The following is a 115,343-nucleotide window of genomic DNA, read 5'->3' as shown; positions in this document are numbered from 1 at the left end:
AACTGTTCGCCCAGCCCTTCAAATCATTAAAACTCGTCCGAATGTTAGTCGTACTTCAGGTGCCTTCCTCATGGTTCGTGGTACTGAACGTTACCTCTTTGGTGACTGTGCCATCAATATCAATCCTGACGCTGAAGCTTTGGCAGAAATTGCGATTAACTCTGCAATTACAGCTAAGATGTTTGGTATTGAACCAAAAATTGCTATGCTAAGCTATTCAACTAAAGGTTCTGGTTTTGGTGAAAGCGTTGATAAGGTCGTTGAAGCAACTAAGATTGCTCATGATCTTCGTCCTGACCTTGAAATCGATGGGGAATTGCAATTTGATGCTGCCTTCGTTCCAGAAACAGCTGCTCTCAAGGCACCAGGAAGCAAGGTTGCTGGACAAGCAAACGTCTTTATCTTCCCAGGTATCGAAGCAGGAAATATTGGCTACAAGATGGCAGAACGTCTCGGTGGCTTTGCAGCAGTTGGTCCAGTATTGCAAGGTTTGAACAAACCAGTTAATGACCTTTCTCGTGGATGTAACTCAGATGACGTCTTCAAACTTACACTAATCACAGCAGCACAAGCTGTACACCAATAAAATACAAGATAGCTCCTTTTCTGTTAAAGGAGCTTTTCGTTGAATTTCAAATCTAAAGATGATAAAATGTATTTACAAAGCATCTTTACAAAGAGGTATTAATCATGGCAAGTACTCAACCAGTTAATTTTAGAGCAGATTCGACTTTTTACCAACAAACGAAAGAAATCATAGCTGATGAAAAGTTAACCCTATCAGATATTTTTAATGCTGCACTTCGTAAAATTGCGACAGGTGCGGTTGATCCCAAAGAGTTCGTATTTAGTGATTTACAAGAGACTCAATATCAGGTTGCTTTTGAAGACTTGAAAAAGGAAATCTTGATGGGACATCAAGAAATTGAGCAAGGTAAACTAACGTCTTTGGCAGATGTAAGAAAGGAATTTGGACTTGACTAATCATAAGCGTTACCATGTTTCTCTTACGGATCAAGCTAAGAAAGACTTGAGAGAAATACATGATTATATTGTACTGAATTTTTACAGCCAGCAATCTGCCGATAGTAAACTAGACCTTATTCTAACGGCACTAGAAACTTTAGAAACCTTTCCAGAAGCATGTCCTTTGGTTTCAAGTCGAGGTTATGGTGAATTAACAGATGACGGAAAACGTTATCGATATATGCCAATTGAAAATTACTTAGCTTTTTATTATATCGACAAATATGAGGTTTATGTCTCCAGAATTTTAAATTCCAAGCAGAATTGGACTAAGTTATTCAATAAGTAGAGGTAAAATTTTTTAAATTTTTTTGAATCATTTAGTCCCACTCTTTGTCCCCCCAAGAAAGGAAGTTTTTAAAATTGAAATACAAATTTCTATTATTCGATCTCGATCACACCTTACTCGATTTTGATGCTGCTGAGGATATAGCTCTGACGCAACTCTTAGAAGAAGAAGGAGTAGAGGATATACAAGCCTATAAAGATTACTATGTACCAATGAACAAGGCTCTTTGGAAGGATTTGGAACAGAAAAAAATTACAAAGGCTGAGTTAATTAACACACGTTTTGCAAAATTGTTTGCTCACTTTGGCATTGAAAAAGATGGGGCTTACTTAGCAGAGCGCTACCAGTTTTTCCTATCAAAACAGGGACAGACTTTCCCAGGTGTCGAAAATTTATTAAAAAAATTGATAAGTAAGGGCTATGAACTCTATGCTGCGACAAATGGAATCACCTATATTCAGACAGGTCGTTTGGAACAATCTGGAATTACACCATTTTTCAAGGAAATATTCATTTCAGAGAAACTCCATACCCAAAAACCAGATGCTGAATTTTATGAAAAAATTGGAGCTCGAATCCCTAACTTTGATAAAAATCAGACCCTTATGATTGGTGATTCTTTGTCAGCTGATATTCAAGGTGGAAATAATGCTGGCATCGATACCATCTGGTACAATCCTCATCATCTGGAAAATAAGACACAAGCTCAGCCAACTTATGAAGTCGACTCTTATCAGGCTCTGCTTGATTGCTTGGGGCTCCTTTAAAAATCACAAAATATAAAAGATTCTAGAAAACCTGGAGCATGGAGTGCAAGAAATTTTGGTATTTTTTGAAAACGTTTTATTTTTTTGATATAATAAATCATACTAGGATATAATGACAAGAATATTGTAATTGTCATCTACCGTTAAGTTGTATATGGATATCAAATTGGTAGTACAGTTAATCAAGTAGGTATTGAAAAAGAAGCATCTAAACTAGTCAATAAATTATCTATTCATCTGTTTGAACGTCTTAAATTGGTATAAAAAAGCTATATAGGAGCAAATCAGTATGATATTGAAAAGTAATAAAAGAACCATAAACTTCATGTTGATGTTAATCAGTGCTTGTTGCTGCCTTATTTGTCTAAGTGCCTGTCAGTCAAATAAGGTAAATTCGGTAGATGGTTATAAAATGGCTATCTGGGATAGCGATAAAATAGCTGTATTTGATGATTATGATTTAAATGTGCTCAAGGGTAATATTGCTAGAAAAGAAAAATACATCTATTGGGCAGAAAGTTTTTCGGAAGCAGGATCCTATTCAACTGCAAAAACAAAAGATACCTCAGGTCTAAAAAGATATGTATCTAGAATTAATAAGGAAAATTTAAGTGAAACGTTTAAATTAGCAGAAGGAAATGATGCATACGCATCTATAACAGATGGGGATTATTTATATGCGACTGCTGTCTTTACAGATAGAATTGAATTTTATAAATATGATAATCATTTAGAGGTTGTCACTAATGTTACCGTGAAAAATGATGGTCAGCTAAATGCCAGTCAACAGTTTGTTATTGTAGATAATTATTTATACTTACTTGTAACCACATTGGATTTATCAACCCAAGTTCCTAATACGGAAATTTGGAAAATGGATAAAGAGTTCAACATCGTCGAAAAATATAATCTTGACGAAACATCAGCATATATGAGAATGGTTAATGTAGATGATGTCTTGTATATTGTGGAAGCACTTAGTGGGCGTAATTCTGATGGGGAATATAAGTCAGGAAATAAATTATTGGTTTTTGATTTAAAAAGTCAGAGTAAGAATTATATCGATATTCCTGAAAAGTATCCAACAAATATTCAATATGATGCTAAAAATAACCAATTGATTATAGAGAATGAGGGATTATATAATGGCGAATTTTCCTTTACTACAGTCAATTTAGACAATTTAGAAAAAGATATTATTCATCTGGAAGGCTTTAGTACAGAGCAGTATACTGCACCTTATTTTACATTTAAAGACAACATCTATTATTTTTTATTTAATGATTCTCTGGTTAAATATGATATTCTTGATAAGAAACAAACAGTTATCAGTTTAGAAAATTATAAAATAAAAGATGCACATTATTTGATTGTTAAATAGTTTACTAATTGAGTGAAAATCAAAAATGAAAAAAATCTTTAAACTGTACTTAAGTATAGTTCTAGTAATCTCTCCTTATCTCTGGCTAAGGGGAGATTTAATATAGTTTGTTGTCAGCATAACTTTACAAAATATTTAGAACTGTTTAAAAGTAGATAGGAGTCTCGAAATTATGGGAACATGGGATGCAACGATTTTTGGAAATGACACTTCCTTAGATATTAAAGAAGAATTCTTCGAGAGATACAATCAAGGAGAAGATGCAAATACAATTAAAAATGACTTGACGACGGATTTATACGATGACGATATGTATGATGTCTTGTTCGCCTTAGCACACTGTTTATGGGAAGTTGGGCAATTAGATGACGAATTCTTGCTTGAAATTAAAGAAATCATTCTCAACAAAGAGGATTTAGAACTTGCCCAAGAATTGGGTGCAGATAGTGAATTTTTAGAACAAAGAAGTGAGAATCTAGAAAAGTTTTTAGAAAAAATTAGTGTAAAAAAAGAAAATCCCAAAAAGAGAATTGCTCCGCCTGTTCCTGTAGAAAGCAAATATAGGAACGGTGCTGTGATGGTTTTTCAGTATGAAGATGGCATGTATGGTGCTTTGATAGCAGTAGATGGAGCTTTCTTTGATAAGGAAACCTATTATGCTTATCTGCAGACTGATATTAAAATGATTACAAAACCCACCATGAAAGATGTGCGATCAGCACGAATTCTCGATCCAAGTTTTCATAGTGCAGAATACAATTCATTTCGTGACTCTAAGTATTACTACTCTTTTGTAAATTGTATTTCAGGCTATCTAAAAAGTTCTGCAACTAAAAAATTTGAAAAATACAATGATAGTGTTTTTGAAATAATAGGTTATCTTTCAGATTGGGGGAGTTGCTGTAGCGCGGCTTCTAGAGGATTTGATTACTATAACCAAAAATCAAGTGATGAGTTTAAGATAAGTGTTGTAAAGGAATTGAATAAAAGATTTGATGAAAAACTTAATACTCGAACAGAATTGATTATTGATGAAATCGACAAAGAATTTATCCTTTCTAATACTAGAAAAGGTCTTGAATAAAGGCTCTTTAGTATAAATTCTCTATAAAACTTCTCAAATCTCAATAGATACTTTTAAAAGTGGTTTAGATAGCCACTTTTTGCTATAATAGAGGCAGTATTAACGAAGGAGTTGGCTATGGAACACTCATCTTGGCATGCTTTGATTAAAGAGCAATTACCTGAGGGTTATTTTGGGAAAATCAATCACTTTATGGAGCAGGTTTATGCTCAAGGAACTGTATATCCTCCTAAAGAAAAGGTTTTTCAGGCTCTTATAACAACTCCTCTGGAAGAGGTTAAGGTGGTGATTCTAGGCCAAGATCCCTATCATGGGCCTGGTCAAGCTCAGGGCTTGAGTTTTTCAGTTCCAGATTCTATTCCAGCACCTCCTTCTTTGCAAAATATCTTGAAAGAACTTGCAGATGATATTGGAGTTAAGAATTCACATGATTTGACTACTTGGGCCGAGCAGGGTGTTTTGCTTCTCAATGCTTGCTTGACTGTCCCTGCTGGTCAAGCAAATGGTCATGCTGGTCAGATATGGGAGCCATTCACGGATGCAGTGATTAAGATTGTCAATAATTTAGATAGACCAGTGGTTTTTGTGCTCTGGGGTGCTTATGCACGTAAGAAGAAGTCCTTGGTTAAAAATTCTCAGCACTTGATTATTGAATCAGCCCACCCAAGTCCTCTTTCTGTTTACAGAGGATTTTGGGGTTCTAAGCCTTTTTCTAAGGCTAATACATTCTTAAAAGAAACAGGACAAGAGCCAATTGATTGGCTTAGATAAGGAGAGAATATGCCTCAGTTAGCGACAATTTGCTACATTGATAACGGGAAAGAGCTACTCATGCTTCATCGCAATAAAAAGCCTAATGATGTCCATGAAGGAAAATGGATTGGTGTAGGTGGAAAGTTAGAACGGGGGGAAACTCCACAAGAATGTGCTGCTCGTGAAATTCTTGAAGAAACTGGTCTAAAAGCAAAACCAGTATTAAAAGGAGTTATCACCTTTCCAGAGTTTACACCAGACCTTGACTGGTACACCTATGTATTTAAAGTAACTGAGTTTGAAGGTGAGTTGATTGACTGTAATGAAGGAACCTTAGAATGGGTTCCTTACGATGAGGTTTTAAGTAAGCCGACCTGGGAAGGGGACCATACCTTTGTCGAGTGGCTCTTAGAGGATAAACCCTTCTTTTCAGCTAAGTTTGTCTATGATGGTGATAAATTATTGGATACCCAAGTCGATTTCTATGAATAAAGGAGAAAGCAGATGCTACTAATCAAAAACGGCCGTGTAATGGATCCTAAGTCTGGTTTGGATCAAGTCAGTGATATTTTAGTTGAAAATGGAAAAATCGTTAAAATCGCTCCTCGAATCGATGTTGAGGGAGTTCAAGTAATAGATGCTACTGGTCTTGTAGTTGCGCCTGGATTGGTGGATATCCATGTTCATTTCCGTGAACCTGGTCAAACTCATAAAGAAGACATTCATACAGGAGCACTAGCAGCAGCTGCAGGTGGATTTACAACTGTCGTTATGATGGCTAATACTAATCCAACTATCTCAGATGTTGAGACTTTGCAGGAAGTTCTTCAATCTGCAGCTAAGGAAAAGATTAACGTTAAGTCTGTGGCTACAATTACCAAAAACTTTAATGGTCAAGACCTAACTGACTTTAAAGCTCTTTTAGAAGCAGGGGCAGTTAGTTTTTCTGATGACGGGATTCCTCTTGAAAGTAGTAAAGTTGTCAGGGAAGCCATGGAAAAAGCTAAAAAACTCAACACCTTTATCAGCTTGCACGAAGAAGATCCTGGTTTAAATGGTACGCTTGGTTTTAACGAAAATATCGCTAAAGAACATTTCCATATCTGCGGTGCTACTGGGGTTGCAGAGTATGCAATGATTGCACGTGATGTCATGATTGCCTATGCAACTAAGGCTCATGTTCATATTCAGCATTTGTCAAAAGAAGAAAGTGTAAAAGTTGTGGAGTTTGCTCAAAATATGGGAGCAAACGTAACTGCAGAAGTAGCTCCACAGCATTTTTCTAAGACTGAAGCTCTGCTTTTGACTAAAGGAAGTAACGCTAAGATGAATCCACCTCTTCGTCTGGAGTCTGACCGTCGAGCAGTTATTGAAGGGCTTAAATCTGGAGTCATTTCTGTCATTGCTACTGACCACGCGCCTCACCATGCTGACGAAAAAAATGTTGAGGATATTGCCAAAGCTCCATCAGGTATGACAGGTTTAGAAACTTCTTTGTCACTCGGTTTAACTTACTTAGTAGAAGCTGACGAGTTGAGCTTGATGCAGTTATTAGAAAAAATGACAGTAAACCCTGCCAAATTGTATAATTTTGAAGCAGGATATTTGGCTGAAAACGGGCCAGCTGATATTACAATTTTCGATGATAAAGCGGACCGAATCGTTGATACGCATTTTGCTTCTAAAGCAGCTAATTCACCATTCATTGGTGAACAATTAAAAGGGCAGGTTAAATATACTATCTGTATGGGACAAATCGTTTATCAAGCAGATTAGGAGCTTGAGGATGAATTATTTTCGTAAACTTAGAAATCGTAAACGAAATGCTTGCCATGGAGTATATTGTCAAGCCGCTAACCGTGCTAAAATTCAGTATGAAACCAAGGAAAAAGCTGATCATGCTGTAGAGTATGATAATGGTGGCTTGGTTAGAAGCTATTATTGCGCCTCATGTAATTGCTGGCACACGACATCAAAAACTAGTAATCCACCTTTGAGCTTGAGAAAATACGGCTTAAAGCTTTTTGGCTTGGATGCAAAGGAGTAGAAAGAGTAGGTATGCATTCAACAGAAACTATTAAAGACAAAATCATCTTATTTTTAAAAATTTTCTTTCCTATTTTAATTTATCAATTCGCTAATTATTCCGCATCTTTTGTCGATACCACGATGACGGGCCAATATAATACTCTCGATCTAGCGGGTGTTTCAATTGCAACTAGTTTATGGAATCCTTTCTTTACCTTTTTGACTGGAATTGTCTCAGCCTTGGTCCCTATTATTGGTCACCATTTGGGACAAGGAAAAAAGAAAGAAGTTTCTTCGGATTTTTATCAATTTCTTTATTTGGCTTTAGCCTTATCTATCGTACTTTTTGGCTTGGTTTTCTTTTTAGCACCAATTGTGTTACAATTCATGGGACTGGAAGTGGCTGTATCCAGCGTTGCCATACGTTATCTGTGGCTCTTAGCCATCGGTATTATTCCTCTCTTACTTTTTAGTGTTATTCGTTCGCTACTTGATACGCTAGGACTGACAAAATTGTCTATGTATCTCATGCTTCTTTTACTTCCTTTAAATAGTGGATTTAACTATTTACTAATATATGGAGCTTTTGGTTTTCCTGAGTTAGGAGGTGCAGGAGCAGGTCTAGGGACTTCCCTTGCCTACTGGGATTTGTTGCTGATTTCGGTTTTGGTCTTGTTAAAGCATAAAAAGCTCAAGGAATATCAACTCCAAAGACCTATGCCCATACAAATTAAAAAAATCAAGGAAGCTATTTATCTTGGTCTACCAATTGGTGGAACTGTATTTGCAGAAGTTGCTATTTTTTCAGCCGTCGGCTTGATTATGGCGAAGTTTTCATCATTGATAATAGCTAGTCATCAGTCTGCCATGAACTTTTCATCTCTCATGTACGCTTTTCCTATGAGCATTTCAACAGCAATGGCTATTGTGATTTCTTTTGAGGTAGGAGCTAAACGGTTAGACGATGCAAAACAGTATATCCATATTGGTCGTTTAGCAGCTATGGTGTTTGCAGTTTTAACACTTTCTTTTCTGTATGTTTTTAGAGAAAATGTTGCCAGTCTCTATGGTCATGATCCAGAATTTATCCAACTAACAGCTTCTTTTATGACCTATAGCTTATTCTTCCAGTTAGCTGATACATTTGCGGCACCATTACAAGGGATTTTACGAGGTTACAAGGATACGATTGTTCCTTTTTGCCTTGGTCTTCTTGGATACTGGGGTGTTGGGATTCCGCTTGGCTTATATCTTGATTATTCGACTAGTTTAGGTGCGTACTCCTATTGGATTGCTCTCATCATTAGTTTAATGGTAAGTGGAATTCTTTATCAGTGGCGTTTACAAGTTATTATGAAAAGATTCAAATAATTTGTTGAAAAATGATGAAAAAATAACTTGTGAAATTTGTATTTTATATAAAGAAAAGTCTTGATTTTACTGACTTTTCTTTTTTTATATTGTGAAAAATTGCAGGCATATTTTTTGACACAAATTAACCTATACAGTAAAATAGAACTATAAGAATTTAAACTTAGAAAGGCAAGATTATGTCAACTTTAGATAAAAATCTTTTGCTTGAGATGTTCCGTAAGATGGAAGAAATTCGTCGTATGGACTTAAAAATTGCTCAATTAGTAAAAAAAGGAAAAGTGCCAGGAATGACGCACTTTTCTGTTGGTGAGGAAGCTGCTAACGTTGGGGCTATGTTAGCTCTAAACGAAGATGATTTGATTACTTCAAATCACCGTGGTCACGGTCAAGCTATCGCTAAAGGTATTGACCTTAATGGCATGATGGCTGAAATCCTAGGTAAGTATACCGGAACTTGTAAAGGTAAAGGCGGGTCTATGCATATCGCTGACCTTGATGCAGGTAACCTTGGTGCCAACGGTATTGTTGGTGGTGGTATGGGGATTGCAGTAGGGGCTGCCCTTACTCAACAAATGAAAAACACTGGTAAAATCGTTGTCTGCTTCTTTGGTGATGGAGCGACTAACGAAGGTGTATTCCACGAAGCTGTTAATATGGCTTCAATTTGGAATCTTCCAGTAATTTTCTACTGTATCAATAACGGTTATGGAATCTCTGCTGACATCAAGAAAATGACAAATGTCAAGCATATCCACGAGCGTAGCGCAGCTTACGGTATTCCTGGAATGTTTATCGAAGACGGTAACAATGTTATCGATGTCTACGAAAGATTTAAGAAAGCAGTCGACCATGTTCGTTCTGGTAAAGGTCCTGTCTTGATTGAAAGTGTAACCTATCGTTGGCTTGGTCACTCGTCATCTGACCCTGGTAAATATCGTACACGTGAAGAAGTAGAAGAGTGGAAACAAAAAGATCCAATCGAAAATCTTCGTAAGTACCTTGTTGAGAACAAGATTGCAAGTGTAGAAGAACTTGAAGAAATTCAAGCACAAGTTAAGGAGGCAGTGGAAGCATCTGTTAAATTTGCTGAAGAAAGTCCATTCCCTCCACTAGAATCAGCATTTGAAGATATATACGCAGACTAAGGAGAAGTAGAGAAATATGGAAACAAAATTAATGTCTTTCCGCGATACCATTATCCTTGCAATGTCTGAGGAAATGCGTCGCGATGAAAATGTACTCTTGATGGGTGAAGATGTCGGTGTCTTTGGTGGAGACTTTGGTACATCTGTAGGTATGCTTGAAGAATTTGGACCAGAACGTGTTCGTGACTGTCCGATTTCCGAAGCAGCTATTTCTGGAGCAGCTGCTGGTGCTGCTATGACTGGACTTCGACCAATCGTTGACATGACTTTCATGGACTTTTCTGTTATTGCCATGGATAATATCGTCAACCAAGCAGCTAAAACTCGTTACATGTTTGGTGGTAAAGGTCAAGTTCCAATTACAATCCGCTGTGCCGCTGGTAACGGAGTAGGTTCTGCAGCACAACACTCACAATCATTGGAATCTTGGTTCACTCATATCCCAGGATTGAAGGTTGTAGCTCCAGGTACACCAGCTGATATGAAGGGTCTTCTTAAGTCTTCTATCCGTGACAACAACCCTGTTATCATTCTTGAATACAAATCAGAATTTAACCAAAAAGGTGAAGTTCCTGTTGATCCAGACTATACTATCCCACTTGGTGTCGGAGAAATCAAACGCGAAGGAACTGATGTAACAGTAGTAACATACGGTAAAATGCTTCGTCGTGTGATGCAAGCAGCTGAAGAATTGGCTGAAGAAGGCATCTCAGTAGAAGTAGTAGACCCACGTACTTTGGTACCACTTGATAAAGACATCATCATTAACTCAGTTAAGAAGACTGGAAAAGTAGTTCTTGTCAACGATGCCCACAAGACAAGTGGTTTTATCGGTGAAATTTCAGCTATTATCTCAGAATCAGAAGCATTCGATTATTTAGATGCACCTATTCGCCGTTGTGCAGGGGAAGATGTACCGATGCCTTACGCACAAAATCTTGAAAATGCAATGATTCCAACAGTTGAAAGCATCAAAGATGCTATCCGTAAAACTCACAACAAACAATAATACATAAAATAGATTATGTAAACAAATAAATCAGACGAGAAGCTTTGTATCTAATAGATGCAAAGTTCTCTACGTCCTTAATATCTTAGTATAGAATAGGAGAGGTCATGGCTGATGATAAGCTAAGAGCGACTCCTGCAGCTAGAAAATTAGCGGATGATTTAGGAATTAATCTCTACGATATTTCTGGCTCAGGCGCAAACGGTCGTGTCCACAAAGAAGACGTGGAAACATATAAAGACACAAACGTGGTTCGCATTTCGCCACTTGCAAAACGAATTGCCCTTGAACATAACATTGCATGGCAAGAAATTCAAGGAACTGGTCATCGTGGTAAAATCATGAAGAAGGATGTTTTAGCCTTCCTTCCTGAAAATATCGAGAACGAAACAATCAAGTCACCTGCTCAAATCGAAAAAGTGGAAGAAGTCCCAGAAAACGTAACTCCTTATGGGGAAATCGAGCGTATTCCAATGACACCGATGCGTAAGGTTATTGCTCAACGTATGGTTGAATCTTACTTGACTGCACCAACCTTTACACTTAACTACGATGTCGATATGTCTGAAATGCTTGCCCTTCGTAAGAAAGTTCTTGATCCAATCATGGAAGCAACTGGTAAGAAAATCACTGTTACAGACTTGCTTTCACTTGCGGTTGTTAAAACTCTTATGAAACACCCATACATTAACGCTTCATTAACTGAAGATGGTAAGACAATTATCACTCACAACTATGTCAACCTCGCGATGGCAGTTGGTATGGATAATGGATTGATGACACCAGTTGTCTACAATGCTGAAAAAATGAGTTTGTCTGAGTTGGTAGTTGCCTTCAAAGATGTTATCGGACGTACTTTGAATGGTAAATTAACTCCTAGCGAATTGCAAAATTCAACCTTCACCATCAGTAACTTGGGAATGTTTGGTGTTCAATCATTCGGTCCAATCATTAACCAACCTAACTCAGCAATCCTTGGGGTTAGCTCAACAATTGAGAAACCTGTTGTAGTAAATGGTGAAATCGTGATTCGTCCAATTATGAGTCTTGGTTTAACAATTGACCACCGTGTCGTAGATGGTATGGCTGGTGCTAAGTTTATGAAAGACTTGAAAGCTTTAATTGAAAACCCAATCTCAATGTTGGTTTAGAGAATTTATTTTTAGAAATATAGATAAAGGAAGTAAGATATGGCCTTAGAAGTAATTATGCCAAAAGCCGGCGTGGATATGACAGAAGGACAAATCGTCCAATGGAATAAAAAAGTCGGAGAATTTGTAAAAGAAGGAGAAATCCTTTTGGAAATCATGACTGACAAAGTCAGCATGGAATTGGAAGCAGAAGAAGACGGTTACTTGATCGCTATCCTGAAAGGGGACGGCGAGACTGTTCCTGTTACTGAAGTTATCGGTTATCTTGGTGAAGAAGGGGAAAACATCCCATCAGCTGGAGCATCTGCACCAGAAGCTAGCCCAGCACCTGCAGCAAGTGCTTCGAACGATGATGGTAAGAGCGATGATGCTTATGATATCGTTGTTATTGGTGGTGGACCTGCTGGTTACGTATCTGCTATTAAGGCGGCTCAATTGGGTGGTAAGGTTGCTCTTGTTGAGAAATCTGAACTTGGTGGAACTTGTTTGAACCGTGGATGTATCCCAACTAAGACTTACCTTCACAACGCCGAAATTATCGAGAATATCGGTCATGCAGCAAATCGTGGTATCGTAATTGAAAATCCAAACTTCACAGTCGATATGGACAAACTTTTAGAAACTAAATCTAAAGTTGTTAATACTCTTGTTGGTGGTGTTGCAGGACTTCTTCGTAGCTATGGAGTTGATGTTCATAAAGGTATCGGTACTATTACTAAAGATAAGAATGTCTTGGTAAATGGTTCTGAATTACTTGAAACTAAGAAGATCATCCTTGCTGGTGGTTCAAAAGTAAGCAAAATCAACGTTCCTGGTATGGAATCATCACTTGTGATGACTAGTGATGACATCCTTGAAATGAACGAAGTTCCAGAGAGCCTCGTTATTATCGGTGGTGGTGTCGTTGGTATAGAGCTTGGTCAAGCCTTCATGACATTCGGTTCAAAAGTTACTGTTATCGAAATGATGGATCGCATTGTCCCAGCAATGGATGCGGAAGTATCTAAGAACCTTCGCTTGATTCTTGAACGCAAAGGTATGACTATCTTGACAGGTACTAAACTGCAAGAAATCATTGAAGAGGATGGCAAACTTCGTATCAAGCTTGAAGGAAAAGATGATGCCATCGCAAACAAAGCTCTTCTTTCAATTGGACGTGTTCCAGACCTTGAAGGTATCGGAGAAGTTGAGTTTGAGTTAGACCGTGGTCGTATCAAGGTTAACGAATACATGGAAACTTCTGTTCCTGGTATTTATGCACCAGGTGATATCAACGGTACTAAGATGTTGGCACATGCTGCCTTCCGTATGGGTGAGGTAGCTGCGGAAAATGCCCTTAAAGGAAACCACGCTGTTGCCAAATTGAACTTGACTCCTGCAGCTATCTACACACTTCCAGAAGTAGCAGCAGTTGGTTTGACTGAAGAACAAGCTCGTGAGAAATACGATGTCCAAATCGGTAAATTCAACTTTGCTGCAAACGGACGTGCAATTGCATCAGATGCTGCTCAAGGATTTGTTAAAGTCATTGCAGACAAGAAATATGGTGAAATCCTTGGTGTTCATATCATTGGTCCTGCTGCTGCAGAGTTGATCAATGAAGCGTCAAGCATCATCGAAATGGAAATCACTGTTGAAGAAATGCTTAAGACAATCCACGGACACCCAACATACTCTGAAGTTATGTACGAAGCATTTGCGGATGTTCTTGGAATGGCTATTCATTCACCTAAGAAAAAATAAATAAATCTTTCAATTAAATTTTCTTAAAGTAGTACGGACGGAAGCGACCTCTATTAGAGTTCCATTCCTAAAAATTGAGCCTCTTGTCTCAATTTTTCCGAGAAATGTAACGATAACACGTTACATTTCTTTTTACCACTTTAGAAAATTGGATTGCTATGAACAGAATTAAAAAACTAGATTTTTGAAAATACTATGAAATACATTATCAATCATTCAAATGACACTGCCTTTAATATTGCTTTAGAGGAATATGCTTTTAAACACCTTTTGGACGAGGATCAAATTTTCCTGCTTTGGATTAACAAACCATCTATCATTGTAGGTCGTCACCAAAATACCATCGAAGAAATCAACCGAGACTACGTTCGTGAACACGGAATTGAAGTAGTACGTCGTATCAGTGGTGGTGGAGCAGTTTATCATGATTTGAACAACCTCAACTATACAATCATTTCAAAAGAAGATGAAAACAAGGCCTTTGACTTCAAGAGCTTCTCTACTCCGGTTATCAATACCTTGGCTGAACTTGGTGTTAAAGCTGAATTTACAGGCCGTAACGACTTGGAAATTGACGGTAAGAAATTCTGTGGAAATGCCCAAGCCTATATCAATGGCCGTATCATGCACCATGGTTGTCTTCTCTTTGACGTGGATTTGTCAGTCCTAGCTAACGCGCTTAAAGTGTCTAAAGATAAGTTTGAGTCAAAAGGGGTTAAATCAGTCCGTGCTCGAGTAACGAATATTATCGATGAGTTGCCAGAAAAGATCACTGTTGAAGAGTTCCGTGACCTACTTTTGGAATACATGAAAAAAGAATATCCTGAAATGACAGAATATGTATTTTCAGATGAAGAATTGGCTGAAATCAACCGTATTAAAGATACTAAGTTTGGAACTTGGGACTGGAACTATGGTAAATCACCAGGGTATAACGTCCGTCGTGGAACTAAATTCCCAAGTGGTAAAGTTGAAATTTTTGCTAATGTTATCGAGTCAAAAATTCAAGACATTAAGATTTATGGTGACTTCTTAGGTATCGAAGACGTTGCAGCAGTAGAAGATGTTCTTCGTGGCGTAAAATACGAACGTGAAGACGTCTTCAAAGCCCTTCAAACCATTAACTTAGGCCGTTATTTCGCAGGAATTACTGCTGAAGAAATTGCTGAAGCAGTTGTTGAATAAAGAAAAAAGAAGTTGGACTTTACCAACTTCTTTTTCAATTGTTACATAATTTATATTATGTTATAAACTATCCAAGGCATTCTTTTGCTCATCATTAACGATATGGGTATACAAATCGGTAACTTGCGTGCTTGCATGTCCCAGCTGGTGACTGACCAAAACCTGTGATTTGGTTGCATCATAGAGACGAGTTGCAAGTGTGTGGCGTAGCTTGTGTGGCGTCACGCGGACTTTGAAGTCTTCTGAATACTTGGCGACCATTTTTTCAACACTTGAAGCGTCAATACGGTTTGGAACACCTCTATATAAAGTTAGAAAGAGAGCTGTATCAGTCTTTTCTGTCTTGTAACGTTTGTCTCGAATAGCAAGATATTGCTCCAGATAAGGCTTCGCAAAGGCAGCAACATTGACTGAATCTCGTTTTCCACCCTTACGAGTAACATCAATGACCATCATCTTGAGGTTGAGATCTCGAAGGTCCAGGTTAACCGCTTCAGAGAGACGGACACCAGAGGCAAGAAGGAGTGCTATAATGGCTAAATCTCTCTCTTTATTCTTATTAAATGAAGAGAGGGCGCGATTTGAGAGAGTTTTGGGGTATTCCTCATCTATATATTTCAAAAACCCCTCTGTTTCATCACCTAAAAAGAGCTTTTGCTTGATATTCTCAGCCCGTGCAGCCAATGTTTCTTTCTTTTTCTTGGTAGCAACCTTCTTCATGACATTGCGGTAGAAATAAGGTTCTCCTTGCTCATTTTCAACCTCTTCAGTCAAATACTTATAAAGACTAGAAAGTGCTGATAAAGTCCGGTTGATGGTTGTTTGGGAGACACCATTCTTTGTCGTATTAGCATTGAGTAAAGGACGTTCACGTAAGTAAAGAATAAAAGATTCCATGTCTTTCTTTGTCATATTCTCAAGTACATCTAAAGGTATATTTGCCATGGTGTCAGCATTCGATATACCAGATTCTAAAACCCAGCTGAAAAATCGATCGTATTCCTTTAAATATTCGTACAAGGTCGTAAAACTATAGGGAACAGCCAGTTTCGATTGGTAGTATTCCAGAACATACCAGGGCATGACTTGTTTGAGTTTATCAATACGTTCTAATAAGATCTCGCGTTTCATGTTTTTCTCCAAATATTTCTATACTAGTAGTATAGCATAGCCAGATATATTTTTCAAGAAAATTATAGTTTTTCGGAAAGATGTTGTAGGAGATATATAGGATTGTCTTAGTAAATAACAATAACCAAAAAAATTTTTTAAGCCAATTATACTCGATTATGTACTTTATTTAAGTGAACACTGGAATTTTGTACTACTCTCAATTCAGGTGAAAATGTACTTTATTTAAGTGAAAACTAAAATTTTTTCAAATGTACATTTTGAAAATAAAAAAACACTCTAATATCAATTTAATGAAATTTAGAGTGTTTTTATTTATCTATATTTTTTTTAACTGTACAAAGTGTTCTTGCTTTCTTCTGTGGCCTTTGCAAATGGAACATGCTCTTTTTTTTCGTTTTTTATATGCCATTCTTTCTTTTACTTGAATTTTGTAACGGTGATTAAGATTTTCTTGACATATCCACCATACAGGCAGATTGCTCAACTCTGTAATTTCAGTTGGGCTTGCTATTAGGAGGTTATTCAAATAATCCCACTCAGGCATTAGACTTTGTTGTGTCGTTGCTAAGTCATTAAATCCTTTTAAAACTTTTTGATTCCTACAATATGGGCACGAATTTTCTCTGTAATATTTTTCTTTTATGACTTGCTGATATTCTCCAGTGCATACAGGACATTTCCACCATACGGTATATGTTGAATTAAATCTTACTGAAGACATTTCTTGTTTATTTACTGAAGACCATTCTTTAATTAACCAAGGATGTGTTGTTTCAAGATCATTATAACCTTTTGCAGTCTTCTTAAAAGAACAATATGGACAACATTGGTCATTTTCATGGCGTTCAGAAATTTTTGCTTTAAAACTTCTGTGACATTTTCGACAAACCCAATTGGTTAAAGCATTTGAATCATAAAAGAAGATATCAATATCACCATTCAGTTCTTTTACCCATTCATTGTTTAAGTACGGTTTAACATAGCTTAGTGTTTCATTTGGTTTAGGAAGTTTTTTATTACAGTAAGGACATATAGAGTTGAGACTATTAGAATTATTGTTTGTAAACACACCTAGAACAATCCCTAATCTCTCCTTAAATTCTAAATCACAACAATCACAAATCCAATTAAATATTTTATTCTCGGATTCTGCCGATTTCGTCACCTCATCAGGTTTTTCTAAATTCTTGCTACTCCAAAGGTCACACAACTCAGGATAAGTATCTGCAATTGTATTATAACCTTTTAATACTTGTTCATCATTACAATATGGACAGCTATTTATTACTTCTTTTCTTATTGGAATTGAACAAAGGTATTCACCTTGACAAACAGAACACTTCCACCAATATTTTTTTGTTTCAATGTGGCTCAATGCTAAATGAACAGGCAATCCATTTTTTTCGCTCCATTCTTCCTGTAATTTTGGGAAATTATAGAGTATATCATTGTTAAAAACAAGTGTATCCCAATCACAATGATTAGGACAAGTTTGAAAATTACTATTCTCTAAGTCGGTTCTTGAAATCATTTCATTAGGACTGCAATGAAAATTTACATTGCAACAAGGACATTTCCAATTTATACATTCAGAAGACTTATGCCAGTATTCAGAAATAGATTTATCATTACTTTTATCCCAAAATTTCTCTAAATATGGATGAGTTTCTTGTAAAGTATTATACCCTTTTAACATCAATTTATTATCACAATAAGGGCAGCCTTCAAAATGCCTTTTGATAACACTACATTCATATTGACCATGACATTTAAAACACTGCCATCTTACTAAGATATCGGATAAACTATCAATCATATTACTTTTTACAAGAGTTGGAATAAATTGCTTAAAAAGATTTCTATCTGTATGCAATAGGGGGGTGGCTTTCACTTTAATTACGGTATCAAATGTTGCTTTACAGTTATTACAATAGAAACCATCTCTTTTGATTCTTGAAATTAGCCGATCAATAGACAACTTAAAGATATTGTCACATTTGTCGCATTTCCAATTTCTAGGGATTGTAATATTGTCATTTAACTTCAAATCATTAAACTCTACATCGTTTTGCTCCCCTGGAAGATAAATTTTCCGAAGATTAGGGTATGCTTTAGTGTAAGGTACAAAATGTATACTTTCATTACATCCGACATGAACAAGCTCTTGATTATGTTTATTGATTAATTTAGAAGTGTTTGCTACATCTTTCCAACCAACATGACAGGTAGGACATTTGAAGTGAAATAACCTCTTTGAAGAAAAAGATAAATTATCAATCTCTTCCTGAATGGTTTCTATATTTTCATAATGAAAGTTTATGTACCTTAGAAAGTTAGGAATCCTTGCAGATATAGAGTTTTCCCCTTTTATGAACACTTCTCCAAGCTCACATACAGGACAGATTTTTGAATGATTTTGGATATTTTTATAAGATTTTGTTACACTTGCCTTCCATTCATAAGAACAGGTAGGACATTTCCAGTTAATGTGTTTTTTGCTGGTAACTGTTATTTTTTCTACATCTATTTTGATATTCTTGTCAAAGTCCCAATAGTTCAATAAAGCTGGAAAATCAGTGATTAAGTCTGACATTTTCTCCTCCTAATACTTAGTCTTGTTATCCAGTAAGTCTTTAATTTCAAAAATCTTACTTTTGATTGTTTGCTTTTCAGTATGAGTATGCTTTTCAAAAGATATTTTCGAGTCTGAGGTGATAATATTTTCACTTAGATACTTCTTAGTTACAAGTTGCTGATCAGATTTTAATAAGCCTTCTTCTTTTAATAATTCATTTGCAATATCAGGATACAAACTAGTTTTAAGAAGATTCCTTAACTTTTTGTTTTCTTCTAATAATTCTTTATTTAACGCTGTCTGCTCTTTAATCTCAGTATTGTTTTCATTAAGCTGTGCTACCTCATTTTTTAACTCTGAAACTCTTGTTTTAAGCTTATTTGCTTCTTCCTTATATTCTATTGCTGCATCAACAACTCTTTTATAATAATTGTTAAGTTCCATCAATGCTGATTTGATTGCTTTAGGGGTTCTATTGGTCATTAAGAAACGTTCTACATCTAGAGTTTTATACGTTATAACTGTTTGATAGGTGTCGTCCTCAAATAGTTCCAATTTATCATTAAGGGCTTGTCTAAATTCTTTGTTTCTTCTAATCGTTGTGTCTGCAACTTGAGGAAATCCGTTGCTTCTGAGGTAATTTCCAAACTGTGGAATTTTGAATAGTCTAGGATTATTCGAACAATGTTCCAGTAAATAATGTTCAAATAACGATAGCAATTCTTGATTATCAATATACTTCTTTCTCGCCATTTGAGAACTCCTGCAAAGATAATTGTTTTTCAGTTAGATATTCTTGATAAGAATGACTAACGGTTTTAAGTTTTAATAACGCCTCACCAATATCTTCTATATTTCCCTTTCCTCGTCGAACTCTTTTTATAGCCTCATCTACAATTAAAGCCTCCTCATCAATTGATTTCTTAAAGGATTTATCCATAGAAAAATAATCTTTTCCAGCTTTTCTGTAAAATGGACAACTAGTGCAAGCACCAAGCTCTGCATGTGAGCTAATGACTTTAAGGCAGTCTGAATAATCACCTTCTGCAAATCGAGGTGAATAACATCTGCCCTTATTATCAAGAGAAACATAGTTTTTATTAACGGTGTATTTATGTTGAGTCTTACTTATAGCGTAAGACGTTTGAGAGTTTGTTAATTTACGATAAAGCTGATAGCTCCTACATTCAATAAACTGGCTCAGATTTGAAAAATAATGTGAGGATGTTGTGACACTATCATGTCCAGCTAAGAGCATTGCTGTTACAGGACTAGCCCCTTCTGCTATCAGATTGATCATTGCAATGTGTCTAGTATCTCCAATATGAATAAAATTAATCTCATGTTCATCCAATTTATTTGGGAAGTTGATATGATGGACAAAATATCCATACTGTTGAGATACGACCTCATTAAAGAAATATTTTAAAATGGTATTTAAGTTACTATAAGTCAAAAAGCGATTTTTAGTACCTGTAACACGTTTCCATTTACGATAATGTGAGTCTGTCACAAAAAGGGTATCTAACTGTGTAGATGATAAATCTTTGGTTAGTTCTAGATAATTTATAATCTCACTCGCAAGCTTAAATGGTACTTCGTAAGTCGTTAAATAATAATCCTCTGAAATTTTATGGGATACTCCCTTGTCTTTTCCTTTTAAGTTATTTCGTCTGAGAGTTAAGTAATACTTTCCGTCTTTTTCTGTAAGACAATTTCTTTGAGTAAGTAAAAATTCCCTTGGTCTAAGTGGTACTACTGCTGTTATTTGCCACCATAAGTAAAGAGGGTAGTAAAACAATCTTTCTTCATCTGATAATGGTTTAACCCAATAGTCGTTTAAAATATCATTAAATAGAAAATAGGATTGAAATTGAGCTAACTTTCGTTGTTTTTTAGTGTTCAGTTGATAACTAACAGTTAAAAGTTCATCTAGTTGTTCAATCAATTGGGTTAATTCATTATCCTCTAAACATGGTAGTGTAGAAAGAAAGTCTATACATATTGAGGGATTGTAAATCTTAATATGTTCCACATTGAAATCTATATCCCAGCTTGTTTCTTTGATCAAGCGCTTTATGTCTCTTAAAAATGTTTGAAGTGAAATCAAAACATGATGCTCCATAGATAGCACTAAAAAACTCTTTAAGTAGGTAAGAAAATCATCAAAAGATAATTGAAATACTTGTTCATAAAATCTTTTATATCGGAATTTATTCAAGTTAAAAACGAAGCTTACATTAGAATATTCATTAGTTGTAACCCATTTATTCTCTTCAAAATTGGTGGTTAATATAATCCCTTTTTCAACATAATCTTGAAAACATTCTTTTGCGCTTTCAATCATATTATCATCAAACAGGATAATTTCATTTACTTTACGAAATAATTTTGATTGATTATTCAACTGACTAACTCCTTAATAATATCCTCATAATCAGACAATACAGCTTCACCATATTGTTCTGATAAAGCTCCTAACATTTCTGTAAGGCATGGTTTAATCTGTTTTTCTAAAATTGCTCTAACTTTACCTCTCTCAAGGTCATTTGTTAGTTTAGAGTATTGCTTGTTAAGCCGATTAAACTCACCGATTAACAAAAGCAAAGTAGATTTTGTCTGCAATTCATACTGGCAACCTACACAATGTTGACGGTCATCATAGGGGCATAGTTTCCCTAACGCAGATAAGAGACACATACTTTCTCCCTGCTTAGAGAAAGCCTCTCCGTTGCCAATTCGATGACAGATTGTCAGTAATTGTTCAGGTTCAACGTTGTTTTCAACTAGAGTTTTTAAAGCTTGTTGAGAACGCAAATCAGCCCTAATGCTCAATTCTAACGTTTTCTCAATTTCTACTGGTGTTAGATCTAAACTTTTAATCATTTGAGTTTGTTGGCTTGGACTTAATTCTTTATACTTTCCTCTAGTTACAATGGTCAAGAGCATAGACGGAATCATGGATAATACGCCTCGCTCAAATAGTTCTTTTGCAACCATTTCAGGTTTTAGTTGTCCAAGTTGGGCATCTTTTAGATACGTTGTTGTAGTTTGCGCAAATTCATTAAAATTACCTTTATGGCTACGAGCTAATGCTGCTAAAAAATAACCTTTAATATTCAGTTCTGACTTTTCTTCAAGAACGTCATCTGCTAACATTGCGACAGATTGTAAGTAAGACTTGTTTGCAGAACGACTACTAAAGTTACGCTCTAAAAATAAATTTCCGATTTCCTCCCCCATATAACTAGTAATCTTTTCATAAGTTTTAATTCGTCTGATTAATGGGTTTTCTGCATTGTATGGTATTTGAAGTTGAAAATGTGCTTCACAGATAGCCAATAACGTTCCAATAAGAACCTGACAACTTTCTGGGACGTGAAACTTTAGCTGAGTAACGTTAGAAGCGTTTTTTGTTTTATTAGGTGTTAAGTTTAAATAAGTCAATCTTGTTGTAATACTTAGTAAAGTCCTTCTAGCTTCACTACTACTCCAAGTTCCATCTACTACTGCTTCTAAAACTTCTAATGGTTCTCTTGTTAATTTAGGATGTCCTAATCTTTCCAAGTCTGTTGATCTTAGTGCGCAAATAAAATGTAACCCTAGATACAACCATGTATCTGCATAGTTTTTTGAATTTGCTGCTTTACAAAACATATCATTTTTTATGATGTAGTCCTCGTTGAATAGGTAGTACATTAATTCAAGGTATTCATCTAATTCATACGCTCCATTTGCACTCTCAATCGTGTAACGCTTCGTCATTTCAAAACTCACTCGATAACGAGTAACACCTTTATTGAGTAGCCATTTAATAAATTGAATGAGATTATCACCTAGATATTTTGTGAGAACTTTTGTTGCTACTTCTACTAAGGTCTCCACTTCAGCATCACTATATAGAAACAAATCTTTTGTTAAGTAGTATGCTAAAAAATCAAGTAGATAGAAACGATTTGTTTCACTCAGTTTTTCTTCTTCAGCAAATTGAACGAATAATTCATTTGTAGAAGGGAATTTTTTTGAAAAGATTCCTTCCATACTCTTAATTCCAGGAGGTGTTGTTAGATAGTCTTTGATGTGATTTTTAAGAACTTCAGCATCTTTTTCCGTAATAGTATAATCATCAAGATTTATAGACACACCAAACCAATCATTGTCTAGTAAAAATCCACTGACTTTCTCACGGTGTTTTATTGTAGCATCACCTAACTCGACTAATATTCTTTCAAGATAACTTTTTAAATCTACTACCAACAGCTACTCCTTCTAGTGTTCACCAAATAATTTTTCTGCTTGCCAGTTCATATAATCAAAAACACCATTGTTCACCTGACCATACTGTTTTGCAATTTCTCCTTTATTTTGTAAATATACCCAAGCACTTTCTGGTGAATTGTCCCCTCTAGCGGACATCAGCTCACTAACTTCATTAACGCCTGACAACACTAATTGAGTGGTGTACCAGTGCCTAAAGATATGGGGTGAAATATTATTTTCTTGCAAGAGTTGACCAAAAAAGACAACCTCTGGGTCATCAGATTTAAGAAATATTGGGATCATTTCTTCGCGAATAATCTTACGAAATCGTTGATAGTACACATCGTATGATAATGCTTTACCCTGCTTGTTAAGGTTTAATGGACCAAAATCTTTCTCATACCTTTTACCCTCTAGATAACTCATATAGTCATTATAAGTGTCTAAAAAGACCTCCAAGAAGATATAAGGTACAGCTTGAAGTCTTTCCTTTTTAATTCGTCCAGTTGGCTTTAAATCACTTCTAAGGGGCATTTCTTTTCGCAGATCAATCTCAATCTTAAATACTTGATTATCACTTTGGTGAAATAAGATACCTGCTCCCAAAGGACTATCTTCACGTCTTACATTACATGCTTCTGATGGTCTCAAACCAACAAATGCTCCCAAAGCAACAACCATAAGTAAATCCTTGTGATATTGAGCAATGTGAGCAAAGAGCATTTCAAAGGCGCTGTTTGGCATATCTCTAAAAATTGACTTCTGTGCGTTGCTATCATCAACAAATATCTCAAAATTCAGTTCTTTCCGTTTAATGACTCTACCTCGTCTATTAGTGAATGTATTGATAGAATAAAGGTCTTCTGGCTTCAAATTAGCCTTTCCTTTTCGTTCATTCAAGTATAGAGTTAAAAAATCAAGAACTGCATTTACACATTTTTCGACTGTACTTTTCTTTCTATTTTTTCTATCTTCTGGAAGTTGTCCTAAACCATAAAGCATAAAAAACTCCTTGACCATTTCTAAAGTTAGTTGATCAAGATTGTTAACCCCAACTGTTCCGTAGATAAAATTCAAAAACTTAACAACGTATGAAAATCGTTTGTTTCCATCGTCTGAAATAGATTTAATCTTTGTGGCAGATTTTACATATCTATGAAAATCAGTGAATTGTAATGTACCATCATCATGTTTGAGTGCAATCAATTGCTTTGTAACGATATTATTATCACCTAGAATTAGCGAATGTTTATATACAACAAATCTCATGTTATCTCCTTGTTTATTATGACTGAAGGTTCTGACTGTGTTTTATGATGTCAATACACAAAAAAACGATCAAATCAGTACCATTTTCCTTTGTGCTCTAAACTGCATAAAGGGAATATCGATGAGTACTTTCATTGATCGTTATTATTATTTAAATTAATTCAATAATAAAAGTAACTTCATCTAAGTAATAAGAGCAATTTATTAGCTCAGCAACAACGATAACCACAGCAACTCCTTCTAAACGATGAAAGGAATATCCGCCGTGGCTATCTATTTACTTTTTTTCTTTTACTTCTGTAAGTTACTTTTGTTATTTTTACTTTTTCTGTATTATATCATATTTTGATTAAATTGTCATCTAAGAAAGTGATTTTAAAAAAACTGGAAATTTTTTCAATTGTATATTTTGACAATAAAAAACACTTTTATATCAATTTAATGATTTTAGAGCGTTTTATAAAATTATACTATAAAATGAAAGAGAATTACACACTCAACTCAAACAACTTATAAAACTCACCTCTCCTATCCATCAAATCACTGAAAGAACCATCTTCAACAATAACGCCATCTTTCATAAAGAGAATTCTATCGTATTTTTTCAAAATGTTCTCATTCAACTTGTGTGTTACTACAAGTGCAGTCAAATTTTTAATATCCAAGATTGAACTTTCAATTTCAGTAGTTACTTGATTATCCAAAGATGAAGTAGCCTCATCCAATAATAAGATTGGTGTTTTTCGAATCAAGGCGCGCGCAATACTAACTCTTTGTTTTTGTCCGCCAGATAAATTTGATCCATTCTCTCCACATAAAGCTTGTAGACCTAATTCATTTTCTAAAACATAACTTTCTAAACCTGACTGCTGTACAGCTTTCTTTATTTCCTCATCAGTGAAGGATTGATTAAGAGTAATATTTGCTCTTAAAGTATCATCAAAGATATAAATATCTTGCTGAACAATCGTCATCAAGTTATAAAGACTCTCTGCTGAAATAGCTTGTATATCTTGATTATCAATTGAAATATGTCCACTTGTTACATCATAAAAACGCAGCAATAGATTGAGCAAAGTTGATTTTCCACTCCCTGACATTCCTACAATTGCAATTTTTTCCCCTTTTTGAATCTTCAAAGATAAATGATTAAAAATTTTTTCTTCAGCATTAGGGTAAGAAAAGTCTATATTTGAAAAAGAAATGACATCATCGAAATATTCTTTCGTTTCACCAGTCTGAAGTCCAATTACATCTTTTACCTCAAATGCATTAAGTGTTGCTTGCCCTTCACGAAATTTACTCATTCCCATACCAATTTCATTTAGTGGCATTACTACAAAATTGACTAGTTGAACAATAGCTGTCACACTCCCAATTGTGGTAGAACCATTAAATACGAGGTACATCCCTCCACCAAAAGCTACCAAAAAAACAATCATCCCTGAAAGCTGTGAAATAACATTTGCTAAAACATCAAATTTTCCTTTTATAAAATATATCTCATCCAATTTTTCACTTTCATAACTATAATCCTCACAGATAGCATCTTTCACATTAAAACTTTTAATAACAAGAAATCCTGCTAAAATATCTTTAACCTTAGCTAAATACTTCTGATCTGCAATCATGGCACTCTTTTGAAGATAAGCTGATTTTTGTCCAATGAATCCAGAAATCATCATTGGAATAATGCTAGCAATGATAACCAATAAGGTCAAATACCAATTACCTATAAACATAGCTAGGAGCGAAAAAATCATTAAGGAAAGGTTTTTTGAAATATTAAAATACTGGTGTAGATAATCTTGCTCAATTTTCTTCATATTTTCGGTTAATACAGAAATAAATTTCCCTGATTTTTCTTTAGAAAAGTCTCTATAATCCCTATCTAAAATAGATTGGAACACCTTATTTTTGTATCTTGACATGATTTGCCTAACAAGTTTATTTTTCAATCGAAGAGATATAAAGTTGAGCCCTGCATATATGAGAATAACAATAGCTCCTACTAGTACCGCTTGAGTTAAGGCTTCTTTATTTTGAGACATGCCACTATCAATAATACCTTTAATAGAATAAGCAAAAGCAATATTAGTTAAAGGGACCAGTATATTAAATATCATGAAAGCATAAAAAGCCTTCTGATGGTTCTTTATCAATTGTTTCATCCTTAATCTACCTCATAATTCTTAATTTAATTTAGAAAATGTGACATAAAATATTCTTCTAAGTCAATATTCTCTCTCCTAATCTCTTTCATAGAGACCTGTTCTACAATTTTTCCATTTTTGATAAAACCAATTTTATCTGCTATCTGTGAAATTTCCGATAATATATGACTCGATATTAGTATTGTAATTCCATGCTCCTTAGAAAGCGACAACAAAAGATTTCGAATTTCTTGAATTCCTATTGGATCTAAACCATTGATTGGCTCATCTAAAATTAACAATTTAGGTTTTGTTAGAAAGGCACGAGCTAAACCAAGCCTTTGCCTCATTCCTAACGAAAAATCTTTTACTTTTTTAGTCGTATTTTTTAATCCGACCATTCTTAAGGCTCTTATTATATCTGATTCAGTAATAGTTTTCCCCATATACTGAGCGTGAATTTCCAAAATTTCTTTTGCAGTGCAGTTATCATAAAAAATTGGTGATTCAATAATACTTCCAATCTGACTTAGGATTTCTTCTCTGTGTTCTTGTAGATTTTTCCCAAAAATTTCAATACTACCTGATGTAATTGTTGATAAGGATAACATACATTTCATTAACGTTGTTTTTCCAGCACCATTCGGTCCTAGAAAACCATAGATTTCTCCTTCAGCAATTTGAAGGTTGATACCACTTAAAATTTCTTCTTTATCAATTGTTTTAAAAACTTCTTTTATTTCAACAATATTTCTCATTTCTATCTCTCTTTCTATATCCAGTTTTAAATGCAAGAATTTTTCTCCCAGAGCATAAATACTAATTTATACAGTCTCTTTTTTTATAGAAATCATTAAGGAATTATCACTTTCCTTCAATTAAACTTAGGTATGCTACTTGATACTAATATCTTGTCTTGAAATATTAAAAATTGAAAATGAAGTAATCATTAAACTTATGAAACTTGCAAATATCAAAAAGAATAAGTTATCAGCAATATTATTAGATAAACTTCCTGGACTTACATTTGAAAGTAATGCTGCTAAACCAAGTCCTGAAAGCATTGTTATAGCTGTTGAATGTTTAATCATACCTAAAACAAATGGTAGTAACCCTATTAGTACTGTTGCAAACGTTATTCCAGCCAAGTTAATTAATTGACTAGCTAGAGGGATATAACTAGATTCAGTTACAACAGCCATGAATCTAATGAATAATTGAGTCACTAAATGTGCAGAAAAATGGGCAATAAATGCTATTAGAATGACTGAAAGAATTTTTCCCCAAAGTAACTTTATTTTAGAAATAGGGTAAGAAAACAACTGAAAAATTGTTCTTCGTTTAAATTCATCAATAATAATCGTAGATAATAAATAAGATTCGAAAATCAAAAATGCTGCTTTTGTAAATAAAGATGAAAACAATGAAGCTACAATTGCCCAACCTTCCCATTTACCAGTAATTCTAATAACATTAGAATCCTGTCCAGTAAATTCTCCTAGTTTATTGTCAGTACCTAAACCCATAATAATGATTGCTGTAATACCTAACACTATAAATATAGTACACAACCAGGCTAAAAATAATTTAGATTTAGAAACTTTATTTAATTCAATTTTAATAAGCGACAACATAGATTATTTCCTCCAAAGCGTAAATAAAGAATAAACTATTCAGACTAATCTCGACAAATATTTAAAAATAAGCTTATTTTACAGACAATGGCACCATACATACTATCGGTATGTATATACTAAAAACAAACATACCCTCGGTATGTATAATAGATTTTTAATAACACACTTAAAGTATGTTATTTTTTAACTATAAATTATGTAAGATAATTTATTGAATTGATAACACATAAATAGAAATTAGTATTAACATGAATGTCATGCGACTACTTATTTACTATTTTTTTAAGCGATCAAATAAGTTGAAAATCACCTCCATCATTTCATCAGAAATTAACTGTACCCCTAGACCTTCAAAAGTAAGTTTAATGAAATTCATTTTACGCTTTAATTCTACTAATGAAAAAACGGAAATTTGAAAACCAATCCAAATATTTAGAGATAAAACAATTAAATCTGCTAGCTCTTCTGGATATTCTGTTTTAATAGACCCATCTTCAACTCCTTCGTAAACCTTTTCTCTAATTTCGGGTAAAAAATCAGAAAATAGACCTAGATACTGCTCTCCCAATAAGCGTGGACTTCTTAGCATGATTGAGGCAGAGTAAACGAGCCTTTGGTGTTCAAAATTAGAGAAAGAGTCCATCAAAGAATTTTGTATCTTTTCTAATCCAGTATTTCCTCTCCAATTATAATTTAAAATTTCTTGATTATTTTCGCTAATGATTGTTTGCAGTATATCATATTTAGACTCAAAATGATGATAGATAACACCTTTTGTTAATCCACCTAATCCATCTATGATATCTTGTATTGATGTATTATCAAATCCTTTTTCTAAAAATAGATTTTTAGAGACCTCTAGTATTTTTTTTCTAGTTTCATGTGAGTTTCTATTCCTTGCCATTTTTGTTCCTTTCTATCATACCGATGGTATGTAATTCTATTGTAGTAAAAGTAACTAATAATGTCAAGTTATTTATTGGAAAATGAAAAAAGCCTTAAAATCAAGGCTTTTCTATACTTTCACAAATAATCCTAATAAATTTCCATTCAATTTCTTCTAAGCATCTTTTCTAAAAATTAAATTGACAATCTCATCTTCTGAAAAGCCTAGCTCACCAAGTTTTTCAAACAAAATTTTAACTAGCTTGTTAGATTCTTGATATCTTATCTCTTTTATTTCTTGCTCGCTTGCTATGACAAAATATCCTAATGTTCCACAGCTAGTAACCAAATTCTGTTCTTCAAGAACTTTCATTGCTTTTTGGACAGTTGCCGGATTACACTTCTCGTTTTCTGCTAATTTCCTTATTGAAGGAATTTGTTGTTCAGGTGCATAATCACCTCTTAAAATCTTCGTTCTTAATTTTGATGCAATTTGTAAATATAGATGGTGTTTCATTTAATCTTTTTATTATCACTTTCCCTAACAAACTTCCAATATGCGGAATAGGGGATTACTGTAGCTAGTAGAAGATAGTATTTATTTGCAAACATATCTGCTACTCCTTTTGCATTGAAATGAATAGGAACTGTCTCAGGGAGAAACCCACAAATAATGACTATGATGACCATCATTCCCAACAAAACCAAAATATCTTTTAACAGTCTATTTTTCATCTTATTTTCCTCCTTTAACTAGATAAAATTTAACTTGGTCATTTTTATATAAACTCTAAACGAAATAGCCAGTAAAATTACTGATACTGCTTGCAAAACAAATATAATCGGAAGATTAAAAAACCAATTAAGCAAAATAGGCGTAATAAGCGTAATCATACTAATAATTCCAGTTACAATAACAGGAAGACTTTGTTTGACAACTATCATCTCACTGTCCCAATCATAGTTAGGATATTTTTTATTTAATGAAATTCCGATTACCATTATAAAAAGGGAGTAACATATAGGAACAATAACTAGATTCATAACTTGAATAGGATTCATATCAAGTTTCAGCATAAATACAGATACAGAAATCATATATCCAATCAAATGAAGTGTAAGGTTGACAGCTATCTTAGCATTTAAAATCGTTTTCACTTCAACTGGAGAACTTTTCAAAATCCAAATATTTTTACCTTCTAAAGATATAGATGAAGCTGCTGGACAACTGAGTGAAAGCATAGATGCAATAAAGACGGGAGCTAAGTTTGAAAGATACTCATTTATATTTTCAATTCCTGCAGAATTTCCTATTTGACCTACAGAATTAAACAGGAAACATATACTAAAGACACATAAAAGAATCACTCCAAGCCCAGCATTCAAGACTGCCATATAAGAACTTAAAAATCGTCCAAGCTCTTTTTGATACAAGGAAAAAAATACCGATTTTCTTTCATAAGATACTTTGTCATTAGCATAACTTGATTTTGTATTGGCAAGTGTATTAAGTAGTCCATACTTCAACGAAGCGATTTTGACAAATAGATAAAAGACGACTATTGAAAGAACTATATAAAATCCCATCCCATAGTACATTGGAAAATTGTAGTATGACATAAATAGTCTAGAAATTGGATACAGTCCAGTAATTTGCTTAGCCAGAGTAACCCCAATACTACTTTCATCACCTGATTGCAAAGCTGATAATGCAAAATATCCAATTATACCTAGCATCGCAAATGAAAAAATAAGAGAGATAACATTTTTTCTTTTAAAAAAAGATGAAGCGACAACAATAACGAGTCCCATGCATGCCGCTATACACATGGGGATCAAAGGGGCAAAAATTATAGAAGTAAAATACAATATAATCTGTAGGAGGTTTAAACTTCCGTTCAAGCCCCATATAATTCCACCCGGAAGCATAAACATCAAGCCTATTAAAAAATTCAATAAGTACATAAACATGAACTTGCTGGTGATAATATACGAACTTTTAACAGGTAAGGATTGGAGAATTTCCATATCTCGACTGCCAAATAAAATGCCATTCGAATAAAATACTGTCAAAAATAATATTGAAAAACTTGAGACAGATACCATATATGCTGGAATCAAGTTCTGCTGTCCGACGTGTACCAATGTTTTCGCTGTTATTATATTATAAACAAAGCAAAATAAGGAAAGAGTTATTATGCCAAAACTCGCAATAGCCATTGAACTTTGTTTTTTATTTCGTGAATCTCTAATCTCGTTAATAGGAAAGAAATTAATCAATTGCGCTTTAAGCAGTATCCAAATGTTACTCATTGTTCTGCACCTCCATGAAAAATGCCTCCAATGATTCATTACCTTTGATATCTCCTGTATTACCACTTGCAACTAACTTTCCATTTTTGATAATGGCAATCTTATTACATAATTTTTCCGCAACATCCAATACATGGGTTGAAAAGAAAATAGCACCTCCATCTGAAACACACTCATGCATAATTTTCTTTAGTAGGAAAGTTGCTTTGGGATCTAGCCCAACAAAAGGTTCATCTAAAATCAATAGTTTGGGAGAATGTACAAGTGCAGAAATAATGGCTGTTCGTTGCTTCATACCATGTGAATATGAAGAAATTATCCCCGAAAGATGCTCAGTCATATCAAATAAATCACCGTAATTTTGGATTCTCTCCCTGCGTATTTTTGTAGGAATTTCAAACAGGTCAGCAATGAAATTAATATATTGAAGTCCTGTCATATGTTCATACAAATCTGGATTATCTGGGATATACGCCATCATTTTTTTACAAATAACAGGTTCTTCTTTAATAGAATGACCGTTGATAATTATACTTCCGTCTTCAAAATCATGGATACCGACAACTGCCTTTATCGTTGTCGTTTTTCCCGCACCATTTGCTCCAATAAAACCATAAATATCTCCAGGCTGTACTGAAATAGATAGGTTATCCACAACCTTCTTATCCCCATAACTTTTACTAAAATTCTTTATCTCTAACATATTTTCACCTCTATTGACAATTTGTCAGTCATATTTTGAAATAATACCGATAGCTTGTTTTGATTCAGCTATCGGTACATAGTTCTCTTTACAAACATTCTATCTTTTTTTAATTGCTAAAGAGTCCTTTTGTATTTAGGTTTTGTTCCAGCATTATCTTAAATGCATTCAAGTAATCTTTGACAGGTTCTTTCTTTGATGTTTTTATACCTATGTTATTTGAAACAAAAACATAGGCTGTCATAAGAAATTCTGCTGTTTCAGATGGATATTTTACAGAAAATACTTTTTCTGAGATGCCTTGATTTATTATCCTCTCAAAATATATAGTCAGTTTTTCAATGAGCTTATGGGATAACTTATCTAACATATAACGATTTTCTTTAAGATCAACCGTCTTTTGTAACTCAGTTCCCTCCGCTGAAACGTTATCTGTAGAGATTATTGTGGCATCTATAAAGGCTCTTATTTTTTCAATAGCAGTTTTGTCGTCATCATTGACAATCACATGAATATCTCTCAATAATTTCTCTGAATATCGTTCCACAAGACAATATAGAATATCTTCTTTGTTCTTAAAGTGATAGTATAACAAACCTCGTGATATATTTACCTTATCGACTATATCCTGAGTTGTTGTGTTCGCATATCCTTTCTCCATAAAGAGGAGCATAGAAGCATCCATAATCTCAGCCCGTCGAATTTCCGGATCTTTTACATCTCGCATTTTATTCCTCCTGATTATAAATTATACTGCTCTACTGACAAATTGTCAATTATAAAATTATCTTTTTGAGGATAGCAAAAAATCCTTGACACCAAGGCTTTTTCGTCAACATTTTTTTCTAAGCTCGTACAAGCAGTGATACTGCCTCAACGTGTGCTGAGAGCTTTCTTCTATACTAATAGACGAAAGGGTGTGAAAATGATTTTTAAATGATACTGTGGAACGGAACAGTAGCCCTAGTATTGACTACTGTCGTTTCTATTCATATTGGCTATTCTAGGACTGAGATGAAAAAATCTATAAATGCTCAGAATAAAATTGAACCCGCAAATCTCCCCAAAACAATGGTGAGTCATGTACTTGTATTATTCCGAAAAAATACACCTCTGGTGCAGTGAGACAAATTGGTGTATCTTATAGTGGCTTCGTAGATGAAAGCTATACTCTACTATCACTCTTTGATGATGTAGAACAAATTGAAAAAGATAATAGACTTCAGACAGCTATTGATGTTGTCAGAGAACAGTTTGGTTTTTTAGCCATACAAAAAGGAACCGTCCTAACTGAAGGTTCCAGAAATATTGAACGCAGTAAACTTATCGGTGGTCATTCCGCGGGTGGATTGGAGGGATTAAAATGAAACAAGAAAAAAATACAGTACAATTTTCAGAAATCCGTAGCAAAGGATGTAATGATATTGAAATGCTTGAAAGATTTTTACATGGAATCGTTGAAACAGCAACTTCAAAACTTCGTCAGAGAAAACTCAAAACAACTGAAATATCGATACGACTAGTACATGCTAAATCTGAAAACCGATTACCATTGGAATTTACATTTAGCATTAAGCCAACAAGCTCATCTGTGATAATCTATACTGAGGTAATCAATCGCTTTAAAGAATGTTACACAGGTGGGGGAATTCAAGGTTTTACGATTCAATTTGATAAAAATACCCTTGCCTCTGCATAGAAAGGATTTGATATGATTGACCGTTCATATTTACCATTTCAATCAGCAAGAGAGTACCAGGATACAAAGATGCAAAAATGGATGGGCTTTTTCCTATCTGAACATGCATCAGCACTCTCTGATGATACAAACAAAGTAACGTACATGTCTGACTTATCACTAGAGAAGAAATTATTACTCCTCAGTCAAGTATACGCCGGGCAGCTACGCACACGCATTCAAGTGATTGAAAAAAACAAGCGTGTTTCCTACACTGGAACAATACCAAGTCTGACCAAAGATTTCATTTTGATAAAAACTACAACAGGTCACATCAATTTGAAATTAAAAGACATTATTAGTATTGAACTTGTCGAGGAGGTGCTCTATGAATCAGCTTGAGTTTCAGCGTAATCACCTACAAATGGACTATTATAGCGAGAGCTACCAAGATTTTGAACGTGACTTCTACCGCTACTCTAACATGAATATTCCATTGACCTTCCTAACTGATGATATCCTAAAAACAATGGCGACTTCACGTAAGAATTACTTTGTCCTCAATAAGGAAAAGTCCAGAGATAACCGCGATCACTTCTTCATATTTGAAGTAAGTACCGTAGATGAGAATCCGCTAATCTATCATTATACATATAAGAAAACTACAATATATTTAGCAGAAAAATAGGAGCAGTTCAATTGACTGTTCCTATTTTTAATATTCATAAAATCTAAAGTCTTTATACTCTTTAACAATGGAGTCGCCAACCAGAACAGACTATACTGACCAGCGACTACCTTAAATTTAATGTTTCAGATTTATTTTCTTATCTCTAATTTCATAAACTACATCTGCTACATTTTCGAGTAATCGTTTATCGTGGGTGATAAACACGATAGTTCCGGTGTACTCCTTCATTAGTATTTCCAAAGCCTCTAAACTTGGTATGTCAAGGAAGTTACTGGGTTCATCCATTATTAGGATGTTATATCTACCCATGAGCATTTTAGCAAGCAACAATTTTATAATTTCTCCACCGCTTAAAACAGATAAACTTTTTCCAATATCGTTCTGTTTGAACCCCATAGATGCTAGCACTGAACGAATTTCTGATATATTGTAGTCACAATCCTTCTGCATAAACTCCATAACATTCTGATTACTGTTGTACTTGTAACCATTCTGTGCAAAGTAACCTATTTTTGCCTTAGGCGAAATAGAAATTCCTTCTTCATGGTTTAAGATCATTTGGATTAAAGTTGTTTTTCCGATTCCATTACCACCAGTTAACGCCACTTTTGCTCCTAACGGAATTTGAAAAGATGCATTTTCAAACAGAGCCTTATCCCCAAATACTTTATTAATTTCTGCACCGACTATAGGGTATGGATTATGGAGCTCCAATGCTTTACTTTGCCTGAAACGAATTCTGCGAATGCCTTCCGGAGCTTCTACTTTTCCTAAGGCCGCAATCCTGTGCTCTAGGGTTTTAGCAGCATTATACATCTTTTTTTCCTTACTTCCTATTGATTTTTGATGAGCTAAACGCCCTCCGTCTTCAGTACTTTTTTTCTTTGAAGAACCTTTTGCCTTCTGTTCTATTTTACGAGCCTGTTTTCGCTTTTCCTCCGCAGCCCTTTCCAATCGGGCACGTTCCGCAATAAATTGTTCGTATTCTGCAGCTTGGCTCTTACGTTCTTCCTCTTTCTGACGAAGATAATCAGAATAGTTTCCCCAATACTCAGTGATTTTGCCATCTTTCAGTTCCCATATTTTATCTACTATTTCATCAAGAAAATAGCGGTCATGGCTAATAACTAACAGTGCACCTGTAAAATATTTTAGCTGTCCTATTAGAAAATCAATTCCTTCACGGTCTAAATGGCTCGTAGGTTCATCCGCTAAAATACCATGAACCTGTGCCGATAAGGCCTGTGCTATTTTAAGCCTTGTTTCTTCACCACCGCTCATAGTCTGTATATTTAATTGCTCAACACCTAGCTTGCCTACAAGTGCAAAATCTTTTTCCTCCTGCAGAGTTACTTCGTCCAACTGGGGAATATAGGCAAGTTCACCCAGACGATTCATTTTACATCCTGGGGGAGTTAATTCTCCTAAAAGTACCCTGAGTAAAGTGCTTTTTCCAGCACCATTTGCTCCTACTAAACCAATACGGTCATAATCATATACTTCTAATTCATTTATATCTAAAACATCGCGTCCTTTGAATTCCACACGAATGTCTTTTGCTTTTAATATTAATTCCATAACATTTCCTCCTGTCTATAATCGCATGCTTTCATTTGCTTGTATGCAGGGAAAACCCTGCGATTTTATCAGGAAGAGTTACATGAAAATAAGATACATAAATATTCCTCCAATATTGTTTATTTTAAATCTAATTTTCTAACCTCAGTTATCATTTGGCAAACTATAGCAATGCCAATAATTAAAATACCTGATAGTAAAAACCAATGATTTACACCGATTTTATCAGCAAAGAATCCAGAAAGAATTAACCCAATTGGCATAGCAAGTGACATGATACTTCCGATCAAAGAAAATACACGTCCTAAATATTCAGGCTTAATTTTCTCCTGAAAAAGAGCTGTTTGCACACCGCTATAAAATGGCACCGAAAGCCCCATTATTGCACAGCAAACTACGAATATTACAAATCCATTTGGAGGAAGTATTCCCGAAACGGCTAAACTGGTCCCCATTATAAAAAATGAACTTGTTATTAGTAATACATGCTTTTCGAAGCCCCCTAATCTTCCTAATAATAAGCCTCCTGCTAGCATCCCAAATGCAAAGGAAATTTCCGTAATAGAAATATGCACAGGCGTTCCATTAAAGTGTTCCATGCTTATTAAAGGAAATAGTGCATTGATTGGCATATAAACAAAAGTATATAGTGTTCCTAAGAGTAATAAGGCAAACAATCCTTTGTTTTGTCTCAGAACCACAACTCCTTCTTTCATCTCCCTTATGAAATTTGGTTCTAAACTTTGCACTTGATTACCCAGCTTAGGTATACGTACAATTGCTACCGTAATAGATGCAATCACAGCACCCAATACGTCGATGGCAATAATAGCATTTAAATCCCAAACGGAGTATAAGAGTGCTGCAACTGCCGGACTAACAATATAGCTTATAGACTGCAAAGACTGACTATAGCCTGCGCATTTCGTTAGCTGTTCTTCTGGTACTAAAAGTGGTGTAACCGCATTGAGTGCTGGGGTATGAAAAGCTGTTCCAATGCTACGGATAAACAATACTATCATAATCATCCAGACAGGTAGCTCCATACAGAATGCAACAATAGCAAGCACTGCACCAGCTGCTGCGATAATTAAATCGGCACCAATCATTATCTTCTTCCTATCATGACGATCCACTAGCACACCAATGGCAGGTCCCAAAATCGCATAGGGTAAAAAACCTACTAATGAAGCCATAGACAAGACCATCGCAGATCCTGTTTTTTCTGTAAGGTAAAAAATAATCGCCATTTGCAGGATGGCACTAGTGATTAATGATACTGCTTGCCCTGCCCATATTGCATAAAATTTTCGTTTCCAATTGTTGTATTTTTCCATTTATATTATCTCCTGCATATTATTTTGCTTGAATTTCTATTTTGAATAGCATTCTAGGCAATAAAAAATGCAGGCCAAACCCCACAATGTGGCTTTTGGTCTGCATACATACAATTTGGAAACATTCATATTAAAGACATAGTTAAATAAAGGTATAGTTAAATAACCAATATCCTCACCGTAACTAATGAATGCTCAATATCGTATAAATAAGCACAACAAAAAAGCCTATCATCGGGTATAGATTCTGCTTTTTTTATTGCCAGCTTATCTTAAACGCATTGAGGCTGTCATAGTTTCGGTTCCTCCTACATCTTTGTTTATATCAATTTATAGTATAACACAACAAGATGATATGTTCAATATAAAAGTTATGGAATGAGACTCATACTTCCAATTCGATGCCAGATTTAAAGGATATGACGAAGTTTTCTTCATAGACTGTAACGCTCTGGATTATCTTCCTTAGTAGCAAGCGATTAGCTTTCACAAAATCTTCTGTTTGTAGTTTTAAAAATTCATCAGGATTTTCTAACTCAACCTCAAAATATTTCATTTTACATTCCCTCATTTCATTTATTGATAAATTGAGTTTGCAAAAAAGAGTGGACAATTTTTGTCTACTCTTAACCTTTAAAATAGTTTTTTTTAATCGATTTGAAGTTGCCTAAATTATTACTTATTCGGTAAAATGAAGTATTGCTTTCAACAGATTTCCTTCAACTACACTTCACTTGATTCAAACAAGGTGGGTACATTTCTATTCCCACAAACTCCTTGTCAATGGAAACAAACACGTACCCACAGGGTAAATGGAAATAGAAACTGATAATTTCTAGCTATCACTTCTACTCATTCCAAAAATTTTCTCACTCTGATACTTACCCACCATAAAGCAAAAAGCCTTGCAATCAAGGCTTTCATTATCCCTTTCGTTCAAAGGTTTCTAAGCTTTTACGAGCAGAGCGACACACTCAGCGGTTCGCTATCTCCGTTCTGTCTGCGTGCTAGCACTTGTCAATCACGGACAGCTATCGCATGGGCGGAAGTAAATGCTAATCTTCGTCGTTTTACTCCTTGACTAGCAAACTTACCGCCTCAACATGGGTTTTAGAGGACTAAATGGAGACTGAATTGCCTGATAGCGATGTAGTATTGATTAAGCAATCAACAAATAATGTACAAAACAAAAATAAAGTACACTGCTTAATGAGTGTACTTTATCCTTCTAATTCAGTTTTATCAATGGTTTAGATCTAGTTAAGTCGATTAGTTAAATGAATTTAGGCTATTGCTTTTTATAACGACTATAAATTGTATGTTCAATGCTATAATTTATCTTCCGAATCTACTTCTTCATAATTTATCGGAATTAAAGCAACTTCACTGCTTATAGTAGATTGTTTTTCATTTTCACTTATTTGAATGGCATTTTTGAGTGAAAAAATAACTTCTCTTACAAGATTTAATAAATCTAATGCAAACTCTTGAAGTTCAAATTCAGTTAGATACAGTCTGGTTTCATTATTATCTTCATTATCTTCACTTCCATTAAAAATATTCAATGTTATATTAGTAAATCTGTGCTCTAAATAATTTCTAATAATTTTCAATCGCTTTGAGTTTGGATTAGCTGTTAAAGAATTATCACCATTATCAAAATCTTTCTCTATCCAAAATATAGATGACAGACCAATATTCTTATCCAACATTTTATTTAAATCACTATTTGATCTCCAAATTGAATGGAAATTTACTTGTCGAGTTTTAATTTTTAAAGAATAATATTCATTTATAAACATAGCTACTTTATCTAATAATGAATATAGTGTTTTAAAAGATGCTTTTAATCCTTCAACTCGGATAGAGTATTGTACATAGTCTAGACAATCAATAAGATAAACATTCTCATCAGCATAATGAACCGAATCAATTTCAATGCTATTAAAACAGAGATAACGCGCATAAACATATTCTTGCTTAATTTGATTAAACATAGAAATATATTTGTTTAAATCTTTATCCGATTGAAATAATAAACTTGGTAGTAAAAGATTATCATCATATCTATTTATATCGTCAGCTTGTAAGTCATTAAGTGGATTAAGATACAGCCCGTTATTCCAACACCATTCGCGATACTTTTGTGAATTAGGATTATAATCGATGGTTTTACAAGAGCATTCATCTAAGTCTTTATAATTAAGATATTGTTCGTAAAGTTCAATAAATCGCTTTTCTGCATAATCAACTCTGTTTGGATCTGAAACAGTTATGCTTGTTTCTATTAAATTTTTAATTTTTTTAATAAAGTGGAGGTGTTCGTTATCATTCAAAAAATTACGATAATGATCTAGACAAATAGCCAAGTTACCACTAGCCATTGTGAATCTTGGATTGATTTGTATACATTTACAATACATCTTAATAGCTAACTGCTTTCTACCACAAGCATCTAATAAATTTGCGTAATTAGTGTAAAGTGAACATAATAATGGGAAAACAAACCTACTGTTCTCAGAATTTATATCAACGTTATTTGAAATTTCTATAGCTTTTCTTAAGTAATAAATTTGTTGAACTGTAAAATCGGTATCTATGTTGAAAACTAAGTTATCACTTAGTTCAAATATATCAGCGTATGCTGTCCCAATAGAATAAAATAATTGAATTTTGGAAATATCATCAATAGTGTTTTCCATATTTTTTCCAAATTCTATTAGTCTATAGATTTCCTCTATATTTTTATGTTTAAAAGCATTATCGAAATCCATTGACAATTTAAGTACACTATGATTAATTGGATTATTTGTTAACATCTTCACCCCAAACTAAATATCTCGATTTTAAATTTGATTTTCCTTTATTTTCCTGTTCTTCAACTAACATATCAGATAAAAACTCTTTTATCATGTCCCAATTAAAATTCTCTTTAAATCCTCTACTACCATCAGAAGGAACATTTAATGAAAATGTTGCAAATACGGTTTCACAAGTTCTTCTTGGAAATTTTGCTAAGTAAGAATCAAAAAATGAATTTGAATACCTATAATGATGGCTATGAATAAAGTCTTTCCATGTATTTAGCATAGTCTCTTCGTCTATAATATCTATTACGGAAACTTCTTCAAGTGGTCGGTCTTCAATATTTCCCCATGCTTTTTTCATTAAATTAACAGCATCTACATCGCTCTTAGGAGCACTGTATCCAAAAATAGTTAACATATATGAATGATCGACAAAGTAATCTAATGCTTTCCAACACCAATTTATGTATCCATCGGAAGAATAGTCTTTGTTTTTTACGGGATACAATAATTTTGTTGGATTTAATTTTTTATAACATGTTGGGCAATAGTAATCTACTGTTCCAAACTCAGTATGTTCTTCACAAAAACCGACAGCTACATTCCCATGTAAACAAAGAATTTGTGGCAGGTTCAGAGTAATTTTTGAACAGCGAACATAAGCTTGTATAAGTAAAGGGTCCCAATTAAACGTAGCTATGCAATCTTTATTAGTTAAACTTAATATTAAAAGATCATAAATTGTTGGTTCATCAGGTAACTCCAACGAAGCAAAATAATCATAGAGTCTTTCTTCTAGTTTTTTAACTATTTCGGAGCACTCTTCTCTCTCAAATAATTCTGAATAGATATCTTCTAAATTTTCGCTCTTTGTCTGTAATTCAACACCAGCAAGAATTTCTTCTAAATTTAGTTTTTTTAGCAATCCATTCATAACTGAAGAACTTTTGCCGTTTTTATCACCATCTGGAATTGCTGCAATAGTAGCACCAGCACCTAGAATAACTGTGTGCGATCTCATGTCATTTCTCCTGAAAGTCTTTTGACACTATTATACCACTGTATCTACTTTATTTATGCTTCAAATACTAATCTTATAACTATAAATATTTTAAATAAAATGTACAATTGAACCACCACTTCTTCTACCGTTACTAGAGTAAAAAAATGTACAAATCAATTTCTTCGATTAGCTGATATTATGCACTAGCAAACATACAAAATACCATTCCAAAATAATGTACAAAATAAAAATAAAGTACACTTTTTAAAGAATGTACTTTATGCTTCTAATTTAGTTGTATCAATGGTTTAGGTCTTGTTTGGTCAATTGTACATAAACTTTTAGTTTTAAACATATAATGGAAAAATCGCTTAAAATTTGGTAATTCATTGCTTCATTGAACTTATAGTTTTAAAATTTCTAATCTTCTTCAGTCTATTCGAATATAATATAAAAACTCGATCTCTAAATGATGAGATCGAGTTTTTGTTTTTATATTGTTTTCATCTATAAGAATCTGTCGATCAAATAAATCTGAAAAGAATTTTTCTTAAATCATTAACAGGTGCAACATAATGTAAATTATGTAAATGAATACTGCTATAAAAGCAAATCTTTTACTTTTCCAATTTCACTTTTTGGAATCACGAGATGAATCATATCACCTAGATACATCCTTGTAGATCCATTAACTGTCTTACTTTTCCCATTATGTACTTGGGTTGTGATGAGTACGTTATGAGGTAAATTGAGTTCATGTACTTGCTTACCAGCTATCTTATCAGAAACTGGGATTTCAATAAGAGTGACTTCACCATCGTCACTTGCGGTTTCTGGTAACATTTTCTCCAGCATGGCTTCATAGACGGGCGCCCCTTTAAGCAGATCCATAACAATATAGGCAACTAGGGTCACCATCCCTAAAGGCATGAGATTGCGGATATCACCGACCATCTCAGTCACAAGAATCATAGCTGTCAAAGGTGCTTTTGAGATGGCCCCAAAATACCCACTCATTCCAAGAATCACAAAGATAGGAAATTGCTGCTGGGTAACAAGGCCAAGATTGACACAAATAACACCGACCAGAGCTCCAAGTAAGGATCCTAAAGCTAAAATTGGTAAGAAAATACCACCTGGTAGTCCACTTCCGTAACTAATCATACTCCAGATAAAACGAATGATGAAGTAAACTAAGAGAATTTGGAAACTATGATCTTGTTCTGTTAAGGATAAGACAACCTGATTGCCCCCACCAAGTATTTGAGGTAGGAATATTCCCACAGGAATAATCAGGATAAAAGCAAAAATTGGATGATAAGCTTTGTCAATGTGAACCTTTTTCCCAATCCAATCATATACTTTTCCGACATTCAGAATGGCTTTTTCATAGAGAAAACCTGAGAGTCCTAGAAAAATTCCCATCACCAGATAAATCCAATATTGGCTCAAGTTCATGAGAGGGATATTGTCCGGCATATCAAGTACAGGTGTTAAGCCAAAGATGAGAAGGGAAACAAAGTTTGCTACTAGACTAGCAGCCAAGGTAGAAACCCAGAAAAATCGTGAAAAATGATGGTAGACTTCTTCTACTACAAATAGGAGTCCTGCAATCGGTGCATTAAAGGCTGCAGCAAGTCCAGCAGCAGCTCCGCTAGCAATCAAGGAACGCTCCTCAACAGGGCTAGACTTGAGCCATTTAGCAATTCCTTTCCCTCCAGCGGCACCTAGCTGAATACTGGGACCTTCACGACCGAGCATGAGCCCACTCGCAATGGCCAAGATACCTAGAATGTATTTCTTCCAGAGGATACTCCACCAATTGAGAGACATGAGACCTTTTAACTCCGCTTCAACTTGAGGAATACCTGATCCTTTAATATCTTTTTCTGAGCGTGTTAATTTTGCACTAACTAAGCAAATTAGCATATAAAACAATAAAATAATCAATAGATTCCGTATCAGATTCTCTTGGTCTTGATAAAATCCTTGAACGATATGAAAGCCTTTTTCGATCAAAAATCGAAATGATCCTACAATAAGTCCTACGACTAATCCGACAATAATACCTCGCCCTACTTGAGCTAAGATCGTACTGGACGCGAAGGCAAATTCTTTCTTGGAACTAAGTATTTCCGATTGTTCCTCCATAATTCTCTCCTTTAATTATCTTTTACTAATTTCTGAAACGATCGTTTTAATCGGTTCAAAACTGGTGCGATGAATAGGTGTGACACCATGCTTTTCAATTCCTTCTAGATGCTTAGCAGTTCCATAGCCAGCATTTTGAGCAAAATCATAGCCTGGAAATTCTTCGTCATAGTTAGCCATGATCTTATCTCTTGTAACCTTAGCAATGATAGATGCTGCTGCAATAGATAAGGAGTTGGCATCACCTTTGATGATGGATGTTTGAGAAATCGGCAAATCCAATTTCATAGCATCAATCAAAAGATGTTCTGGCTGAGGTTCAAGTTGTGAGATAGCTTCCTTCATGGCTAGTTTCGTCGCTTCGTAGATATTGACTTGATCAATGACTTGATTGTCCATAATCCCAATACCGATTGCTAGGGCATTATCTTTGACAGCCTGAAAAATCTCTTCATGTTTTTTCTTGGGAATCTTTTTACTGTCATTCAATCCTTTTATTTTACAATTTTTGGGCAGAATGACTGCTGCAGCAACAACAGGGCCAGCTAAGGGACCTCTACCAACTTCATCAACTCCAGCAATGAAACTTATTCCATTCTCGTAAAGCTCTTTTTCATAGCTAAGCATAGCCTCTAAGCGGAGATTTTCATCAATGTCAGATTGAAGGGCTTTTTTCCGCTTTTGAATTTCTTTTTGGACACCTGAACGAGAATCTTTTTCAAATTCCTTGAACAAGGGACTTTCAAGATCAGTTATCTTTGCTAATGCTTCTCTTATTTCTTTAATCGTTGCCATTTAGATCATCCAATATATCTAATGTGTAATTACCAAGTTTTCCATCACGAACTTCTTTAACAAAGAGATTGTAAAAACGATCATAATCATCACGGAAACCAAGGATACGCGTCATATCCATAATAATTTCAGGAGCTTCATCATCCAGATTCATTTGTTTAAAACGTTCTTGAAGCTTTTCAGGATAATGGGTTTTAAAGTAATTGAGACCGAAAATCGTTACCTCATCCATTGGAAGCAACTGATCCTTGATTGCTCCAGTAAGGGCAAGTTTAAGAGCGACCGTTTCATCTTCGAATTTTGGCCAAAGAATCCCTGGAGTATCCAAGATTTCCAAATCTTTATTGGTTTTGAGCCATTGTTGACCTTTTGTCACACCAGGCTTGTTCCCAACTACGGCAATTTTCTTACCAGCCAAACGGTTCATCAGAGTTGATTTTCCTGCGTTTGGAATCCCAATAATCATGGTGCGTAAGGTTTCAATTTGAATTCCACGTTCTTTTTGACGAGCAATCTTATCTGCCATGAGTTTCTTAGCAGCGTCTGTTACGACTTTAACTGTAATTTGCTCTTTAGAATTGATAGCAAGTGTCTGAATACCTTGTGATTCAAAGTGCTGACGCCACTCTTTTGTTAATACTGGGTCCGCTAGGTCTGCCTTGTTTAGAATCAATAGCCTTGGTTTGTCCCCGATGATTTTAGTCAGCATTGGATTTTGGCTAGACAAGGGCAAACGTGCATCTACTAAAACTGTCACAAAATCAACAAATTTTAAATTTTCCTGGACCTGACGACGCGCCTTGGACATATGTCCAGGAAACCATTGAATAGTTGCCATTCTGTAAAATTCCTTTCTTTTATTGGATTTGTATCTATTCTTTCATATTTAAAAATTAAATAGATATCCTTTTTCTAAAAATAAATCACTATCTTTTATTATAACATGATTTCTCATATTTGACGCTTGATTCAATGCCGATTGTAAAATGTTTTCTAAGTCAATCAGTCACAAATTAAATTCCTCATTGTCTAAAACAATTGAAAAATAATAGTGTTCACCATGATCTTTAACATAGTTGCTGATATATTTTTCTGTTTGAAAAATGGATTTACTGCTATCAATGGTTGGATCTTGTTTCTCGTAATACCAATGATCATAAGTATGTTTCAATTGGCCATTCTTGTAGCAAAAAACATCCCCACCTAGTATAATTTGATTATTGGCTTTGAGATTATCAAGTAAGTCTGGGATTGCTGAATAATCATAAGCGTATGCGTTGATCCCTATGTGATTTAAATTTATCCCTCTTGTATGTATATGTTCAAAATTCTGCTTCATAAAGTTCATTTCTCAAGTTTATCATGATAAGCAAAATCGATAACCACTTTGCAGTTGTTATCGATTTTAATGATTTTTAATCTTTTTCACCTAGCTGACTGTTGATTCTCATCATGATACTTGCAATTTTTTCTCCCCAGTATGGATCTGATGCATAAAGAACATTCATCCCTGACGCTTTATTTCCAAGGTATGTTCTGCCATTATCGATGTAATTTTCGCGGATCCACTTGGCTGCACCTAAGATACCCTTATCAACATCGTCAAAGCTTTTTGCTGAATCATATGGTGTTGTATCATAAGCAGCGATACCAAAGAAGTTGTTTTTATCCTTAGCAATTTGGCTACGTCCCCATGAACTTTCTATGGCACTATGGGCAATTAGATAGAGAGCGTTGATCTGATAACGTTCTTCAGCTTCTTTAAAGATTGCTCCCTTACCTGCCAGACGACTTCCTTTGATATTCATAAGAGAATAGACTTTATCTAATTCTTCAGCTGTGTAATTGGTTGGTTTTCTTAAATCTCTAAATAAGAAAGGATTTTCAACTGTAAAGTTCTCAAAGTTCTTGCCATCAGCTGAATAGTATTTTTTACCAATTGCCATTGATGAACTATGAGGTGCTACACGAATACTTGCGTAAGGTGATAACTCATGGTAAAGATAATTACCGTCAGTGGCATAGTGAGGAATGAAGTCACTATCTGAGCTGACTGCTACTAAATCACTCTTGTTCATATATCCTGAAAGGCCAGAAATTTTGACCGGAAGTCGACCGTCTTTGGCTTCAGCTCCATCAATCGCTACAATACTTCCTTGCGAAATATAGCTAAGTTTCTCACCAGAAGCACTATAGACATTTGCTGTAATTGGTTTTACTTTATAGTATGAGGCTGTATCAGTAATCCATTTTCCGTTGCTTTGGAAAGTATAGTCTTTTCCATTAATGGTGAAGTTACCAGTTACATAGACTCCATCTTCTTTTAGATAATACCAAGCGTTGTAGTCCTTATCGAAAATCCATTCATTTTTGGCCATATAACCAAAAGATTTGAGATAGTAAGAACCTACCCATTGATTTTCAGCATAGGTACCGTCCGACTTGAGGTAGAACCAACTCTTGTATTTTTCATCGAAAATCCATTCGCTTTTAGCCATGGCACCACTATCTTTTAGATAGTATTTCTCTTTCCATTGGCTACTTAACATGACACCGTCTTTATTAAAATAGTACCATGAACCGCTGATTTTCTCCCACTTATCGCGAATAATTTTTCCTGATGTTGTAGCATAATACCACTTATCTTCGAGTTTTGCCCAGGCATTTTCTGCCATAGCTCCACTAGTCTTGAGAAGATGGTCTTTATAAATAGTAGCACTTAGCATGACACCAGATTCATCAAATCGATACCATAGGCCATCAATCTTTGCCCACTTGTCACGATTGATTTTACCTTCTTGATTCCCATAATACCATTTATCAGCAATTTTTACCCAGCTATTTTCAGCTATGGCTCCACTTGATTTGAATAGATAGTCATCGTAAACAGCATTACTGATCATGATACCATTTTCATCGAATCGATACCAAACTCCAGCTATCTTTTTCCAATTATTACGAGTAACTTTCCCGTCCTCAGTGGAATAATACCACTGGTTGTCAATTTTTACCCAAGAAGATTCTGTCAAAGCACCGCTATTATTCAATAGGTAATCATTAAAGATAGTATTACTAAGCATGATACCATCTTGATTAAAATAGTACCAAACACCAGCTATTTTTTTCCAATTCGAAACTGGTTGATTATTCTCATAATAACGCCATTGGTTATTTTCTTTTTGCCAACCTTCTTTGTTAACTACTTCTACTACTGCTTCTTTTGAAGGTTGTTCTTTTGTCTCTGGAGTTTGAGAAGTTGCTTTTTCAGCTTCGCTTTGATTTTTCTTTTCATTGCTTACTGTATTCGTAGCAATCTTTTCTGATGATTGAACATTATTGGTAGCTTGAGAATCCTCGGCATAGACTGTCGTTTTTGCAAAACCTGCCATAGAGAGGGCAACTGTACTTGCCAGCAATATTTTTTTCATTCTTTTCTCCTTGCAAATACCTAAATAGGGGATTTGATGTTTCTATATATTGTGTAAAAAACAGTAATTATCCACTATATTATACAATATTCTGTTAAATATAAAAGTAGTATCTTTCAGAAGAAAAGAACTTGTAATATTTTTAAAATATTTTAGAAATAAAAGTCAATAAAAAGTAGTCGAACATCAGCTGAACGACTACTTTTTTAATAAGATTATGCCTGACTATAGACTTCTTTGCATTTTGTTTTAGTTACTTTACTAGTACTCTTCCAAAGGTTTGGATTGATGAAGATAGTGATGATTGCTAGTGCTGCAAAACCGATACCAACATACCAGTAGGGTGCATCCAAGGCTGTAGAACGTCCTGAGAGATTGACAATTCCACGAAATAGTGTACCTGCTGTAATAATCGCTACTGCTGAATTCCATAGATTTAGGCTAATACGAGAGAAATGTGGAAGAACTTTGAGAAAGATTGCAAGTAGAATTCCCCCGATAAGAGGTACTGCAAACAAATAGTGCATATGAACAGAGGTTTCTCCAAAACTAAAAGCTTCATAAATTCTAGAAAATGCAAAGAAGAAAATAGTGATTAGTGTATAAGAAATGACTGTTTTCTTAAAACGTTTTTTGCCAAGATTAGTAACCGATGTAGACAATGTCACTCACCGCCCTTTCTGAAATTTTGTTTCCACCAGTCGTTGGTTTATTGATAACCTGACCGTTGAAATAAAGTGTAGATGATCCACCGCCATCAAGGTTATAGGCAGTCTTTGCACCATAAGATTTCATGACCTCAGCTAGCTGATAAAGAGAGAGTCCTTCACTTTCTGATGTACGTCCGTCTGAAACTACAATAATATAGTGGTTTTCATCGATAATACCAATAGCTGTACGAGGATTTGATGCCATGGCCTGTCCTACTTCTTGGTTTGTTCCTACTGAAATTTCTCCATTTTCAACCAAGGCTGGTCCAAAAGCCAAGAGATTGACGACACCGTCATTAACTAGTTGCTCAGCTGATATCTGATCTTCGTAAATAACCTTGAAAGAGCCGTCTTTATAAATAGCTAAGTCGCCATTACTAGAATCTTCACGCACAGTATCACGATAAACTACTCCATTACGGATAACATAACCTGTAGAGTTAGCACCATAGTAGTCCCCATTTACCGCTAAAATGGCATTGTTGTCAGCTGCGGTTACAGAGGTTTTTGCAGTTACGTTAGTTCCATAAGCATTTTGAGCAAAGGCAGTTTTCAGATAATCTGATGAGCTCAGAGTAATATCAGCAACGTAGACTTGGGTATTATTGACCGTCGTTTCAGACAAATTGACAGAAATATTGTCATCTTTATAACTAGAGTCAGTGACAGTAGCTGTTTTAGCAGCTTGACTTGCTGCTGCAGCATTGGAACTTGTGCTAGTTGTAGCAACTGTCGAGATAGTTTCAGCGAGGACAAAGGTCTTTAGCATTGAGTAACTAAAGGATCCTGTCAAGAGTAGGCCAAGAACTGAGGAGTAAGCATAGCGTTTCTTTAAAAATTTCATAATACAGTTGATGTCCTTTCCTTAAAGATAAATTTCTTCTGCACTGTCCAAGAGACAGCGAAGAGAAGGATGCCGACGATAACTTTAGCAATCAGAAGGTTGATGCCAAAGACTGTAAAGAAGAGACGAATCAGTAGCGTGTCTAAGACAAAGAGTCCAACTGCTAGACCAAAGTATCCCATCCCTGTTTTCACAAGGCTATCGTCATTTTTAAAGACTAGTTTCTTATTTGTAGAATAGTTGAAAATAGAGCTAGTCACACGAGCTACTCCGTTTGCTAGAAAGATTCGTAGACTCGTCGGAACTGTCGGCAAAATCAAGATTGCTAGGGCGTAAACGACATAGTCTACAACAAAGCTACTAAGAGATGATAAGGCAAATTTAAAGATATTTTTATAAATCATGAGCCCGTCTTGGATTGGACGGAAGTGTGAAGCCTCATTATCGTTGATATAGACAGTTTCAATAGGCACTTCTAGAATCTCGTATTCTTTTGTTGCTTCGAGCAACATATTCATTTCATATTCATAACGTCGGCCTTCAATCTTAAGCATAAACGGTATCAAGTTTGTAGTAAAAGCACGAAGACCTGTTTGCGTATCTGTTACTCCTACTCCCGTTTGAAGCTTAAAGAGAGTTTTGGTTAAGCTGTTACCAAAACGGCTACGAAGGGGAACTTTTCCAGAAAAGGCACGTACACCCAAGATTAGCTTGTTTGGATTTTCGGAAGCTTTATTAGCCGTGCGTAAAATATCCCATACCTTGTGCTGTCCATCCGCATCTGCTGTGACAACCGTACCATAAATGTTTTGTTCTTGGATATAAGTAAAGGCTGTTTTTAGAGCCTGCCCTTTACCTTGGTTCACTTGGTGACGAATGACAGTAGCAAATTGTTTTGCTTTATCAAAGATTTTTTGGCACTCTGATGAACTGCCGTCGTCTATAACTAAGATATGAAAATCACTCTTTTTGTGAATTTTTTCAATGAGTTTGATAAGTTTATTATCTGGTTGATAAGCTGGAATGACTATGTAGTTCATATCGATACCTCTTTCTTTGATGATGGTATAACTATACAGAACATCGCTTAAAGATACCTTATATCAGCTTTCTTTAAGAAAAAGTTAAAAAAACTTTAAGCTTTAAAAAGGACCTTATTACTTAATAAGAGATATAGTTTGAATTTTCAGATAGAAATAAATATACAAAAACCAAAAAAATATTTGGTACAGATTCTAACTATAGAAAGTTAATTTACTAGACTAAAAAACCATCCAAATTGGATGGCTTTTTATAAAACTATCTACTTAGCTCTCTGATTTTTTACTTTTTTTGAAAAGTGAAATACCAAAGATTCCAGCTATAATAGCAAGAAGATTCATAGCTAATGGCGAATCAGAAGTTCCTGTATTTGGTAACTGAGCTTTTTCTGGAGCTGATTTTTGCTCAGTAGATTGAACATTTTCTGGTTGAACAGGTTTTGGAGCTGGCTCTGGATTTGGAGCTGGCTCTGGATTTGGAGCTGGCTCTGGATTTGGAGCTGGCTCTGGATTTGGAGTTGGTTTTGGATTTGGAGTTGGTTTTGGATTTGGTGTTGGTTTTGGATCCGGTGTTGGTTTTGGATCTGGTGTTGGTTTTGGATCTGGTGTTGGTTTTGGATCTGGTGTTGGTTTTGGATCTGGTGTTGGTTTTGGATCTGGTTCTTTCTCATACTCATAGATAACATGAGTTGTACCTTCTTTTAACTGACCTGTTTCAGGTGCAGATGTTGAAGAAACACCAACTAGATTATATTTTTTACCATCTACAGTGATAGAAGACGGACGCTCATCTGCGTTTTCAGCAGCATTATAGGTCACAAGATTTCCATCAGATCCATAAATAGAAGTTAATGGTGTGTCTTTATATGTTTCCTTAATAGATTGATTTGTTCCCTTGATCACATAATCCACCACTACATCTCCATAGTGAAGTGTAGAAACATCCTGGTCAGCCATATCTTCAAATTCTGAAGCATAGTATTTAACAGCAGGATTGGCTTTCAAAGTAAAAATTTTAACATAATTAAAGAAGGTCTCAGGATTAATATTAACATCATGAGGAATAGTTTTCCAATCACCATTATTTGGTGTGATATGAGTAGTTGGGTTTGAAACTGACCTAATTAGATGGTCATTCTGAACATAAGTATCATCTACTAAACTTGGATTAGCTAGGACACCATAAGTCATTTTCCCATTGCTGTCTTGATAATATGGTTGAATTTGATGATATTCTTCTAGACTTTGGCAACCTTCTTCATATGAACCAATCCCACCTTCTTGAGAACATTTCCAAGCAAATCTCACGTCGATTGGTAAGTACTTGATCTTCTTAGCTTCCTCCAAGGGTACGGTCACAGATACTCGAAGAGCTGTTGATCTAAATGTTTTTGAACTAACAGCATATGTACTAACTCTATCATTAAAAGCTTCATAATAGCCATAATAGTCTGTATCAAAGGCAGAATCTTCATATTCCTTCATATTAACAACGGAAGGTTTCTTACCAGCTGCTAGTTCTTCTGAAGTTGGAACAATCGCCTCTCCTTCAGGAGACGCATGAAATTCATTATACGAAAGTTCTTTCATTGGAACATTAACATCTACAGGATTTCCATTAGCATCACGAGTTCCAATCAAAGTGAAATCAGCTTTTGCACCTGAAATCTCAGGAATACGGATACGAATATCGCGAACAGTTTGACCTTCATCACTTGAATGCATTCCTTTGAAGGCTACAGTATAATTGTAGACTACACTTTTACCATCTTCACTAAAATGTGCTGGAAGTCCTTCAACATTGACATAACCGCCTTCATCAATGATATTGCTACCATCTGGTTCGCAACTAGCGCCTGGGGCAGAGCCTGGTGAAGTCCCAGGAGGGCAGGTAGAATCTTCTTTCCCGCCAGTTGTAGCTTCGCTATTAGTTGAGATTTCTACAGTTTTAGGTGAGGAATCATTGGCATCCTCTTCGTATGATTTTAGTGAGGTGTCACTAGTAGGGTCTGGTGCAACCATATTGTCTACTGAAGAAGTGTTCTCAGCATCAGTTGAATTAGTAATACCTAGTGTCACTGAAACGTTTGCTGGTTCGCTATTACTTTCTTCAGCTTGAACTACTGACTGAGAAACCAAATTTAGAGCAAAGACAGACATTGTAATAATGCCAAATTTAGTGAGTTTTTTCATACACTTTTTCTCCTTATATGAAAGGGGATAATGCATAAGCAAAATCCGATAGATTGATAATTTTTTCACATACATTATATCATGTAAACGCTTAATTGACAAACAATTATTTGATAAATTTAAAAAATATGACATGTTATTTGAAAAAAAGAGAAAAAATATTCGATATTACATTATAAAGTACAGAAAAAAACCGAATAAAGATTCCTTCATTCGATTTTTTCTTTTAACTTTTCAACAAAGAGATAGGCTGCTGGACAAGTTAAGGTATTTTTAATAGTAAGATTATTGATTTGGTAAATCTTCTTACGATCAGTATGTGGAAATTCACGACAGGCTTTGGGACGGACGTCGTAGATTGAACAAAGATTATCGCCTCCTAAGAAGGGACAAGGCATTGACTTAAAGACTTTATCACCGTCTTCATCTACTTGCAAAAACTCAGCTTCAAAGGCTGGCAATTTCATTTTAAAGTATTTTGCGATTCGTGTGATATCTGCTTCTTTGAAGTCTGGACCAAGACTCTTGCAACAGTTAGCGCAGGCTGTACAATCAATTTCAGTAAAAACTTCTTGATGGATTTCAAGGGCAATTTTATCCAAATTTTTAGGTGCTTTCTTTTTCAGATTTCCTAAAAACTTCCGATGCTCTTTTTGTTTTTGCAAGGCTAGTTGGTGATAATATTCGATATCGATTTCTTTTGACATAGTTTCTTTCTATTTTTTTAATGTTGATTCAAATATTTTTAGTCTATACATAAAATAAATTATGTAGAATTACTTTAAGACATAATTTTAACAATAATGAGTCTCTCCATGCAGAACGAAAACTACTGCTATACTATCATTCTTTCTAAAAAAGGTTTGATGCAGTTGGTTAAAATACCTTCTATCCATGATTTTTGTGCGGACGAAAGGTTTTCTGCCTTTAAAGACTCCTTTAAAAAATCACGTACCTGGTCGGGTGCTATTTCAAACTCAAAAGCCTTCATTTTGTAGAAAAAATCAAATAGATTATGAGATAGATATTCTCTTGAAAATGGGATTTCTCCAGTTTTTCGATACATGATTAGAAGTCGAGAAAATCGAGCTTTTTCTTCGGGGATATCCTTAAAATACGAGTTAAGCAACCATACTTGCTTTTGTTTTCTTTCAAGGGGATCTTGACTAGCAATGCGTTGATCCTTCTCGAGTTCTCTTTGATACTGTTTTGATTTTATAGAACGTTCTGCACGATTTTTACCAAAGAGAATTTTTTCCCACTGCCGCTCCTCTAGTGTCAGTGTTTCGCTCAATCCAAAGTAATCCTGATAGGCACGTTCAGCTGGTCCCATTGCTAGAACCAGGTTATCCGCATATTGTTTAGCAATCTTGTCTCGCTTCTTTCGTTCCTTTTCAGCCTTGATGCGAAGTTCTTGCTCATAGTCAATTTTTTCTTTTCCCAGTTTAACAAGATAGAGTTGATCGTCAGATTTTCCAAGTAGAAAGGGTTTGATAAATTTTTCAAGGACTTCTTCCATACGAGCTTTCTTCAAAGGCTCTGCCTTACTCCAACTTCCACCTTGAAATACCTCCAAAAAGAGTTGATAATCCTTTTCTGGTGAGAATTGATTACCTCGATTTGACTTAAAAGCTCCCTTTTCCCATAGCCAGTTGATCAGTCGCTCATCAAAATCTGTTTTATTAACTCGAATGGTTTCTTTTTTCTGGGCCTTTCTGGTTAGATTTTCAAGCTTTCTGAGAAGTTTTTCCTCCTCTTCTAGCTGTTGATCTAGGCTAATTCTCTGGAAATGGCGAACACAGTCACTCCCAATGGGAAAGAGACGTTTGCCAGTAACTCCGTTAAAAAGTTCATAAGCATACTTAATAGCATTACCGCAGACACAATTGCTTCGACCGATTCCATTAAAAATCAAGGAAACTTCACTCCATTCTTTGGTAGCTTGTTCCCAAGTATCGGCTTTAGATGCCTCTAAAACTGCATCATATAAGTTTTTTCTAACAGGAATGGACATGATGTCTCCTTTCTTTTTAGAGTTTAACGACTTCTACTTGGTCTTTACCAAGTAGAATCAAATATTTCTCAACTGTTTCTATCTGATAAGAGCGAGATAGAGCCTCTGCATAGAGATCCAATTGTCCTCGATAGCGTTCAACAAGCTGACTAGCATGCTTATAACGATCTGTCTTGTAGTCAAAGAGAACAATTTTATCCTCATAGAGGAGATAACCATCTAAGATTCCACGAACAACAAAGTCTTCCTGACTCTTAGCATCTCTTTTTAACATAGAGAAGGGCTGTTCTCGATAAAGTTTATCTTGATTTGCAAGAATCTCTTGACCTAGAGCTGTATCAAAGAAGGACAAAATTTTTCCTAGATTGATTTTGGATTTGACATCCGAACTTACTTGAACTTGCTCTAAAGCTTCTGTCAAGGTTTCCAATGTAGGTTTTTTATCGAGATTGATTCGTTGCATGAGTTCATGGGTAGCACTACCAATTTCAGCACCAGTAACTTTATTAGTTTTAGAGAAATCAGGAAGGTTGAATTGAACAGTGCTTTCTTTTAGTTGACTTTGACCAGCCACTACTACGCCTTCCATATCCATGACGGGTTCATAGAATTTTTTAATCTGACTTGGCGTTTGAACACTTGGAAGATTAATTGCTGCTCGGTGGACTTGATTATAGACTTCCACTTCTTTCAGCATTTCTAAAGCTTCCTTAATGGTATCAGATTGACGGTTATCTGCTTGAGATTGATCTTGAAGCTTACTTTTATTTTCCAAGACTCCGATAGCTTCCTTGGTTAAGTCTTCTTCACCCTCAAAAAGTACAGTGAAGTGCAAATCATCTTTCGTAAATGCTTGGTAAATGGCCCAAATCCAGTCCTGGAAATTAGTAGCATCTAGTCTAGTTTCTCGAGTCAAAAGACCTTTTCCATTTGTCGGATATTCTTTAGACTCCAACTTTTCTCGAGATCCTTTTCCGACTAAATATAATTTTTTCTCAGCACGCGTCATGGCTACATAAAGCAAACGCATGAGTTCAGAATAGCTTGCTAATTGAAGTTCTTCTTCATTTTGCGTATAGGTCAAGCTAGGGATAGATAATTTAATCGTAGATGGAACGTATTCCTCTTTTGCATTTGTAGTTACTCTAGCTACGTACTTAAGACCAAGGCCATTTTTACGACTTAGGATAACTTCAGACATGGAATCTTGCTTGTTAAATTGCTGATCAATATTGAGAATAAAGACATAAGGGAACTCAAGCCCCTTACTCTTATGAATACTCATTAGTTCTACAGCATCCTTAGGTGGTGCCACAGCGACATTGGCAAGATCATGCTGGGCTTCCAAGACTTGGTCAATCATTCGAATAAAGCGAGATAATCCCTTGAAATTACTCTTTTCAAACTGATCGGCTCTTAGGGCAAGGGCGTAGAGATTTGCCTGTCTGGCCTGTCCATTTGGTAAAGCACCAACATAGTCATAGTAAAAGCGGTCGCTATAAATTTTCCAAATGAGATCATAAAGTGAATGCGTTTTGGAATACAAACGCCAATCTTGGACGGTTTCCATGAAAAAGCCTAGCTTCTTTTGTAATTCAGCTTTGATTAAATCCTTTTGAAGACCAATTTTCTCCTGAGCATTGACTAGTTTCTCATAAAAGTTCTCTTGAACCTTATCCTCGGATTTCTGAAGGGCTAATCGAGCCAATTCATCTTCATCAAAGCTAAACATTGGAGACTTCATGAGAGCTACTAAAGCGAAATCTTGAAGAGGGTTATGGATGACTCGAAGAGTGTCTAACATGACTTGGACTTCTAAAGACTGTAAATAGTTGCTTTGAGCACCATCTGTCTTGACTGGAATCCCATACTCAGACAAAGCAAGTAGAACCTGGTCATTCCGACTTCTGCTGGCAGTCAAGAGAGCAATGTCATTAAAAGGAACCCCTTTATCATTATGAAGATGCAATATCTCCTTAATGACCATCCGCATTTCACCAGTCAGTTTGTTGGTCGAAAACTCTTCCTCTTCCTTAGAATCACCATCAACATCCTTATCATACAAGAGGACTTCTGCCTTGTTTTCAGGATTTGCTTGAATATCAGTATTCCCAAAAACAAGCTGGTGCATACCATCATAAGAAATCTCTCCAACTTCCTCGTCCATAAGATGTTTAAAGACGTCATTAGTAGCATCAAGAACTTCTGAACTACTACGGAAGTTTTCCTTGAGCAGTATTAACTGACCTTCTTCACTATCTTGAGCAAAACTATGGAATTTTTCATTGAAGATTTGGGGATCTGCCTGTCTAAAACGATAAATAGACTGCTTAATGTCACCCACCATAAAACGATTATGCCCGTTATAGAGAAGTTCCAACATTCTTTCCTGGATATGGTTGGTATCTTGGTACTCATCGACCATGACTTCGTGGAAACGTTCTTGATATTCTTGTCGAACCTGAGGGAAGTTTTCTAAAATTTCAATGGTATAGTGGCTAATATCTGCAAATTCAAAGGCGTTTTCTTCACGTTTACGTTGTCGATAAGCTACAACAAAATCTCTCATGAAAACTTGGAAAGTCTTAGCCAAGTCCCAAGACTCTTGATGATATTCTTCTTGGAATTTCAATAAAGTAATTTGGTCATTTAATGCGTTCAGCTTTTCAAACTTATCTTTTCTCTCTTGGTTGTATGCTTCTTTCAGTTCTTGAAGTTCAGCCTTGCGACTAGCATTTGTAAGAGCACGGCCACCCTTATCCTTAGAAATACTCACAACTCGTTCTAGAACTTCTTGATATTGATTAAAAGTTGATTCGTTGGTTAAAGCTCCAATTTCATCAAGAACTTGTTGGACAGATTCTAAGTAGGCTGCTTTTCCAAATTCCTTGGCATCATTATCCAGATGATAACGGAAAAAGCTTTCTAAATCCCAAAGTCTTTCTTTTATATCCTCTGCAAGGATTTCTTTAGCAACTGTAAAATCAGCCTTTTCAAAGCCTTTTAGAAAGGAATTTTCTAGCCAAGCCTGAGGATTGCTGGTAGATTGCAAAAAGTCATAAATCATATAGACCTGTTTACGCAAACCACGCGCGTCTTTGCTTCTACCTGCAAAGTTCTTGACCAATCGACTAAAATTATCTTTATCCTTGCCTTGGTAGTGATGTTCAAAAACTTGTCGAAAAACCTCATTTTTTAAGAGAAGCTGCTCACTTTCATTCTGAAGAATGCGGAAGTTTGGAGCAAGGTCGAGAAGATAGCCATGTTTGGTTAGGAACTTCTGAGTAAAAGAGTCCATGGTCCCGATCGCAGCGTTTGGTAAATCAGCTAATTGTCTGCCGAGGTGTTTTTTTAGTTCCAAATTTTGAGTCTCTTGGATTTGTTGACTGATTTTCTTTTCCAAGCGTTCTTTTAACTCGGTTGCTGCCTTTACCGTAAAGGTCGAGATAAAGAGTTGGCGAATTTCTACACCACGCGCTAGTTGATCAAGAATTCGTTCAGCCATGACAAAGGTTTTCCCTGAACCAGCTGATGCTGAGACCAGAATATTTTTACCAGAACTATAGATAGCTTGAATTTGCTCAGCAGTTTTCTTGGGTTTCTTGTTAGATTGAGCTTCTGCTACTTGCAAGGCTGCAATCTCTTCTTGGTATAAAAATTTCATTGCTCCAACTCCTCTCTGATTTTATTAAACCAAGCTTCCTTGGCATTGCTCTTGGCAACTTTCTCTAAAAATCTCGCTTGACCTAAATGATAATTGGCTTCGAAACCTGTAATAGCTTGATATTGTTGAACATAGGGTGCAATGCTTCTACCGTTTTCTGTATAAGGGTTAATCGCAAATTCACCAGATAAAATCTTCTCTGCCGCTTTTTTGTAGAGAAGGGCATTATAATCCAATAATAACTGGAATTCCTCATCTGACAACTGATAAGTCTTATTTTTATTGTAAAACTCTCCAAGGTTTTTTATCTCTTTTTCAAGAAAGAGACCTTGGTATTTCATAGTCTTATTCGTTTCTGCTACTGCTTTAGAAAGAGTTTTTGCAGTTTGTAATGACTGAATTGGTTCAGCCATTTCTAGGTACATAGCACCAAAGAAGTCTCTATTCCCTTCTTGCTTGAGGGCGGCTAGATAGGTTGGTAATTGCGAATTAAGACCGTTATAAAACATAGGAAACTTGAACTGAGTCAAAGAAGACTTATAATCTACAACACCGATAGCATCAGAAGTTTTCAAACGGTCAATTCGGTCAACCTTACCACGAACATAGAGATTTCGACCATTATCTAGCTGAATAAAGGCATGGTCCTTGCCACCAAAGACGGCTTCTTCCTGAATCGTTTCAACATCCGCATTATGACGAAGAATATGGCCAGTAGCGCGGGCGACATCCAAGAGGACTTCCTTAGTAAATTGAGCCTCCAAACTCTCCTGATAAATAGCTTGAAACTCACGTTCTTGACTGGTTTCAGAGATAGCTTGTTCTAAACGATGATCAAAGGATTCATCGCTCGGCATTTTCAATGCCCGCTCAAAGATACGATGCAAGAAATTCCCATGACTTCTTGCATCAGGACGCAGACGCAATTCTTCTTGCAAACCTAAAACATATCGGAGATAGTAACTGTATTCATTACGGTAAAATTCTGTCAATCCAGAAGTTGATAGATAGAAATCTTGTTCTTGAGGATACAAGGCTTCCAAAGTTTCAGTAGCTAAGGTCTTACTTTTTGGACTTGTCGGTAGGACAGGATTATCAAGACCTTGAGTTTCTAATTTTCTCCCCATGACACGAGCTAAAACCTTAATAAAGGTTAAGTCTTGGTCACTTGTCTCCGACTCACCTTGCTGGTGATAAGCAACAAGACTAGACAAAAGACTGTGATAAGAACCAATATCATCCTTTGATAGGTTTTTTCGATCGATTCTCTTTTCAATCTTGGTAAAACCAAAATCCTGTAATTCTTTCAGATAAACTGACTCTTTGCTCTCGTTTTCATTTAGTAAACTTGGCGCTGATAAGACCAATTGCTTCTTGGCAGAATTTACCAAAGAGAGCATGGTATAGCGATTCTTCTTAAGGTTTTCATGACTAGCAATCAATAATTGAGAGCCTTCTTCAGTACCTCGGTTTAAAACTTCTCTTTCTTCATCACTCAAAAGACTAGTATTTTGGGTGATTTTAGGTAGATGATCCTGGGTTAAGCCAAGTGCATAGATGTAATCAGAAGTCAAAGGCGAAATCAAATCATAACTTTGCACCAGAACCGTATCCACCGTTGCTGGGATTGTACGATAATTTGATAAGGACATCCCTGAATGAAGAAGAGCCAAGAAATCATCTAAAGTGACCTGGGACCCTTCAAAAACAGTCGCAAATTGCTCCATTACGTGGCAAAATGCTTTCCAGACCTCCTCTTGTCTTTCTTGCTCTGTCGCATCCATCGTTTCAGATAAGGCTTGTAATTGCTTGGTCACAGATGAATCCTTCAAAAAGTTATTCCATTTTGTAAGGATATTTTCAGTCTTTTGCTTACGACTGGATAATAAAGTTTCTAGTGGGTTTAGGACACGGACACGCAGCTCATTTAATTTTTCTAAATCAAATTTTCCATGATGATTTTTTGTAAATTCTTGTTTAAAGTTAGAAAGTCCATCAATACCTAAATAGCGGATATATTGTTCAAAGCTATCGATTTCTTCTTGAGCAAGGTCGGTATATAAGCCAGTTCGTAAGAGGTTTATCAAATCTTCCTGACGGAAATAGTACCGTTTGAGACGTCCCACAGATTCTACAAATTGAGTCAAAGGATGATGAGCCATAGACTCGCTTCTCCCCAGATAGAAAGGAATCTGATATTGATTAAAAATAGTCTGCAAGGACAGTTTATAAGACTCTACGTCTCCTAGTAAGATACGAAAATTTTTGTAGCTTAGTTCAGTCTCTTGGTGCAATTTTTGGCGAATGCTACGAGAAACGAGCTCCAGCTCTTCTTTTTGTGTCAGACAAGACCAGATTTGTAAGTCTTCTCTATCCTTAGCATCCACTTCTAAGCTAATTTCAGAATAATCATAAGCACTTTCAAGTAATTTTGAGGCCTTGGCAAAAGCATCAAGATTTTTATGTTCCTGACATGCGTCTTCTGCCTTAGTCTGATATTTAAAAGCTAAATGACGTAGAAATTCAACACTGGCTTGATAGAGGTTCCCTTCACTAAAAGGGCTAGTGTAGGCTTTCTTAGTCGCATATACACCAATGATAATTTCAACACCCTTACGATGAAGCAAATCCATTAGGTGTTCCTCTTCTGCAGAAAATCGGGTAAAACCATCAATGACTAGGGCAATCTTACTAAAATCACTACTTACCTTGTTTTCTTCGATAGCATCAATCAGATAGGATAATGGACTCCCTTGTGAAACTTGACCTTGATTTAAATACGCTGTTACCTTTTCAAAAATTAAGAGTAAATCAGAGCGTTTATCAGCATCTGGCAAACTTTCCAAGTCCAAAAAACTCATCTTTGCAGTTGAAATTTCATGATAAATCTCAATCAGTTGCTGGATGAATTGCGGATCTTGTTTAATAGCCCCGTAAACACGTAAATCCTTAGCATCTATCTCAGACAGACATTTATAGAAAGCCATACCAAGACCAATATCATCGAGACTTGACCTCTCAGGAATATCATTTAAAACCAGATAACGAGCCATTTGAGCGAAGCGCGTGACTGTGATAGCAAAAGAAGCCTGCTGACTCAAGCACTCCAGCACGGCACGTTCCTTTTCAAAAGAAAGAGAGTTAGGGGCGATATAAAAGACTCGTTTGCCTTGGGCAACCAGTCCTTGAGCCTCCTTGGTTAGGATTTCTGTCAAAGAAGTCCGAATATCGGTATAAAGTAGTTTCATCTCTGCCTCATTTGTTTTTGTCATTACCTTTTATTATATCATTTTTTAAGTAAAAACAGATTGATATAAAGCCCTAATTTTAACCTGTCCCATATCAAAAAAGTCGGAATAAAATCCGACCTTTTATAGTTATTAACTACCAGAAAACAAGAGTACCCATAATTCCCAAAATGCAGTCATGTTAATCATGATATGGAGCAAAATGGGATAATAGAGAGAGTGAGTTTTTCGGTAGAGGAATGCTAAAATTGCTCCTCCACTTGCATAGGTGAAAAAGGCGAGCGGTGTTATACCATCAGCAACATGCACATAACCAAAGACACAGGCTGATAGTAAAACATCTCCATACCAAGGTGAATCTTTCAAAAATGTATTCATCAGAACTCCTCGGTAAACCAATTCTTCTGAAATTGGTCCTAGCAGACAAGTAATAAGCAAAAAATATAGCAACTCTTGTCGCCCTGTCATTTCAATCATTTCATTTAAAGCCATTTGATTGGACGTGGCTGGGGTTAAAAAGGAAAACACAATACCTGAAAGATAACTGACTCCATAAGCAAGAAGCAAATAAACTAGATATCTCCATTTCCACTTCAACTCAAGCATTTTTCTACCTTCGAATACTAGTAAATATAGCATTGCTAGAAGAATAACGATAAACTCTAAAAAAGCAAGAATTTGAAAAAATTCTCGACTAGCAGCTACAAATCTAGCTGTAAAGTGATTAAAAATCCACCAAAACCAAGTTGATTTATAAAAAATTAAGGACAATGCTAGTAAAATCTGAATAATTCGTTTTTTCATACTATGCCTCAGCTTTCTCCCCTTGTTTCGTCATATTACTAATAAATTTTACTTAAAATCTCGCTGCACTTCCTTTGCAAAGATGATTGCCTCCGCCAATATATCCTAAATCATAAGTGCCACTAGGACAAAATCCATGAACCGGCAGAGTTAAAACTGGTTCTATTTGCCAATCGAACCAACCACCAGGATTTTTACCATAGGGATCTGCTCCACCTTGTATCAACTCTAATTCTTCATTTGTTAGATTTACATTTTTTTTCATTAAAACCATAATGTATTCCTCCGTTATGGTTCAGATTAGTTGAGTAATCTGCTACTCATACCTACTTTAAAAAAACTATTTTAAGTTAGTTTTTTTATATTTGTCTAGTTGCAACTTTGACAAGTTTAGTATAGCATATATTTGCCAATTATCTTCTTCAAATCTTAAATTGTCATCCAAACCTCCTAAATTGACATAGTAATCCTTATTTCCTCCAAAATATGCTATAATATAGACAAAAGACGTGAAAAGGAAATACTATGATTAAACTACTTGCTCTTGATATGGACGGTACTCTACTTAACGAAGCCAAGGAAATTCCTCAGGCTCATATTGATGCCATTCATAAGGCTATCGAAAAAGGTGTCAAACTGGTTCTATGTACTGGACGACCTCTCTTTGGAGTTCTTCCCTACTACAAGAAACTCGGTCTTGATTTGCAAAATGAATACGTCATCGTCAACAATGGATGTTCTACCCACCAAACCAGCGACTGGAGCCTTGTCGACTGGCGAGAACTTAGCAAATCTGACATCGAATACCTCAATGACCTTGCTGAAAAGAGTGAGGTTCAGTTGACTCTCTTTGATGAGGAACACTACTTCGTTCTCGGAGGCAAACCAAATCCTATCGTTCAATATGATGCCACACTTGTCTTTACTGAGCTGACTGAAATCTCACTTGAGGAGGCTACCAGTGGTAAATATCGTATGTTCCAGGGAATGTTTTTAGGGACAAAAGAACAAACAGATGACTTTGAACAACGATTTGCTGATGAACTTTGTCAGAGATTTAGCGGTGTTCGATCTCAACCAGTTATCTATGAAGCAATGCCTCTTGGTACAACTAAGGCTTCTGCACTTTCTCGTTTGGCTGAGATTTTGGATATCAAACCTTCTGAAATCATGGCCATGGGTGATGCCAATAACGACATTGAGATGTTAGAATTTGCAGGACTTGGGATTGCCATGGGAAATGCTAGCGACTATGTCAAATCTATTGCGGATGCCGTAACTTCTAGCAATGAAGAAGATGGTGTTGCACGCGCTATTGAGAAATATATTTTATAGAAAATAAGCCCAGTCAACTAGTATTTCTAGCCAACTGGGCTTTTATTTTTTAGAAATTTGAAAACTTTAGAAACTCTTTAGAAATGCTTGACGATTCTTTGATATCTATGCTTTATACTAGAGTTATAAAAATAAAACATATTAAAGGTTAAAGGAGAAAACTATGAAAACAGTCCTCGAAATCCATGGCTTGTCCAAACAATTTAGCAAACAACCTATTCTACAAGATCTTAATCTCTCAGTAAAAGAAGGAGATATCTATGGACTTATCGGAAAAAATGGTGCTGGTAAAACAACTCTGATTAAAATCATTACCCAATTATTATCTGCTGACCATGGAACTATTTCCCTCTTTTCCAGTCAAAGTTATAAGGAATGCACAAAAGCCCTATCTCGAGTAGGTTCAGTCATTGAATCTCCAGTAGCTCATAATCATTTAACGGCCTATCAAAATCTTAAATATTATTGTACTATTCGACATATCCCAAATTCTGATCAAGTCATTCAGGAAACGTTAAAGTATGTAGGGTTAACAGATACAGGTAGAAAAGTTTTTCGAGATTTCTCTCTTGGGATGAAACAACGTCTAGGCATTGCTATTGCTCTCCTATCAAAACCAGACTTTCTCATCCTTGATGAACCCATCAATGGTCTCGACCCAATCGGTATCAAAGAGTTTCGTCAAATGATACAACGTCTGAATCAAGAGAAAGGAATGACCATTCTCATCTCTAGTCATATCTTGTCAGAACTTTATCTTGTTGCCAATCGCTTTGGAATTCTGGACCAAGGAAAAATCATTCGTGAAATCAGTAAGACCGAATTTGAGACACTAAATGAAGACTATATCGTCCTAAAAACAATCGAAAAAGAAAAAGCTAGTCAAATCTTAAAAGACAAAGTGCGTCTTGAATTTAAAGTTGTTAATTCAGATAATGAGATTCATATTTTTAGTCATGAACAAGATGTCAAACGAATTCTCAAAGAACTTACTCTAGCAGATATCGCTGTTGATGAGATTTACTATGCTCGTCAAAATCTTGAAGAATACTTCACACAATTAGTAAAATAGGAGGAAGATCATGATTCATACAATTCAAGCAGACTTTTACCGTCTTTTCCGTTCCAAAGGTTTTTGGATTACAGAGATTGTTCTCTTTGCACTCATGTTAATGGGAGCTACTATTGGGGCTACAGGACATCTAATGTCAGTTGATACAACGCCCCCAGAATCAGAAATTCCAACCCAAGGTTGGAATGGTGTGCAAGCCCTGATTAACGCATCTAGTCAAGGTTCAAACCTCGTTTTTCTCTGTATTATCCTTGCTTGCCTCGTTCTGGGAGTTGACCTTATCGGAAAACTCTATAAAAACAGTTTGACAGTAGGGGTTTCTCGTACAGAATTCTTCCTAGCCAAATCTGTTGTATTAGCCAGTATCGCTCTAATGCAAATTCTTATTAGCCTAGTTATTGCTTTCGTACCAGCAACTATCCTAAACGGGGTAGGAACGATGCCAGAAGGATTTATTGACAATCTCCTTCTAACGATCGGCCTTCAATTTCTTTGCCTTCTTGCTTGGCTTTCCATTATTTCTTTCATTCTCTATGTGACTCATTCCTATTTGGCTGTTTTCATTGGCTATTTAATCAGTTCTATCTTGCTTTCAATGCCGATGCTTATATTTCCAGATATTGAGATTTTACGCTATTTATCCTTAAATGTTGCCTATGCCATGACTGCCTATAGTCAAGCTGTTCTATACACCATTATCGTTACAGTGACTGTTATTCTTTTCTTTACCATCAGTGGACTTGCTGTATTCAAGAAGAAAAGCTTATAAAAATGACCTCCTCTATTCAAAAAGAGGAGGTTTTTTGTTTTAAAAGAGAATCTTAACTGTAAACCAAGCACCATCTGTACTTAGTTGTAGTTCTGCTCCAAGGAGATGGGAAAGTTCTTCAGTAATATAAAGACCTAAACCAGAGGATTCTTCTGTATCTGAGAGATTTTCAGAGTAAAATCGCTGACTGAGATTTTCAATTTTGCGAATCGGTTGTTTAACCAGATTAGCAATTTCCAAACAGATATGATTGTCCACTTCCTTCAGAGAAAATCTCGCTTCATCCTTACCATGTTTTAGAACATTGCCAATAAGATTTTGTAACAAACGTTCTAATAAATCTGAATCTGTCAGTAAATACAAACCAGGTTCTACTTGTAAATCAAGGTCAATCTTTGCCGTCTGAAAAGAATCATAATAGGTCAGCAATTTTTGCGTCATAAATGTCGAGACTTCTAATTCAGATAAGTCAGGTTTAACTGCTCCTTCCATTAACCGACGATAGTCCAAAAGAGCCTCTAGCCGTTTTGAAACTTGATTGAGATGATGAGCAATTTTTCTCAAACTCTCAGACTCAGGATTTTCTGTTTTAAGCAATTGCTGAGTATAACCCGACGCAATCGTTAAAGGTGTCCGAATATCGTGGGCAATATTACTAATAGCCATGTCCAAAGTCTGCTTTTCACGCTTCATAATCAAGCGTGACTGCTCAACTTCTTGAAAGAGATGATTGATTTGCTGGTAAAGATGTAAAAAATCCTTGGAGAAAGTTGACACTCCGATTCTCTTCATACTTCCAGTATGAATCTTGTCATCAACTTGTTGGCTCAAGTTCACGAGTGCTAGATGATAGCGAATCAACCCTATCGTCAATAGGATAATAACCAGCAATAGTAAAGAAAGTAAAATATAGATCATTGCTCATCTCCTTTTAACCGAACACCAACTCCCCAGATAGTTTCAATATACTCTTTCTCTGGATCCAGTTGTCCTAATTTTTTACGGAGATTACTTAAATGAGTGTTGAGAGTATTGTCGCCTGGTAAATAAGTATCCTCCCAAACTAATTCATAGAGTTCTTCTTTCGTGAAAATTTTCTTAGGATGTCCCAACAAGGTTTGTAGAATCAAACATTCTTTCTTAGCTAGGCGAATAGTTTCCTGGCAATTTTTGATTTCAAAACTATCTGCATCAAATTGAATATTTTTTAACTGTTGAATCAACTTGTCTGGATGTTCGATTTCAGCTACTTGCTTGTCACTTTTTTGACGTAATTGTACCGTAACCCTGGCAAAAATTTCATCCAAATCAAAGGGCTTTACAATATAATCATTAGCACCATCTAAGAGATATTGGCTAATGAGCTTTTTATCGCTTAGGGCAGTTAGCATGATGACAGGAACTGAACTATCTTGTCTAATGGCTTTTAAAACCTGATCGCCATTTTTTCCTGGAAGCATAATATCTAACAAGATTAGATCAATGTCACCTTGTTCAAATCGAATCATTCCTTCAGTGCCAGAAAAAGCCTGAATCACCTCATGCTCCTTAGAAAGAAGAGTTCTCAAAATTTCTTGAATCTCATTATTATCTTCAACGATAAGTATTCTAGCCATAAACACCAACCTTTCTAATAGTATTATATCATGTTTTTTTAGGAATTTCGGATAAAGAAAAACTCTCCTTCATAGTTAAATGCGAAGAAGAGTTCATTATCTATATTAAATTAAAGCTGTCAATGCGGTAATAAGTCCAAAAACAATACCTGGAGCATTTGCTGCTGACAAAGGAATATCACGTTCTTTTTTAAAGAGACCGTAGTAAACCCAAAGACTGCAGTTAAGTGCAGCTACTGCTGGTTGGATAAAATTCCCTTTTTGACCCGCAAGGTTGTTCATAATTTGAGGAATATAAGAGACATACATCATTACAGACATAAAGGTTGCAATCCAACCTAAAGTTTTCATTTGTTTTTCAGTCATTTTTTTCTCCTTTCAAAAACATTTTCCATTATATACTTTTTTTAAAAATAGTGAAGTTTAAAAAGCTATTTGTTAAAAACTTGTAAATTATCACAAGATTGTGATAAGAGTATTCGTAAAAATGGCGGTGGGACAGAAATCGATAGACAAAGTCTCGATTTCGTAGTCCCAGCCCCGCGAGGATGATTAGGAGCTTTTTGGAGTCTAAAAGACGAACAAAAAGTTCAATCAGCTACCGCGTCAAAGTTTGATTGCTAATAAAAAGTGAGGTCGGAATCTTTTGTCCCAACCTCAATATTATTCATTTAGAAAACTTACTTCTTCTCAATCGGTGCTACACTGGCTAAAAGTTTTTTAAGGCCGACTTCTGGGAAATTGATTTTCAATTCCTGAGTAGATCCATTTCCTGAAACTTCTAGAACAGTTCCTTCGCCCCACTTCTTATGAAGGGCAATATCACCAATAGACCAGCTGGTTTCACTTGAAGTTGATTTTGATCCAGTAGCAAACTGTCCAAAAGGTAGTCCTTTTGAGTCAATTGATCTTGGTGCTGCGTTGCGTTTGCGATCTTGTAGAGCTTGAGCTAGGCTCATGCCTTGACCAAAGGCGACACCACCACTGCTATAAGATGCTTTGAAGCTACTATTAGCTGGACGAGCCAAACCTTGATAAGTTAACAAATCTGAACTAATCTCATTGATAAAGCGTGTTGGGCGATTATAGTTCGTTCGACCAAACAGCAAGCGTGAGTTAGCATTAGTAAAATAGAGAATTTTCTCTGCGCGCGTGATACCAACATAGGCTAGACGACGTTCTTCTTCCAATTCATCCATGTCTTCTGCTGCACGACTAAGCGGAAAGACATTTTCTTCCATCCCAATCAAGAATACAACTGGAAACTCCAGTCCCTTGGCAGCATGGAGCGTCATCAAGGTTACTTCTGATGTTTCCTGACTGCCAGAGTCTGTATCTGCAATCAAGGCCAAGTCATTGAGGAAGCGACTGAGCTTATCTAGTCCAGTTTCCTCTTCCTGATTATCTGGATTATCATCGAAATTCTTGGTAACAGAAAGGAACTCCTCGATATTTTCAACCCGAGCCTTGCTTTCCAAAGTCGCCTGGGCATTGAGAATATCCACGTAGCCTGTCTTTTCCAAGACTGCTTCCACTAACTCAGTAATGCTTAATTGGTCTAGTTGCTCCCTCAAATCCAGAATCATATTTGCAAAATCCCAGATAGACTGGGCTGCCTTACCTTTAATTCCTGATAACATGATGTTAGCTGAGGCATCTAGCATAGACATATTTTGTACGTTGGCAAAGTCACGAATTTTCTCTACTGTTCCAGGACCAATGCCACGTTTAGGTTCATTGATGATGCGTTCAAAACTGATATTGTCACTCAAATTGGCAATGAGATTCAGATAAGCGATAATATCACGAATTTCCTTACGGCTGTAGAATTTTGTTCCACCAACCATGGTATAAGGAATATTGGACTTAAGCAAAGCTTCTTCAATAGTACGAGATTGGGCATTGGTACGGTAAAGAACTGCAAAATCCTTGTGGAGGAAGTTTTGGCTTCGACCAAGTTCATCGATGGTTTTGGCTACAAAGACAGCCTCGTCTTGTTCATCATTAGCACGATAGTAGACAATCTGTTCCCCATCCGCATTTTGAGTCCATAAATTCTTTGGACGGCGATTTTTATTGTTTTTGATAACATCATTAGCAGCTTGGAGGATGGTCTTGGTCGAACGGTAATTTTCCTCCAACAAAACAACTTTGGCTTGAGGATAATCCTTCTCAAAGTCCAAGATATTCTGCATATCAGCACCACGCCAACCATAGATAGACTGGTCTGCATCCCCAACTACACAGATATTTTGAAAGCGTGAAGCCAGGAGTTTAACTAATTGATACTGGGCATGGTTGGTATCTTGATACTCATCAACGTGGATGTACTGGAACTTCTGCTGATAATAAGTCAAAACATCAGGATTTTGGTCAAAGAGACGCAAGGTCAACATGATTAAGTCATCAAAGTCCACCGACTCTGACTGACGAAGTTCTTTCTGATAGGCCGTATAACACTTAGCTACAATTTGCGTGTACATATCTCCTGCCTGGGCAGCATAAGCCACATCGTCAATCAGATCATTCTTAGCATTGGAAATGGTTCCCAAAATGGTGCGTTCATTCCATTTTTTAGGATCCAAGTTCAACTGCTTGAGAATACGTTTCATGAGCGTTCGCTGCTCCCCTGGATCCACAATCGTGAAATTGCGATTATAGCCAATGTGGTCAGCATCACGACGTAGGATACGCACACACATAGAGTGGAAGGTCGCAATCAAACAGTCCTGAGTAGCTGGGTTGAGCCCATAAGCACGCTCCTTCATTTCACGTGCCGCCTTATTGGTAAAGGTAATGGCCAAGATATTCCATGGGTTTACCATCTTTTCATCAATTAAGTAGGCAATACGGTGGGTTAAAACACGAGTCTTACCAGATCCAGCACCCGCCATGATCAGCAACGGACCTTCAGTCGTTTGAACAGCCTCAGCTTGACGGTCATTCATTCCCTTTAATAATTCGTTCATTTTCTCTTCCTTATTCTTCAAGTCAATGTTTCTATTATATCAAAAAAGTTTGAAAATAACTTTTCTCAGAAGCCTTCTGATTATTTTAGTTGGCAAGACAAGAAGAGGCTGGGACAAAAGTCCTAGCCTCTCAATTCTCTTTAGATTGTCGAGCAAGACGCAGTGGTTGAGTAGGGCTCTACTACGCTGATTTCATCAGCTTTTACAGCCCTACTCAACTGTGCGGAGGTGGGACGACGAAATCGAATTCTAACGAATTACCGATTTCTGTCCCACTCTCAGTAATTATTCTATTAATCCTTTATAGACTGCAAAAGCGTCATTAGGGCTTGGGCAGAACGACGTCCTGCTTCTACGATAAATTCATCAAAGGAAACGGATGCTTCATGGTTGGCATTGTCACTCATGGCACGAACGACTAAGAAAGGTAGGTTCAAAGCATGAGCTGCTTGAGCAATAGCTGCCCCTTCCATCTCTACAGCAAGAACTTGAGGGAAGTGCTCTTTTATCGCTTTGATTTTATCTTCTCCAGCAACAAAACTATCTCCTGTCGCAATCAAACCTAAATGCCAAGTTTGTTCCAGTTTAGACAAACTCTCTTGAATCAAACTGATAAACTTTTTGTCTGATTCAAAATAGAGAGGCTGTTGAGCCATTTGACCGTAATCATAGCCAAAGGCAGTCACATCAACATCGTGATAGGCAAGCTTGTCTGCAATCACTACATCGCCTACTGCAATCCCATTTGCCACTGCACCAGCAGATCCAGTATTAATCACTGCATCCACCTGAAAGTGATCCGCTAAGATAGCGACACTCATAGCAGACATGACTTTTCCGATTCCACTCTCTACAAGTACAAGCTCGGCAGAACCAATCTTACCAGTATGATAGCTGTTTCCCAGAACCTTTTCTTCGCTGGCATCGTCCAAGTGTTGAATCAAGTAAACTAGCTCTTCTGGCATAGCTGCTATAATTCCAATTTTCATGATAGACCCCTTAAATAAATCTCATTGCTAGAATCAACAAAATCAAGAGAAAAATAACTGCAAATAGAATTTTATTCAATTTAGAATTAAAGACATTTCTCTTAGTATTTTCAATCCGACGACTTTTGTGAATAGAAGGTTCAACTTCGATGGTCAGTGTATCCTGGCTAAAACCATGATCTCTGGTTCGTGAATAGCCAAAATTTTGAGAAGAAGTCGGTAAAATCTTAGTTTCCTCATCATCTAGCAAGGGAGGACCTGAGATGTCCTCTCCTCGATTGGCACGTTCAATCATTTCATCTGTTAATAAAGGTTTACCCATGGGTTCCTCCACTATTTTTTTGTAATTCCCAGTACTGGATAGCCATGATGGTCTTGGCATCACAAATATCTCCTGACTGGATCAGTGCTTTAGCTTGGTCAAGAGTGACTTCAAGTAACTCCAAAGTCTCATCTTCATCCTGAGGACGAGGATTTTCAACTTTTGTCAAATCGCTTGCCAAGTAAAGTTTTAAGCGCTCGTTACAAAATCCAATCGCTGAGTAAAAATCATAGAGAAGGCTTAATTTTCCAGTATAGGCTGCCTCTTCCTCTAATTCACGAAGGGCTGCTGCTTCTGGTTCTGCATTCTCCCCGATTTCAAGTTTACCTGCAGGAATTTCATAAGAAACTTTTTCAATCGCCTTGCGATATTGTTTAACAAGGACAATCTTATTTTCTGGAGTGACTGCAAGGACACAAACTGCTCCATTGTGGAAAATCAAATCACGTTGCGCTCTACCTTTGCCAGAAGGTAGTTCAACCTGGTCTTGAACCAATTGGAAGATCGGTCCTTTATAGATTTCTTTACGACTTATAGTCTTTTCTTCGAATTCCATCGTTAGCTCCTATTTATTATTAGGATGATGAGGGAGGCGAGTTGCATATTCATCCTTATTGACTTGACGACCTCGTCCAATAGCAATGGCATCAGCTGGGACATCTTTAGTAATGGTTGAACCTGCTCCAACAAGAGAGTTATCTCCAAGTTCTACTGGAGCAATGATAGTTGAATTAGATCCAACGAAAACATTGTTTCCAATGGTTGTTTTAAACTTGTGTTGACCATCGTAATTTACAGTAATCGTTCCTGCACCGAAGTTGACATCACTACCAACCTCACAGTTACCAATATAAGTTAAATGACCTGCCTTGGTATTTTCACCAATGCTTGAACCTTTGACTTCAACAAAGTTTCCAATATGCACATCTTTTGCAAGGCTTGATCCTGGACGGATATGAGCATAAGGGCCAACTGTAACGCCATCAGCAACTGAGCTTTCCTCAATCATTGAATTGGTAATCACTGTCCCTGAACCGATACTACTATCAAAGATATAAGTTCCGTTGGTCAAAATAGTTCCTGCACCAATCTTACTAGAACCTTTGAGGGTTACATTTGCTTCGATTTGAACTTCTGGAGCGATCTCAACATCAATGTCAATGTAAGTAGCTTCAGGATTCACAAAACTAACCCCATTGACCATATGCGCTTGGTTAATACGGCGACGCATAATACCTTCAGCTGTTGCAAGGGCAACACGGTCATTTACACCTAGACTCTCATCGAAGTCTTTAAGAGTATAAGCGCCGACTTTCTCTCCTGCTTCACGGAAAATGCCGATGACATCAGTGATGTAGTATTCGCCTTGAGCGTTGTTGGTATTGATATTTTTCAAAGCTTCAAAGAGACGAGCATTATCAAAGACATAGGTTCCTGTATTGATCTCCTTGATTTGTTTTTCAAAATCAGTCGCATCCTTCTGCTCCACGATACGAAGCACTTCAGCATTCTCGTTACGAACAATACGACCATAACCAAACGGATCTTCAGCTTCTGCAGTAAGAATTGTAGCTACGTTCTTGTGATTAACGTGGAAATCAATCAAGTTCTTTAGACTTTCACCGGTAATTAGTGGTGTATCACCAGCAATAACCAATGTTTGTCCGGAAAGTCCTTCAAGAATTGGCTCAGCCATCATAACCGCATGACCAGTTCCTAATTGCTCAGACTGTCTTACAAAATCAGTTTGACCAGCTAAAACTTGCTCCACTAATTCTGCCTTATGACCAACAACCGTTACTGTTTTTTCAGGCTTGATTGCCCCTACACTACGAAAAACATGCTCCAGCATAGAAATTCCTGCAACCTTGTGCATGACTTTTGGTAGATCTGATTTCATACGAGTACCTTTACCCGCTGCTAAAATAACTGCATAATTTGACATATTTTTCTCTTTTCTATAGAAATTCCCTTATATTATATCATAAATTTGTTCATTCAAACACAAAAGAGGGCAAATGCTTTAAAACATCGCATTCTCTACATGATTTCGAGTATTTTTTTTTGATTTTTTTCACCATTTACGATACACTATAAAAGTATGAGAAAGAAAATAAATCCTGTTTTTATTTTTACTGTATTAGCGACTATCGTGGGTATTTTAATCATTAACAGACCCAAGTTTGAAGACCATCCAGTCAAAACAAAGCAAAATCCAGTTCAAGTAGAAACTCAAGCTTTACATAATATCAACAAGCCGATTATTGATGTTTCTGGCTGGCAAAGACCATCTGAGATTAATTATGACACCTTAACTCAAAATATTTCAGGTGCGATTGTTCGGGTTCATAGTGGAGCTCAAGTTTCTGAAGAAAATGACGCTGCCTATAAAAATGGAGTCGATAAGGCTTATAAAGAACATATCACTGAATTCCAAAAACGGAATATTCCAGTTGCTGTTTACGCCTATGTAGCTGGAAAAAATGTCGAAGAAATGGAAAAAGCTGCTGAAGCCTTCTATAACGCTGCTTCTCCTTACAATCCTAGCTACTATTGGTTGGATGTTGAAGAAAAGACAATGTCTGACATGAATCAGGGAGTTGAGGCCTTTCGTGCCAAATTAGCTTCATTGGGAGCAAAAAATATTGGTATCTATGTTGGTGTTTACTTTATGGAGGAACATAGTATCAGCGTTGATAATTACTCGGCTATCTGGATACCTTCCTATGGAACCAACTCAGGTCACTATGAGAGTGCTCCAAAAACAGATCTTAGCTACGACCTTCACCAATACACTTCCCATGGAAATCTTGGTGGATTTGAACATCACCTCGATTTGAACCTTATTTCTTCATCAAAGAACAAGGAAGAAACCTTTAGAAAATTGTTTTTAAATCCTTAATCACTATCACAATAAGCAAGTCAGACATTGCTTTCTGCTTGCTTTTCTTTATTTTTCAGTATTAAATCACTGTTTTATCTATATAGAATATAAATCTCGGAGGCCCTCTATGTTATCATGGCTATCAAAAATTATTAAAGGAATTGTAATCGCCCTAGGTTTCATTCTACCAGGGATTTCTGGTGGCGTTCTTGCCGCTATCTTGGGAATTTATGAGAGAATGATTCGTTTTCTTGCTCATCCTTTTAAGAATTTAAAAGAAGATGTGCTCTTTTTCCTTCCTGTCGGTATTGGGATGTTACTGGGCATCGGACTTTTCTCTTATCCAATTGAGTATCTTTTAGAAAATTATCAAGTTTATGTATTGTGGAGTTTTGCTGGAGCTATCATTGGTACCATCCCAAGTCTTGTCAAAGAATCAACTCGTGATTCTGATAGAGATAAGGTTGACCACATATGGTTTTGGGCAACCTTCATCATCTCAGGTCTTGCCCTCTACGCCTTGAATTTTGTAGTTGGTTCTCTATCTGCAAGCTTCCTTAACTTTACACTGGCTGGTTGTTTGTTGGCGCTTGGAATTTTGGTTCCAGGGCTTAGTCCTTCCAATCTTCTGTTGATTCTTGGCCTTTATGGCCCTATGTTAACAGGGTTCAAAACTTTTGATTTGTTAGGAACCTTCTTACCAATTGGGATTGGGCTTCTTATCACTCTGATTATCTTTTCAAAATTCATGGACTACGCTCTTCGCCTATATCACTCACGTGTGTATCATTTTATCATTGGAATTGTACTATCAAGTACCCTCTTGATTCTTATTCCAAACGCTGGCAATGCTGAAAGTATTAGTTACAGTGGTTTGTCACTAGTTTCATATGTACTGATTGCTTTCTTCTTCGCACTAGGGATTTGGTTGGGAATCTGGATGAGTCAATTGGAGGATAAGTATAAATAATGGCAAAAAAAGTAAAAGTTAAGAAAACCTTGGTCCAACAAATTTTAACCAAGGCAGGAATAAACCATACGGGTATTCAAATTAATGCCTTGGAAGGTGAGATGCCTCAAGGTTATGAAAAGAGTCAAATTTTCAAGACTCTAGCACTTCTGGGAGATAAGACTGGACCCATTATCGGCATCCTTCCTATCACTGAACACCTTTCTGAAAAGAAACTGGCTAAGATTTCTGGTAATAAGAAAGTCAGCATGATTCCACAAAAAGACCTAGAAAAAACAACAGGCTATATCCACGGTGCCAATAATCCAGTTGGGATTCGTCAAAAACATAACTATCCTATCTTTATCGACCAAACTGCGCTTAAATTAAATGAAATGATTGTTTCTGCAGGGGAGGTTGGTCATAGTATCATTATCAATCCTCAAGATCTAGCACCCTTTGTTAAAGCTGAATTTGCAGATATCTTGGAGGCAAGTAACACATGAAATTCTATTTTATTCGTCACGGTAAAACACTTTGGAATCTTGAGGGACGTTTTCAAGGAGCAAGTGGTGACTCTCCACTCCTTGAGGAATCCATTGAGACCTTAAAAAAATTGGGGCAGTATCTCCAAGAAACTCCATTTGATGTGATTTATTCTAGTGATCTTCCTCGGGCTAAAACTTCTGCTCAAATTATCCAAAGTCAACTGAAAGACAGCTGTCCTATAGTAGAAATAGCCTCTCTAAGAGAGTGGCAACTCGGGAAACTTGAAGGAGCAAAATTTGCAACCTTAGAAGCCATCTATCCCGAGCAATTAAAAGCTTTTCGTACCAATCTAGCTAAGTTTGATTCGACTTTGTTTGGTGCAGAGTCTGTCTATCAAACAACTCAGCGTACCACTCAATTTGTCAAATCATTAGAGTCCAAACCTTTTGAACATGTCATGATTGTTGGTCACGGAGCCAATCTCACAGCCAGTATTCGAACTCTTCTAGGATATGATACTCCGCTACTTAGAAAAGATGGGGGTCTAGCAAATGCTAGTGTTACTATTCTGGAAACCCAAGACTTTACAAACTTCAACCTATTAGTATGGAACGACACTTCTTATCAAGATAATAACTGAACTTAACAATCACTGTTAAGTTCTTTTTAGATTTTGTAGAATATCCGTGAATTTATTTGACTTTTATGATAAAATGGGAGTATCGCAAAAAAGACTCATCGTATCAAGTATTGAGTAAAAACTAGGAGGAAAAAATGTCAACAGAACATATGGAAGAACTAAATGACCAGCAGATTGTTCGCCGTGAAAAAATGGCTGCGCTCCGCGAACAAGGAATCGACCCATTCGGTAAACGATTTGAACGCACTGCTAACTCACAAGAATTAAAAGATAAATATGCTGACCTCGATAAGGAACAACTACATGAATTGAACGAAACTGCTACTATTGCAGGTCGTCTTGTTACCAAACGTGGTAAAGGTAAGGTTGGATTTGCCCACCTTCAAGACCGCGAAGGTCAAATCCAAATCTACGTTCGTAAAGATGCTGTCGGTGAAGAAAACTACGAAATCTTTAAAAAGGCTGACTTAGGAGACTTCCTTGGTGTCGAAGGTGAAGTGATGCGTACAGATATGGGAGAACTCTCTATCAAGGCGACTCATATCACGCACTTGTCTAAAGCCCTTCGTCCATTGCCTGAGAAATTCCACGGACTTTCAGACGTTGAAACTATTTACCGTAAACGTTACCTTGATTTGATTTCAAACCGTGAAAGCTTTGAACGCTTTGTTACTCGTTCAAAAATCATTTCCGAAATCCGTCGTTACCTTGACCAAAAAGGCTTCCTTGAAGTGGAAACACCTGTTCTTCACAACGAAGCAGGAGGTGCTGCAGCTCGTCCATTCATCACTCACCACAATGCTCAAAACATTGACATGGTGCTTCGTATCGCGACTGAACTTCACTTGAAACGTCTTATCGTCGGTGGTATGGAACGTGTTTATGAGATTGGCCGTATCTTCCGTAACGAAGGAATGGATGCTACCCACAACCCTGAGTTCACTTCTATCGAAGTTTACCAAGCTTATGCAGACTTCCAAGACATTATGGACTTAACTGAAGGCATTATCCAACACGCTGCTAAATCAGTTAAAGGTGATGGTCCAGTCAACTATCAAGGAACTGAGATCAAGATCAATGAACCATTTAAACGTGTACACATGGTTGATGCAATCAAGGAAATTACAGGTGTTGATTTCTGGAAAGATATGACTTTGGAAGAAGCTAAGGCAATCGCTGCTGAGAAGAAAGTTCCAGTTGAAAAACACTACACTGAAGTTGGTCATATCATCAATGCTTTCTTTGAAGAATTTGTTGAAGAAACTTTGATTCAACCTACCTTTGTCTATGGTCATCCAGTAGCTGTATCTCCACTTGCTAAGAAGAATCCTGAAGATGAGCGCTTTACCGACCGTTTTGAACTCTTCATCATGACTAAAGAATACGGAAATGCCTTTACTGAGTTGAATGACCCAATCGACCAGCTTAGCCGTTTTGAAGCTCAAGCCAAAGCCAAAGAACTTGGTGACGATGAAGCGACAGGCATTGACTACGACTACATCGAAGCCCTTGAATACGGTATGCCGCCAACAGGTGGTTTGGGAATTGGTATCGACCGTCTCTGCATGCTCCTCACTGATACTACTACTATCCGTGATGTATTGCTTTTCCCAACTATGAAATAAAATACAAATCTCCTAGTCACATTCTAGGAGATTTTTTAGTATTAATATAAAAGACAAACTCGATTTTGAGCTTGTCTTTTTGTTGTTCAATTAGAATAATCCAAGAACAGTTCCATCACTTTCAACATCCATGTTGAGAGCAGCTGGTCGTTTTGGAAGTCCTGGCATGGTCATGACATCACCAGTTAAGGCAACGATGAAGCCTGCGCCAAGTTTTGGTACCAATTCACGAATAGTAATTTCAAAGTTTTCAGGGGCTCCAAGAGCATTTGGATTGTCTGAGAAACTGTATTGAGTTTTTGCCATACAGATTGGCAATTTGTCCCAACCATTTTGTACGATTTGTGCGATTTGAGTTTGAGCTTTCTTCTCGAAATTTACTTTGCTACCACGATAGATTTCAGTGACAATCTTTTCAATCTTTTCTTGAACAGAAAGGTCGTTGTCATACAAACGTGTATAGTTAGCTGGGTTTTCGTCAATTGTTTTGACGAGAGTTTCAGCCAAAGCCACTCCTCCTTCAGCTCCATCAGCCCATACGCTAGCTAATTCAACTGGAACATCGATTGAAGCACAAAGTTCTTTCAAGGCTGCGATTTCAGCTTCTGTATCAGATACAAATTCATTGATAGCAACAACTGCTGGAATACCAAACTTACGGATATTCTCAACGTGGCGTTTCAAGTTTGCAAATCCAGCACGTACTGCTTCCACATTTTCCTCTGTCAGAGCATCTTTAGCAACTCCACCATTCATTTTAAGGGCACGAAGAGTCGCTACAATGACTACTGCATCTGGTGAAGTTGGCAAGTTTGGAGTTTTGATATCCAGGAATTTCTCAGCACCAAGATCTGCACCAAAACCTGCTTCTGTCACTGTGTAATCTGCTAAACGTAGAGCCGTTTTCGTTGCCAAAACTGAGTTACAACCATGGGCGATATTGGCAAATGGTCCACCATGTACAAAGGCAGGTGTTCCATAGATGGTTTGAACCAAGTTCGGTTTGATAGCATCTTTCAAAATCAACGCCAAGGCACCTTCAACCTGTAGATCACCCACTGAAACAGGTGTACGGTCATAACGGTAACCGATAACGATATTGGCCAAACGACGTTTTAAATCTTCAATATCAGTTGCCAAGCAAAGGATAGCCATGATTTCTGAAGCCACAGTGATGTCAAATCCATCTTCGCGTGGAATACCATTAAGTGGACCACCAAGTCCAACTGTCACGTGACGAAGAGCGCGGTCGTTCAAGTCAACCACACGTTTCCAGAGAATACGACGCTGATCGATTCCAAGCTCATTTCCTTGGTGCAAGTGATTGTCAATCAAGGCAGAGAGAGCATTATTTGCAGTTGTAATAGCATGCATATCACCAGTAAAGTGAAGGTTGATGTCTTCCATTGGTAAAACTTGTGCATAACCACCACCAGCAGCCCCACCTTTAATCCCCATAACAGGACCAAGAGATGGTTCACGGATAGCAATCATGGTTTTCTTACCAATCTTATTCAAAGCATCAGCAAGTCCGATAGTGATAGTTGATTTTCCTTCACCAGCAGGTGTTGGGTTGATAGCTGTAACCAGGATCAATTTACCGACTGGATTACTTTCCACTTCACGAATCTTATCAAAGCTTAGTTTAGCCTTATATTTTCCATACAACTCCAAATCATCGTATGAAATACCAAGTTTCTCAACAACATCAACTATTGGTTTTAATTCGATACTTTGTGCAATTTCAATATCTGTTTTCATAACAAACTCCTCTACCTCAAATGTGTTAATTCATTATATCATAAAATAAGATTTTTAACAGTCATAAAGCTTGATAACGTTCGTAAATATAGCGTCCTCAAAGGATTTATTGGTTACTATTTAAATTTTTATATGCATTTATAAGTTTTAACTATAGTTTAAAGTTAGGATTTTACATAATATTTTATCGCTTTCATTTTACTTACTGCTCATTTTTTTGTACAATAGTTCTATGAAAATTTTAGTTACATCTGGTGGTACAAGCGAAGCAATAGATCAAGTTCGCTCCGTTACCAATCACTCTACTGGTAGACTTGGTAAAGTAATAACTGAGACTTTACTAAATGCTGGTCACCAAGTTTGTCTGATTACTACGAGACAAGCATTAAAGCCAGAACTACACCCGAATTTGACTATGATTGAAATCCAAAACACTTCCGATTTACTCCAAGAGATGAAACGAATTGTCCCTGATTATCAAGTCTTGATCCATTCCATGGCAGTCTCTGACTATAGTCCTGTTTACATGACTGGTCTCGATGAAGTTCAAGCAAGCCAAGATTTAAGTGATTTTTTGCATAAGAAAAATACGGAAACAAAGATTTCTTCTAAGGATGAGGTGCAAGTCCTATTTCTCAAGAAAAACCCAAAGATTATTTCTCTTGTTAAAGAATGGAATCCAAGTATCCATCTCATTGGCTTTAAACTCCTTGTCGATGTTACTGAGGAGCATCTGATTCAAGTCGCTAGAGAAAGTCTTAAAAAGAATCAAGCTGATTTGATTGTCGCTAATGACCTCACTCAGATTAATGCGAATCAGCACCTGGCTTATCTAGTAGAAGAAAAGGATTATCAGATTGCTACTAGCAAGCAAGAAATTGCTAACTTTTTAGTCAAGAGAATTCAAGGATTTGACTGTTAGAAAGGAAAATTATGGCTCGTATTACAATTGCTATTACTGGATCTATTGCTGCATATAAGGCTACTGATTTGGTTAGTAACTTGAAGAAACAGGGGCATTCTGTTACGGTACTTATGACCCAGGCTGCAACTGCCTTTATCCAACCTTTAACCCTTCAAGTCTTATCTCAAAATACAGTTCATCTCGATCTTATGCAGGAACCATATCCTGACAAAGTCAATCATATCGAGCTTGGCAAAGAAACAGACTTATTTATTCTTGCCCCTGCAACTGCTAATACGATTGCAAAACTAGCACACGGTTTCGCAGATAATATGGTGACTGCTACCGCTCTTGCCTTGCCCCACTATGTTCCAAAACTAGTGGCACCTGCTATGAATATCAAAATGTATGACCATCCAGCAACTCAAACAAACCTAAATACTTTGGAAACTTATGGTTATACAATTATTTCTCCTAAAGAATCCCTACTGGCCTGTGGCGATGTAGGACGGGGTGCTCTTGCTGATCTTGATACTATTTTACAACTGATAAAGGAAAAACTTCATGAACAAACGCTCTAATATTGCTCCTATTGCTATCTTTTTTGCCAGCATGATCGTCATTCATCTGCTGAGCTCTATTGTCTTTAATGTCTTGCCATTTCCAATTAAACCAACCATTGTCCATATTCCAGTCATCATTGCTAGTATCATCTACGGGCCACGGATTGGAGCCATCTTAGGTTTCTTGATGGGGATGATTAGCTTGACAGTCAATACAATCACAATTCTCCCAACCAGCTACCTTTTCTCTCCATTTGTACCAAACGGTAACATCTACTCCCTAGTTATTGCGATTGTACCACGCATCCTTATTGGTTTAACTCCATACTTTGTCTATAAACTCCTCAAAAACAAGGCTGGGCTCATCTTCGCGGGAGCACTCGGTTCCCTCACAAATACTGTATTTGTACTAGGCGGAATCTTCTTCCTCTTTGGAAATGTTTTTGACGGAAATATCCAAAAACTATTAGCTACTGTTATCTCAACAAATTCTATCGCAGAACTCATAATCTCAGCAATACTTACCCTAGTTATTGTTCCGAGACTTGAAAAAATCAAAAAATAAGAGGTCGGGAGAATCCCGGCCTCGATTTTTATTTACCCCAAGTAACTGACTCTGTATTTAATTAAGATTACAGACTCCTAAAAGTCCCTTTGACGAAATTATCGAAAAACTTGATTGTAAAGACTCACCAATATGGGAAAAAGCTTCAATCTTGGAAAAATAATTACTTTCCCATAGCCTTTTATCTACTTATTATTGGGCTAGACGTGCTTCTTCTAAAATCTTTTCAATCTTTGTTGTCAGCAAATCGATAGCTACTGTGTTGGTTACTCCTTCTGGAATAACGATATCTGCATAACGCTTTGTTGGCTCAATAAATTGATGATACATGGGTTTTACCACACCAAGATACTGGTCAATAACGCTATCCAGGCTACGACCACGTTCTTCCATATCACGTTTAATACGGCGAATGATACGAACATCATCATCTGTATCTACGAAAATCTTGATATCCATCAAATCACGAAGTCGTTTGTCCTCCAAAACCAAGATTCCTTCTACGATAAAGACATCCTGAGGTTCTTGACGGTAGGTTTTAGAACTTCTAGTATGGGCAGCATAATCATAGGTAGGAATATCAACTGGACGACCTGCCAACAACTCTTTGATTTGCTCAATCATCAAATCAGTATCAAAAGCAAAAGGATGGTCATAGTTGGTCTTGATACGCTCTTCAAAGGTTAAATGAGATTGATCTTTATAGTAGGAATCATGCTCAATCATAGAGATTTTCTCATTTGGAAAATGTGACAAGATTGCTTTAGATACACTTGTCTTTCCTCCTCCAGATCCACCTGTTACTCCGATAATGATTGGTCTATTTTGCATTGTAGCCTCCTTGTTTTTTCCCTTGTCTATTTTACCATATTTTTGATAAATTTTACAGATGGAGTTTTCTAGAAAATAGAAGAAAAAATCCTCATAGCTAGAAGCTACAAGGATTTGTAATTGATTAATCGAAGTTAACGTATTCTTTAGAAAGTTCAAGAACTTCTTCCATTGTTGAACATTCAGTAAGAGCACGGTTAGCGTATTCTTGCATTTTAGCAGTGTCGAGTTTCTTCATCAAGCTACGTGTACGAAGTACAGATGTTGCTGACATAGAGAACTCATCCAAGCCCATTCCGACAAGAAGTGGAACAGCTGTTTGGTCACCAGCCATTTCACCACACATACCAGCCCATTTACCTTCAGCGTGAGCTGCTTTGATAACGTTGTTGATCAAACGAAGGATTGATGGGTTGTATGGTTGGTAAAGGTATGAAACTTGTTCGTTCATACGGTCTGCCGCCATTGTGTATTGGATCAAGTCGTTTGTACCAATTGAGAAGAAATCAACTTCTTTTGCAAATTGGTCTGCAAGCATAGCTGCTGCAGGAATTTCGATCATGATACCAACTTGGATGTCATCCGCAACTGCAACACCTTCAGCAAGAAGGTTAGCTTTTTCTTCATCGAAGACTGCTTTAGCTGCACGGAATTCTTTCAAAAGCGCAACCATCGGGAACATGATACGCAATTGACCGTGTACAGAAGCACGAAGAAGAGCACGGATTTGAGTGCGGAACATTGCATCTCCTGTTTCAGAGATAGAGATACGAAGAGCACGGAATCCAAGGAATGGGTTCATTTCATGTGGCATATCGAAGTAAGGAAGTTCCTTGTCACCACCGATATCCATTGTACGGACAACAACTGGTTTACCGTTCATTCCTTCAAGAACAGCCTTGTATGCTTCGTACTGCTCGTCTTCAGTTGGGAAGTCTTGAGAATCCATGTACAAGAACTCTGTACGGTAAAGACCGACAGCTTCTGCACCATTGTCATTAACACCTTCAACGTCTTTTGGAGTACCAATGTTTGCTGCCAATTCGAAGTGTTTACCGTCAGCAGTAACTGTTTGAGCATCCTTCAAGAGTGCCCACTCAGCTTTTTGTTGAGCGTAAGCTTCACCAGCTGCTTTAAACTCAGCCGCTTGTTCGTCAGTAGGGTTAATAATCACTTCACCTGTAATACCATTAACGGCAAGTAGGTCACCATCTTTAACGATTTCAGTGATGTTGTTTGTACCCAAAACTGCAGCGATTTCAAGTGTACGAGCCATGATAGCTGAGTGACTTGTACGTCCACCAATGTTTGTTACAAAAGCTTTTACAAAGTTTTTGTCCAATTGAGCTGTATCAGATGGAGTCAAGTCGTGAGCAATCACGATTACTTCTTCATTGATAGAAGCTGGGTTTGGCAATTTTTTACCAAGGAGGTTAGCCAATACACGTTTTGTTACGTCACGGATATCCGCTGCACGTTCTTGCATGTATGGGTTGTCTTCCATGCCTTCGAAGATTGTGATAAACATATCTGTAACTTCTTTCAGACCTGCTTCTGCATTCACTTTCTTAGCACGGATAGTTTCTTTGATTTGACCGATCAATTCAGGGTCAGCAAGAACCATCAAGTGGGCGTCAAATACTTGTGCCGCTTCTTCACCAAGCGTACCTACAGCCTTCTCGCGGATAAGAGAAAGCTCGTTTTGAGAAGCTTCAAGAGCAACATCCAAACGAGCCTCTTCTGCATTTGTATCTTCGACTGTAACAGTCTCGAATGATAAATCCGGTTGAACGAGTAGATATGCTTTTGCAACTGCAACACCGTCAGATGCTGCGATTCCTTTAAGCATTTCTGTCATTTCCTTATGCCAATCCTTCTTTTTCCATTGTTTCTGAGATTGCAGCGATAGCGTCATCAGCGTCTGCACCTTCAGCAGTGATTGTAACGTCAGCACCTTGACCAACACCAAGGCTCATTACACCCATGATAGATTTAAGGTTAACTGATTTACCTTTGTACTCAAGAGTGATATCTGAAGCAAATTTGCTAGCAGTTTGTACCAACAATGTTGCTGGACGTGCGTGAATACCTGTTTCTGCCACTACGTGGAAATCTTTAGAAGCCATAGTTTGACTCTCCTTTAATAGTTTTCTTGTTGAGTTACATATCTGATAACCCTTACAATTTAGTATTATATCACCTTCATTGATATTTTTCAAGTATTTTATGGACTTTCTTCAATTTCCTTTCAGATAACTTGCTGAAAATCTTCTATTAAATCTAGCAAAACACAGTATGTAGTTTTTGTCGAGACACCTATAATGAAATCATTGCTTTTTCTGTAATTATTTTTCAATGCTACACTATATATTGTGTTTGTTGGTAAAATCAGTAAAATAAGTACACAAGATTTAGTTTTAGAAAGTTGACAAAGTTTTTTTTTCTGATATACTAAGAAAGTAATAATTTTTTAAAGAGGAGTTACAGAAATGGTAACCGTATATTCTAAAAACAACTGTGTCCAATGTAAAATGACGAAACGTTTTTTAGACAGTAATAATGTTGAATATAAAGAAATCAATCTTGATGAACAACCTGAATACATTGATCAAGTAAAAGAGCTTGGCTTTAGTGCTGCTCCTATTATTCAGACACCAACAGAAGTTTTCTCTGGTTTCCAACCAGGTAAACTCAAACAACTTGCTTAAGAATCAGGACAAAAGCTTCTATGTCTACCTTAGAAGCCTTTCTTTTGTAATTAGATAAAGGATTTTTTATGGGATTAAAACAACTTGAAGATGTGACTTACTTCCGTCTTAATAATGAAATTAACCGTCCTGTTAATGGACAAATCATGCTTCACAAAGACAAGGAAGCTTTAGAAGCCTTCTTTAAAGAAAATGTTGTACCAAATACAATGTTTTTTAACTCAATTACGGATAAAATCAACTTCCTCATTGAGCATAACTACATTGAAACAGCATTTATCAAGAAATACCGTCCAGAATTTTTGGAAGAACTACACCAATTTATCAAGGATCAAAACTTCCAGTTTAAGTCTTTCATGGCTGCCTATAAATTCTATAATCAGTATGCTCTGAAAACTAATGACGGAGAATACTACCTTGAAAGCATGGAAGACCGTGTCTTCTTTAACGCTCTTTACTTTGCGGATGGTGATGAAGCGATTGCCATTGATATTGCTAATGAAATTATCCACCAACGTTATCAACCTGCTACTCCTTCTTTCTTGAATGCAGGTCGTGCTCGTCGTGGTGAGTTGGTATCTTGTTTCTTGATCCAGGTAACAGATGATATGAACTCTATCGGACGTTCTATCAACTCAGCTCTTCAACTTTCACGTATCGGTGGTGGTGTGGGAATTTCCCTCAGCAACCTTCGTGAAGCTGGAGCTCCTATTAAAGGATATGAGGGTGCTGCTTCTGGTGTTGTACCAGTTATGAAGCTTTTCGAAGACAGCTTCTCTTACTCTAACCAACTCGGTCAACGTCAAGGTGCTGGAGTTGTTTACCTCAATGTCTTCCACCCAGATATCATCGCCTTCCTTTCAACTAAGAAGGAAAATGCGGACGAAAAAGTGCGTGTCAAGACCCTTTCACTTGGTGTTGTTGTACCAGATAAATTCTACGAATTAGCTCGTAAGAATGAAGAAATGTACCTATTTAGCCCATATTCTGTAGAAAAAGAGTATGGCGTACCTTTCAACTACATCGATATCACAGAAAAATACGATGAGCTAGTTGCAAATCCAAACATCCGTAAGACAAAAATCAAGGCGCGTGATTTGGAAACTGAGATTTCTAAATTGCAACAAGAATCTGGCTATCCTTATGTGGTCAACATTGATACTGCTAACCGCGCAAATCCAGTTGATGGTAAGATTATCATGAGCAACTTGTGTTCAGAGATTCTTCAAGTCCAAGAACCAAGTCTTATCAACGATGCTCAAGAATTCCTAAAAATGGGTACTGATGTCTCATGTAACCTTGGTTCAACAAACGTGGTCAACATGATGACTTCACCTGACTTTGGTCGCTCCATCCGTGCTATGGTTCGTGCCCTTACTTTCGTTACAGATAGTTCACACATCGTAGCTGTTCCTACAATCGACCACGGAAACAGCCAAGCTCATACCTTTGGTCTTGGTGCCATGGGACTTCACAGCTACCTTGCGCAACAATTGATCGAATACGGATCGCCTGAGTCTGTTGAATTTACAAGCATCTACTTCATGCTTATGAACTACTGGACCTTGGTTGAGTCAAACAACATCGCACGTGAACGTGGTGTTACCTTCCATAACTTTGAGAAATCAGACTATGCTAACGGTAGCTACTTTGATAAGTATTTGACTAGCGAATTTCTTCCGAAATCAGACCGTGTTAAAGAACTTTTCAAAGATATTTTTATCCCTACTGCTGCTGACTGGGCTGAACTTCGTGATAAAGTTAAAGCAGATGGACTTTACCACCAAAACCGACTTGCTGTAGCGCCAAATGGTTCTATCAGCTACATCAACGATGTTTCTGCTTCTATCCACCCAATCACGCAACGTATCGAAGAACGCCAAGAGAAGAAAATCGGTAAGATTTACTATCCTGCTGCTGGTTTGTCAACAGAAACAATCCCTTACTACACTTCTGCTTATGACATGGATATGCGTAAGGTCATTGATGTTTATGCTGCTGCAACCGAGCACGTTGACCAAGGACTTTCACTCACTCTCTTCATGCGTAGTGATATTCCGACAGGCCTTTACGAATGGAAGAAAGAAAACAAACAAACGACACGTGACTTGTCTATCCTTCGTAACTATGCCTTCAACAAAGGTATCAAGTCTATCTACTACGTCCGTACCTTTACAGATGATGGTGGAGAAGTCGGTGCTAACCAATGTGAGAGCTGTGTGATTTAATTCAACTCTCAAAAAAATTACATTTACTTAATCCATTAAACGTATTTTGCTGATAAAATCATGTAAGAACATAAAAGTCGGGCTTCCGACTTTTTGTTCGATTCTAGCATAGAATTATGATAAAATAAGAGTGATTATGTTATCGCATTACTACACACAGAAAGAGATTTCAAATGAAAACTTACTACAAAGCTATTAACTGGAATGCCATCGAAGATGTCATTGACAAATCAACCTGGGAAAAGCTGACTGAGCAGTTCTGGCTTGATACGCGTATCCCTTTGTCAAATGACCTAGACGACTGGAGAAAGCTTTCTAATAAGGAAAAAGACCTTGTTGGTAAAGTTTTTGGAGGTTTGACCCTTCTTGATACCATGCAATCAGAAACTGGTGTTCAAGCCCTTCGTGCTGATATTCGTACCCCTCACGAGGAAGCTGTTTTTAACAATATCCAATTTATGGAATCTGTCCATGCCAAATCTTACTCTTCTATCTTTTCTACATTGAATACCAAGTCAGAAATCGAAGAGATTTTCGAATGGACCAACACTAATCCATATCTTCAGAAAAAAGCTGAGATTATCAATGAAATCTACCTAAACGGAACTCCTCTTGAAAAGAAAGTAGCTAGTGTTTTCCTTGAAACCTTCCTTTTCTACTCTGGTTTCTTCACACCACTCTACTATCTTGGAAACAACAAGTTGGCCAACGTAGCTGAGATCATCAAGTTGATCATTCGTGACGAGTCAGTTCATGGAACCTACATCGGCTACAAGTTCCAGCTAGGTTTCAACGAATTACCTGAAGACGAACAAGAAAAACTCAAAGAATGGATGTACGACCTTCTCTATACTCTTTATGAGAATGAAGAAGGCTACACAGAGAGCCTCTATGACGAAGTCGGATGGACTGAAGAGGTTAAAACCTTCCTTCGCTACAATGCAAATAAAGCCCTTATGAACTTGGGGCAAGATCCTCTCTTCCCTGATTCAGCTGACGATGTCAACCCGATCGTTATGAATGGGATTTCAACTGGTACATCAAACCACGACTTCTTCTCTCAAGTTGGTAATGGCTATCTACTTGGTGAAGTTGAAGCTATGCAGGATGATGACTATAACTATGGACTAAATTAATACCTAACCTAAAAAAACATCTAAGTTTATTTACAAACTAGATGTTTTTTTTTGTTTATTTTTGTTTTCTTTAAGTTGCTTAGCTGTTTAAAATATGATAAAATAATATTAGATTTGGGGGTGGTTCAATGCTGAAGCAAGAAAAATTAGATACTATTTTAGAAATTGTAAATACAAAAGGAACTATCACTGTTAAAGAGATTATGAATCGCCTTGATATTTCCGATATGACAGCTAGACGATATTTACAAGAGTTAGCAGATAAGGATTTGCTGGTTCGAGTTCATGGCGGTGCTGAAAAACTTCGAACAGGTTCCTTATTAAATAATGAGCGTTCTAACGTTGAAAAACAAGGACTACAAACAGCAGAAAAACAAGAAATTGCTCGCTTTGCAGGTCACTTAGTTGAAGAAAGAGAAACTATTTTTATTGGTCCAGGTACCACATTAGAATTCTTTGCGCGTGAGCTTCCTATCGATAACATTCGAGTTGTTACCAATAGTTTGCCTGTATTTCTCATTCTAAACGAGCGTAAGCTAACTGATCTCATTCTAATCGGTGGTAATTATCGTTCAATTACAGGAGCTTTTGTCGGTACTCTCACTCTTCAAGATATCGCTAGTTTGCAATTTTCAAAAGCCTTCGTTAGTTGTAATGGTATCAAGGATCATGCTATCGCTACTTTTAGTGAAGACGAAGGTGAAGCACAGAAATTAGCACTAGAAAACGCCAATAAAAAATATCTCCTAGCTGACCATAGCAAATTTGATAAATTTGATTTCTTCACATTTTACAATATCTCAGATATCGACACCATTATCACTGATTCAAAATTAAGTGACCAAACACTCCAATCACTGTCTAAACAAACTAAAATTATCAAGTCAAAACCTTAAACTCTACAACTAGTCATAGAATTTAGTAGCTACTACTAATTCCATGGCTAGTTTTTTTATTTTGCAAAAATTATAAAAAGTTCCCGAAATGTTTATAGATATTTACCAAACACAAATATTATAGAACTAAAAAAACCTGAAAGATATACCTTTCAGGTTTTTTGATTGGAATAATCAACTAATAGAATCGTTAGAAGATTTATTCTTCATCATCACGCTTACGACGTTTAGCCACTAATCCTAATCCAGTTAGACCTGCTACAACTCCAAGGAGAGCATTTGCAGCTGAAGCAGTTTCACCTGTATTTGGTAATTGCTTACGGGCCTTAGTGGTATCAGTTTGAGGAGCTAGACTTGTTGAATGAATCATAGACGCACTTGTTGATGTTGATGCTGATTCAGATGCTGATCTGCTTGCGCTCGTTGATGCTGACGTACTTGCTGACGTGCTTGCACTTGTTGATGCTGACGTACTTGCTGACGTGCTTGCACTTGTTGATGCTGACGTACTTGCTGATGTGCTTGCGCTTGTTGATGCGGATGTACTTGCTGACGTGCTTGCACTTGTTGATGCCGATGTGCTTGCTGACGTGCTTGCGCTTGTTGATGCCGACGTACTTGCGCTCGTTGAAGCGGATGTACTTGCTGACGTGCTTGCACTTGTTGATGCCGATGTGCTTGCTGATGTACTTGCGCTTGTTGAAGCTGACGTGCTAGCCGATGTGCTTGCACTTGTTGATGCTGACGTACTTGCTGATGTACTTGCGCTTGTTGAAGCCGACGTACTTGCGGACGTACTTGCGGACGTACTTGCTGATGTACTTGCGCTTGTTGAAGCGGACGTGCTAGCCGATGTGCTTGCACTTGTTGAAGCCGATGTGCTTGCACTTGTTGATGCCGATGTACTTGCTGACGTGCTTGCACTTGTTGATGCCGACGTGCTAGCAGATGTACTTGCTGACGTGCTTGCGCTTGTTGATGCTGACGTACTTGCTGACGTGCTTGCGCTTGTTGATGCTGACGTACTTGCTGACGTGCTTGCACTTGTTGATGCTGACGTACTTGCTGACGTGCTTGCACTTGTTGAAGCGGATGTACTTGCTGACGTGCTTGCGCTTGTTGAAGCGGATGTACTTGCTGACGTGCTTGCACTTGTTGAGGCTGACGTACTTGCTGACGTGCTTGCGCTTGTTGAGGCCGACGTACTTGCTGACGTGCTTGCGCTTGTTGATGCGGATGTACTTGCTGAGGTGCTTGCACTTGTTGATGCGGATGTACTTGCTGACGTGCTTGCACTTGTTGAGGCTGACGTACTTGCTGACGTGCTTGCGCTTGTTGAAGCGGATGTACTTGCTGACGTGCTTGCACTTGTTGATGCCGATGTACTTGCTGAAGTGCTTGCGCTTGTTGAGGCCGACGTACTTGCTGACGTACTTGCTGATGTGCTTGCACTTGTTGATGCCGATGTACTTGCTGAGGTACTTGCACTTGTTGAGGCTGACGTACTTGCCGATGTGCTTGCACTTGTTGAAGCTGACGTACTTGCTGACGTGCTTGCACTTGTTGATGCAGATGTACTTGCTGAGGTACTTGCACTTGTTGAAGCGGATGTACTTGCTGACGTGCTTGCGCTTGTTGAGGCTGACGTGCTAGCAGATGTACTTGCGCTTGTTGAGGCTGACGTGCTAGCAGATGTACTTGCACTTGTTGAAGCGGATGTACTTGCTGACGTACTTGCACTTGTTGAGGCTGACGTGCTTGCTGAAGTGCTTGCACTTGTTGATGCCGACGTACTTGCTGACGTGCTAGCGCTCGTTGATGCTGAGGTGCTTGCACTTGTTGAAGCCGATGTACTTGCTGACGTGCTTGCACTTGTTGAAGCGGACGTACTTGCTGACGTGCTTGCACTTGTTGATGCTGATGTACTTGCTGACGTGCTAGCCGATGTACTTGCTGACGTGCTTGCACTTGTTGAAGCGGACGTACTTGCTGACGTGCTTGCACTTGTTGATGCTGATGTACTTGCTGACGTGCTAGCCGATGTACTTGCGCTTGTTGAAGCTGATGTGCTTGCTGATGTACTTGCACTTGTTGAAGCCGATGTACTTGCTGACGTGCTTGCACTTGTTGATGCGGATGTACTTGCCGATGTGCTTGCACTTGTTGATGCGGATGTACTTGCTGATGTACTTGCGCTCGTTGAGGCTGACGTACTTGCACTTGTTGATGCCGACGTACTTGCTGACGTACTTGCTGACGTGCTTGCACTTGTTGAAGCGGATGTACTTGCTGATGTGCTTGCGCTTGTTGAAGCTGACGTGCTTACGCTTGTTGATGCTGACGTGCTTGCTGATGTGCTTGCACTTGTTGAAGCGGATGTACTTGCTGACGTACTTGCGCTTGTTGAGGCTGACGTGCTAGCAGATGTACTTGCACTTGTTGAGGCTGACGTACTTGCACTTGTTGAAGCCGATGTACTTGCTGACGTGCTTGCACTTGTTGAGGCTGACGTACTTGCTGAGGTACTTGCGCTCGTTGAGGCTGATGTGCTTGCTGACGTGCTTGCACTTGTTGAGGCTGATGTACTTGCTGACGTACTTGCACTTGTTGAGGCTGACGTGCTAGCCGATGTGCTTGCACTTGTTGATGCTGACGTACTTGCACTTGTTGAAGCCGATGTGCTTGCGCTCGTTGAGGCTGACGTACTTGCACTTGTTGAAGCCGATGTGCTTGCTGATGTACTTGCGCTCGTTGAGGTTGATGTACTTGCACTTGTTGAGGCTGACGTGCTTGCTGATGTGCTTGCACTTGTTGAAGCCGATGTACTTGCTGATGTGCTTGCACTTGTTGAAGCCGATGTACTTGCTGACGTGCTTGCACTTGTTGAAGCCGATGTACTTGCTGATGTGCTTGCGCTCGTTGAGGCTGACGTACTTGCTGACGTGCTTGCTGATGTGCTTGCACTTGTTGAAGCCGATGTACTTGCTGACATACTTGCGCTTGTTGAGGCTGACGTGCTAGCAGATGTACTTGCACTTGTTGAGGCTGACGTACTTGCTGATGTGCTTGCGCTCGTTGAGGCTGACGTACTTGCACTTGTTGAAGCAGATGTGCTTGCTGATGTACTTGCGCTCGTTGAGGCTGATGTGCTTGCACTTGTTGAGGCTGACGTGCTAGCAGATGTGCTTGCGCTCGTTGAGGCTGATGTGCTTGCACTTGTTGAGGCTGACGTGCTTGCGCTTGTTGAGGCTGACGTGCTTGCTGAGGTGCTTGCACTTGTTGAAGCGGATGTACTTGCTGACGTACTTGCACTTGTTGAGGCTGACGTACTTGCTGACGTGCTTGCACTTGTTAAAGCCGATGTACTTGCTGATGTACTTGCGCTTGTTGAAGCTGATGTGCTTGCACTTGTTGATGCTGACGTGCTTGCTGATGTGCTTGCACTTGTTGAGGCGGATGTACTTGCGCTTGTTGATGCTGACGTGCTAGCAGATGTACTTGTACTTGCTGATGTGCTTGCGCTCGTTGAGGCTGACGTACTTGCACTTGTTGAAGCGGATGTGCTTGCGCTCGTTGAGGCTGATGTACTTGCACTTGTTGAAGCGGACGTACTTGCTGAGGTGCTTGCACTTGTTGAAGCCGATGTACTTGCTGACGTGCTTGCACTTGTTGAAGCCGATGTACTTGCACTTGTTGAGGTTGACGTACTTGCGCTTGTTGAAGCTGACGTGCTAGCCGATGTGCTTGCACTTGTTGAGGCGGATGTACTTGCTGAAGTACTTGCGCTCGTTGATGCTGACGTACTTGCTGACGTGCTTGCACTTGTTGAAGCGGATGTACTTGCTGATGTGCTTGCGCTTGTTGATGCTGACGTGCTTGCACTTGTTGAGGCTGACGTGCTAGCCGATGTGCTTGCACTTGTTGAGGCTGACGTACTTGCTGACGTGCTTGCACTTGTTGAGGCTGACGTGCTAGCCGATGTGCTTGCACTTGTTGAGGCTGACGTACTTGCTGACGTGCTTGCACTTGTTGAAGCCGATGTACTTGCTGACGTGCTTGCACTTGTTGAGGCTGACGTACTTGCTGACGTACTTGCGCTTGTTGATGCTGATGTGCTTGCTGAGGTACTTGCGCTCGTTGAGGCTGACGTGCTAGCCGATGTGCTTGCACTTGTTGAAGCGGACGTACTTGCTGAGGTGCTTGCACTTGTTGAAGCCGACGTACTTGCTGACGTGCTTGCGCTCGTTGATGCTGAGGTACTTGCACTTGTTGAAGCGGACGTGCTTGCGCTTGTTGAGGCGGACGTACTTGCTGATGTGCTTGCGCTGGTTGAAGCGGATGTACTTGCTGACGTACTTGCGCTCGTTGATGCAGATGTACTTGCTGACGTACTTGCACTTGTTGAAGCGGATGTACTTGCTGATGTGCTTGCTGACGTGCTTGCTGATGTACTTGCACTTGTTGAGGCTGATGTACTTGCTGATGTACTTGCGCTTGTTGAAGCGGACGTGCTAGCCGATGTGCTTGCGCTGGTTGAAGCTGATGTACTTGCTGATGTGCTTGCGCTTGTTGATGCGGACGTGCTAGCAGATGTACTTGCGCTCGTTGAAGCTGAGGTACTTGCTGACGTGCTTGCACTTGTTGAAGCAGATGTACTTGCTGACGTACTTGCGCTTGTTGATGCAGATGTACTTGCTGATGTGCTTGCACTTGTTGATGCAGATGTACTTGCTGACGTACTTGCGCTCGTTGATGCAGATGTACTTGCTGATGTGCTTGCGCTTGTTGAAGCGGATGTACTTGCGCTTGTTGAAGCCGACGTACTTGCACTTGTTGAAGCTGACGTGCTAGCCGACGTACTTGCACTTGTTGATGCAGATGTACTTGCTGACGTACTTGCGCTTGTTGATGCAGATGTACTTGCTGATGTGCTTGCGCTTGTTGAAGCGGATGTACTTGCTGACGTACTTGCACTTGTTGATGCAGATGTACTTGCGCTCGTTGATGCAGATGTACTTGCTGATGTGCTTGCGCTTGTTGAAGCGGATGTGCTAGCCGATGTGCTTGCGCTTGTTGAGGCGGATGTACTTGCTGAAGTACTTGCGCTCGTTGATGCTGACGTACTTGCTGACGTGCTTGCACTTGTTGAAGCGGATGTACTTGCTGATGTGCTTGCGCTTGTTGATGCTGACGTGCTTGCACTTGTTGAGGCTGACGTGCTAGCCGATGTGCTTGCACTTGTTGAGGCTGACGTACTTGCTGACGTGCTTGCACTTGTTGAAGCCGATGTACTTGCTGACGTGCTTGCACTTGTTGAGGCTGACGTACTTGCTGACGTACTTGCGCTTGTTGATGCTGATGTGCTTGCTGAGGTACTTGCGCTCGTTGAGGCTGACGTGCTAGCCGATGTGCTTGCACTTGTTGAAGCGGACGTACTTGCTGAGGTGCTTGCACTTGTTGAAGCCGACGTACTTGCTGACGTGCTTGCGCTCGTTGATGCTGAGGTACTTGCACTTGTTGAAGCGGACGTGCTTGCGCTTGTTGAGGCGGACGTACTTGCTGATGTGCTTGCGCTGGTTGAAGCGGATGTACTTGCTGACGTACTTGCGCTCGTTGATGCAGATGTACTTGCTGACGTACTTGCACTTGTTGAAGCGGATGTACTTGCTGATGTGCTTGCTGACGTGCTTGCTGATGTACTTGCACTTGTTGAGGCTGATGTACTTGCTGATGTACTTGCGCTTGTTGAAGCGGACGTGCTAGCCGATGTGCTTGCGCTGGTTGAAGCTGATGTACTTGCTGATGTGCTTGCGCTTGTTGATGCGGACGTGCTAGCAGATGTACTTGCGCTCGTTGAAGCTGAGGTACTTGCTGACGTGCTTGCACTTGTTGAAGCAGATGTACTTGCTGACGTACTTGCGCTTGTTGATGCAGATGTACTTGCTGATGTGCTTGCACTTGTTGATGCAGATGTACTTGCTGACGTACTTGCGCTCGTTGATGCAGATGTACTTGCTGATGTGCTTGCGCTTGTTGAAGCGGATGTACTTGCGCTTGTTGAAGCCGACGTACTTGCACTTGTTGAAGCTGACGTGCTAGCCGACGTACTTGCACTTGTTGATGCAGATGTACTTGCTGACGTACTTGCGCTTGTTGATGCAGATGTACTTGCTGATGTGCTTGCGCTTGTTGAAGCGGATGTACTTGCTGACGTACTTGCACTTGTTGATGCAGATGTACTTGCGCTCGTTGATGCAGATGTACTTGCTGATGTGCTTGCGCTTGTTGAAGCGGATGTGCTAGCCGATGTGCTTGCGCTTGTTGAGGCGGATGTACTTGCTGAAGTACTTGCGCTCGTTGATGCTGACGTACTTGCTGACGTGCTTGCACTTGTTGAAGCGGATGTACTTGCTGATGTGCTTGCGCTTGTTGATGCTGACGTGCTTGCACTTGTTGAGGCTGATGTACTTGCTGATGTACTTGCGCTTGTTGAAGCGGACGTGCTAGCCGATGTGCTTGCGCTGGTTGAAGCTGATGTACTTGCTGATGTGCTTGCGCTTGTTGATGCGGACGTGCTAGCAGATGTACTTGCGCTCGTTGAAGCTGAGGTACTTGCTGACGTGCTTGCACTTGTTGAAGCAGATGTACTTGCTGACGTACTTGCGCTTGTTGATGCAGATGTACTTGCTGATGTGCTTGCACTTGTTGATGCAGATGTACTTGCTGACGTACTTGCGCTCGTTGATGCAGATGTACTTGCTGATGTGCTTGCGCTTGTTGAAGCGGATGTACTTGCGCTTGTTGAAGCGGATGTACTTGCGCTTGTTGAAGCCGACGTACTTGCACTTGTTGAAGCTGACGTGCTAGCCGACGTACTTGCACTTGTTGATGCAGATGTACTTGCTGACGTACTTGCGCTTGTTGATGCAGATGTACTTGCTGATGTGCTTGCGCTTGTTGAAGCGGATGTACTTGCTGACGTACTTGCACTTGTTGATGCAGATGTACTTGCGCTCGTTGATGCAGATGTACTTGCTGATGTGCTTGCGCTGGTTGAAGCGGATGTGCTAGCCGATGTGCTTGCGCTTGTTGAAGCGGATGTACTTGCGGACGTACTTGCACTTGTTGATGCAGATGTACTTGCTGACGTGCTTGCACTTGTTGAAGCGGATGTACTTGCTGACGTACTTGCGCTTGTTGAGGCTGACGTGCTAGCAGATGTACTTGCACTTGTTGAGGCTGACGTACTTGCACTTGTTGAAGCCGATGTACTTGCTGACGTGCTTGCACTTGTTGAGGCTGACGTACTTGCTGAGGTGCTTGCACTTGTTGAAGCCGACGTACTTGCTGACGTGCTTGCGCTCGTTGATGCTGAGGTACTTGCACTTGTTGAAGCGGACGTGCTTGCGCTGGTTGAGGCGGACGTACTTGCTGATGTGCTTGCGCTGGTTGAAGCGGATGTACTTGCTGACGTACTTGCGCTCGTTGATGCAGATGTACTTGCTGACGTGCTTGCACTTGTTGATGCCGATGTACTTGCTGATGTGCTAGCCGATGTGCTTGCACTTGTTGAGGCTGATGTACTTGCGCTCGTTGATGCAGATGTACTTGCTGACGTACTTGCACTTGTTGAAGCGGATGTACTTGCTGATGTGCTTGCTGACGTGCTTGCTGATGTACTTGCACTTGTTGAGGCTGAGGTACTTGCTGATGTACTTGCGCTTGTTGAAGCGGACGTGCTAGCAGATGTACTTGCGCTCGTTGAAGCTGAGGTACTTGCTGACGTGCTTGCACTTGTTGAAGCAGATGTACTTGCTGATGTGCTTGCTGACGTGCTTGCTGATGTACTTGCACTTGTTGAGGCTGATGTACTTGCTGATGTACTTGCGCTTGTTGAAGCGGACGTGCTAGCAGATGTACTTGCGCTCGTTGAAGCTGAGGTACTTGCTGACGTGCTTGCACTTGTTGATGCAGATGTACTTGCTGACGTACTTGCGCTTGTTGATGCAGATGTACTTGCTGATGTGCTTGCACTTGTTGATGCAGATGTACTTGCGCTCGTTGATGCAGATGTACTTGCTGATGTGCTTGCGCTTGTTGAAGCGGATGTACTTGCTGACGTACTTGCACTTGTTGAGGCTGACGTACTTGCTGACGTACTTGCGCTTGTTGAAGCGGACGTGCTAGCCGATGTGCTTGCGCTTGTTGAAGCGGATGTACTTGCGGACGTACTTGCACTTGTTGATGCAGATGTACTTGCTGACGTGCTTGCACTTGTTGAAGCGGATGTACTTGCTGACGTACTTGCGCTTGTTGAGGCTGACGTGCTAGCAGATGTACTTGCACTTGTTGAAGCGGATGTACTTGCTGACGTACTTGCGCTTGTTGAGGCTGACGTGCTAGCAGATGTACTTGCACTTGTTGAGGCTGACGTACTTGCACTTGTTGAAGCCGATGTACTTGCTGACGTACTTGCGCTCGTTGATGCAGATGTACTTGCTGACGTGCTTGCGCTTGTTGAGGCGGACGTACTTGCTGATGTGCTTGCGCTGGTTGAAGCGGATGTACTTGCTGACGTACTTGCGCTCGTTGATGCAGATGTACTTGCTGACGTGCTTGCACTTGTTGATGCCGATGTACTTGCTGATGTGCTAGCCGATGTGCTTGCACTTGTTGAGGCTGATGTACTTGCGCTCGTTGATGCAGATGTACTTGCTGACGTACTTGCACTTGTTGAAGCGGATGTACTTGCTGATGTGCTTGCTGACGTGCTTGCTGATGTACTTGCACTTGTTGAGGCTGATGTACTTGCTGATGTACTTGCGCTGGTTGAAGCGGACGTGCTAGCCGATGTGCTTGCGCTGGTTGAAGCTGATGTACTTGCTGATGTGCTTGCGCTTGTTGATGCGGACGTGCTAGCAGATGTACTTGCGCTCGTTGAAGCTGAGGTACTTGCTGACGTGCTTGCACTTGTTGAAGCAGATGTACTTGCTGACGTACTTGCGCTTGTTGATGCAGATGTACTTGCTGATGTGCTTGCACTTGTTGATGCAGATGTACTTGCTGACGTACTTGCGCTCGTTGATGCAGATGTACTTGCTGATGTGCTTGCGCTTGTTGAAGCGGATGTACTTGCGCTTGTTGAAGCCGACGTACTTGCACTTGTTGAAGCTGACGTGCTAGCCGACGTACTTGCACTTGTTGAAGCAGATGTACTTGCTGACGTACTTGCGCTTGTTGATGCAGATGTACTTGCTGATGTGCTTGCGCTTGTTGAAGCGGATGTACTTGCTGACGTACTTGCACTTGTTGAAGCAGATGTACTTGCGCTCGTTGATGCAGATGTACTTGCTGACGTACTTGCGCTCGTTGATGCAGATGTACTTGCTGATGTGCTTGCGCTTGTTGAAGCGGATGTACTTGCTGACGTACTTGCACTTGTTGATGCAGATGTACTTGCGCTCGTTGATGCAGATGTACTTGCTGATGTGCTTGCGCTTGTTGAAGCGGATGTGCTAGCCGATGTGCTTGCGCTTGTTGAAGCGGATGTACTTGCGGACGTACTTGCACTTGTTGATGCAGATGTACTTGCTGACGTGCTTGCACTTGTTGAAGCGGATGTACTTGCGGACGTACTTGCGCTTGTTGAGGCTGACGTGCTAGCAGATGTACTTGCACTTGTTGAGGCTGACGTACTTGCACTTGTTGAAGCCGATGTACTTGCACTTGTTGAATCAGATGTACTTGCACTCGTTGAGGCCGATGCACTCGTCGAAGCTGACTCTGATGCAGATGTACTTGCACTCGTTGACGCTGACGTACTTGCTGATTCTGACTTGTGATCTGAATCCGACAAATCTGGAGTTACTGTGTTTTGTGTTCCGTCTTTGTAGGTAATCGTTACAGTTCCATTGCTATCAATATCGTACGATTTAATACGGAAATCTGTTGCAGGGTTAGACGTCTTCACCGCTTCAAGAATCTTATCAAGGTCTTTTCGAGTCAATGAAGTTAGATTAGAAACTTGGATAGCACTGCTTGGTTTAATACCTGGGAATTTTTCATTCAGTTTCCCTTGTGCTACTACAGCTGTGGCTCTACCTGTATTATTTGATAAATCTATAGCACTAGTTCCACGGGTCCATTTATTACCATCTGCATACTGTACATTTTCTCCATAAGTAGCAGTGTACTCTAGGACTTTCGGATTAGTTGCTGAAGCTTCAGTAGGAGTATCCTTAATTCCTGGTGCAGCATCATCTGAAGAATAACCATCTTGGAAAATGCGATCTTTATCAGAAGTTCCATCATTTAATTTCAGAGTTTTAATCTTACCACTATTATCTTTAGCAGTTAAGACAACTTTAACCTGGTCTCCTGCGAAGACTTCGTAACCACTAACTCCTGGACGAACATTATTCTTAATCGATTGTTTTTCCCATAGGCCAGTCTTATCGTTCTTGACATAAAGTTCAAAAGTAGCTTCTGGACTTTCAGTTTCCTTGGTAATCGTCTTCGTCGTTGTAGCTGAAGTCAAGGTTTCAGTTCCACCACCCGGTAGACTGACTGTCTTCTCTTGCTTAACAGTTACATCGCCTGTTGGAAGAAGACCGTTATTGCCGTCGTATGCGTCTTGCAGTTTTGCAGGTTCAAAGGTTACGCTTGTTTCATTGTCCTTAGCTGTCTTCTGGAAGGTATGTCCAGCTAAAGTCAAGGTTACAAGAGCTCCAGGTGTGACATTCGTAACAACGATCGAACGTTGTGGCAAACCACCTGTTTCATTTGTAGAACCAACTGAAATAGCTGGGGCTTGCGGATTTACCTTAATAGTCACATCGACTGTTCTACTATTACCAGGAGCTCCACCATAGGATCCCTGCGGTAGAGTGACTGTAACTTTTTTCGTATAAACCCCAGGGTTTGCCAACATAGCGTCATCAGGAGCCACAACCCAACTAAATGTAGTTCCTGATGGGAAAGCAATATCAGAATTTGAATTCTTCAGTGCGTTTCCTGGATTAGCAATGATATCAGCTAATGGTGTCTTATCACCTACCGTTGTCACATAATCTTGTTTAGCTACAGGATCAACGACTGTATAGTCAAAGCTTGTCTCACTTGTCAAGGCTGGATTGCTAGAAGATACCGTACCAAAACGACCGTTTGGATAAGAAGCAATGACTGTATAGGTTGTACTGTGACTCTTGGCATCTGAGCCAGTCGTATTCCATACATCATGGAAAAGCTGTGTGCCAACAGGAGTAACAATCTCAGTTCCTTGGTTATTGACTCTATACTTATAAGACCATTTTGCTATTCCAGATAAACCTGTGTCTCCTAGGTTTGTATATTGTTGGATTGTTCCACCAATATTATTCGCCCAGTCTCCTCCAGTAACTTTATCACCAGGGAGATCTGACTTGAAGGCATAGAACTTACCTGTCACACCATTGTGAGTTTTGGTTTCAACTTTTGGATAAACTTTGTAGTTATAGGATAGATCCGTTGTAGAACCATCTGGATGAGTGACAGTCAATACAGCTGCACCGCTGCCATTATGGTCTCCAGCTTCAAATGTCGGTGCCTTCTTCCAGCTGACCGTAGTTCCTGTAGGAAGAGGTTGAGCCCCAACTGCACGTACAAAGTTTGCTGGGGTGAGGTTTGCTAAAGTTTCATTGCTAACAGCATAGAAAGTATCCGCTACTTTCTCAACTCCATACTTCACTTTTGGTGCAACAGTATTCGTTGTGCCATCTTTGTAGGTAATCGTTACAGTACCATCGGTAGCAATACTATAATCGCTAATGCGGTTGGCTACCTGAGGGTTTGCAGTTTTCACTGCATCAAGAATCTTGGTGCGTTCATCATTTGTCAACGCATTTGGATTGGCAACTGCAATGGCGTTAGTAGGTTGAGCTCCTGGGAATTTATCACTCAATTTCCCTTGTGCGACAATGAATGTTTCTGATTCTAGCTCATTACCACTCAGATCTCTGGAAATGAATTTACGTGTCCAAAAATTACTTGATGACCAAGTTCTGGTGTCATTATATTTACCAGTAATTTCAATCTTCGCAGGACTTGCGTCGGTAGCTACAGTAGTAGTTCCTATACTATTTATAGTACCACCCGATGCATAGTTTGAATCAATAAAGTTTGTCTGTGGTGATCTGTTATCAGAAACCTCAAACTTGTTAATCTTTCCGCTATTATCCTTAGAAGTAGCAACTACACGATAATCATCACCTGCAAAGATTTCATATCCAGCTGGTTTTCCTTGGATAATTGTCTTTTTAGAAACTGTAGTCCAAGTACCTTGTGCATTTTTAACCTCGACACTATAACTAATAGCCGGTCTTTCGGTTTCATTGGTAATAGTTTTAGTCGCTGTAGTTGACTCCAAGGTTTCATTTACACTGGTACCTGGATTTTGGAAAACCTTACTTTGTTTAACCGTTACGTTACCTGCTGGAAGGAGACCGTTATTTCCATCATAGGCAGCCTTCAAATCTGTCGCAGTAAAGGTTACGCTTGTGTCATTATTCCCCGCTGTCTTAGGGAATGTATGTCCATTTAATGTCATGGTAACAAGGGCTCCTGGCGTCACATTTGTAACTGTGATTCCTTTATTTGGAAGACCACCTGTGTTAGTTACCTGATCATCTGCGATTTGTGGTGCTTGAGGATTGACCTTGATAATTACTGGAACTGGTCTGTTATTTCCCAAAGCTCCACTGTATGAACCTTGTGGAAGTGTGATTCTCACATTTCTAGTGTAAAATCCTGGATTTGCTACTGTAGCATCATCAGGAGTTTGATCCCAACTATAGGTTGTACCAGCAGGGAAAGTAACATTAGTAGTTGAATTCTTCAGTGTATTTCCCGGATTTGCAATGATATCAGCTAGTGGTGTCTTATCCCCCGCAGTTGTCACATAATCTTGCTTAGCCACTGGGTCAACTACTGTATAGTCAAAACTGGTCTCACTTGTCAAGGCTGGGTTGCTAGCAGATACGGTGCCATAACGCCCATTTGGATAAGTAGCAACTACAGTATAGGTCGTACTATGGCTCTTGGCATCTGAACCAGTAGTGTTCCACACTTCTTGGAAACGTTGTGTGCCGACAGGAGTAACAATCTCAGCACCTTGGTTATTGATTTTATACTTATAGGACCATTTAGTACCAGCTAATGCTGAATCTCCTAGGTTTGTATACTGTTCAATCGTACCACCGATGTTGTTGGCCCAGCCCCCTCCAGTAACTTTATCATTAGGTAGGTTTGACTTGAAGGCATAGAACTTACCTGTCACACCATTGTAGGTTTTGGCTTCAACTTTCGGATAGACCGTATAGTTGATGGTTACATCCGAAGTTGAGTTATCAGAGTAGGTAACACGTGCTTGAGCTGTTTGTGCCCCAGTTGTACTAGTAGAGATTGGTGTTAGCCAAGAAATCCTATGTCCAGTTACAGCTGGTGTTGAGCTATCAACTGGATCGATAGTCACAAAATTATTTGCATTAGCAAGATCTGCGGTAGTTTCCCCCTGAACAGCGTAGACAGTTGGAACCTTTGCAGTTGCATTATAAAGTTCATTTTGTCTGATTTTATGGAAGGCATAGGTAATTCCTTGTTTTCCTTCAAGAACTCTAACAGTATTGCCCGAAACGTATCCTTTGGCAGTAGCAACGTTAGTTGCCTTCAACTGATAACCATCAATGTTCAAATATTGTGAAAGATCTACAGTTGTTCCTGGAAGTTGTTGGATAAACACCTCATCCTTACCAGGGATTTCCTCTCCAGTATCTGCATCGATGAAATTAACTGTGACATAGGCACCACGAGCAGAGTATTCAAATCTTTCTAGTCTAAACTGTTGCAAGTTGTATGCACCGCCTGTAGAAGCAAAAATAGCCAAGGCTAGCTCTTCAGGATATCCAGCGTTTGATAATAAACTATTGAAACTATTTTGGTACTTAAGTATGTTAGTATCTGGATTTCCCCATACATTCGCATCACTCATCAGTGCCAGTTTGTCTGATTGCAAGTTCATAGACCAAGTTTGACCATTGTAGGTAACCGTCATTTCTTTCGTTCTACCGTCGTAGGAAACTTGGTAATCTTTCAGAGAATTATCCTCTGGATTTTGATTCAATTTTGAAAATGTACGTATTACTGGATAGACGGTTCCTCGTGCCCCAGCATGGTTACCATTATAGTTATAGATAAAACCACCAAAGGCGCCACCACCACTTACACTTCCGGGATCGGAAGATGTTTTATCAATAGGATTAGTTCTTTGAGTATTGTGATAGGTATCAAGCTTAAAACCAAAGGAACCCTTGAGGTTGTCTCCTCCCATACCGAGAGAGCCACCAGCACCATTATGTTTTTTACCACCATTACCGATGACACCAGGTTCGGCAGTTGAAAACACCGCCGCAATCCCATCACCACCAGCGTGACCATTAGCATGACCTTCATAAGAATCTCCAAGATTGATCTTACCTGTTAGGGTGAAGCTCTCAGTCATATCAATCTTAGTTTTCAATGTATAAGATCCAGCTTGACCACCAGCGTTTTGTGTTAAGGTTACCATACCATCACTCAGGTTTGCATTCCCTGATGTTTTAAAGTAGTTTGCTTGGTTTTTATTGGTTACAACCAACTTAGCTCTTGGGTTGTAAATCGCATTTCCTAAAGAAGCGTTCGTATTGAATGGAATACGAAAGTCATTTGAAGAAGTCAAAGCTTGACCATTACGGTAGTCACGCGCCCCAGAACTAGCACGAAGGACCATGTTCACCACGCTATTACGTGTTCTAGTAGCTTCAGTGATAAGGGTGTTAAGGTCAGCGTTAGGATCTGTCAAAGCATTTTGAATAGCTTCAATCGTAGCTCTTCCTTTTAGAAGCGCACTTTCAGCACCTTCACGATTTCCCAGACGACCGAGATAGGTTCCAATCTCATCTGAAAGACTCTTGAGTTTTTTCTCTTGCTCTGCTCGTTTTTTGTCAGTTTCAGTCGCAGTTACTAGCCCTGTCGCTACTGTTGTCAACATATCAGCAGAATTGCCATTGACTTTATCAGAAACACCTGCACTTGCTGATGCAGTATTCAAGTTAGCTGGAGTTGATTTATAGGTAATTGTAGCACTATCTTTATTCGCCACTACTTCCTCAACCTTAGAAGTTTCATCAGTAGCACTCTTACTTGTTGAGTTTGTGGCAACAGAACTAGTAGAACCAGTTTCTGAGAGGCTTTCTGATCTTGTAAGTGACTCGGAAGTACTGCTTGAAGTTGAAATTGAAGTTGAGGCTGAGGTAGATGCTGAAGTTGACATAGAGGCAGAGGTTGAAGCTGACTCTGACGCAGATGTACTTGCAGACACGGATGAAGACAAGGACTCTGATAACGATTGACTTTCAGAGACTGAAACACTCTCACTAATAGACTGAGAAGTCACATCTGAAGCTGGAGTTTCTTGATCTTCTTGCCCAACTGTCCCTAGAACAACTTTATCTGTAGCAACGAGCGTATCATCTGTTTCAATGACTTTTTCAACAGCAGTTTGTTCATTGGCATGAACCTGTGTTTGAACGATTGCTCCGCCACCGATAACCGAACCGGCCGCAACTATCCCCTTAAGGACATCGATTCCTGTCAATGGTGTGGAAGAACGCTCTTCAACAACTTCTGTTGACACTTGAGCAGTATCGACACCACCACGAATGACTTTAAATAAACCAAAGAGGGAAGTAGAAGCACGTAACCAATGCTTACCAGACTTGATTAACTTAAATCTTGTAACACGGTCTGTCTCTCTAAATTGACCTTCATTTCTTTTAAAAAACATGTAAACACCTTCCGTTTTTCTTTCAATTATAAAAATCGAGGTTATCTTTCATTCTACCATTTTTTAACTAATTTTTCCATTGATTTCAGATAAAAATTAGAAAGAAAACGTTATTAATTTAGTCATTCTATCTAATTTTCATAAAGAATATGAAACTATCTTTACGAGATGATAGCCTATTAACAATTTGAGCTATTTAAATTGTTAAAAATATGCTTTCTATTTTTATTAGCACTATACATAGTTAATAGAAATGATGGAATTTCTTTGAAAATTTCAAAGGGTGGATACATATTTTTTTAAGTGTACTGAAGATTCCTGAATTTTATAACAAAAAGAAAACTCTGCTCACTAGATTTAAGAATTGCCTCAAAAATTTAGCAAGATTGTAAAGATTAAATAAGATTAGCATAAACATAAAAAGCATCAAATTCCGATGCTTTCTTTTTACAGTCCAAGTTGAATATTAGGGTAATTTTTTGAAATAAGACTCCTAAGTTCTTCAAGCTGATCTCGAACCATCTTTAGTGATTTCAAAACCAGACCTTGTTTTTTTCTTGCCATTCTTACGGATATAACAAAATTGATAATTTTTTTCGAAAACAAAACTTATTAATCTTCGTTTCTACAAGATAAAGATGGTCTACCTCTCTTAGATCTAAAGCTTGCGTTGCGTTATACTTTTTTCCTTAAACATAAGCGTCTCCTTTAGTTTGGTGATAAATTATATCAAAATTGATCAGTTTTTAAAATACATTATTTAGATTGCTAATTCCCTATCTAAAAAAGAGTTTGAGAAAATCCCAAACTCTACTATTTTTTGATTTTATTTTCTAGCTATCTTTTCATCTTCTTCTAGTTGCTTAACTAATTGATCAACGCTATCAAATTTTACCATATCACGGATACGGTCCAACCAGGAAACGATGACAGTTTCCCCATAGATATCGTCAGAAAAATCAAAGATATGAACTTCAAAATGCTCTTCTTCGCCATCAAAGGTTTCATTTTTACCTAGACTCGCCATACCACGATAGACTTTTCTTTGGATTTCAACGTCAACGGCATAAACACCGTCAGCTGGCATGTATGTTCGATCCAAGTTGACTAGATTAGCTGTCGGGAAGCCAATAGTTCGACCTCGAGCATTTCCGTGAACCACTACACCTCTCGTTGGTAAAGGGAATCCCAAAAGTTTGCCTGCTTCTTTTACATCTCCTTCTAGAATGGCTTGGCGAATGCGCGTTGAACTAATTTTCCCCTTTTCATCCTCAACTGGTGGAACAATAACTACTTCTCCATGGAAGAGTTCTTTTAAGTCCTCAGCTGTTTTTCTATCTGAACCAAGAGTGTAGTCAAAACCAACTACAATCGTATCTGCCTTTGCTTCCTTGACGTAGGTATCAATGAATTCTTTTGCAGTCATATTTGCTACTCGACTAGTGAAATCCATCAAATATAAACTCTCAACTCCAGCTCTCTTCAATCTACGTTCACGTTCACTAGCATTCAAAATATGCAATAAGTGTTCAGGTGAATATTGATTCAGAGTTAGTTTTGGTGATTCGTTAAAAGTTACTAGAGCTACTCCCTGGCGCTTTTCAGCAGCAATGTTAGAAGCTATATCAAATAATTTTTGATGTCCAAGGTGAACTCCATCAAAATAACCAAGTACAAGGACGTTTGGTCCTGGTGTTGCAATATCTTTTTCTGTTTTAATAGGTACTGTAATAATCATAGTATTTATTATACCAGAAAAATGGCGCTTTCAAAACAATTTAGACTGAATTCGGTACATAAAACTTAGAGCAAACTTTCTCTGACTTCTTTTCGCAACATTTCTAGACTTTCGATCCCGTACTTATCCATGACTTTTGGTAGATTTTCGATAATATCTGGACAAGCATAGGGATTCGTAAAGTTGGCTGTTCCGACACCGATTGCTGAGGCACCAGCCAGATACATTTCTAAGGCCGCTTCAGCTGAATCCACTCCTCCCATCCCAATGATTGGAAGCTTAGTTGTTTGAGCTACTTGACGTATTAGTTTTAGGGCTACAGGAAATACTGCTGGGCCAGACATACCTCCTGTCCCATTTGCGATAATCGGCTTTCTGGTTTTAAGGTCAAAACGCATCCCAACAAGGGTATTGATCATTGTGAGACCACTAGCTCCAGCATCTTCTACTGCTTTTGCAATCGTCACGATATCCGTCACACTAGGGGTTAATTTGACGTAAACGGGCACATCTGATGCTTCTACGGCAGCCTTCACCACATCATAGGCCAACTCAGGATCTTGTCCAATTAAAAGACCATGATTACCGTGATCAACGTTAGGACAAGAGATATTGAGCTCAATAGCTTTCACGTTAGTTGCCTTGGAAATACCATGAGAAACGGCTGCGTACTCTTGTTTTGAAAATCCAGCGACATTGGCGATGATAGGGAGATTTGGATATTCTCTTTGAAGCCAAGGTAACTTTTCAGACAGAACGACATCTAAACCAGGATTTTGTAGACCAATAGCATTAAGCATACCTGCAGGGGTTTCTGCTACTCGAGGAGTAGGATTACCAAAACGCGGCTCAAGTGTAGTTGCCTTAATCATGATAGAGCCTAAAAGGTCTAAATCATAGTATTTGGCATATTCTTGACCAAAGCCAAAACAACCTGATGCAGGAATGATAGGATTCTTTAATTCTAAGCCTGGTAGAGAAACTTGTAATCGATTTGCAGTCATGACACTCTCCTTATAAAACTACTGTGCCTGTTTTAAATACAGGGCCATCTTCACACACACGTTGACTAACCGTTTCACTATCTGGTACTTTCAATACGCAAGCGTAGCAAGCCCCCATACCACAGGCCATACGTGATTCTAAAGATAGATAAGCTCTTGGGTGGTCGTAAAAGGTTTGATTGATATATTTCATCATACCAGGTGCACCGCATGAGTAGATAGAATCAAATTCTGTGTCAAATTCATCAATCACTACTGATACATTTCCTTTGATCCCATAAGAGCCATCATCAGTCGTTACAAAGACTTTGCTGTATTGGGATAATTCATCTTCCAAAATAACTGCATCTTTGGTCGCAAATCCTAGAACCGTTGTGACATCTACACCACGCTCATGCAGTTGCTTAGCTACTTCAAACAAAGGAGGCACACCAATTCCGCCACCAACTAAGAGAACACGATTCTGTTCGTCTAAATCAGATAAGTCAAAACCATTCCCCTGAGGTCCCATAACATCTAAGCTATCACCTGTTTTTAAGGTTGAAAAAATTGCCGTACCAGAACCTTCGATACGATAAATAAGGTGGCATTGTTTTTTAGCCTTATCTATAGACGAGATTGAAATCGGACGACGCAAGAGATGGGCATCATCAGGTACACGCAAATGTAGAAATTGTCCAGCTTTCATAGCTTCAACCATTTCTCCTTGAAGTACAAGTTCAAAGATTGCTGGTGCGATTTCCTTTTGAGACACTACTTTCATGGTTTCCAAGCGAATAGCACCCATGCGTTTTTTACAATTTGGATTCATAACTTTTCCTCCTTAAATTTTAAGGGGTTCAGAAAAAGAAAAACCTTGCAATCGCAAGGTTTCAGTAAGATACTTACAGAAAAGAATCAAATAAACTGTGTTTATTCGAAGTTTGTGTAATCTATTTTCTATCTGACACCTTGTGAGCCTCTCTGGACTTCCCTTAAAGGTTAAATTTTTACTAGTATACTGTATCAACCCTAAAAAGTCAAGCAAAAATAGGTAAGGTGTCTGACGTATTTTAGTTTACTTATTTTTGTGAAGAGAGAATCTTCTCCAATTTTTGATAATCTTTGACACTGTCAATTTCATAGATAGAGTTTTCTTCCAATTCCTCTACGTAAACATCCAGTTCTTTGATATTATCTTTAACCATGTTGTCCCAATATAGGTCAACAAATTCGCCACTTGCATAGGCCTGGTCTATAAATCCAACAATCTTCTCAGCTGTTGGAGCATCCCAGAACGATACTCCACTCAAGATACGTCCATTCTTGCTATCAACGATGATATCTTGTACTTTATAGTCATCACCATAAACCAAGAACCATTCATTATCACAGTCTTCACGATAAACGCTGAAGTATGTTGAACGCTCGAGGTCATTGCGGAACATATTTTTGAAAAGATAGTTATCCGCATCGATAACGTAGCTGTTAGCCAACTCTTCTTTTACCAAGTAAAGTGAGTAAAAATTATTGTAATCAGCATACTTGTCGTTGAAGACCAAACGAACGCCATACTTCTCTTTAAGGTAGTCGAATTGTTCTTTCAAATAACCTACAACGATGATAATATCATCAATTCCACGTTCTTTTAAAAATTCAATTTGATATTCAACCAAAGGTTTTTGATTAACTTTAACCAAGGCTTTGGGAGTATTTTCTGTCATGGGTCTCAAACGAGTTCCCAAACCAGCTGCTAAGATGATCGCTTTCACGCGCTTTCTCCTTTATTCTTTAATAATAATGTAAACACCAGCCATTACGATAAGTGAAGTAATGATGGTTAGTAAATTAAGGGGCGAACCCAAGAAAATTGCTGCAAACAAAACAGTCCATACTACATAACTGACATTTAGACCAGTTGCCTTTGCTGGTTGCAATCGATTGATAGCAATGTAGTAGGCAAGGTAAGAAATCATATTACATGCTGCAAAAATAATCAATAGACCAAATAATTGTCCATTTGCCACTTCTGCAAACGAGTGATGTGAGAAGAGTACAATAACTAGATAGGACAAGAAGGATGTAACTTGGCGAATCAAAAGGGCTTCTAGTTCACTGAGTTCACTTTCCATAGCAAAAGAGCTTAGAACACTTTCACTTCCCCATGCAAGAGCACAAATCAAGGCGCAAAGAATTCCGATATAGAAGGAATTGACTTGTTCAACCTTGTAAGTCTGAGCAATAATCCCTGCAATGATTAATAAGATTCCAAATACTGTATTCTTAGAAACCTTATGCTTTAAGAAAAAGAAAGCAAGAATGACAGATACTGCAGGATAAATAGCTGAAACAGACGAAGCTAAGGAACTACCTATATATTTGACCGCGTAGAGATTGGCCTGCATACCAATAGGACCCGCTAAAAGTGCTCCGACAATAACACTGACATTTCGAATGTTCAAAAAGATTGAAAAACGTACTTTACCTTCTTTAAATAGAAGATATCCTAGCAAGATAAAAATACTCAGAAAATCGTGTGCTGCTGCTACTACAAAGGGCGATAAATCCGTGAATATTGAAAAGATATAAGCACTAATAGTTAATCCTAATCCCCAGAACACACCTGATAGTAGCCCAAAAGAAACTCCATTTTTAGTTTTCATTTAAATCTCCTTCAGACTCTAATTCTTTTACTGCTCTATTGTAACGAGAGATTCCGTAATCTCCGAAATCTGCACCATTTTCTTCCTTGTAAATAGTCCAAAGACTCCAAATGATGTCTTGCAAGATTTTGTAGATACGAATTTTTTCTCTTGAAACTGGAGTCTTATCGCTCTCGTAATGACTTAAAAAGTCTTCTTCTTCTGCACTGGTAAATTCAGATTCTAGGAAGAGAGCTGCCAAATCCCACATAGGATCATTCATAGATGAATATTCCCAATCAATGAGATAAAGGTGACCATCTGGTCCTTCTATGAAATTTTCAGGAACCAAATCAATATGACACGATTTCTTATCGATACCAATTTTTTCAAGTTGGTCTTTCAGAGAAAATACAGATTTTCTGACAGCTTCATAATTTGGATAAGAAATCTCCCCTTGAATCAAGGATTCATATTTTTTGATTTCCTCAAAAGGAGCAAACTCTCCTTTTAGTTCTTTACCAGAAGCGTGAATGGTTTGTAGAATTGGTGCAATCTTTTCAAATTTGGTTTTAATGATAGTTGAATCAAGTGTCTCAGCATTTTCAATGTATTGATTAACCTTAATTCCTGCTTCAATATCGAAAAGATAATTTTCTACATCTAATTTCAAATCTTTCAACAATTCAAGATTGAACTTCTCATTCTGGCGATCGATTAATTTATCTGTACCTTTTCCGAAAAACTTAACAATATATTGGTTTGAGCTTGTTTTGACCAGGTAGTTTTGATTAGTCATACCACCTAATTGTTCAACACTCAGAATGTCCTCATCAATTAATAGTAAAGAGGTAAGTTTTTCCTTAATGATTTTTTCCACAATCTTCCTCCATTAGACTTCCCACTTAAAGACTGTCTTAAATGCGGTATTTAAGTCAGTTGCAAAAACTCGGTGAATATCTTTGATTTCTCTGACTGGTTCTTCTAAATAAATGATATTTTTCAAACGATTAGCAAATCTCTTAATCTCCATCATTTGGATAGCTTTTTCAAAGTCAATTCGCCCAGAACGTGAAGAACCTACCAGTAACAAACCTTTTTCAAGTGAATCTCGAGTATTGATATTAACCTTATACTCACTTACTCCCATCATCAAAATAGTACCTTGGGGTTTAATATACCGAATCAAATCATTGATAGCTGGTCCGCATCCATCACCACCACAGCATTCGAAACCATGGTCAAAACTTAAATCTTCTGGAATACTGTCCGTAATGTAAAGCTCTTTTGCAAATGAAAAGAGTTCAAGTTTCTCCCAATGACGACCAATAACAATAATCTCTGCTTCAGGCAAGGTATAGTTGATAATATTTGCCATTACAAAGGCTAGACTACCATCACCAATAACTGCAATACGCTGACGTCTGCTATGTGAAACCGTCAAGAAGCGATTCATAGCGTGCATGCCCACACTGACAAACTCAGTAATTGCAGCTACTGTATCTTCGATGTCCTCGTAAGCTACCACACGATCCTTAGGTAAAGAAACAAATTCACGCATAAAGCCATCATAACCACTAGACAAGAAATAAGTTCCTGTCATATAGTTTTCATAAAATTCCTCATCACTCTGCATAGGTGGTTGATTGGGAATCATGACAACCTTCTGGCCAACTTTGTAGGTACCTGTGGGATCAGAAATAACAGTCCCACAAGACTCGTGAATCATAGCCATTGGAAGCTTTTTAGATAATATTTTTGGATCACGTTTTCCTTGATAGTAACGTTGATCTGCATGACAAACCGCCATAAAGTTTGGTCGAATAAGGATATGATTCTCTTGATCAATCTCCTCTTCTTGATATTTGATATTGATAAACTTTGGTTTTGTCAGTTGATAAATTTGATTAATCATGTTTTTAGTCTTTCTCAATCATGCTTTTAGCAATCTTCAAGTCTGTAACTGTTGTGATTTTTAGATTTGAGTATTCACCCTTAGCTAAGGCTACATCTTTGCCCTTAATGACAAAGATCTTACATGCATCTGTTAAAATTTCTTTTTCTTCTGCTGATAAAGAACCATACAAGTCAATAAAGTCTTTACAACGGAAGGTTTGTGGAGTCTGTCCTTGGTAAAGATGTGCACGATTTGGAATATCTGTAATGAACTGACCATTTGTACTTTCAACGATGGTATCAACTGCTTCAACCACGGTATCAACAGCATCATGGTTTTTAGCGAGTTCAATATTGTCTTGAATCATTCGAAGAGTGATGAAAGGACGAACTGAATCATGCGTCACCACAATATCATCTGCTGTCAGTGGACGGTAAGCATCAATAGCTTCAATAATTTTTTCAATACTAGAATTACGATCCGCACCACCTTTGGTGATGATAATACGATCCTTGTGAAGTGGTAGGAATTTTTCAACTAAATCTTCTGCGTGTGTAACCCAGTCACCATGAACTCCAACTACAATCTTTTCAATACTTGGTTCCAAAACAAATTTTTCGATAGTATGAATCAAGATTGGGCGATCGCCCAACTCAAGAAATTGTTTGGGTAAATTACTAATCCCCATGCGCGTGCCAGTTCCACCTGCTAAAATTCCAGCGTAGATCATTTTAATACTCCTTTAGTTTGTTCTAAAAATCTCATTCTTTTCTATTATATCATAATCTAGCACTATCTTAAAAAAATACTAGGTCACTCTAGCTAGAAACTAGTATCAAGAGCATGGATTTAGAAAAATTGAGTTCTAATCTGACATTTCTAGGTCTCGATTAATATAGAGTTCTTTAGAATAGTATAGAAAACTTAAAGAAATCTTAAAATGAATTAAGATAGAAAAAGAGTACTAAAATTAAAAATAGACTTTTCTAGTTAAAATTGTTAAAATAATAGGGAAAATAAAAGAAAAGGAAGCTATATACCACCATGATGAATATGCAAAACATGATGCGTCAAGCTCAAAAACTTCAAAAACAAATGGAGCAAAGTCAGGCTGAACTTGCTGCTACAGAATTCGTTGGAACTTCTGCCCAAAACCTTGTAACTGCTACACTAACAGGGGACAAGAAAGTTACAAAAATTGATTTCAATCCAGCAGTTGTTGACCCAGAAGATATTGAAACTCTTTCAGATATGACAGTTCAAGCAGTCAATGCTGCTCTTGAGCAAATTGATGAAGCAACTAAAAAGAAACTAGGGGCTTTTGCTGGTAAATTACCATTCTAATAGCATAAAAAGAGGCTGAATTGAACATCAGCCTCTTTTGTCTTACCTAGAAAGTAAATATTTCTGCTGCTTTCTTGAGAAGCAAGTCCGTATATTCAGGATCTTCCTGAGCGGTCTCAAGCTCTTCTTTAATTCTTTCTAGATCATCTGTTATCATACCATCAACTCCCAAACGTAGGGACTTATCAAAGGATTCCGAACTATTGATTGTCCATACATAGAGTTTTTGTTTTGTATTCCAAAGCTTGGTTACAAAATATTCATCTAAGGTAGAATATTCCATGGTATAGCCTGTTGCATTCGTTCTTGGAAAAACGGAATTATAGGGAAGAATGAAATAGACTGGAATTTCCTTATCATACTGGGTTACTTTTTCAATAACATGATAATCCAAAGATTGCATCTGATGCCCATAGACTTTGATCTTTGCCCCATATTGATCTAGAAAATGATCCATCATTTGGGCACTATCTTTTCGACTCGTTTTAATTTCGATCAGCAATTTCTGATGAAGGTCATTGGCACGATTTATATAATCATCAAAGCTGGATATTTTGGTCTGATAACCATTATCATAAATATCTAATTGCTTCAACTCATCTAAAGTTAAGTCTTGCGGTGTTACATTTAATCCCGCTAAACTTTTTAGGTTAGCATCATGCATCATGACAAACTGACCATCCTTGGTTTCCTGCACATCCATCTCAACTAAATCTGGTTTTAACTGAGCTGTTTTTTCTAAGGATTCAACTGTATTTTGGACACCATTCCCATTAGAAACTCCTCTGTGAGAGATGACAAGTGGAGGATTGACTACGGGTGCTTCTAGATAAACATAACCCTCAATCGCAAAGAAGACACTGGCGCACCCCATTACACCCCATCTCATGATATGATCTTTCTTTCGTCTTGGCATAATATCCAACTCCTCACCAGTTAAAAAGGAGGTAAACTTAACCAAGAAGTAAGTCAAAGCCATATAGTGGATATTTTTAATCAAAATATAGTTCGAAATAGCAAGAACCAATGATTCTCGATGTGTGAGACCATCTACTAAAAACTGGCCAACCAATAGTGGGATTAGAAGTAAGTAAAAGAAAAGATTCGTTTTGACAAGGATTAGAAAGAGATGCCAAGCGTAAAACCAAAAATGATTCCTGGTTTTTTCTAGACTGTAGACTACAGCATCCTTAACTGTCATCTTGTCATAAAAAATTTTAGGAAGGGCAAACATCACTCTTACTGAGATGTAGAGAAATAGGATGGTTAAGATAAAAATAGATAACCACCACATCCAGTACTTGTCTTCCATATAGGTCTGAATAAATTCAGGTATCACTATTTTATTAAAATAATAAATTTTAAAAATCTTCCTGATAAACGGAAAAATCATAGCAATATATACGAAGATAAACAAGGCCTTGGAAAGAGTCAGACGTTTCATGAAGGCTATACTTTCACGAAAGACCTTGCGACTATACTCAATCAAGGTTCGTTTTTCATGATAGAGAAGGTGTCGAGCCCCAATGAAGAGAAGACTAATTTGAAAATAGGCTACTAAAAGGTTAAGGGCTATTAAGATTAAAAAACCAAAGCTGACTAAAGGCGCATGTTTTAAAATTTCAAAAACATTGTTATAGGAAATAAACAAATAGCCCGTCTGACTTAGTAAAAAGCCTGCTATCAATGAGTTCAATGGCAACCAAATATAATCTACCAGCATGAAGATTAGAAAAAATAGAAAGAGGATTTTATCCAGATTCAAGTAAATCTTTTTAAAACC

98 protein-coding genes and 3 pseudogenes (2 of these 101 cut by a window edge) are annotated in these 115,343 nt (G+C 37.8%); 40 read left to right on the top strand and 61 right to left on the bottom strand.

Translation table 11 applies throughout. The features are described 5' to 3' along the window. From pta to AAFQ93_RS06600, 16 genes are all read left to right on the top strand, one after another. Positions 1–586, top strand: the 3' portion of a protein-coding gene (pta, locus tag AAFQ93_RS06675) for a phosphate acetyltransferase (protein ID WP_045762943.1). The gene continues 389 nt to the left of window position 1, outside the view; only the last 586 of its 975 coding nucleotides appear in the window; its start codon lies off the left edge, out of view; the stop codon is at positions 584–586. A 104-nt stretch (positions 587–690) separates the two neighbouring features. Continuing rightward, the gene (locus AAFQ93_RS06670) at positions 691–984 is read left to right on the top strand and encodes a hypothetical protein (protein WP_045762942.1); all 294 of its coding nucleotides are present in this window, start codon (positions 691–693) and stop codon (positions 982–984) included. Then, a complete protein-coding gene (locus AAFQ93_RS06665) occupies positions 977–1,315 on the top strand; it encodes a type II toxin-antitoxin system RelE/ParE family toxin (protein WP_045762941.1) in 339 nt (112 codons plus the stop codon). Before AAFQ93_RS06670 ends, AAFQ93_RS06665 begins: the two co-directional genes overlap by 8 nt. Positions 1,316–1,389: 74 nt before the next feature. After that, positions 1,390–2,082 carry a YjjG family noncanonical pyrimidine nucleotidase gene (locus AAFQ93_RS06660; protein ID WP_045762940.1) on the top strand — a complete coding sequence of 231 codons (693 nt, stop codon included), beginning with the start codon at positions 1,390–1,392 and terminating at the stop codon, positions 2,080–2,082. Between the two features lie 412 nt (positions 2,083–2,494). Further along, positions 2,495–3,463 (top strand): hypothetical protein, encoded by a 969-nt coding sequence (locus tag AAFQ93_RS06655; protein ID WP_375554979.1) that lies wholly within the window; start codon positions 2,495–2,497, stop codon positions 3,461–3,463. A 172-nt stretch (positions 3,464–3,635) separates the two neighbouring features. Then, the gene (locus tag AAFQ93_RS06650) at positions 3,636–4,547 is read left to right on the top strand and encodes a hypothetical protein (protein ID WP_375554978.1); all 912 of its coding nucleotides are present in this window, start codon (positions 3,636–3,638) and stop codon (positions 4,545–4,547) included. A 117-nt stretch (positions 4,548–4,664) separates the two neighbouring features. Continuing rightward, the gene (locus AAFQ93_RS06645) at positions 4,665–5,318 is read left to right on the top strand and encodes a uracil-DNA glycosylase (protein WP_375554977.1); all 654 of its coding nucleotides are present in this window, start codon (positions 4,665–4,667) and stop codon (positions 5,316–5,318) included. 9 nt (positions 5,319–5,327) lie between these two features. Continuing rightward, positions 5,328–5,792 (top strand): 8-oxo-dGTP diphosphatase, encoded by a 465-nt coding sequence (locus tag AAFQ93_RS06640; RefSeq protein WP_001135775.1) that lies wholly within the window; start codon positions 5,328–5,330, stop codon positions 5,790–5,792. Between the two features lie 12 nt (positions 5,793–5,804). Next, complete coding sequence (locus AAFQ93_RS06635; RefSeq protein WP_375554976.1) at positions 5,805–7,076, top strand: dihydroorotase; 1,272 nt, start codon at positions 5,805–5,807, stop codon at positions 7,074–7,076. Positions 7,077–7,086: 10 nt separating this feature from the next. Beyond that, positions 7,087–7,347, top strand: coding sequence for a hypothetical protein (locus AAFQ93_RS06630; RefSeq protein ID WP_045762936.1), 261 nt, complete (start codon positions 7,087–7,089; stop codon positions 7,345–7,347). Between the two features lie 11 nt (positions 7,348–7,358). Then, the gene (locus AAFQ93_RS06625; protein WP_223140960.1) at positions 7,359–8,699 is read left to right on the top strand and encodes an MATE family efflux transporter; all 1,341 of its coding nucleotides are present in this window, start codon (positions 7,359–7,361) and stop codon (positions 8,697–8,699) included. A 179-nt stretch (positions 8,700–8,878) separates the two neighbouring features. Beyond that, on the top strand, positions 8,879–9,847 hold the full coding sequence (locus AAFQ93_RS06620) for a thiamine pyrophosphate-dependent dehydrogenase E1 component subunit alpha (RefSeq protein WP_223140959.1): 969 nt from the start codon (positions 8,879–8,881) through the stop codon (positions 9,845–9,847). Between the two features lie 16 nt (positions 9,848–9,863). Next, on the top strand, positions 9,864–10,856 hold the full coding sequence (locus AAFQ93_RS06615; protein ID WP_006152177.1) for an alpha-ketoacid dehydrogenase subunit beta: 993 nt from the start codon (positions 9,864–9,866) through the stop codon (positions 10,854–10,856). Between the two features lie 107 nt (positions 10,857–10,963). Further along, complete coding sequence (locus tag AAFQ93_RS06610) at positions 10,964–12,007, top strand: dihydrolipoamide acetyltransferase (RefSeq protein WP_223140958.1); 1,044 nt, start codon at positions 10,964–10,966, stop codon at positions 12,005–12,007. Positions 12,008–12,046: 39 nt separating this feature from the next. Further along, a complete protein-coding gene (lpdA, locus tag AAFQ93_RS06605) occupies positions 12,047–13,750 on the top strand; it encodes a dihydrolipoyl dehydrogenase (RefSeq protein ID WP_375554975.1) in 1,704 nt (567 codons plus the stop codon). Between the two features lie 195 nt (positions 13,751–13,945). Next, positions 13,946–14,935: a lipoate--protein ligase gene (locus tag AAFQ93_RS06600; RefSeq protein WP_375554974.1), complete on the top strand. Its 990-nt coding sequence runs from the start codon at positions 13,946–13,948 to the stop codon at positions 14,933–14,935. Positions 14,936–14,995: 60 nt separating this feature from the next. Here the strand turns inward: AAFQ93_RS06600 and xerS are convergent, their stop codons facing one another. The 15 genes from xerS to AAFQ93_RS06525 form a co-directional block, all read right to left on the bottom strand. Next, positions 14,996–16,066: a tyrosine recombinase XerS gene (xerS, locus tag AAFQ93_RS06595; protein ID WP_045763872.1), complete on the bottom strand. Its 1,071-nt coding sequence runs from the start codon at positions 16,064–16,066 to the stop codon at positions 14,996–14,998. A gap of 319 nt (positions 16,067–16,385) precedes the next feature. Beyond that, positions 16,386–18,662, bottom strand: coding sequence for a zinc-ribbon domain-containing protein (locus AAFQ93_RS06590; RefSeq protein ID WP_037603287.1), 2,277 nt, complete (start codon positions 18,660–18,662; stop codon positions 16,386–16,388). A 9-nt stretch (positions 18,663–18,671) separates the two neighbouring features. Then, a complete protein-coding gene (locus AAFQ93_RS06585; protein WP_037603289.1) occupies positions 18,672–19,397 on the bottom strand; it encodes a hypothetical protein in 726 nt (241 codons plus the stop codon). Beyond that, positions 19,375–21,051 carry a hypothetical protein gene (locus tag AAFQ93_RS06580; RefSeq protein ID WP_046165600.1) on the bottom strand — a complete coding sequence of 559 codons (1,677 nt, stop codon included), beginning with the start codon at positions 21,049–21,051 and terminating at the stop codon, positions 19,375–19,377. Before AAFQ93_RS06580 ends, AAFQ93_RS06585 begins: the two co-directional genes overlap by 23 nt. Then, positions 21,048–22,901: a hypothetical protein gene (locus AAFQ93_RS06575; protein ID WP_037600649.1), complete on the bottom strand. Its 1,854-nt coding sequence runs from the start codon at positions 22,899–22,901 to the stop codon at positions 21,048–21,050. Before AAFQ93_RS06575 ends, AAFQ93_RS06580 begins: the two co-directional genes overlap by 4 nt. A 12-nt stretch (positions 22,902–22,913) precedes the next feature. Continuing rightward, positions 22,914–24,173, bottom strand: a complete 1,260-nt coding sequence (locus AAFQ93_RS06570) for a site-specific integrase (protein WP_037600646.1) — start codon at positions 24,171–24,173, stop codon at positions 22,914–22,916. A gap of 488 nt (positions 24,174–24,661) precedes the next feature. After that, positions 24,662–26,344, bottom strand: coding sequence for an ABC transporter ATP-binding protein (locus AAFQ93_RS06565; RefSeq protein WP_046165602.1), 1,683 nt, complete (start codon positions 26,342–26,344; stop codon positions 24,662–24,664). A gap of 26 nt (positions 26,345–26,370) precedes the next feature. Then, a complete protein-coding gene (locus AAFQ93_RS06560; protein ID WP_009664206.1) occupies positions 26,371–27,084 on the bottom strand; it encodes an ABC transporter ATP-binding protein in 714 nt (237 codons plus the stop codon). 135 nt (positions 27,085–27,219) lie between these two features. After that, entirely contained in the window at positions 27,220–27,960 is a 741-nt protein-coding gene (locus AAFQ93_RS06555) for an ABC transporter permease (protein ID WP_009664163.1), read from the bottom strand. Positions 27,961–28,237: 277 nt separating this feature from the next. Then, positions 28,238–28,867, bottom strand: a complete 630-nt coding sequence (locus tag AAFQ93_RS06550) for a TetR/AcrR family transcriptional regulator (protein ID WP_009664054.1) — start codon at positions 28,865–28,867, stop codon at positions 28,238–28,240. A gap of 156 nt (positions 28,868–29,023) precedes the next feature. Continuing rightward, on the bottom strand, positions 29,024–29,365 hold the full coding sequence (locus AAFQ93_RS06545; RefSeq protein ID WP_006154125.1) for a GntR family transcriptional regulator: 342 nt from the start codon (positions 29,363–29,365) through the stop codon (positions 29,024–29,026). Beyond that, positions 29,362–29,583 carry a DUF1648 domain-containing protein gene (locus AAFQ93_RS06540; RefSeq protein ID WP_049422429.1) on the bottom strand — a complete coding sequence of 74 codons (222 nt, stop codon included), beginning with the start codon at positions 29,581–29,583 and terminating at the stop codon, positions 29,362–29,364. Before AAFQ93_RS06540 ends, AAFQ93_RS06545 begins: the two co-directional genes overlap by 4 nt. An 18-nt stretch (positions 29,584–29,601) precedes the next feature. Beyond that, positions 29,602–31,161, bottom strand: a complete 1,560-nt coding sequence (locus tag AAFQ93_RS06535) for a putative ABC transporter permease subunit (protein ID WP_049489339.1) — start codon at positions 31,159–31,161, stop codon at positions 29,602–29,604. Next, on the bottom strand, positions 31,154–31,864 hold the full coding sequence (locus tag AAFQ93_RS06530; protein WP_375554973.1) for an ABC transporter ATP-binding protein: 711 nt from the start codon (positions 31,862–31,864) through the stop codon (positions 31,154–31,156). Before AAFQ93_RS06530 ends, AAFQ93_RS06535 begins: the two co-directional genes overlap by 8 nt. A 109-nt stretch (positions 31,865–31,973) precedes the next feature. Continuing rightward, a complete protein-coding gene (locus AAFQ93_RS06525; RefSeq protein ID WP_009664199.1) occupies positions 31,974–32,591 on the bottom strand; it encodes a TetR/AcrR family transcriptional regulator in 618 nt (205 codons plus the stop codon). A 394-nt stretch (positions 32,592–32,985) separates the two neighbouring features. Between AAFQ93_RS06525 and AAFQ93_RS06520 the strand changes: the two genes are divergently transcribed. The 4 genes from AAFQ93_RS06520 to AAFQ93_RS06505 are packed head-to-tail and all read left to right on the top strand — an operon-like array spanning position 32,986 to position 34,230. After that, positions 32,986–33,231, top strand: coding sequence for a hypothetical protein (locus AAFQ93_RS06520; protein WP_001813542.1), 246 nt, complete (start codon positions 32,986–32,988; stop codon positions 33,229–33,231). After that, positions 33,228–33,563, top strand: coding sequence for a hypothetical protein (locus AAFQ93_RS06515; protein ID WP_000806926.1), 336 nt, complete (start codon positions 33,228–33,230; stop codon positions 33,561–33,563). Before AAFQ93_RS06520 ends, AAFQ93_RS06515 begins: the two co-directional genes overlap by 4 nt. 12 nt (positions 33,564–33,575) lie before the next feature. Continuing rightward, entirely contained in the window at positions 33,576–33,944 is a 369-nt protein-coding gene (locus AAFQ93_RS06510) for a hypothetical protein (RefSeq protein WP_000567222.1), read from the top strand. Then, positions 33,931–34,230, top strand: a complete 300-nt coding sequence (locus AAFQ93_RS06505) for a DUF5960 family protein (protein ID WP_001072467.1) — start codon at positions 33,931–33,933, stop codon at positions 34,228–34,230. Before AAFQ93_RS06510 ends, AAFQ93_RS06505 begins: the two co-directional genes overlap by 14 nt. A 117-nt stretch (positions 34,231–34,347) precedes the next feature. On the opposite strand, the gene msr(D) is transcribed toward AAFQ93_RS06505, so the two are convergent. The 20 genes from msr(D) to AAFQ93_RS06405 form a co-directional block, all read right to left on the bottom strand. Next, a complete protein-coding gene (gene msr(D) / locus AAFQ93_RS06500; RefSeq protein WP_000420313.1) occupies positions 34,348–35,811 on the bottom strand; it encodes an ABC-F type ribosomal protection protein Msr(D) in 1,464 nt (487 codons plus the stop codon). Between the two features lie 119 nt (positions 35,812–35,930). Then, positions 35,931–37,148: a macrolide efflux MFS transporter Mef(A) gene (mef(A), locus tag AAFQ93_RS06495; protein WP_000417519.1), complete on the bottom strand. Its 1,218-nt coding sequence runs from the start codon at positions 37,146–37,148 to the stop codon at positions 35,931–35,933. Positions 37,149–37,533: 385 nt separating this feature from the next. Beyond that, complete coding sequence (locus AAFQ93_RS06490) at positions 37,534–37,704, bottom strand: hypothetical protein (protein WP_000873143.1); 171 nt, start codon at positions 37,702–37,704, stop codon at positions 37,534–37,536. Positions 37,705–38,476: 772 nt separating this feature from the next. Continuing rightward, positions 38,477–39,967 (bottom strand): LA2681 family HEPN domain-containing protein, encoded by a 1,491-nt coding sequence (locus tag AAFQ93_RS06485; protein WP_009664121.1) that lies wholly within the window; start codon positions 39,965–39,967, stop codon positions 38,477–38,479. Then, a complete protein-coding gene (locus AAFQ93_RS06480; RefSeq protein ID WP_036757376.1) occupies positions 39,954–40,976 on the bottom strand; it encodes a hypothetical protein in 1,023 nt (340 codons plus the stop codon). Before AAFQ93_RS06480 ends, AAFQ93_RS06485 begins: the two co-directional genes overlap by 14 nt. Before the next feature lie 582 nt (positions 40,977–41,558). Further along, on the bottom strand, positions 41,559–43,109 hold the full coding sequence (locus AAFQ93_RS06475; protein ID WP_375554971.1) for a chloride channel protein: 1,551 nt from the start codon (positions 43,107–43,109) through the stop codon (positions 41,559–41,561). 15 nt (positions 43,110–43,124) lie between these two features. Further along, complete coding sequence (locus AAFQ93_RS06470; protein ID WP_375554970.1) at positions 43,125–43,904, bottom strand: ribonuclease HII; 780 nt, start codon at positions 43,902–43,904, stop codon at positions 43,125–43,127. Then, on the bottom strand, positions 43,891–44,742 hold the full coding sequence (gene ylqF, locus AAFQ93_RS06465) for a ribosome biogenesis GTPase YlqF (protein ID WP_049509700.1): 852 nt from the start codon (positions 44,740–44,742) through the stop codon (positions 43,891–43,893). Before ylqF ends, AAFQ93_RS06470 begins: the two co-directional genes overlap by 14 nt. A gap of 168 nt (positions 44,743–44,910) precedes the next feature. Then, positions 44,911–45,243, bottom strand: coding sequence for an Imm40 family immunity protein (imm40, locus tag AAFQ93_RS06460; RefSeq protein ID WP_049509702.1), 333 nt, complete (start codon positions 45,241–45,243; stop codon positions 44,911–44,913). 76 nt (positions 45,244–45,319) lie between these two features. After that, complete coding sequence (locus AAFQ93_RS06455) at positions 45,320–47,332, bottom strand: glucosaminidase domain-containing protein (RefSeq protein WP_375554969.1); 2,013 nt, start codon at positions 47,330–47,332, stop codon at positions 45,320–45,322. A gap of 215 nt (positions 47,333–47,547) precedes the next feature. Then, complete coding sequence (locus tag AAFQ93_RS06450; RefSeq protein WP_375555777.1) at positions 47,548–47,994, bottom strand: hypothetical protein; 447 nt, start codon at positions 47,992–47,994, stop codon at positions 47,548–47,550. After that, on the bottom strand, positions 47,975–48,886 hold the full coding sequence (locus AAFQ93_RS06445) for a phosphodiester glycosidase family protein (protein ID WP_375554968.1): 912 nt from the start codon (positions 48,884–48,886) through the stop codon (positions 47,975–47,977). The genes AAFQ93_RS06450 and AAFQ93_RS06445 overlap by 20 nt, the downstream gene beginning before the upstream one ends. After that, positions 48,883–49,926: a glycosyltransferase gene (locus AAFQ93_RS06440; RefSeq protein ID WP_375554967.1), complete on the bottom strand. Its 1,044-nt coding sequence runs from the start codon at positions 49,924–49,926 to the stop codon at positions 48,883–48,885. The genes AAFQ93_RS06445 and AAFQ93_RS06440 overlap by 4 nt, the downstream gene beginning before the upstream one ends. Before the next feature lie 267 nt (positions 49,927–50,193). Then, positions 50,194–52,119: an LPXTG cell wall anchor domain-containing protein gene (locus tag AAFQ93_RS06435; protein WP_375554966.1), complete on the bottom strand. Its 1,926-nt coding sequence runs from the start codon at positions 52,117–52,119 to the stop codon at positions 50,194–50,196. Between the two features lie 209 nt (positions 52,120–52,328). Next, on the bottom strand, positions 52,329–52,826 hold the full coding sequence (locus AAFQ93_RS06430) for a YkgJ family cysteine cluster protein (protein WP_075230170.1): 498 nt from the start codon (positions 52,824–52,826) through the stop codon (positions 52,329–52,331). Between the two features lie 128 nt (positions 52,827–52,954). Next, positions 52,955–54,133: a hypothetical protein gene (locus AAFQ93_RS06425; protein ID WP_223140946.1), complete on the bottom strand. Its 1,179-nt coding sequence runs from the start codon at positions 54,131–54,133 to the stop codon at positions 52,955–52,957. A 16-nt stretch (positions 54,134–54,149) separates the two neighbouring features. Beyond that, positions 54,150–57,797 (bottom strand): helicase-exonuclease AddAB subunit AddA, encoded by a 3,648-nt coding sequence (gene addA / locus AAFQ93_RS06420; protein ID WP_375554965.1) that lies wholly within the window; start codon positions 57,795–57,797, stop codon positions 54,150–54,152. Then, on the bottom strand, positions 57,794–61,045 hold the full coding sequence (rexB, locus tag AAFQ93_RS06415; protein ID WP_223140944.1) for an ATP-dependent nuclease subunit B: 3,252 nt from the start codon (positions 61,043–61,045) through the stop codon (positions 57,794–57,796). Before rexB ends, addA begins: the two co-directional genes overlap by 4 nt. Positions 61,046–61,177: 132 nt before the next feature. Further along, on the bottom strand, positions 61,178–61,849 hold the full coding sequence (locus AAFQ93_RS06410; protein WP_375554964.1) for a lysostaphin resistance A-like protein: 672 nt from the start codon (positions 61,847–61,849) through the stop codon (positions 61,178–61,180). A gap of 52 nt (positions 61,850–61,901) precedes the next feature. Then, positions 61,902–62,123 carry an SP_0924 family bacteriocin-like peptide gene (locus AAFQ93_RS06405; RefSeq protein ID WP_375554963.1) on the bottom strand — a complete coding sequence of 74 codons (222 nt, stop codon included), beginning with the start codon at positions 62,121–62,123 and terminating at the stop codon, positions 61,902–61,904. A 251-nt stretch (positions 62,124–62,374) separates the two neighbouring features. Between AAFQ93_RS06405 and AAFQ93_RS06400 the strand changes: the two genes are divergently transcribed. The 3 genes from AAFQ93_RS06400 to AAFQ93_RS06390 all read left to right on the top strand — a co-directional run bounded on the left by AAFQ93_RS06400 (position 62,375) and on the right by AAFQ93_RS06390 (position 65,025). Then, the gene (locus AAFQ93_RS06400; RefSeq protein WP_375554962.1) at positions 62,375–63,184 is read left to right on the top strand and encodes a Cof-type HAD-IIB family hydrolase; all 810 of its coding nucleotides are present in this window, start codon (positions 62,375–62,377) and stop codon (positions 63,182–63,184) included. Between the two features lie 163 nt (positions 63,185–63,347). Then, positions 63,348–64,256: an ATP-binding cassette domain-containing protein gene (locus AAFQ93_RS06395; RefSeq protein ID WP_375554961.1), complete on the top strand. Its 909-nt coding sequence runs from the start codon at positions 63,348–63,350 to the stop codon at positions 64,254–64,256. A gap of 10 nt (positions 64,257–64,266) precedes the next feature. Continuing rightward, the gene (locus AAFQ93_RS06390) at positions 64,267–65,025 is read left to right on the top strand and encodes an ABC transporter permease (protein ID WP_375554960.1); all 759 of its coding nucleotides are present in this window, start codon (positions 64,267–64,269) and stop codon (positions 65,023–65,025) included. Positions 65,026–65,064: 39 nt separating this feature from the next. Here the strand turns inward: AAFQ93_RS06390 and AAFQ93_RS06385 are convergent, their stop codons facing one another. The 8 genes from AAFQ93_RS06385 to glmU all read right to left on the bottom strand — a co-directional run bounded on the left by AAFQ93_RS06385 (position 65,065) and on the right by glmU (position 72,866). Continuing rightward, positions 65,065–65,943 carry a sensor histidine kinase gene (locus tag AAFQ93_RS06385; RefSeq protein ID WP_375554959.1) on the bottom strand — a complete coding sequence of 293 codons (879 nt, stop codon included), beginning with the start codon at positions 65,941–65,943 and terminating at the stop codon, positions 65,065–65,067. Then, positions 65,940–66,641, bottom strand: a complete 702-nt coding sequence (locus tag AAFQ93_RS06380) for a response regulator transcription factor (RefSeq protein WP_375554958.1) — start codon at positions 66,639–66,641, stop codon at positions 65,940–65,942. Before AAFQ93_RS06380 ends, AAFQ93_RS06385 begins: the two co-directional genes overlap by 4 nt. Before the next feature lie 105 nt (positions 66,642–66,746). Continuing rightward, entirely contained in the window at positions 66,747–67,007 is a 261-nt protein-coding gene (locus AAFQ93_RS06375) for a SemiSWEET family transporter (protein WP_375554957.1), read from the bottom strand. Positions 67,008–67,321: 314 nt separating this feature from the next. Then, a complete protein-coding gene (gene pcrA / locus AAFQ93_RS06370; RefSeq protein WP_375554956.1) occupies positions 67,322–69,610 on the bottom strand; it encodes a DNA helicase PcrA in 2,289 nt (762 codons plus the stop codon). Between the two features lie 293 nt (positions 69,611–69,903). After that, the gene (locus tag AAFQ93_RS06365) at positions 69,904–70,599 is read right to left on the bottom strand and encodes a 5'-methylthioadenosine/adenosylhomocysteine nucleosidase (RefSeq protein WP_070460397.1); all 696 of its coding nucleotides are present in this window, start codon (positions 70,597–70,599) and stop codon (positions 69,904–69,906) included. Positions 70,600–70,609: 10 nt separating this feature from the next. Further along, positions 70,610–70,921, bottom strand: a complete 312-nt coding sequence (gene macP, locus AAFQ93_RS06360) for a cell wall synthase accessory phosphoprotein MacP (protein WP_060955683.1) — start codon at positions 70,919–70,921, stop codon at positions 70,610–70,612. Next, positions 70,914–71,477: an NUDIX hydrolase gene (locus AAFQ93_RS06355; RefSeq protein ID WP_375554955.1), complete on the bottom strand. Its 564-nt coding sequence runs from the start codon at positions 71,475–71,477 to the stop codon at positions 70,914–70,916. The genes macP and AAFQ93_RS06355 overlap by 8 nt, the downstream gene beginning before the upstream one ends. A 9-nt stretch (positions 71,478–71,486) precedes the next feature. Further along, complete coding sequence (glmU, locus tag AAFQ93_RS06350; RefSeq protein ID WP_375554954.1) at positions 71,487–72,866, bottom strand: bifunctional UDP-N-acetylglucosamine diphosphorylase/glucosamine-1-phosphate N-acetyltransferase GlmU; 1,380 nt, start codon at positions 72,864–72,866, stop codon at positions 71,487–71,489. 156 nt (positions 72,867–73,022) lie between these two features. Here glmU and AAFQ93_RS06345 point away from each other — a divergent pair, with 156 nt between their 5' ends. The 5 genes from AAFQ93_RS06345 (at position 73,023) to lysS (ending at position 77,508) form a co-directional block, all read left to right on the top strand. Beyond that, positions 73,023–73,823 carry a glycoside hydrolase family 25 protein gene (locus tag AAFQ93_RS06345; protein WP_375554953.1) on the top strand — a complete coding sequence of 267 codons (801 nt, stop codon included), beginning with the start codon at positions 73,023–73,025 and terminating at the stop codon, positions 73,821–73,823. 109 nt (positions 73,824–73,932) lie between these two features. After that, positions 73,933–74,775, top strand: a complete 843-nt coding sequence (locus tag AAFQ93_RS06340) for a DUF368 domain-containing protein (protein ID WP_045763897.1) — start codon at positions 73,933–73,935, stop codon at positions 74,773–74,775. Beyond that, positions 74,775–75,260: an aminoacyl-tRNA deacylase gene (locus tag AAFQ93_RS06335; protein WP_070460391.1), complete on the top strand. Its 486-nt coding sequence runs from the start codon at positions 74,775–74,777 to the stop codon at positions 75,258–75,260. The genes AAFQ93_RS06340 and AAFQ93_RS06335 overlap by 1 nt, the downstream gene beginning before the upstream one ends. Beyond that, the gene (locus tag AAFQ93_RS06330; RefSeq protein WP_375554952.1) at positions 75,257–75,883 is read left to right on the top strand and encodes a histidine phosphatase family protein; all 627 of its coding nucleotides are present in this window, start codon (positions 75,257–75,259) and stop codon (positions 75,881–75,883) included. The genes AAFQ93_RS06335 and AAFQ93_RS06330 overlap by 4 nt, the downstream gene beginning before the upstream one ends. Positions 75,884–76,017: 134 nt before the next feature. Then, positions 76,018–77,508 carry a lysine--tRNA ligase gene (lysS, locus tag AAFQ93_RS06325; RefSeq protein WP_375554951.1) on the top strand — a complete coding sequence of 497 codons (1,491 nt, stop codon included), beginning with the start codon at positions 76,018–76,020 and terminating at the stop codon, positions 77,506–77,508. A gap of 90 nt (positions 77,509–77,598) precedes the next feature. On the opposite strand, the gene AAFQ93_RS06320 is transcribed toward lysS, so the two are convergent. Next, a complete protein-coding gene (locus AAFQ93_RS06320; protein ID WP_375554950.1) occupies positions 77,599–79,269 on the bottom strand; it encodes a formate--tetrahydrofolate ligase in 1,671 nt (556 codons plus the stop codon). A 232-nt stretch (positions 79,270–79,501) separates the two neighbouring features. Here AAFQ93_RS06320 and AAFQ93_RS06315 point away from each other — a divergent pair, with 232 nt between their 5' ends. From AAFQ93_RS06315 to AAFQ93_RS06305, 3 genes are read left to right on the top strand one after another with little or no spacing between them, the layout of a single operon-like run. Further along, the gene (locus tag AAFQ93_RS06315) at positions 79,502–80,191 is read left to right on the top strand and encodes a phosphopantothenate--cysteine ligase (RefSeq protein WP_375554949.1); all 690 of its coding nucleotides are present in this window, start codon (positions 79,502–79,504) and stop codon (positions 80,189–80,191) included. Between the two features lie 11 nt (positions 80,192–80,202). After that, entirely contained in the window at positions 80,203–80,754 is a 552-nt protein-coding gene (coaC, locus tag AAFQ93_RS06310; protein WP_375554948.1) for a phosphopantothenoylcysteine decarboxylase, read from the top strand. Further along, complete coding sequence (locus tag AAFQ93_RS06305) at positions 80,738–81,301, top strand: ECF transporter S component (protein WP_001042711.1); 564 nt, start codon at positions 80,738–80,740, stop codon at positions 81,299–81,301. The genes coaC and AAFQ93_RS06305 overlap by 17 nt, the downstream gene beginning before the upstream one ends. Before the next feature lie 192 nt (positions 81,302–81,493). Here AAFQ93_RS06305 and udk read toward each other — a convergent pair whose 3' ends face one another. The 3 genes from udk to AAFQ93_RS06290 form a co-directional block, all read right to left on the bottom strand. Further along, positions 81,494–82,132, bottom strand: coding sequence for a uridine kinase (gene udk / locus AAFQ93_RS06300; RefSeq protein ID WP_007555045.1), 639 nt, complete (start codon positions 82,130–82,132; stop codon positions 81,494–81,496). Between the two features lie 124 nt (positions 82,133–82,256). Beyond that, positions 82,257–83,990, bottom strand: coding sequence for a phosphoenolpyruvate--protein phosphotransferase (ptsP, locus tag AAFQ93_RS06295; RefSeq protein ID WP_223140924.1), 1,734 nt, complete (start codon positions 83,988–83,990; stop codon positions 82,257–82,259). A 4-nt stretch (positions 83,991–83,994) separates the two neighbouring features. After that, complete coding sequence (locus AAFQ93_RS06290; protein WP_000146952.1) at positions 83,995–84,258, bottom strand: phosphocarrier protein HPr; 264 nt, start codon at positions 84,256–84,258, stop codon at positions 83,995–83,997. A 363-nt stretch (positions 84,259–84,621) separates the two neighbouring features. On the opposite strand from AAFQ93_RS06290, the gene nrdH reads away from it, so the two are divergent. From nrdH to AAFQ93_RS06270, 4 genes are all read left to right on the top strand, one after another. Further along, positions 84,622–84,840 carry a glutaredoxin-like protein NrdH gene (nrdH, locus tag AAFQ93_RS06285; protein ID WP_000259242.1) on the top strand — a complete coding sequence of 73 codons (219 nt, stop codon included), beginning with the start codon at positions 84,622–84,624 and terminating at the stop codon, positions 84,838–84,840. A 68-nt stretch (positions 84,841–84,908) separates the two neighbouring features. Continuing rightward, on the top strand, positions 84,909–87,068 hold the full coding sequence (gene nrdE, locus AAFQ93_RS06280) for a class 1b ribonucleoside-diphosphate reductase subunit alpha (protein WP_223140923.1): 2,160 nt from the start codon (positions 84,909–84,911) through the stop codon (positions 87,066–87,068). 173 nt (positions 87,069–87,241) lie between these two features. After that, the gene (gene nrdF, locus AAFQ93_RS06275; protein WP_049526102.1) at positions 87,242–88,204 is read left to right on the top strand and encodes a class 1b ribonucleoside-diphosphate reductase subunit beta; all 963 of its coding nucleotides are present in this window, start codon (positions 87,242–87,244) and stop codon (positions 88,202–88,204) included. A 128-nt stretch (positions 88,205–88,332) separates the two neighbouring features. Further along, positions 88,333–89,100, top strand: coding sequence for a DeoR/GlpR family DNA-binding transcription regulator (locus tag AAFQ93_RS06270; protein ID WP_000917594.1), 768 nt, complete (start codon positions 88,333–88,335; stop codon positions 89,098–89,100). Positions 89,101–89,299: 199 nt separating this feature from the next. Here the strand turns inward: AAFQ93_RS06270 and AAFQ93_RS06265 are convergent, their stop codons facing one another. Further along, positions 89,300–89,470, bottom strand: coding sequence for an LPXTG cell wall anchor domain-containing protein (locus AAFQ93_RS06265; protein WP_373093262.1), 171 nt, complete (start codon positions 89,468–89,470; stop codon positions 89,300–89,302). Positions 89,471–89,546: 76 nt separating this feature from the next. Between AAFQ93_RS06265 and AAFQ93_RS06260 the strand changes: the two genes are divergently transcribed. Further along, positions 89,547–98,942: a hypothetical protein gene (locus tag AAFQ93_RS06260; RefSeq protein ID WP_375554946.1), complete on the top strand. Its 9,396-nt coding sequence runs from the start codon at positions 89,547–89,549 to the stop codon at positions 98,940–98,942. A 77-nt stretch (positions 98,943–99,019) separates the two neighbouring features. Here AAFQ93_RS06260 and AAFQ93_RS06255 read toward each other — a convergent pair. Next, positions 99,020–99,106: pseudogene (locus AAFQ93_RS06255) on the bottom strand (hypothetical protein); the annotation flags it as partial. A 610-nt stretch (positions 99,107–99,716) separates the two neighbouring features. Between AAFQ93_RS06255 and AAFQ93_RS06250 the strand changes: the two are divergent. Then, entirely contained in the window at positions 99,717–99,971 is a 255-nt protein-coding gene (locus AAFQ93_RS06250) for a hypothetical protein (RefSeq protein ID WP_375554945.1), read from the top strand. An 869-nt stretch (positions 99,972–100,840) separates the two neighbouring features. Here the strand turns inward: AAFQ93_RS06250 and AAFQ93_RS06245 are convergent. Both AAFQ93_RS06245 and AAFQ93_RS06240 read right to left on the bottom strand, forming a co-directional pair. Continuing rightward, positions 100,841–102,637: pseudogene (locus tag AAFQ93_RS06245) on the bottom strand (Rib/alpha-like domain-containing protein); the annotation flags it as partial. Between the two features lie 716 nt (positions 102,638–103,353). Next, positions 103,354–103,584 carry a hypothetical protein gene (locus AAFQ93_RS06240; protein ID WP_375554944.1) on the bottom strand — a complete coding sequence of 77 codons (231 nt, stop codon included), beginning with the start codon at positions 103,582–103,584 and terminating at the stop codon, positions 103,354–103,356. A 527-nt stretch (positions 103,585–104,111) separates the two neighbouring features. Here AAFQ93_RS06240 and AAFQ93_RS06235 point away from each other — a divergent pair. Both AAFQ93_RS06235 and AAFQ93_RS06230 read left to right on the top strand, forming a co-directional pair. Beyond that, entirely contained in the window at positions 104,112–104,243 is a 132-nt protein-coding gene (locus tag AAFQ93_RS06235) for a hypothetical protein (protein WP_375554943.1), read from the top strand. Positions 104,244–104,324: 81 nt separating this feature from the next. Further along, a complete protein-coding gene (locus AAFQ93_RS06230) occupies positions 104,325–104,522 on the top strand; it encodes a hypothetical protein (RefSeq protein WP_375554942.1) in 198 nt (65 codons plus the stop codon). Positions 104,523–104,713: 191 nt separating this feature from the next. On the opposite strand, the pseudogene AAFQ93_RS06225 reads toward AAFQ93_RS06230, so the two are convergent. The 9 genes and pseudogenes from AAFQ93_RS06225 to AAFQ93_RS06185 all read right to left on the bottom strand — a co-directional run. Continuing rightward, positions 104,714–104,956 (bottom strand): annotated as a pseudogene (locus tag AAFQ93_RS06225) (accessory Sec-dependent serine-rich glycoprotein adhesin); the annotation flags it as partial. Positions 104,957–105,782: 826 nt separating this feature from the next. Next, entirely contained in the window at positions 105,783–106,694 is a 912-nt protein-coding gene (locus tag AAFQ93_RS06220) for a bifunctional riboflavin kinase/FAD synthetase (protein WP_375554941.1), read from the bottom strand. Between the two features lie 65 nt (positions 106,695–106,759). Further along, positions 106,760–107,698 carry a dihydroorotate dehydrogenase gene (locus AAFQ93_RS06215; protein WP_375554940.1) on the bottom strand — a complete coding sequence of 313 codons (939 nt, stop codon included), beginning with the start codon at positions 107,696–107,698 and terminating at the stop codon, positions 106,760–106,762. Positions 107,699–107,708: 10 nt separating this feature from the next. Continuing rightward, entirely contained in the window at positions 107,709–108,509 is an 801-nt protein-coding gene (locus tag AAFQ93_RS06210) for a dihydroorotate dehydrogenase electron transfer subunit (RefSeq protein ID WP_375554939.1), read from the bottom strand. A 250-nt stretch (positions 108,510–108,759) separates the two neighbouring features. Continuing rightward, positions 108,760–109,449: a sugar phosphate nucleotidyltransferase gene (locus tag AAFQ93_RS06205; RefSeq protein WP_223140917.1), complete on the bottom strand. Its 690-nt coding sequence runs from the start codon at positions 109,447–109,449 to the stop codon at positions 108,760–108,762. Between the two features lie 12 nt (positions 109,450–109,461). Then, positions 109,462–110,340: a DMT family transporter gene (locus tag AAFQ93_RS06200; RefSeq protein ID WP_223140916.1), complete on the bottom strand. Its 879-nt coding sequence runs from the start codon at positions 110,338–110,340 to the stop codon at positions 109,462–109,464. Continuing rightward, on the bottom strand, positions 110,330–111,199 hold the full coding sequence (locus AAFQ93_RS06195; RefSeq protein WP_375554938.1) for a phosphotransferase: 870 nt from the start codon (positions 111,197–111,199) through the stop codon (positions 110,330–110,332). Before AAFQ93_RS06195 ends, AAFQ93_RS06200 begins: the two co-directional genes overlap by 11 nt. A gap of 12 nt (positions 111,200–111,211) precedes the next feature. Beyond that, entirely contained in the window at positions 111,212–112,234 is a 1,023-nt protein-coding gene (locus AAFQ93_RS06190) for a ribitol-5-phosphate dehydrogenase (protein WP_223140914.1), read from the bottom strand. Between the two features lie 4 nt (positions 112,235–112,238). After that, on the bottom strand, positions 112,239–112,946 hold the full coding sequence (locus AAFQ93_RS06185; RefSeq protein WP_223140913.1) for a 2-C-methyl-D-erythritol 4-phosphate cytidylyltransferase: 708 nt from the start codon (positions 112,944–112,946) through the stop codon (positions 112,239–112,241). Between the two features lie 314 nt (positions 112,947–113,260). On the opposite strand from AAFQ93_RS06185, the gene AAFQ93_RS06180 reads away from it, so the two are divergent. After that, entirely contained in the window at positions 113,261–113,560 is a 300-nt protein-coding gene (locus AAFQ93_RS06180; protein WP_000981533.1) for a YbaB/EbfC family nucleoid-associated protein, read from the top strand. Between the two features lie 46 nt (positions 113,561–113,606). Here the strand turns inward: AAFQ93_RS06180 and AAFQ93_RS06175 are convergent, their stop codons facing one another. Beyond that, positions 113,607–115,343, bottom strand: the 3' portion of a protein-coding gene (locus AAFQ93_RS06175; protein ID WP_223140912.1) for a glycerophosphodiester phosphodiesterase. 27 nt of this gene lie beyond the right edge of the window; the window shows 1,737 of its 1,764 coding nt (coding positions 28–1,764); its start codon lies off the right edge, out of view — the gene reads right to left on this strand; it ends in the stop codon at positions 113,607–113,609.

Origin of the sequence: Streptococcus nidrosiense (assembly GCF_042140045.1) — a bacterium.
Taxonomy (GTDB): domain Bacteria; phylum Bacillota; class Bacilli; order Lactobacillales; family Streptococcaceae; genus Streptococcus; species Streptococcus nidrosiense.
This window is presented reverse-complemented; position numbering and strand designations above follow the sequence as displayed.

What these genes read in the sequence shown, in the direction of transcription:
- AAFQ93_RS06670 (WP_045762942.1), top strand. Translation starts at nt 691, where the DNA reads ATGGCAAGTACTCAACCAGTTAATTTTAGAGCAGATTCGACTTTTTAC.
- AAFQ93_RS06655 (WP_375554979.1), top strand. Translation starts at nt 2,495, where the DNA reads ATGGCTATCTGGGATAGCGATAAAATAGCTGTATTTGATGATTATGAT.
- AAFQ93_RS06650 (WP_375554978.1), top strand. Translation starts at nt 3,636, where the DNA reads ATGGGAACATGGGATGCAACGATTTTTGGAAATGACACTTCCTTAGAT.
- AAFQ93_RS06645 (WP_375554977.1), top strand. Translation starts at nt 4,665, where the DNA reads ATGGAACACTCATCTTGGCATGCTTTGATTAAAGAGCAATTACCTGAG.
- AAFQ93_RS06640 (WP_001135775.1), top strand. Translation starts at nt 5,328, where the DNA reads ATGCCTCAGTTAGCGACAATTTGCTACATTGATAACGGGAAAGAGCTA.
- AAFQ93_RS06635 (WP_375554976.1), top strand. Translation starts at nt 5,805, where the DNA reads ATGCTACTAATCAAAAACGGCCGTGTAATGGATCCTAAGTCTGGTTTG.
- AAFQ93_RS06630 (WP_045762936.1), top strand. Translation starts at nt 7,087, where the DNA reads ATGAATTATTTTCGTAAACTTAGAAATCGTAAACGAAATGCTTGCCAT.
- AAFQ93_RS06625 (WP_223140960.1), top strand. Translation starts at nt 7,359, where the DNA reads ATGCATTCAACAGAAACTATTAAAGACAAAATCATCTTATTTTTAAAA.
- AAFQ93_RS06620 (WP_223140959.1), top strand. Translation starts at nt 8,879, where the DNA reads ATGTCAACTTTAGATAAAAATCTTTTGCTTGAGATGTTCCGTAAGATG.
- AAFQ93_RS06615 (WP_006152177.1), top strand. Translation starts at nt 9,864, where the DNA reads ATGGAAACAAAATTAATGTCTTTCCGCGATACCATTATCCTTGCAATG.
- AAFQ93_RS06610 (WP_223140958.1), top strand. Translation starts at nt 10,964, where the DNA reads ATGGCTGATGATAAGCTAAGAGCGACTCCTGCAGCTAGAAAATTAGCG.
- lpdA (WP_375554975.1), top strand. Translation starts at nt 12,047, where the DNA reads ATGGCCTTAGAAGTAATTATGCCAAAAGCCGGCGTGGATATGACAGAA.
- AAFQ93_RS06600 (WP_375554974.1), top strand. Translation starts at nt 13,946, where the DNA reads ATGAAATACATTATCAATCATTCAAATGACACTGCCTTTAATATTGCT.
- xerS (WP_045763872.1), bottom strand. Translation starts at nt 16,066, where the DNA reads ATGAAACGCGAGATCTTATTAGAACGTATTGATAAACTCAAACAAGTC.
- AAFQ93_RS06590 (WP_037603287.1), bottom strand. Translation starts at nt 18,662, where the DNA reads ATGTCAGACTTAATCACTGATTTTCCAGCTTTATTGAACTATTGGGAC.
- AAFQ93_RS06585 (WP_037603289.1), bottom strand. Translation starts at nt 19,397, where the DNA reads ATGGCGAGAAAGAAGTATATTGATAATCAAGAATTGCTATCGTTATTT.
- AAFQ93_RS06570 (WP_037600646.1), bottom strand. Translation starts at nt 24,173, where the DNA reads ATGAGATTTGTTGTATATAAACATTCGCTAATTCTAGGTGATAATAAT.
- AAFQ93_RS06565 (WP_046165602.1), bottom strand. Translation starts at nt 26,344, where the DNA reads ATGAAACAATTGATAAAGAACCATCAGAAGGCTTTTTATGCTTTCATG.
- AAFQ93_RS06560 (WP_009664206.1), bottom strand. Translation starts at nt 27,084, where the DNA reads ATGAGAAATATTGTTGAAATAAAAGAAGTTTTTAAAACAATTGATAAA.
- AAFQ93_RS06555 (WP_009664163.1), bottom strand. Translation starts at nt 27,960, where the DNA reads ATGTTGTCGCTTATTAAAATTGAATTAAATAAAGTTTCTAAATCTAAA.
- AAFQ93_RS06550 (WP_009664054.1), bottom strand. Translation starts at nt 28,867, where the DNA reads ATGGCAAGGAATAGAAACTCACATGAAACTAGAAAAAAAATACTAGAG.
- AAFQ93_RS06545 (WP_006154125.1), bottom strand. Translation starts at nt 29,365, where the DNA reads ATGAAACACCATCTATATTTACAAATTGCATCAAAATTAAGAACGAAG.
- AAFQ93_RS06540 (WP_049422429.1), bottom strand. Translation starts at nt 29,583, where the DNA reads ATGAAAAATAGACTGTTAAAAGATATTTTGGTTTTGTTGGGAATGATG.
- AAFQ93_RS06535 (WP_049489339.1), bottom strand. Translation starts at nt 31,161, where the DNA reads ATGAGTAACATTTGGATACTGCTTAAAGCGCAATTGATTAATTTCTTT.
- AAFQ93_RS06530 (WP_375554973.1), bottom strand. Translation starts at nt 31,864, where the DNA reads ATGTTAGAGATAAAGAATTTTAGTAAAAGTTATGGGGATAAGAAGGTT.
- AAFQ93_RS06525 (WP_009664199.1), bottom strand. Translation starts at nt 32,591, where the DNA reads ATGCGAGATGTAAAAGATCCGGAAATTCGACGGGCTGAGATTATGGAT.
- AAFQ93_RS06515 (WP_000806926.1), top strand. Translation starts at nt 33,228, where the DNA reads ATGAAACAAGAAAAAAATACAGTACAATTTTCAGAAATCCGTAGCAAA.
- AAFQ93_RS06510 (WP_000567222.1), top strand. Translation starts at nt 33,576, where the DNA reads ATGATTGACCGTTCATATTTACCATTTCAATCAGCAAGAGAGTACCAG.
- AAFQ93_RS06505 (WP_001072467.1), top strand. Translation starts at nt 33,931, where the DNA reads ATGAATCAGCTTGAGTTTCAGCGTAATCACCTACAAATGGACTATTAT.
- AAFQ93_RS06490 (WP_000873143.1), bottom strand. Translation starts at nt 37,704, where the DNA reads ATGAAATATTTTGAGGTTGAGTTAGAAAATCCTGATGAATTTTTAAAA.
- AAFQ93_RS06485 (WP_009664121.1), bottom strand. Translation starts at nt 39,967, where the DNA reads ATGTTAACAAATAATCCAATTAATCATAGTGTACTTAAATTGTCAATG.
- AAFQ93_RS06480 (WP_036757376.1), bottom strand. Translation starts at nt 40,976, where the DNA reads ATGAGATCGCACACAGTTATTCTAGGTGCTGGTGCTACTATTGCAGCA.
- AAFQ93_RS06475 (WP_375554971.1), bottom strand. Translation starts at nt 43,109, where the DNA reads ATGGAGGAACAATCGGAAATACTTAGTTCCAAGAAAGAATTTGCCTTC.
- AAFQ93_RS06470 (WP_375554970.1), bottom strand. Translation starts at nt 43,904, where the DNA reads ATGGCAACGATTAAAGAAATAAGAGAAGCATTAGCAAAGATAACTGAT.
- ylqF (WP_049509700.1), bottom strand. Translation starts at nt 44,742, where the DNA reads ATGGCAACTATTCAATGGTTTCCTGGACATATGTCCAAGGCGCGTCGT.
- imm40 (WP_049509702.1), bottom strand. Translation starts at nt 45,243, where the DNA reads ATGAAGCAGAATTTTGAACATATACATACAAGAGGGATAAATTTAAAT.
- AAFQ93_RS06455 (WP_375554969.1), bottom strand. Translation starts at nt 47,332, where the DNA reads ATGAAAAAAATATTGCTGGCAAGTACAGTTGCCCTCTCTATGGCAGGT.
- AAFQ93_RS06445 (WP_375554968.1), bottom strand. Translation starts at nt 48,886, where the DNA reads ATGAAATTTTTAAAGAAACGCTATGCTTACTCCTCAGTTCTTGGCCTA.
- AAFQ93_RS06440 (WP_375554967.1), bottom strand. Translation starts at nt 49,926, where the DNA reads ATGAACTACATAGTCATTCCAGCTTATCAACCAGATAATAAACTTATC.
- AAFQ93_RS06435 (WP_375554966.1), bottom strand. Translation starts at nt 52,119, where the DNA reads ATGAAAAAACTCACTAAATTTGGCATTATTACAATGTCTGTCTTTGCT.
- AAFQ93_RS06430 (WP_075230170.1), bottom strand. Translation starts at nt 52,826, where the DNA reads ATGTCAAAAGAAATCGATATCGAATATTATCACCAACTAGCCTTGCAA.
- AAFQ93_RS06425 (WP_223140946.1), bottom strand. Translation starts at nt 54,133, where the DNA reads ATGTCCATTCCTGTTAGAAAAAACTTATATGATGCAGTTTTAGAGGCA.
- addA (WP_375554965.1), bottom strand. Translation starts at nt 57,797, where the DNA reads ATGAAATTTTTATACCAAGAAGAGATTGCAGCCTTGCAAGTAGCAGAA.
- rexB (WP_223140944.1), bottom strand. Translation starts at nt 61,045, where the DNA reads ATGAAACTACTTTATACCGATATTCGGACTTCTTTGACAGAAATCCTA.
- AAFQ93_RS06410 (WP_375554964.1), bottom strand. Translation starts at nt 61,849, where the DNA reads ATGAAAAAACGAATTATTCAGATTTTACTAGCATTGTCCTTAATTTTT.
- AAFQ93_RS06405 (WP_375554963.1), bottom strand. Translation starts at nt 62,123, where the DNA reads ATGGTTTTAATGAAAAAAAATGTAAATCTAACAAATGAAGAATTAGAG.
- AAFQ93_RS06400 (WP_375554962.1), top strand. Translation starts at nt 62,375, where the DNA reads ATGATTAAACTACTTGCTCTTGATATGGACGGTACTCTACTTAACGAA.
- AAFQ93_RS06395 (WP_375554961.1), top strand. Translation starts at nt 63,348, where the DNA reads ATGAAAACAGTCCTCGAAATCCATGGCTTGTCCAAACAATTTAGCAAA.
- AAFQ93_RS06390 (WP_375554960.1), top strand. Translation starts at nt 64,267, where the DNA reads ATGATTCATACAATTCAAGCAGACTTTTACCGTCTTTTCCGTTCCAAA.
- AAFQ93_RS06385 (WP_375554959.1), bottom strand. Translation starts at nt 65,943, where the DNA reads ATGATCTATATTTTACTTTCTTTACTATTGCTGGTTATTATCCTATTG.
- AAFQ93_RS06380 (WP_375554958.1), bottom strand. Translation starts at nt 66,641, where the DNA reads ATGGCTAGAATACTTATCGTTGAAGATAATAATGAGATTCAAGAAATT.
- AAFQ93_RS06375 (WP_375554957.1), bottom strand. Translation starts at nt 67,007, where the DNA reads ATGACTGAAAAACAAATGAAAACTTTAGGTTGGATTGCAACCTTTATG.
- pcrA (WP_375554956.1), bottom strand. Translation starts at nt 69,610, where the DNA reads ATGAACGAATTATTAAAGGGAATGAATGACCGTCAAGCTGAGGCTGTT.
- AAFQ93_RS06365 (WP_070460397.1), bottom strand. Translation starts at nt 70,599, where the DNA reads ATGAAAATTGGAATTATAGCAGCTATGCCAGAAGAGCTAGTTTACTTG.
- macP (WP_060955683.1), bottom strand. Translation starts at nt 70,921, where the DNA reads ATGGGTAAACCTTTATTAACAGATGAAATGATTGAACGTGCCAATCGA.
- AAFQ93_RS06355 (WP_375554955.1), bottom strand. Translation starts at nt 71,477, where the DNA reads ATGGAATTCGAAGAAAAGACTATAAGTCGTAAAGAAATCTATAAAGGA.
- glmU (WP_375554954.1), bottom strand. Translation starts at nt 72,866, where the DNA reads ATGTCAAATTATGCAGTTATTTTAGCAGCGGGTAAAGGTACTCGTATG.
- AAFQ93_RS06345 (WP_375554953.1), top strand. Translation starts at nt 73,023, where the DNA reads ATGAGAAAGAAAATAAATCCTGTTTTTATTTTTACTGTATTAGCGACT.
- AAFQ93_RS06340 (WP_045763897.1), top strand. Translation starts at nt 73,933, where the DNA reads ATGTTATCATGGCTATCAAAAATTATTAAAGGAATTGTAATCGCCCTA.
- AAFQ93_RS06335 (WP_070460391.1), top strand. Translation starts at nt 74,775, where the DNA reads ATGGCAAAAAAAGTAAAAGTTAAGAAAACCTTGGTCCAACAAATTTTA.
- AAFQ93_RS06330 (WP_375554952.1), top strand. Translation starts at nt 75,257, where the DNA reads ATGAAATTCTATTTTATTCGTCACGGTAAAACACTTTGGAATCTTGAG.
- lysS (WP_375554951.1), top strand. Translation starts at nt 76,018, where the DNA reads ATGTCAACAGAACATATGGAAGAACTAAATGACCAGCAGATTGTTCGC.
- AAFQ93_RS06320 (WP_375554950.1), bottom strand. Translation starts at nt 79,269, where the DNA reads ATGAAAACAGATATTGAAATTGCACAAAGTATCGAATTAAAACCAATA.
- AAFQ93_RS06315 (WP_375554949.1), top strand. Translation starts at nt 79,502, where the DNA reads ATGAAAATTTTAGTTACATCTGGTGGTACAAGCGAAGCAATAGATCAA.
- coaC (WP_375554948.1), top strand. Translation starts at nt 80,203, where the DNA reads ATGGCTCGTATTACAATTGCTATTACTGGATCTATTGCTGCATATAAG.
- AAFQ93_RS06305 (WP_001042711.1), top strand. Translation starts at nt 80,738, where the DNA reads ATGAACAAACGCTCTAATATTGCTCCTATTGCTATCTTTTTTGCCAGC.
- udk (WP_007555045.1), bottom strand. Translation starts at nt 82,132, where the DNA reads ATGCAAAATAGACCAATCATTATCGGAGTAACAGGTGGATCTGGAGGA.
- ptsP (WP_223140924.1), bottom strand. Translation starts at nt 83,990, where the DNA reads ATGACAGAAATGCTTAAAGGAATCGCAGCATCTGACGGTGTTGCAGTT.
- AAFQ93_RS06290 (WP_000146952.1), bottom strand. Translation starts at nt 84,258, where the DNA reads ATGGCTTCTAAAGATTTCCACGTAGTGGCAGAAACAGGTATTCACGCA.
- nrdH (WP_000259242.1), top strand. Translation starts at nt 84,622, where the DNA reads ATGGTAACCGTATATTCTAAAAACAACTGTGTCCAATGTAAAATGACG.
- nrdE (WP_223140923.1), top strand. Translation starts at nt 84,909, where the DNA reads ATGGGATTAAAACAACTTGAAGATGTGACTTACTTCCGTCTTAATAAT.
- nrdF (WP_049526102.1), top strand. Translation starts at nt 87,242, where the DNA reads ATGAAAACTTACTACAAAGCTATTAACTGGAATGCCATCGAAGATGTC.
- AAFQ93_RS06270 (WP_000917594.1), top strand. Translation starts at nt 88,333, where the DNA reads ATGCTGAAGCAAGAAAAATTAGATACTATTTTAGAAATTGTAAATACA.
- AAFQ93_RS06265 (WP_373093262.1), bottom strand. Translation starts at nt 89,470, where the DNA reads ATGATTCATTCAACAAGTCTAGCTCCTCAAACTGATACCACTAAGGCC.
- AAFQ93_RS06240 (WP_375554944.1), bottom strand. Translation starts at nt 103,584, where the DNA reads ATGAAGGTCATGCTAATGGTCACGCTGGTGGTGATGGGATTGCGGCGG.
- AAFQ93_RS06220 (WP_375554941.1), bottom strand. Translation starts at nt 106,694, where the DNA reads ATGATTATTACAGTACCTATTAAAACAGAAAAAGATATTGCAACACCA.
- AAFQ93_RS06215 (WP_375554940.1), bottom strand. Translation starts at nt 107,698, where the DNA reads ATGACTGCAAATCGATTACAAGTTTCTCTACCAGGCTTAGAATTAAAG.
- AAFQ93_RS06210 (WP_375554939.1), bottom strand. Translation starts at nt 108,509, where the DNA reads ATGAATCCAAATTGTAAAAAACGCATGGGTGCTATTCGCTTGGAAACC.
- AAFQ93_RS06200 (WP_223140916.1), bottom strand. Translation starts at nt 110,340, where the DNA reads ATGAAAACTAAAAATGGAGTTTCTTTTGGGCTACTATCAGGTGTGTTC.
- AAFQ93_RS06190 (WP_223140914.1), bottom strand. Translation starts at nt 112,234, where the DNA reads ATGATTAATCAAATTTATCAACTGACAAAACCAAAGTTTATCAATATC.
- AAFQ93_RS06185 (WP_223140913.1), bottom strand. Translation starts at nt 112,946, where the DNA reads ATGATCTACGCTGGAATTTTAGCAGGTGGAACTGGCACGCGCATGGGG.
- AAFQ93_RS06180 (WP_000981533.1), top strand. Translation starts at nt 113,261, where the DNA reads ATGATGAATATGCAAAACATGATGCGTCAAGCTCAAAAACTTCAAAAA.